The sequence below is a fragment of the Nitratiruptor tergarcus DSM 16512 genome (assembly GCF_027946175.1).
GTDB lineage: Bacteria > Campylobacterota > Campylobacteria > Campylobacterales > Nitratiruptoraceae > Nitratiruptor > Nitratiruptor tergarcus.
On record NZ_AP026671.1, the window covers coordinates 287,145 to 400,672 of the forward strand.

Below are 113,528 nucleotides of genomic sequence, written 5' to 3' on the forward strand. Positions count from 1 at the left end.
GGGCAATATTAGTTAATTCATAGCTCACTAACCCTGTTCCGCAGCCAAAATCAAGGATTTTGAGATTCTTTTCATTGATACAAGATTTTACAGCATTAGCTACCTTTTTGGCTGTCTGAACACGTCTATCATTTTTGTCCCACTCTTGAGCTCTTTTGTCAAAACTACTCACCCTTTAGTCCTAGACAGTTTATAGCAATTCCCCGAATTTTTCTTGCTTGGTAATCGAGGGCAAACCATCTGTCAAACACCTCTTTTGCGGGAATAGACTTTGCTTGTGAAAAATCAAGCTGACCATTTTCATCTTTTGGAATAAATTGCTCTAAAAAATCATACATTTCAAGACGCATCTTCTCATATGCCTTAAACTCTTTCATAGCTTGTTCTTTATCCACTCTCACTCCTTTGGTTCTTTAAAATTGTACAAGAATTGTAACAAAAGCAAATGAAAAAGGGATCCATATTATAATTATAAGCTTTTGTAAGCTTCATTGTAATAAAATTATTCAAATCCAAATTATATGGAGTAGCTATGATACTTGAGGCTGTAAAGTATATGATCCTGGGTATGGGGGTTGTGTATCTATTTTTGATAATGATGGTTTGGGTACTAAATTGGCAACATAAGCTACTGCTAAAGTACTTTCCTGAGAGCTTTCAAAAACCGGAGGAAAAAACTACTTCAAAACGGGAAAAACTCAAAAAAGTAGCTGCCATAACTGCTGCTTTGCATCATATGAAAAACTCATAAAAAGAGGGGAACATGGCACAAAAGAAAAAGTATATTGATGTAATGGATACCACTTTCAGAGACGGCTTTCAATCTGTCTTTGGTGGACGGGTGTTGATGAAAGATTTCTTGCCAGCACTCGATGCGGCAAAAGAGGTGGGTATTACCCATTTTGAATTTGGCGGAGGAGCACGATTTCAAAGTCTCTTTTTCTATCTACGCGAAAATGCATTTGATATGATGGATGCATTTAGAGAAAAAGTTGGCCCTGAAGCAAATTTGCAAATTTTAGCACGTGGTATCAATACAGTGATGCTCGATACTGGAAGTCGAGAGCTTATTGATCTTTTTGCAAAGATGTTTGCAAAGCATGGGACCACAACTGTAAGAAACTTTGATGCACTCAATGATGTGGACAATCTCGAATACTCTGCACAATGCATCAAAAAGTATGGAATGAAGCATGAAGCGGTTATTACTATTATGGATCTTCCTCCAGGCTGCAGTGGTGCACATACACCAGAATTTTATGAAAAGAAATTGCGAGAGATTTTAGATAGAGGCATTGAATTTGATAGTCTCGCATTTAAGGATGCAAGCGGGACAAGTAGTCCTGAAAAGGTGTATCAGACTATCAAAATGGCACGTAAGCTTTTAGGTGATGATGTGCATATACGCCTTCATACCCATGAGACTGCGGGAGTGAGTGTAGCATGTTATTTAGCAGCACTTGAAGCTGGTGTTGATGGTATCGACTTGGCAGCTGCACCGGTGAGTGGTGGTACGAGTCAGCCTGATATTATTACGATGCTCCATGCTGTTAAAGGCAAGCCATACGACCTTGGTGGCCTTGATATGGAAAAAGTACTTGATTATGAAGAGACTTTAAAAGAGTGCCTTGCTGATTACTTTATTCCACCTGAAGCTACGCAGGTAAGCCCGCTTATTCCATTCTCTCCTATGCCAGGCGGTGCCCTTACAGCCAATACACAGATGATGCGAGACAATAAAATCTTGCATAAGTATCCAGAGGTAATCAAAGCGATGCGAGAAGTAGTTGAAAAAGGTGGATTTGGAACGAGTGTGACGCCTGTGAGCCAATTTTACTGGCAGCAAGCATTTAATAATGTGATGTTTGGACCATGGAAAAAGATTGCTCCGGGATATGGTCGCATGGTATTAGGATATTTTGGGAAGACTCCAGTTGCACCAGATCCAGAGGTTGTGAAATTAGCAAGCGAGCAGTTAGGTCTTAAACCAACTACAGAAAATCCACTTGATATTGCAGATCGTGATGAGACAAAATCTATTGCGTATTGGAAGAAAAAACTAGAAGATGAAAATATTGAAACTACTGAAGAGAATATCTTCATTGCAGCTGCATGCGGTGATAAAGGAATTGCATTCTTAAAAGGTGAGAGTCCGTTGATGGTGAGAAAAATTAGTGAAATGGAGGAAGAGAAAGTGGGTAAAACAAGCGGAATCTATACGGTAATTGTTGATGGTGAGAAGTTTGTAGTAGAGATTGCTGAAGGTAATGTAGAGGTAAAACCTGAGGCTGAAGCAAAAAAAGAGGTTGAGATTGTAGAAGAGCAGGCAAGTAAGGGCGAAGCTGCTGGTGGAATGGTTGAGATCAAATCTGCGGTTCCTGGAAATGTATGGAAAATTCTTGTCAATCCAGGTGATAAAGTAAAAGCTGGTGATAAGATTATGATTTTAGAGTCTATGAAGATGGAGATCGATATTCCAGCGCCTCAAGATGGTGTGATAGCGCACATTGCTGTAAAAGTAAATGACACTGTCGAAGAAGGCCAAGTGTTGGCTACAATGGAGTAGGGCTATGAAAAAAAGATTACTTACCTTTTTTCTGGCACTCTCTTTCTTTCTCATTCCATTAGGTGTCTTAGCGACAGTCAATCATATGGCATCGAATGAGACACATAAAGAGGTGCAAACAGAAAATAAGAGCTTTGGCTCTTTGCTTCTCAATTTCTATAAACAGACAGGGATCTATGCATTTTTAAGCCCAAAAGAGGGTGTGAAAAACGCCAAGGGTGATGAGATAAGCAAATTTCAGCAAAGTTTCGGCCGTATCATTATGATAGCCATCTGTTTTGTACTTTTCTATTTGGCAATTGCTAAAGGGTTTGAGCCTTTACTTCTCATTCCTATTGGTTTTGGTGGTCTTTTGGCAAATATTCCTCTTGCTAACATTATTGGTGATGGTGGATTTATAGGAGAGCTTTTTAAAGCAGGAATTGCCAATGAGCTCTTTCCGATCCTCATCTTCATGGGTGTTGGAGCAATGACCGATTTTGGGCCACTCCTTGCCAATCCTAAAACTGCACTTTTAGGTGCAGCTGCACAGTTTGGAATCTTTGGAACGCTTGTGGGTGCAGTGGCACTGAGCCAGTTTGGTATATTTGATTTTAGTATGCAAGATGCAGCGGCAATTTCAATTATTGGTGGAGCTGATGGTCCTACTACCATCTTCATAGCAAGTAAGTTAGCTCCAGATCTTCTTGGTGCAATGGCCGTTGCAGCATATAGCTACATGGCGTTGGTGCCAGTCATCCAGCCACCAATTATGAGAGCTCTTACAAGTGAAGAAGAGCGGAAAATTAGGATGACTACAAGAAGGCAAGTGAGTAAACTAGAGAAGATGATGTTTCCACTTACAGTGCTTGTACTTACTATTTTAATCTTGCCAGAGTCTTCTCCACTTATTGGTGCTCTTACTTTTGGAAACTTTGTGCGAGAGTCTGGTGTAGTTGAGAGACTCTCAAAAACATTGCAAAATGAACTTATCAATATTGTTGCTATCTTTTTGGGACTCGCTGTAGGTAGTAAGCTAGCTGCAGAATACTTTTTGGTTCCTGAAACCCTTGGTATATTACTTCTTGGTCTTGTAGCATTCTCTATTGGTACTGCTGCAGGGGTTATTATGGGTAAAATCATGAACAAAATGTCAAAAGAGCCAATCAATCCACTTATTGGTGCTGCAGGCGTGAGTGCTGTGCCAATGGCTGCACGTGTTGCAAATAGAGTTGGAATGGAAAGTGATCCAACAAATGTTCTTTTGATGCATGCAATGGGTCCAAATGTGGCTGGAGTTATTGGTTCAGCGGTGGCTGCGGGGGTACTTCTCTCAATCTTCTAAGAGGCTTATGCCTCTTGCCAATCTTTTTTATGCTTTTCTTTGTTGAAACTCTTTTTTCGTTTGAGTTTTCTTAGCAAATTTGCCTCTTTTAAAACATCTTCTTTAAGCTCCTCGGGAGTTTTTTCACTCTTTGCGATATTTGCATTTTTCTCTACAAACTTTTCCAAGGCTTTGAGGTATTCGCTACTAAGATAGGTCTTCTCAATCGATTCAAGAGGCTTGAAGATTTTATCGATAAAAAGCGTAATTTCATTTTTTGTTGGTTCATTTTTATTGAAAAAGTCTACTATACGATTAACAAAGCGCTCGAGTTCTCGAATATATTTTACTCGCAAGAGTTTCTCTTTTTTCACTTTACTCCTTTGGGTATAATTATCTCAATTGTAACAAAAGGAGCATTATGGAGCAAACAAATATCCCCATTGATCCAAAATATTTAGAATTGATGTTAAATCCTACAAATTATGGTGAGATGAAAGAGTTTGATGCAAAAGGGTATGGGAAAAATAGCCAAACTGGAGAGATGGTTGTAATCTATCTAAAAATAGATCCTGTTAGTCAGATCATTACTGATATCAAGTGGCAAACCAATGGCTGTGGGACGACACTTGTAAGTGGAGCTCTCTTTAGCGAAGAGTATAAAGGGAAAACGCTTCAAAGTGGTATCGATTTTACTGAAAATGTATTTGAAAAGATTAAAGATAATCCCCCAGATGATGCAGCATGTGGTGAAGTGGTAGCACGTGCTTTTATGGCTGCAGTCAAAGACTATGAAGCAAGAAAAAGAGGCGAAGAGAAAGAGCATATTGAGTATGTGACTCTCAGTTGCCCTGTACCTGAAGGAGAAATGAAGTGAGTGAGCTATTTAGAAAAAAACATGTGTTGTGGTTAAAAATCTTGTTTGGAGGTTTTAGCCTTCCAAAGGGAGAGTGGTTTGATACATTGCTTGATTTTGCAAATATAGAGTATCGCCATCTCAAATGGCTAGCACAAGAGATTGTAGAAAATGGTGAGGATTTTGACTGGGATAGAGAGCATATAGAACTTGGCTTTGAAAACTCTACAGAACTTTTTCAAGAACTCATCAAAGATCTAGAATCCATACAAAATGAGTATGGTAATATAGCTTTGTTTGAGAGAATCAAAAGTGATGAAAGCTATATGCTTTTTATATTGCAAAGAATGCTCAAACAAGATCCAATCGAGATTCACAGTTTCAAAAGACATTTAAGCTACAAAAATCTTGATGGAGAAAGTTTGTCGGCATTGGTGCAGTTTCTTTTTGAGGAGATATATAAAGAGTATGAACTCATCATAACCTATACTTACTCACAGATCCATACGAACCACAAAGAGCTTGCCCTGATTTTTGAAGATTTGATATATGAATCAATGTACCATTTGAAAACATTTTGTGTGATTGCTGCAAAACTGGGAATTTTAGGAGTACCTAGAGCAGTGATGAAAGATGTATATCGCTTTAGTGATCTCAAGCAGTTTTTGCAAGATGGTATAGAAGAGGAACTTGCGGCAAAAGAGCAGTGCAAGGCACTGAGCAGCGCTATCAAAGATGAGGAGCTAAGTCGATTTTTTGATTTTATCAACAATCAAGAAAATTACCATATTGCGCTTATGCAAAAGGCAGTTACATATATTAACAATAGAGTTACCTAAAAAAGAATATAAAAGTGTATGATGAAAAAGTTGTTATTGACGATTCTATTTTCAGTATCTCTGCTTTCTTATGATGTTAATAGTACAAAAGAGGCTAATATATCCAAAAGATTTGATATAGATGCAGAGATTGAAAAGATTATGCAAGCCCCTCTTTCAAAGCGAAGAGAGCTTATGAACGAACTGAAACGTAAGATATATCAGCTCAATATCGATCTACAATCTTCTCAACTTATCAATTTACAGCATATTATTAATACACCTATTCATAGAGGAAAACGATGAAAAAACTGCTTTTTCTTTTTTTCATACTAACTACACTTTTTGCAAATGAGTATCATGATGAGGATCTTGATGGTGTCCCAGATAGATTAGATAGATGTCCGCATACACCATTTAGTGATATAGTTGACGAGTATGGATGTAGTATAGAAAGACTCATAAAGCCAAAACAGTATGAATGGTATGTAGAGTATATTTATGCAAAAGATAAAGATGTAATAGATTTTAGTGAACATGACTATCTTTTTTATCTTACTCTTTATAAAGGGAGGTTTGATGTTTCAATAACAGCGCTCTATTTTGATAATGCATCTGCTTCTGGTTTTTCTGATACGAATATAAAACTTGAATACCGTTTTACACCTACACCTATGTGGGATCTTTATGTTGGAGTAGGCGTGGACCTGCCTCTTTATAATCAAGAGGGTAATTTTTTTGATTATGATATCTATATCTCTAGTGAATACTACTATCTTGGATATAAGCTTTTTGTTGGCGGTTATTATACATATACACGAGATAAAATCTCTTCACACAGATTGCAAAATCCTTATAGTACCTATGCAGGTATCGAAATGTATAATGGAAAATATAGTATAGATTTTGCTTATCTGTATACGAAAAGTAAATTTGGAGCATATAGCAATAGTCTCTATTTGAAATTGGAGCGAAGACTTTATAAAGGCTACTATCTTTATACTACATTTACTAAGGGAATCAATGAAAAGGCTCTTGATTCACTTTTGAGTATCGGTTTTGGTCAACGTTTTTAAGTAACTTTGACCTAACAGATATATAACTCCTGGCTAACACCTTTTACGCAATAATTTCAATATCAAATTTCAAAAAAAGGATAAAAGATGAAAAAAGGATTATATATCAGTCTTGTAGTTTCTTCATTGATTACATTTGCCCAGGCTGACAGTATTGAGAGATTTGGTGGTAGTTGGATGGGAATGAGTGAAGCTCAAGAGCATGTAGGAATGATGGAGCATTCTCAAAAAGGTCAATTCTCTTCTTCGAGCGCGAGCCAAAGTTCGCAAAAGCCGCCTCATCCTGGTTTAGCTCATGAAGATGAAGATATGGAAGATGAAGCTAAAGATTTGTATGAGCAATCTACTAGTAGCGCTATGGTACAAGGTGATGAAGATAAAGGTGAAAAAGAGCATAATTCTATTCATGAAACAAAAGTTGATGACTATATGAGTTCGTTTAGTTTTTCTAGCTCTAATGCTGCTCATGAAGATGAAGATATGGAAGATAAAGCTAAAGGCTTATATGAGCATGCTAAGAGCAATGCTATGGCACATTACAATGAAGAAAAAGAAGATGCAAAAGAGCATCAAGAAAATTGGGGTCAAAATTTTTCCCATGAATCTGAGAATGATGAAAATATGAGTATGCATAAAGGTTTTAATTTAGTAGAGCTTGTTAAAGAGGCAAAAGCTGATGAAGACCAATGGCCTAATGAGGTGAGCAATATGATGCATGAAGTGAGAAAAGCTATAAAATTTTACAAGAAAGAGAATCTCTTTAAAGAGTTTAATATTACTAACATATCTGAACTTGCTAAACCACAGATGGTGCAAAAGATTCAAGAACGTATAGAAGAGGCAAGACAGCAGCGTGAAGAGGAGATTAGCCAAAAACTTTTGCAAAGAAAGAAGGCAAAAGTCGCTGGAGAGTTTGTACATTATGGTGAAGGACAGTATGATTGGGTTTTTGTAACGAAAAGCGGTAATGTTTGGAAACTTGATGGAGTGGATGAAAACGGAAGTTTTGCATATAAACGTGCAGAAGGTGTAAAAGCTACTTTTGACGAAGATGGCAAAATAGTTTTTGATATCTCTATAGCACAAAATGGAGAGATTACACAGCAGCTAAGCAATAAGGAGTTTTCTGGATTTGTATATGCAAAATATAATGACGAAGAAGAGAATGGTTTTGACTGGATTGTAGTTGTTGATGGCAAAGCTTACAAACTTGAAGGATATGATGAAGAGAGCAAAAGCTTTATTTATACTCCAGTAAGCAAAGTAAATGCAAAAGAGCAGGGTGATGAAGTTATCATTTTACCCGGTACTAATGGCTAAGGGCTCTCCCTTGCCAATTCTGTAACGAACTCTTCAATTGCTTTTTTTGTCTGCTCAAACTGTAAAATATCTCCATGCTGTGCACCTTCGATTGTCACGACTTTTACAAGTTTTTTGATATATGGTTTGAGTTTTGCAAAAGTAACAGGAGGCGTGGTATCGTCATGTTGGGCAAGGATTACATATACAGGTACCCTCGCTTGGGAGAGGTATTTATAATTTGGAAAAGGATGCCGTAAAAAAAGATGAATAGGGCACCAAGGGTATTGAAGTTGTGCTAAATGTGTGATGGAGTGAAAAGGGGTTATGAGGATAGTACCTATTACATCTTTTTGTATAGAGAGGTAACTTGCCACACCAGTACCAAGACTTCTTCCAATAAGAATATTTTTTGATGATTTATAGTGTTTGTAGACTTTTTTAGCTGCTAAAAAGATTGCTTTTTGTGACGGTTTTCCTTGAGAATTGCCATATCCAGGATAGTTGAAAGTTACAAGATTGTATGGTAAATGTTTAAAATGGTGTAAAAACTCCAGTGCATTATTGGCATTTCCTCCAAAATAAAATATTGTAATAGGACTATTCTTCTCAACTCTTCCTACCTCTAATCCATCAAGAAACGTTACTTTAATCTCTTTATCTAGAGGTATCTCCCTTGGTGCCAAGTCTGTACGGAAGATGATTTTATCTTGAAAGATATAAAGATAGAGACAAAAGAGGATATAAAAAACTGCAATGGAAACGAGAATGGGCTTCATGACAGTCTATGTTTATAGTCGCAGTAATCAAATCTTTTTATGATATCTAATTGATTATTTTTTCGTAAAATTGCTAGGCTTGGAAGTCTGATACCGTTGAAAGTAGTGTTTTTGACAAAAGTATAGTGAATCATATCCTCAAAAATAATTTTTTGTCCAATCTGCAAAGGTGCATCAAAACTGTAATCCCCAATTATATCTCCTGCAAGGCAGCTATTGCCTCCTAGACGATAGGTATATTTTTTCTTTCCTGGCTCTCCTGCATAGCGTATTTGCGGACGATAGGGCATAGCTAAAACGTCTGGCATGTGGGCTTCTGCAGATGTATCAAGAATTGCTATATCCATGCCATTGTGAATAATGTCAACTACACTTGCAACCAATGGTCCTGTTTGCCATCCTACTGCTTCTCCAGGCTCTAAATAGACTTCAACGTTATAACGCTTTTTAAAATCTTTGATAATTGCTATGAGCAGTTCTTTGTTGTAATCATCTTTAGTAATATGGTGTCCTCCACCAAAATTGACCCATTTGCAGTGAGGAATATATGTACCAAACTTCTCTTCAAAAGCTTGTAAAACATCTTGGAGCGATTCTGCACTCTCTTCACAAAGTGCATGGAAATGGAGCCCTTCTATGGTGTCATCCCAGACAAATTCGCTTTTTATAATTCCAAGTCGGCTAAAAGCACCACAAGGATTATAGAGATCTACTGGGGCGGCTGAGTATTCAGGATTGACGCGTACACCTATAGAGATTTGGGGATTCGTTTTTTTGACAATCTCTTTATAGCGCTTTAATTGGTTAATGGAGTTAAAAATGATGTGATCACTCATCTTTGCAATGAGCTCAATCTCATCCTCTTTAAATGCGGGGGAATAGGTATGCACCTCTTTGCCAAACTCTTCAAAAGCTAGTTTGGCTTCCCAAAGTCCGCTTGCAGTGGCACCATAGAGATACTTTTTTGCGAGTTCAAAAGTGCTCCACATAGCAAAGCCTTTGAGAGCCAGTATTATTTTGGCACCACCGCGTTTTTGCACATCATCAAGTATTTGAAGATTTCTCTCAAGCAGGGCCTCTTCACACACATAACAAGGTGTAGGGATTTGATCAAGTACTTTTTCAATGTTGCTATTTTTGATCACCAAACACCTTTTGCAAAAGTTTCGTACTACGAGCAAGGGGATTAGTGCGAATATTTTTTTCTTGCTGGGCTATCATTGTGTAGAGTCCTTCAAGTGTACGGTTGGTTACATAGCTTGAGAGATCTTTTTCTTTAACTTCACCTGGTGCACTCATCCCTAAAGCTCCAAGGGCTGTTTTGGCATATGCATTGTTTGTAAAATTGCTAGCATATTTATTGTAGTATTCCATCATAGTCACATAATACTTTGTGACATTTTCGTTTTCCATATGCTTTTTTATAATAGGTGCAATTTTTTGAGCAAGTTTTTTACCTGCATGGGTTTTAAAGTAGTTTGTAATTGCGTAATTGTCGCTACTTGTAATTAATCTTTTTGCCTCTTGAACTTTGAGATTTTTGATAGTATCAACTAAAATTGATGCAGTCTCGGGTACTGCTTCTTCAGCAGCTCTATTCATAGAGAGTTCAAACTCATCTACATATTTTCCCATGCCTACTTTACGAAGTGTCTTTGCTACTATTTGCAAATTTTTGGGCACTCCAATTTTTACGAGAGGATTTTTCAAAAAACCATCTTTTTTGCCAAGTGTTGTAACTGCTTTTTTTACACCGATTTTCAATGCTTGCTTGATGGCACTTTGCTCTTCGTTAGCGCTATTTGTTATAGATTTATTGCTCGTATAATCTTTTGCCAAATTGTTTAACGTATCCATAAATCCAGCTTGTGCTATCAATGCTATGATAGGAAGAAACAGTAACTTTTTCACTCTACTTCTCTCGTTTCATTGGGCTCCATTTCTAAAACATGCCATGGAAGTCCTTGACGATTGAGCTCCTCCATAAATGGATCGGGATCAAACTGCTCCATATTCCATACACCTGGTTGATACCACTTGCGCTCTAACATCATTTTTGCGCCAATCATTGCTGGAACACCTGTAGTGTAACTCACACACTGGCTGTAAACCTCTTTGTATGCCTCTTGGTGGTCACAGATATTGTATATATAGATTTTGCGGCGTTTCCCATCTTTTATACCTTCGCACACTACACCGATATTGGTTTTGCCTTTTGTGCGAGCACCAAGGCTTGCAGGATCTGGCAGGAGTGCTTTAAGGACATGTAGTGGCACTACTTTGCAACCATCTACTTCAATAGGGTCAATGCGTGTCATTCCTACATTATCGAGGACTCTTAGGTGCGTAAGATAACTCTCACTAAATGTCATCCAAAAACGGATACGTTTTAATCCTTTAATGTGCTTAACAAGTGATTCTTCCTCTTCATGGTAGAGCAGATAGCTATCTTTTGGACCAATTTCTGGATAGTTCCACACCATTTTTATTTCCATTGGCTCAGTCTCTATCCATTTGCCATTTTCCCAATATCTTCCTTTGGAATTTACCTCACGGATATTGATTTCAGGATTGAAGTTTGTAGCAAAAGGGTAGCCGTGATCTCCAGCATTGCAGTCGAGTATATCGATATATTCAATAATATCAAAGTAGTGCTTTTGGGCATAAGCTACAAATACATTGGTCACACCAGGATCAAATCCACTCCCCAAAAGCCCCATAATACCACGCTCTTTAAATGGTTCATCTAAAGCCCACTGCTGCTTATACTCAAATTTTGCAGTATCTGGATGCTCATAGTTTGCAGTATCAAGATAGTCTACTTTGGTCTCCATACAAGCTTCCATGATTGTGAGATCTTGATAGGGCAGAGCTACATTAATAACGAGATCGGGTTTAACAAGATGGATAAGATCTATGAGCTCATTAACGTTGTCTGCATCAACTCGCGCCACATCTATTTCGCGGTTCCATTTATCTTTAATTTCATTGCGGATCTCTTCACACTTTGATAAAGTTCTGCTTGCGAGTGTAATATGCTGAAAGGTGTCAGGATTGAGAGCACATTTATGCGCTACAACTCTTCCAACTCCACCAGCACCAATAATAAGCACTTTTCCCATTTGGATCCTTTATACTGTTATGTCTATCATGATTATAGGTAATCTACACATAAATATCAATAATATGTTTCTTTGCCTTTCGCTTTTTTCTCTTTTTGTACTGTTCTACTGCTTTACGTTTTTTGCGCCTCTTTTCATTCCATAGACGAGTAGTTGGAAACTCTAAAGGCTTGTAGACTCTATATACCTCTTCGATGGAGAAGTTTTCAGGCATTATTGTTTCCTTCGCAATAGCTCAATACCTGCAAGGGGTTTGCGTGTGAGATCAGGAAAATATCCTTTTTTTCCTTTTCCACTATTACTGTGACATCCAACGCAGTTGCCATAAAAGAGATATTTTCCTTCTATTACCCACTCAGGATGTGAGGGTTTAAATCCTTGGAGGGTAGTAAGAAATGCAGCAATTTTCTTTGCATCTTCTGGAGAGACTGTATGTGCTGGCATGGGACTTGTTGGGTAGTTAAAAATGTTTGAGCCGTTATTGATTACATCTTCGATATATTGTTCAAAACAACGAGAGCAGTTTACATCGATCTGCTTTGTGTGGGAAAGTTCATGCTTTTTATTGACAATGCTCTTTTTTGTTTCGTGCTTTTTGCTCATAAATGCAATGAGAAACAAAATTAAAGGAAGCAATAGTAATATACTCTTTTTCATATCTCCATTATAGCAAAAGTGACTAAAGTTGCACCTATAAATGATTTGGTTTGCTACAATCAAAAGAAAAAGGAGTTTGCATGACAATCAATGTAGTATGTCCAAACTGTTTAGCAATTAACAGAATACCCAAAAAAGATCATTATAACAAAGCTAAATGTGGTAAATGTGGATATAATTTGCTTGATACGTATCCTATTGAATTGAATCCAACAAATTTTGAGACTATACTTACCAAAAATGATATTCCTGTTATTGTAGATTTTTGGGCTCCTTGGTGTGGACCTTGCCGTATGATGGCACCAAATTTTGAAGCAGCTGCAAGAGAATTTCCACTTAAAGCTTGGTTTGCTAAGCTCAATACTGAAGAGTATCCACAGCTTGCAGCACATTATGGAATTAGAGGAATTCCTACAATGATTGCTTTTTTACATGGTGAAGAGTTGGATAGAATCTCAGGAGCATTAAGTGCACCGCAAATTGTGCAGTGGGTACAAAGATTTATATAAAAGGGGCAAGAGCCCCTGTGATTACTGCTTAGAGATGAAATCAGCGATAGCTTCAATATCAGCGTCGCTAAGAGTAGCAACCTGACCTTTCATCAAAGCGCCCATTCCGTGTACATTTCTTGTACCAGCTTTGTAGCCTTTGAGAGCTTCAACAGTTTTTTCTTTTGGCCAACCTTTGATAACTTCAGATTTGCCAAGAGCTTTTTTCTCACCATGAGCACCATGACATCCTGCACACTTTTTGTAAAGTGTTGCACCATCAGAAGCCATGAGAGTCATTGCAGTTGCTGCTGCGAGTCCTATAATTGCCAATTTTTTCATATTTTCCTCCTTGATTTAGTTTTATTTTAGTTTTGGTTAACAGCTAGGTACGTTACCACTGTCGCTTGCATATTCATACGCAAAATCATAGATATGCTTGAGTTGGCTAGGTTTGAGATACCCTTTTTTATATTTTGGGCAGAGTTTTTGAATCTCATCTTCAAATTTTCCAGCCTCATTGATCTCTTCCCACTCATCTTGGGTATGTTTCGCTGCAAATTTTGCACCGTTAAACCCGCATACCTTTTTGAGTTTCTTTTGGTAGATCTTTTGCCCTTTATCTGCACTAGCAAATGCTGCTGTGCTTATAAAGCTTGCTCCTAGAAGTGCTGCAAAGATAATGCTTGCAATTCTTTTCATCTTGCCTCCTTTATAAATTGTAAAAGTATTATAAAGCATAATTGTGAACCGATTGTGAACTATTTGATTTTACCAATGACTTTATAGCGCTCCCAATACTCTTCTAAAAGTTTATCGAGCCTTTTTTGCGAAATTTTATGCTGGTATGGTGGAGCCTTTTTATAAAGTCTTTTTTGAAGAGTTGGATGGAGAAGATACTCTTTTGTGGCTTTGAGAATAGCGCTTTTGCTACTGTAATAGAGAAGATACTCAAAAAATATCGGTTTTAGTGGGATATTTTTTTTCTCATGGCATGCGAGGCATGCAGTATCAAAATCAGAGCTTAGAACAATTTGTAAAGAGAGAAATAGACATAATATAACTTTTACCATGTAATTGTAATCCTTGTATATTGATTAACTTTGGAATCGACTTTGATTTTGAGTCCAAATTCATTTGCAATAGATAAGACAATATGCAGACCTATGCCAAAGCCTCCTTCACTAGAACTTAGTCTTTTATATCTTTTAAAGATCTCTCCTATTTTTTCTTCTGGAATGCCAATACCACTATCTTCGATATAAAAACCTCGAGAAAATGTTTTTATTTTTATTGTGCCACCGATTTTATTGTACTTGATGGCATTGGAGAGGAGATTGTCAATGAGGCGCGTAATTTTTTGTTTATCTGCTTCTAAAAAGCAAGGAGATTGTGAAAAAGAGATTTTTATCTTTTTAGATTCTGCCATGGATTTAAAATAGTCAATGCGCTGAGATAAAAGAGCATTGATATCTATCTTTTCTAGAGTAGATGGAAATTTATCTTTAAGAAGCAGATAGACAAGATCTTTATATATGACTGAAATTGTGCGAGCTGCTATCTCAATGCGGTTAAGTTTTTTGTTGATCTTTGGTGGAAGTTCATTTTTATCAATTGTCTCTATGTTTGTCAAAATTGTACTTACAGGAGTGTTGAGCTCATGTGTAGTGTCTTTGATGAAATTATTGAGAAGTATAAATGAGTTTTTCATAGGTTTGAGAAACTGCTTAACGAGGAAATATCCCACTAATCCCATAAAGAGTAAGAAAAGACTTCCAAAAAGTACGATGTTTTTATAAACTTTATGAAGCCATATTTCATCATCTTTCACCTCTATAATCACATACTTTGCCCCTAGATAATAGAGGCTTGGCTCTTTGATAAAGTGAATATAAGAGCCATTTTTATAGAGAAAATTTTGAAAATCGATATGCTCATTTTCTAAGAGAGAAAAGATCTTTACATGGTCTGCATCATAGATTGCAGATTTAAATGTAGAGTAGCGTGGATAGTAGTTATCTTCTAACAGGCTTTCATGCATAGCGCGGATTCTTCGAATTACATCTTTAGAGTATTCTTGGAGTTTTGGCAAGCGAGAGTAGAGCATTACCTCTTTTTCAAATTTGTAGTACATCATAGAAGCAAGTATTAAAATGATAAGTGTGAGAAAAATATAGAGTGCAAGAAATTTGATTAAACTGCTCTTTTCACTTGTTAAATTTGTATCCATACCGTTTTATGCTCTCTATTTTTTCTTTTCCAAGATATTTGCGCAAATTTTTAATATATGTACGCAGTGCCATATCGCTGGGAGTTTCATCATACTCCCACAGAGTCTCGTAAATCTTTTCGTGACTAATCTGTTCGTTTGGATGTTTAAGAAAGAGTTTGAGAAGTTTTATCTCTTTTTGATTGAGATTCACTGGAGTCTCATTGACAAAGAGTTGATTAGATTTAATATCAAAATAGCTCTTCTCATCTATTGGAATCTTCTCCTCTTTTGTATCAAATGAGCGTTTAAGCAGTGTTTCTATGCGGAGTTTGAGTTCTTTGAGAGCAAAGGGTTTGCGAATATAATCATCACAACCACTCTCATACCCCTTTTCAAGATTTTCTACGCTGTCCAAAGATGTAATAAAAATTGCAGGAGCATCACTTTTTTGACGTAACTTTTTTAAGAGTGTAAAGCCATCAATTCCAGGTACCATGACATCTAAAAGGAGCAAATCGTAGTTATGCTCATATACCTTTTCTAAAGCTTCATCAGAGGTAAACGTCTGTTCTACCTCAAATCCTTCATCTTCTAAATATTCTGCAATAGTTTCACTCAGATTGAGATCGTCTTCAAGCAGCAAAAGTTTCGCTTTTTGCAATTTCACTCCTTTGGATATATAATATTACAAAAAAGTGAGGAAATTATGAAATGTAGGGTTTGCAGGCGTGGTGAGCTCTTCTATCTCTTTGGTTGGGGACTCATGGTAACAGCTTTTAATAGTTTTACTGTGGGATGTATGGAGCTAAGTCAAAGTGGGGCGTATGGAATGCTACTAAGTGGAATTGCAGTGATGATATATGGAGCATATCTTAAATCGAGGTGAAAAAGATGGCAATAACAAATAGTGAAATAGCAAAAATTTTTAATGAGTATGCAGATCTGTTGGAGATTAAAGGGGAAAACCCTTTTAAAGTGAGAGCCTACCGCAATGCAGCAAGAACAGTAGAAAATATTGGAAAGCCTCTCGAAGAGCTAGTAGAAAGCGGCTATGATTTGACAAAACTCCCTGGAATTGGAACAGATCTTAGTCTCTACATTAAAGAGATTGTCAAAACGGGAAAATTTTCTAAATTAGAGCAGCTCAAAGAGGAGATCCCTCCAACATTAGTGGAGATGCTCTCTATTGAAGGTTTAGGACCAAAGCGTATAAAAACACTCTACGAGCAGCTTCATATCCAATCAATGGAGGATCTGCGTAGAGCTGCTGAGAGTGGGGAGATAGAGAAATTACCGGGCTTTGGTCCAACTCTGGTAGAGAAGATTTTGCGGGGTGTGCGACTAGCTAAAAAAGCGGGGCATAGATTTAAATGGAGTGAAGCTAAAGAGTATGTAGATGATCTCTTAGCATACCTTCGTCAAATAGAGCTGACCCATTTAGAAGTTGCAGGTAGTTTTCGCCGCAAAAAAGAGACGGTAGGAGATCTTGATATTCTTGCTACAGCCAAAGATTTTAGTGAAGTAATTCGCCATTTTGTCAAATATCCAAAAATCAAAGAGGTAGTCTCAGCTGGCTCCACTCGCTCTACAGTAATACTTCAAAACGATCTGCAAGTAGATTTGCGCAGTGTGGAAGATGAGAGTTATGGCTCTGCACTGCACTATTTTACAGGATCCAAGCAGCACAATATTGCGGTACGAAAACTAGCAATTGAGTTAGGACTCAAAGTCAACGAGTATGGTGTTTTTCGCGGTGAGCAGCGTATTGCAGGGCGTACAGAAGAGGAGGTGTATAAAGCTGTAGGACTCTGCTATATAGAGCCAGAGCTGCGCGAAAATAGAGGAGAGATCGAAGCGTGTAAAGCTGGAAAACTACCAAAGCTTATAGAGCAAAAAGATATACGAGGCGATCTTCATATGCATACAGTCTATAGCGATGGAAAGCATACTATTGAAGATATGGCAAAAGCTGCCAAAGAGATGGGGTATGAATATATCGCTATCACAGATCACTCCAAGCGCCTTACAGTTGCAAAGGGTCTTGATGAGAAAAGAGTCTTACAGGAGTTTGAAGAGATTGACAAGATTAATGAAAAGATTAATGGTATTACAATTCTTAAAGGGATGGAAGTCGATATTCTTGAAGATGGTTCCCTTGATATGAGTAATGAGGTGCTAGCGCAGATGGATGTTGTTTTGGTTGCAGTCCATTACAAATTTAATCTTTCAAAAGAGAAGCAGACTGCCCGTATTCTCAAAGCTTTTGATAATCCTCATGTCAATATTTTGGCGCATCCTACAGGCAGGATGATTCAGATGCGTGAGCCAATAGAGATTGATATGGAAAAGATTTTACAAAAAGCAAAAGAGAATAATATTTTCATGGAGATTAATGCACAACCAGAGCGTCTCGATCTCAATGATATCCATATCAAAATGGCAAAAGATATGGGAGTAAAAATGGCAATAAATACAGATTCGCACAATATCTTTTCGCTCTACTATATGCAGTATGGAGTCAATCAAGCAAGACGCGGATGGTGTGAAAAAGATGATATTATCAATACAAGAGATCTCAAAAATCTCAAAAAACTTCTCAAAAGGTAGCGTAGTGTATACATATCCTTTTCGTCCCAAAACCCCTTATGTGGCAGTAGATGGAATTATCAAGGTATTTGACAAAGAAAATTTTTTAGGCATTGTACTCATTGAGCGAAAAAATGCTCCTTTAGGTGTAGCTTTGCCAGGTGGATTTGTAGAGATTGGTGAGAGCGTGGAGCAAGCATTAGCTAGGGAAATGAAAGAGGAGACAAATTTAGATGTAGATATTGTGAGAGTATTTGGTGTTTATAGCGATCCAGCGAGGGATCCGCGATTTCATACTGTATCAGTTACTTTTGAGTGTGTTGCAACTGGTAAGCCAAGGGGTGCAGATGATGCTAAAATTGCTAAAATCTTTAGACTGGAGGAGATCCCTTGGGAAAAACTAGTATTTGACCATAGTAAAATTTTAAGAGATTTTCTCTATGGCAAAAGGGAGTAATTGCAAAGAGAAAAGTTAAGAGTTTAGAGACTTTGTAAAGTATGGAGTTTTAAGATTGGGCATTTTTGTTGATCTGTGAAGTAACAAACTTGCGTACTACATGGCGTGAGTACTCATCCATACCAACGAATTTTAGACCATAACTCTCCATACCATCGTATGTGATTTCTGCTTCAACTATAGATTCAGTATCAATATCTTCAAATGCGAGTTTGAAACGTAAAATAAGTTTCTCATTTTCTTTGAAAGGAGCATTTTGAAGGCATATTTTAGCACCACCTTCTGAGATATTACAGATACGGCATTTATAGAATGGATTGTCTCGCAGTTTACCACTTTTGCGCACAAACCCTTCGAGATCTACTTCAACACGAGGATATCTCCGTTTTGCAAGAACTATAATATTATCACTATGGGGAGTTTTGACGAATATTTCATCTGCATATTTATAAATCTCTGTGATTGTTGTAGTGAACTTATAAGCTATGAGATAACGCTCCTCAAAAATAATCTCTCCTGATATATTCTCTTTGAGCAGATTTACATTTCTATGCAATAAAGCTTTCCATAAAAGATAGTTTTTTTGGTTATCTTGCAATTGTAGTGGTACAAATTGAAACCGATCAAAATAAAATTTTGCTTTTTGATCCTTTTGAATATCTTTTGTAGAGTAGATGGTATTTGCAAGAGAGGATGTGAAATTAAGCTTCTTTTTGAGTGAATTGATAAGTTTTTTATTGATAGTTATAGTTGTAATATCTTTTTTGTAAGCTTCGATTATCTTTTCAAAAATCTGTCTGTTTACAAGAGCTCGTAAAGGATCAAGGCGTAATTTCTCACTGTAGTGGATGAGAAAATTAATCTCTTCTGCATTTAAATGGTAAATTTTAGCGGTGTTGAAAAAATCGGTACTTTGCATAGAAGAGAGCCTTTTTTAATGTAATGAAAAAACCTCGTTAGAAGAAATTATATATAAGTGTCATAAAAATGTCAAAGGGGATCGATTTATGTGAAGGAGTTTTATTCGTGGCGGAGCCGACGGGACTCGAACCCGCGACCTCCGGCGTGACAGGCCGGCATTCTAACCAACTGAACTACGGCTCCAATGGTGGTCGCTAGTGGACTCGAACCACTGACCACTTGCTTGTAAGGCAAGCGCTCTACCAACTGAGCTAAGCGACCAAATGGCGACCCCTAGGGGATTTGAACCCCTGTGACCACCGTGAAAGGGTGGCATCCTTGGCCACTAGATGAAGGGGTCGCAAGTGGTGACCCGTGTTGGATTCGAACCAACGGCCCACTCCTTAAAAGGGAGTTGCTCTACCAGCTGAGCTAACGGGTCACTTCCCACATTCTCGGGCTTTTGCTTTGCCTTCGCTGAATGTGAGTGAAATTATAAGCAAAAAATTTTTGCTTGTCAAGAGTTTGTATAAGTCCAATACATATGGCACTCATAATGATTTTCAAGAAGGTATTGTACCGGAGATTTAAAATTAAGAGAAGAGTGTGGTATTTTGGTATTGTAATCGATGAGCCATTTTGCTAATTTTTTATTGAATTCATCCAAATCTGTAAAGAGTAAATCTTCATAGTATTGAATAAATTGTTCTTGAATTGTTCTATTGAATCTTTCATTGTGTGCATTCATTTTAGGGCTCCTTGGATATGTCCAGTAGTGTGTAAAGCCTTTTTGTTCAAGCAGAGCATCAAACTCTTTTTTAAATTCACTGCCATTATCTGAAAGAATTGCAAGTTTACGTTTTTGTTTGATGGAGGTTATTCCATCAATTAAAGCTTCAAGAGCATATGCAGTATGTTTTGCTCTTTTAGATGGAATTGCTACTGCGAATGCAATACGTGTGAGTGGGTCAATCATAGTAAGGATATATCGTTTTATACCGTTTGATACTATTTGGATGGTATCGACTGCCCAGAGTTCAAATGGTTTAGATTTGAGGTTTTTTGGTTTTCTGTTTTTTTGTGTCTTCTTTTTTGGTTTCACTTTTCCTTTTGTATCGATGCGGTAGGGAAAAAGTCTCATTGTATCTGGTGCTTTTGCGATTATTCTTCCTATTGTGGATTCCGAGGGAGTTTTAAGTTCTTTTTCTTCACAAAAAGGTTTAAGCAGGTGGTAGAGTTTTGCTTTGCCGATGTTGGGATACTCTTTTCTTAATCTTTTTATCTCATTAATAACTTCTCTTGGTACTTTTGACTCTCTTACTCTTTTTGGTCTTCGTGATTTTGGATTTAAGGCTTTGATATCGCCATTTGCATCATTTAAACTCTTTTTCCATCGAAAGAGTGTTCTTCTGCTTACTCCAAAAGCTTCAGTTGTTGCTGCTAGTCCATATTTTTCCCAAAACTCCAATATCTTTTTTCTTCTTTTTGCCTCTTCGCTTATCATAAGCGAATTGTAGTATATCCTCTCTAATCTTTTATATCCTTTGAGCCCTGGCAACGTGTATTTGATTTGCACTCCTCACTCTCCCTCTCGGAGTGCCATATGTGTTTGAACTTATGCAGAGTTTGTATAAGTCCACAATAGATGATTTATTTATTTTCATTTTACAAACTTAGAAAAGCTCATCTTTTGCAATTTCAAAGAGCAACTTTATGCCATACATTGCTGCTTGGTATTGAATGTAGTTACGATCTCCTTTGAAATAGAGCGTGCGAATGATTTCATGAGATGCGCTTTTACAGCCAACTACTACAGTACCAACTGGTTTAGTTTCTGTAGCACCTCCAGGACCTGCAATCCCGCTTATAGCTATAGCAAAGTCTGCTTGTGCAACTCTCATAGCACCTTTAAGCATCTCTTCTACTGTCTCTTCACTCACTGCACCAAAGGCTTGGAGTGTTTCTTGCTTGACTCCAAGCCATGCATTTTTTATTTCGTTTGCATAAGTAACTAAAGAGCCATTAAAAATATTTGATGAACCTGGAACTTTTGTAAGAAGTGAGGCAAGAAGTCCTCCTGTACAGCTTTCAGCAAAGGTAATTGTTTTGTGCAGTGCAGACAATCTTTCTATAAGGTATTCAAATATATTCGTCGTAACTACGAGATTTTGTGGTATCAAGAGTTTTGCATTTTGCACGAACATTGCAATATCGCCAAAGCGCTTATTATATGCGAAGAGTTTATAGAGATTAATACTCTCTTGGGAGAGAATAAAATCTATATCATAACTTTTAGCAAGAGGAAGGAGCTTTTCTACTATTTCTTCCTTTGGCATATCAAAAATATAAAAGAGTGCTGTCTCTTTTTGTGATTCAAGAAGAATTTTTGGAAGCTTTGAGCAAGATTCTGCTTTAATGAGATTGAGCGATTTATCTGCAAAAGTAAGTAAAAAGCTATTTTTTTCAACAATTTTTGCTTTTGAAGGAACTAGCATCTCTTCATTTGCTATGAGATTGTCTTCAAAAATAGTTGCAATAATCTTGCTTGTAGTAGCATAGCTTTGTGGAGTTGTAACGATGAGCGTTTTGTCATACTCTTCCAAGGCTTTAGATATTTTTAAAAAGAGATTTTTATCTTTTTCAGCGAGATAGAGCTCTGCATTTATACACTCTATCTTTTTGAGAGCTTCACGTTTTATATATGATACGAGCTCTGTGTTTATGAGGAACTCTTTGCCAACGTAGAGGATGATATTTTTCATGAGGAGTCCTTCGGGCTTGCTAGAAACTATCTTTAAGGATTATATCAAATATTCAGAGCCTTTTAATCACTTTTTGAATAAAATATATACCAAAAATGCAAAAGAGGGATGAATGGATTATAAAGAGACACTGCTACTTCCAAAAACCACCTTTCCTATGCGTGGAAATCTCCCACAAAATGAGCCAAAACGCTATAAGAGATGGTTTGAAAAAGATGTTTATCAAAAAATGAAACAAAAGAGGGAGGGAAAACCTCTCTTTACACTCCATGACGGCCCTCCCTATGCCAATGGTCATATTCATATTGGCCATGCGCTCAATAAAATCCTCAAAGATATTATCGTTAAATTTAACTACTTTCAGGGAAATGCTATACGTTTTACTCCTGGATGGGATTGTCATGGACTTCCTATAGAGCAGCAAGTAGAAAAGAAGTTAGGGACCAAGAAAAAAGAGGAGTTGCCAAAGACAAAGATTAGAGAGTTATGCCGTGAGCATGCAAGCAAATTTGTCAATATCCAAAAAGAGGAGTTTAAGGGGCTTGGTATTGTAGCTGATTGGGAAAAACCTTATCTTACTATGGACTATGCATTTGAAGCAGATATCTACCGTGCGTTATGTGAGATTGCAAAAGAGGGGCTTTTGGTAGAGCGCAGCAAACCTGTATACTGGAGCTGGGCAGCTAAAACTGCATTAGCAGAAGCAGAAGTAGAGTATGAAGATAAAGTAAGTCCTTCTATTTACGTAGCATTCAAGCTTGATAAAGAGGCAGCGCAAAGAGTGGGAAAAGATGCTAGTATAATCATTTGGACTACAACACCTTGGACACTGCCAGCAAACACAGGAATTGCCCTCAACCCTGATATTGTTTATGTGCTTACAACTGATGGATTTATCGTAGCGAAGGATCTCTTTGAAAATCTCAAAGCAAAAGGTGTTGTAAAAGGTGAAATAGAAAAAGAGATTGAACCCAAAGAGCTAGAAAACCTCCATGCAATCAATCCTCTCAATAATCGTCGCAGTCGCATAGTGCTTGGATCGCATGTAACAACGGAAAGCGGTACGGGAGCCGTACATACTGCGCCTGGGCATGGTGAAGATGACTACCGCGTAGGACTTGCCTATAATCTTGAAGTACTTATGCCTGTGGATGATGCTGGAAGGTATGATGAGACAATTGTAAGAGAAAAGCTTCTTCCAGAAGAGTTTGTTGGTATGAATGTATTTGATGCAAATGAGAAGATCCTTGAGCTTCTTGGTGATAATCTCCTTTTGGCTGAAAAAATTGAGCACTCCTATCCTCACTGCTGGAGAACACATAAGCCTGTTATTTTTCGAGCTACAAAACAGTGGTTTATAGCGGTAGATAAGGCTCCAAAAGAGTTGCAAAAGACGCTGCGACAAATTGCTTTAGAAGAGGTTGAAAAAACAACTTTTTATCCAGAGTGGGGTCGCAACCGTTTGCGCTCGATGATAGAGAATCGTCCAGACTGGTGTATTTCAAGGCAGCGCGATTGGGGAGTGCCTATCGCATTTTTTAGAGATAAAACTACTGGCGAAGTGATTTTAGATGAGAAAGTTCTTAACTATATTGCAATGATTTTTGAGCGTTTTGGGACAGATGCTTGGTATAGTATGGAAATAAAAGATCTTCTCTATCCAGGCAGCGGATACGATCCGCAAAACTTAGAGAAAGTGATGGATATTCTTGATGTGTGGTTTGATAGTGGATCTACATGGTATGCAGTGCTAAAATCCCGCCGCTATGATGCTGGAAATTATCCAGCAGATCTCTACTTAGAAGGAAGTGATCAGCATCGAGGATGGTTTCAAAGTTCACTTTTAGTTAGTAGCGCAATAGAAAAGCGAGCGCCATTCAAAGCTATTCTCACCCATGGATTTACTGTAGATGAGAAGGGTGAGAAGATGAGCAAATCCAAAGGTAATGTTGTAGCTCCACAAGATGTTGCCAAAAAATTTGGTGTAGAGATTTTACGCCTTTGGGTTGCGATGAGTGATTATCAAAGTGATCTGAAAATCAGTGAAAATATTCTCAAGCAGATTGCTGAGCAATATAGGAAATTGCGCAATACTTTTCGCTTTATGCTAGCAAATATCAATGATCTTGAAGAGATAAACGAGGAGTTTGGAGTACTTGATAGATGGATACTCCATAAAGCTGCAATAGTTTTGAGTGAAGTAGAAGAGTATTTCTCTCAATATGAGTTTTCAAAAGCCTTTCAAAAACTCAATCACTTTATTGTAAATGAATTTAGTGGGATCTATCTTGATGTGTGCAAAGATAGACTCTATTGTGATGCAAAAGAGGATGTGCATAGACGTGCAAGCCAAAGTGCAATGGCACTTATTGCACGATCTCTGCTGGGTCTCATTGCACCGGTTCTTACCTATACCGCAGATGAGATTGTAGAGCATGCTCCAAAAATTTTTAAAAATGATAAAGAAGATATTTTTGATTTTGCCATAGAGCGCCTTGCCCCAGTGCAGAGTGATTTCGATGAGGAGTATATGCTCCAAGCACGCGCAAAATTTAATGAGCTAGCTGATAAACTCAAAAAAGAGAAGAAGATTAAAGCAACTTTGGAAGTGGTCATTGAGACATCTTCACAAAAAGTTTTGGATCTTCCAAAAACAGAGAGAGAGGATTGGTTTATTGTGAGTGGAGTGGAGAGTGAAATTGGCGGTGAGGAGCTAGGTGATTTTGAGTGTGAGGGAGATACGTTTGTTGTACGCAGAGCTACATTGCATAAATGCCCACGCTGCTGGAAATATCAAGCTCTACAAGAGGATAAACTTTGTCCACGCTGTCAAAGGGTAGTAGATGGACTTTAGTAAGCCAGTTCCACCTATGGCAATTGTTTGGGCGATAGTCTTTTTTATTGTATTGGTTGTAGCAGGTATTTTATATGTAAGGAGTAGAAGTTGATAACATTGAAAGAAGCATTACAGCTTCCAAAAGAGGAGCTAGAAGAGATTAAAAAAGATTTAATAAAAAAAGCCAAAGAGCAAAAAGAACTCAATGCATATATCGCATTAGATAGTGCAGGTGAGGGTGTACCTATTGCAATAAAAGATAATATCCAGGTTGATGGTTGGGAAGTAACATGTGCAAGTAAGATCTTGCAAGGATATATTGCTCCTTATGACGCAACTGTGATAGAAAAGCTTAAAAGTGCTGGATGTGCCCCTTTTGGACGCACAAACATGGATGAGTTTGCTATGGGAAGTACCACAGAGAGTAGCTGCTATGGAAAGACGTTGAATCCTAGGGATCCGAGTAGAGTACCAGGTGGAAGTAGTGGGGGAAGTGCTGCTGTGGTAGCTGCTGGCATTGCAATTGCTGCACTTGGAAGTGATACTGGTGGAAGTATTCGCCAGCCTGCTGCTTTTTGTGGAATTGTGGGAATGAAGCCAACTTATGGGAGAGTGAGCAGATATGGGCTTGCAGCTTATGGAAGCAGTCTTGATCAAATTGGTCCAATGACACAAAATGTAGAAGATGCGATTATTCTATATAATATGATTGCTGGGGTAGATGAGCGTGATAGTACTAGTGCACGCGTGCCTTTTGAGCCAGTGGTACCAAATGCGGATCGTAAACTTACAATTGGCGTTGTGCCAAACTATGTCAAAGATGCAAGTGCAGCAGTACAAAAAGCCTACGATAAAGCAGTAGCTGCTCTCAAAGAGGCTGGACATGAGATTGTAGAAGTAAGTTTAATGGATGCAAAGTATGATATAGCAAGCTACTATATCACTGCGATGGCTGAAGCGAGTACGAACCTTAGCCGCTATGATGGTGTACGCTATGGATATAGAGCCGAAGCAAGCAATCTTAAAGAGATGTATAAAAAGACAAGAAGTGAAGGTTTTGGTGAAGAGGTCAAAAGAAGAATACTTCTTGGTACTTTTGTGCTTAGTAGTGGTTACTATGACGCGTATTACATTAAAGCCCAAAGAGTGCGCCATCTCATCAAAGATGAATATAGTAAAGTTTTTGAAAAGGTAGATCTCATCCTCTCTCCGGTAGCTCCTGATGTAGCATATAAATTTGGAGAGCTCAAATCACCACTTGAGATGTACTTGAGCGATGTTTATACAATAGGGGTGAATCTTGCAGGACTTCCAGCAATAAGTTTGCCTGTAGATGAGCATGAGGGATTGCCTGTTGGTTTGCAATTGATTGGTAAAGCCTTTGATGAGCAGACTCTTTTTGATGGTGCGATGAGTCTTGAACGAGTAGTAAGGAGCTAATATGAGAATTAGAAAAAGAGCGTTGACTTTTGAAGATGTATTACTGGTACCCAAGCATTCAACAGTTTTACCAAAAGAGGTAAATATTACAACAAAACTTACGCGCAATGTTCCACTCAATATCCCTTTGGTTTCAGCTGCTATGGATACAGTAACAGAGCATAGAGCAGCAATTGCGATGGCAAGACTTGGTGGCATTGGGATTATTCATAAAAATATGGATATTGAATCGCAAGTGCAAGAGGTCAAAAGAGTAAAAAAGAGTGAGAGTGGAGTAATCATTGATCCTATTTATGTTCATCCCGATGCAACACTGGCTGAAGCAGAGAGGCTTATGAGTGAGTATAAAATAAGTGGTGTACCTGTTGTTGATGAGCAGATGCATCTATTGGGAATTTTAACTAATAGGGATATGCGTTTTGAAAAGGACTTTAGCAAAAAAGTTTCACAAGTGATGACAAAAATGCCTCTCATTACTGCTCAACCTGGCATTACTCTCGAAGAGGCAGCAGAGAAAATGAATGAGCATAAAATAGAAAAACTCCCTATCATTGATGAAGAGGGAAGGCTCAAAGGGCTTGTAACAATTAAAGATATCAAGAAAAAGATAGAATATCCAAATGCCAATAAAGATGAGTTTGGAAGACTCCGAGTCGGTGCTGCAATTGGAGTAAATCAGCTTGATCGTGCACGTGCTCTTGTAGATGCTGGCGTAGACGTATTGGTGCTTGATTCAGCTCATGGGCACTCTCAAGGAATCATAGATACGCTCAGAGCTATCAAAAATGAGCTTGAAATTGATGTGGTTGCTGGTAATGTGGCAACAGCAGAGGCTACTGAGGACTTAATCAAAGCTGGTGCAGATGCAGTGAAGGTGGGAATAGGACCAGGAAGTATCTGTACTACAAGAATTGTTGCAGGTGTAGGTGTGCCACAAATAAGTGCAATTGATGAGTGTGCAGCTGTAGCAAAAGAGTATGGTGTGCCAATTATTGCTGATGGGGGAATCAAATACTCTGGTGATGTTGCAAAAGCACTCGCAGTTGGTGCTAGTAGTGTAATGATCGGAAGTTTGCTTGCTGGAACAGAGGAGAGTCCTGGCGAAGTGATTATGTATCAAGGCCGCCAGTATAAGACATACCGTGGTATGGGAAGTATTGGTGCAATGACAAAGGGTAGCACAGATCGCTACTTCCAAGAGGGAACGGCTGCGGATAAACTGGTACCTGAAGGTATTGAAGGAATGGTGCCATATCGAGGAAAGATTTCTAATGTAATTCATCAACTCATTGGTGGCCTTCGCAGCTCAATGGGGTATGTGGGTGCGAAAGATATTCCTACCTTTCAAGAGAGAGCCGAGTTTGTAGAAATTACAAGTGCTGGACTCAAAGAATCGCATGTGCACGATGTAACAATCACAAAAGAGGCTCCAAACTACCACGTATAGTGGTAGCTCTCTTTAGCTTAATTTAAAAATTTTTATCTACAATAACTCCTAGCAATATAACAAATCTTTATGATAAAGAGCCAGTATGAACAATTTTGAGCGATTCCAAACCTTTGTATTGCAGCAAAGCGCAGCTAAGGATGGAGCTATTTCTCCACCAATTATAGGATCCGCAGCTTTTAGTTATGGAGATCCAAAAAGTGCGGAAGCTGTTTTTGCTGGAGAGAGTAGAAAGCCTCTGTATGCTAGAATGGGCAATCCTACTAATGCAAAACTAGAAACTTTATTAGCTGGTATAGATCAAGGTGATGGTGCAGTTGTAACATCAAGTGGGATGGGTGCAATAGCAGCAGTAGTGAGTGCATTTTTACAAAGTGGAGATGAAATTGTCTGTGTTGGAGGGCTTTTTGGTGGAACGTATGCATTTTTTACACAAAATTTGCCCAGGTTTGGAATAAAAGTACGTTTTTTTAAAGCTGATGAAGAAGTCGTTTTATCTCCGCAGACAAAGATGATTTTTTGTGAAAGTGTGGGCAATCCTTCATTAACAGTTGTTAATTTTGTAAAGCTAGGAAAATTAGCCCAAAAACATGGGATTTTATTTGTTGTTGATAATACTATAACACCACTTCTCTTTGAGCCATTTTCTTGGGGAGCAGATATTATAGTCTATTCAACCACCAAAGTTATTAGTGGACAATCGCAGGCACTTGGTGGAGCTATTATCTATAAAGAGCCAAGAAAAGATCTTTTTATACACTTCCCATTTTTACAAAACTTTTATGAAAATCTCGGCAAAGATGCCATCATGGGAGTAATCAAAAAAAGAGCATTGCGCGATTTTGGTATGAGTATGCAAGCACATGCAGCCTACTTAACTATTTTAGGGCTTGAAACGTTGCCTCTTCGTATTCAAAAGGCTACAGATAATGCACAGAAACTCTTTCTTGCCCTCAAAGATAAAGTCAAAGTGCTCTATGCAAAAAATGAGCAATATTTTCCTTTTGGTACAGGACAGATGATGGGGATTGATTTTAAAAGCAAAGAGGATGCTTTTACTTTTTTAGAACATGCAAAAATTCCTTTTATTACAGCAAATATTGGTGATAGCAGAACATTAGCACTTCATATGCGAAGTACTATTTATAGAGATTTTAAAGCAAACGAGCTAGAGTATCTAGGCGTGAGTGAGGGGCTTGTGCGTATTTCAGTGGGACTAGAAAATTGCGCTATGATTATAGAAGATTTTGAAAATGCTTTAAGGAAGGTGCAATGAAAAAAGAGACTATCGCTTTACATGCAGGATATGAAAAAGATGAGCAAAAGACAATGGCAGTTCCAATATATATGACAACTGCCTATGCCTTTGATAGTGCTGAGCATGCTGCTAATCTTTTTGCTCTCAAGGAGCTTGGCAATATCTATACACGCATTGGCAATCCAACCACAGATGTGTTTGAAAAACGATTTGCTGCGCTTGAGGGTGGCGTTGCAGCACTCGCGACTTCCAGTGGAATGGCGGCTATTAATTACTCTATTTTAAATCTATGTGAAACAGGAGATAACATCATTGCAGCCAATCAGCTCTATGGTGGAACAGTGACGCTTTTTACCCATACGCTAAAGCGTCTTGGGATTGAAGCGAGGATGTTTGATGTCCATAAGCCAGAGTTGATTGAAAAACTTATTGATGAAAAAACAAAAGCCATCTTTTTTGAAAGTATTACAAATCCAAGTATTGATGTACCAGATTTTGAAAAGATTGTTGCAATTGCTAAGAAACATAATATCTTAACCATTGTAGATAATACTGTTGCAACGCCAATTTTGTGCAATCCTATCGAGTATGGTGTGGATGTGGTAGTGCATAGTACAAGCAAATATACCACTGGGCAAGGACTCGCTCTTGGTGGTATTATTGTAGAGGCTGAAAGTGCTAAAGAAAAAATCAAAAATAATTCTCGATATAACCACTTTAATGAACCAGATGCAAGTTATCATGGACTTGTGTATTCAGATACCCCTTTCCCGCCATTTATTTTACGAGCAAGGTTGAGTTTATTAAGAGATATGGGATCGGCTCCTAGTCCATTTAACAGTTGGCTCTTTATCCAAGGACTTGAGCATTTAAATCTTCGCATCAAACAGCATAGCCAAAGTGCTTTAGAGATTGCGAAATGGCTTAAAAACCATCCAAAGGTAAAAAGAGTCAACTATCCACTGCTTGAGGGAGATAAAAACTATGAAAATGCTAAAAAGTATCTCAAAGGTGGAGCAAGCGGGTTACTCAGTTTTGAGGTTGAGAGCTTTGAAGAAGCAAAAAAAATTGCAGATAGTGTCAAAATATTTAGCCGTGTGGTCAATATAGGTGATAGCAAATCGATAATTACTCATCCAGCATCTACTACCCATCAGCAGTTAAGCGCTGAAGAGTTAGAGCTTGCGGGGGTGAGCGAAGGGCTCATTCGTCTTAGCATTGGGCTTGAAGTTGTAGAAGATCTCATAGCTGATCTTGAGCAGGCGATGGAGTAACTTCCCGCTTGCTTAATACCAAAAATTTAAATTCTACTTCTTCTAAGCTTGCATCAGTTTATGGCAAGAGATCTAGATGAGAAGCAAGAGTAAACTTTACCACCATTTTGACTTCTTCTTGCACGCAATCAAATTTATCTTTTTTATATGGCCATTTGAGTATAATAAGACGAAAATGTATAAAGAGGTCACTCATTGGAAATAACTACAAAAACGGCAAAGTTTACCAATCCTCTCTACCTTGAAAGCGGACGGATATTAGAGCCTTATGAGATAGTGTATGAAACCTATGGTCAGCTCAATGAAGATAGAAGTAATGTAGTGGTAGTATGTCACGCTTTGAGCGGATCCCATCATGCTGCTGGGTGGTATGAGGGAGATAGAAAACCGGGATGGTGGGATGCGCTCATAGGAGATGGCAAAGCAATAGATACGAAGAAATTTTTTGTTATTTGTACCAATACGCTTGGTAGCTGCTTTGGGACTACTGGTCCTATGAGTAAAATGTATCCAAGTGATGAGCCTTACCGTTTTAAATTTCCCGTTATCACCATTAAAGATATGGTGAAAGCCCAACGGATACTCTTTGCAAAACTGGGTATTGATAGAGTGCATGCAGTTGTAGGTGGAAGCATGGGAGGAATGCAAGCTTTGCGCTTTGCTGTAGATTTTCCAGGATTTGCTAAAAATATTATTGCACTTGCAGCTACACATGCAACAAGACCTTGGGTCATTGCATTTAATGAGATTGCCAAAGAGGCAATTATTAAAGATCCCGATTTTAAAAATGGGCAGTACGATCCAAAGGAGTTGGAGCAAAAGGGGCTTACTGGTTTAGCGATTGGACGAATGGCAGGACATATAAGTTTTTTGAGCCACTATTCGATGGATAGAAAATTTGGAAGAGATTATGTTCCAAATGAAGGAATCTATGAACTTTTTGGGAGATTTCAAGTAGAGCGCTACCTTGAATACAATGGATATAATTTTTCTAAATGGTTCGATCCTCTTAGCTACCTCTATATTACAAAAGCTATAAACCTTTTTGATCTCTCTACAGGTTATGACTCGCTAGAAGAGGCGCTGGAGAGAATTCGATCAAAGCTCTATCTTATAGGATTTGAAAAGGATCTTCTCTTTTTGCCTGAGGAGATGCGTCAAATAGATGAGGCAATGCAGAAGTGTGGAAAAGGGGAGCTAAGCGAATATTATGAAGTTAAAAGCGATTATGGGCATGATGCATTTCTGGTAGAGATCGATAAATTTAGCGATTATATCCATGCTATTGTAGAAGGAAAGAGATGAAAGATTTTGAAAGCAGACTCAAAAAAGCAAAAGAGATTTTAGATGAGCTGATGAAGCAAGATATTACATTAGCAAAGAGTGTGGAGCTTTATAAAGAGGGGATGAAGCAGCTCAAAGAGGCTGAAAAACTCCTTGAAGAGGCAAAAGTAGAAATAGAAAAGATAGAGAAAAATAAATGAATATAGCAGCACTGCAGATCTCTTCACTTGGACTTAGTCCAAATAGGCTTGATTACTACTGTCGCACAGCAGCTACAAAAAATGTAAAAGTGCTTCTTTTACCAGAGTACGTACTCAATCCTTTCTTTGGTGAACTACAAGAGATTCCAAAAAATATGCTATTGCAGCAGACGCAGACCCATCTTGATATTTTAAAAGATCTCTCGCTCAAATACGATTTAGTAATCGTAGCACCAGTTATAAGAGGTTATAAAGGCTCGCTCTATAAATCAATTGCTTTGGTACGTAGTGGAAAGACTCACTACTACAATCAGCAGATTCTCATAAACTATCCCCACTGGAATGAAGAGCGCTTTTTTGATAATCCAATCCAAAAGTTAGAAGCCCCACTTGTTTTTCGCATTAAAGGTATTAAATTTGGAATACTTCCCGGTTTTGAGATCCACTTTGCATCATTGTGGAATGCACTAGCAAAAAAAGATGTAGATGTCGTACTTGTGCCAAGTGCATCTACATTTGGTTCGACACAAAGGTGGAGAGAGATCTTGCAAAGTATGGCTTTTATGTATAATTTTTATATCATACGTGCTAATAGAATTGGTGAGTATAAAGATAAAGATGGCAATATTTGGGATTTTTATGGTGATAGTATGAGTATCGATCCCGGGGGAAAAATCTTGGTAAATCTTGGGAAAAAAGAGGAGTTTCTCGTTGAGCACATAGACAAAAAAATAGTCAAAGAAGCAAAAAAGAGCTGGGGTTTTCGCCATGCTTTGAAAAAAAGAGGTGCATTATGAGAGAGTATTTTAAAAGGCAAATTCAGCTTTGGGGAGAACAAAAGCAATTTGCACTACAATCAAAGTCGATTGCCATTGTCGGATGTGGAGGGCTTGGAAGCTCTCTTGCACTAGCACTTGGAGCAAGTGGGATAGGGAAGATCTATTTAGTAGATTTTGATGAGGTGAGTGTGCACAATATTCATCGCCAAATCACATTCAAAGTTGAAGATGATGGCAAACCAAAGGCGGAAGTAAATAGGTGTGTAATTGAAGGGCGGTGCCCCTATGTAGAGGTTGAGAGTTTTGTAGAGGGCTTTGAGGAGTTTGCAAAACGCAATATCAAAGTAGATCTAATCCTCGATGCTACAGATAATCTGCCTATTCGAGCAAAAATAGATGCGTATGCTAAAAAAAGCAAAACTCCATGGATCTATGCTAGCGTAGAGGAGTTTCAAGGGCAGGTCTGTTTTATGGAAAAAGCGAGTTTTCAAGCTTTTAAGATAACTGAGCGTATTCCAGGAGGGATTGCTGCGCCTATTGTTATGATGGTTGCTAGTTTTGAAGCAAATTTGGCACTACGTTATCTTGCTGGATTGCCGATAAAAAAAGATCGGCTCTATTTTCTCTATTTTGATGAAGAAGGAGAGTTTCAAGTAAACAGATTTGCTATGCCAAAGGATACAGATGCAGTTTGAAAAATACCCTTTTGAAAAACTTACTGAACTTTTAGAAAAAGTCGAGCCAAATAACGAGTATGCGCCCCTCACTCTTACCATTGGTGAGCCACAGTTTGCAGCACCAAAGTTTATTCAAGACAAGCTTTGCCAAAGCAGCCATCTTTTAAATAAATACCCAAAAACAGCAGGTGAAGAGGAACTTAAAAAAGCAGTAAAAGATTTTGTAAAGAGGCGCTTTGCTATAGAACTTACTAATGAAGAGTTGGTACTTACGTTTGGTACTAGGGAAGTACTTTTTAATTTTCCTCAATATTTTCTTTTTGATAAAGAGAGCCCAGTAATGGCTTTCACAAACCCTTTTTATCAAATATATGAAGGGGCTGCAATTGCTAGTAGAGCAAAGATAAAGTATCTTCATCTTACAAAAGAGAATGATTTTAAACCACAAATCGATGATAGTCTCAAAGAGGCAGATTTAGTCATTATCAATTCACCTAATAATCCTACAGCTTCAGTTATGCGTCTGGATGAGTTGAAAGAGTGGGTTGAAGCAGCTTTGGAGTACGATTTTGTACTTCTCAATGATGAGTGCTATAGTGAGATCTACAGAGATGTTCCACCAGCATCGCTTCTTGAAGCAAGCAAAGCGGTTGGGAACACGCAATTTAAAAATATCCTGGTTGTGAATTCAATTTCCAAAAGAAGCTCTGCACCAGGACTTCGTAGCGGTTTTATAGCAGGCGATAGCAAAATCCTTGATGGATATAGACGCTATCGAACCTATGTAGGATGTGCTTCGCCGCTGCCTTTGCAAAGAGCTGCAGCAAACGCTTGGAGTGATGAGTTGCATGTAGTAGAAAATCGTGATAGATATCGCAAAAATTTTAAGCTCGCACATGAGATTTTGAATGTAGCTATTCCTGAAGCTACATTTTATCTATGGTTAGAAGTTAGAGATGATTTGGGGTTTACCAAAGAGCTTTATGAAAAATACAATGTCAAAGTCCTTCCAGGATCCTTTCTTGGGAGAGAAGGAGCTGGTAAGGGATTTGTCAGAGTTGCGCTTGTGTATGATGAGTGTAAAACTGAAGAAGCGCTACAACGCATAGCAAAGTTATGGAGAGAGTAATGGATATAGAAAAATTAAAACAAGATAGAGAATTTTTACAAAATTTAGAGGAGCAAAAAAGAAGTGCTTTGCGAAGCAAAGATATAGTAAAAATGTATGATGTGCTAGATACGATGCTTGCACTTGATATGGAAGAAGAGAATATTGATCTTTTATATCAAAATATTTTAGAAACAGCTTTTGATACATTGACGCAGATGCTCACAGAAGGCCAGAAGTTTGATTTTCATAAAGAGTTTGATGAGTATGTAGCAAGGGCTATTTATGAGCACGCTTTGGAGCGATGGGATAGAGGAGATCGCAAAGGTGCTAAAGAGCTCTTTTTGGTTTTGAGTTTTCTTGTACCGCAAAATTATAAAGAAGCGATGTTCTTGCCACTTGTTGCAACTGCAAAAGGAATGGATCTTGATGAGTTTTTAAATAACTTTGTAGCAAAAGAGAAAATAGAAGAGGAGAGTTTCTTTTTTGATAAATTTACCGATAATGCGAAAAAGTTTCTCAAGGAAAATGAAAAAACATTGGATGAAGAGTTGAAAAAAGCGGAGAAGTTGGCGTAATGAAATTGCATTTTATAGGTATTGGTGGAATTGGACTCAGTGGTCTTGCAAGATTTATGAAACATGAAGGGTATGAAGTAAGCGGTAGTGATATTAAATGGACACCACTACTGAAAAAACTGCAACAAGAAGGTATAAAGGTTTTTGTTCCTCAAGCAGCAGATAATATTACTCAAGATATTGACATCGTGATTTATAGCGCTGCAATCAAAGCTAACAATCCTGAGTTGTTAGCTGCAAAGAAAGCAGGTATTCGAACACTTTCACGCAGAGAAGCTTTGCCCCTCATCCTTAGTGGTAAAAAGATCTATGCAGTTGCCGGAGCACATGGCAAGAGCACAACGAGTGCAATTTTGGCTTCAATACTCAATAACTCCAGTGCAATAATAGGAGCAGAGAGTAAAGAGTTTGGATCAAATGTAAGGTATAAGCAGACTGAGACTGTTGTTTTTGAAGCAGATGAGAGTGATGCAAGCTTTTTGCAAATCGAGCCGCATTGCGCTGTGGTTACGAATGCTGAACCTGAGCATATGGAATTTTACAATCATGATCTTGATCTCTTTTATGATGCATACAGAGAGTTTTTAAAAAAGGCGAAAGTACGTGTTATCAATGCTGAAGATCCTTTTTTAGAAAGTTTAGATATCGATGCAATTAAGCTCTATCCAAGCCGTGATATTAGGATAATTGAGCATTTTTTGGAAGATGATGAGCCTTACATTAGATTTGAGTTGCGAGATTTTGGAGAGTTTGCAGTATGGGGATTTGGAAAACACATCGCTTTGGATGCCTCTCTTGCCATATTGGCAGCAATGCAGGAGTTAGGACTTGACGAGATAAAACGCAATATTAAAAATTATCGTGGAATCAAAAAGCGCTTTGACATTGTGGCTAAAGATGAAGGGCTTATTGTCATAGATGACTATGCACACCATCCAACAGAGATTAAAGTTACTCTCTCTTCACTTTTGGAGTATGCCAAACTCAAAGGGATAAAGGATATTACAGTTGTGTGGCAGCCACATAAATACTCAAGAGTGCTTGATAATCTTAAAGAGTTTATGCACTGCTTTCCTCATGGAGTCAAGCTTGTGATACTTCCTGTTTGGGCTGCAGGAGAGGAGCCAAGAGATATAGATTTTGCAACGCACTTTGCTCACTACAATCCACTCTTTATCGATAGAGTTAAAAGATCTGATAGATCTCTTGTCCTTTTGAAAGATCAAAAAGAGGCTCATATGATAAATAAAGGACTCGTGATTGGTTTTGGAGCTGGAGATATTACTTACCAGTTGCGAGGAATAGAATAGATGGCTTTTTTCTATTTTATTCTTTTTTTGCTACTGATTTTTGCCATTATTGGTGCAGTTATCTATTTTTTTACAGAGCTCACTTCAAGAATAAAATATTTTATTCTTGCTGGATTACTTGTAGGATGGGCAGCTATTTTTGCTTATTCTTACTTTCAAAATAAAAAGCGCATAGAGCGTGATAAAATCTATTATGAATATCTTCATGATAAGTATATTACTTGCATAGATCCTTTTGGTAAGAAAGTGATTGTTAATAAGCAAAACTTCAATTTTGTTAGCGGTACACTCGTATTTATGGGTAAGGAAGGAAGCCGGTATGAAGGGCTTGTTATAAGTATTGATAAGTGTAAAGGAGAGTAGTGGAGGAAAAACTCGATCTCAAAGACTTCTTAGATAATTTCCGTACTTTTTTTGCCAGATTCAAACCTTTAGCTATAGAAGGTGATATCAATCTTCATTTCCAATTCATTAATGAACTCAAAAAGTATCGCTTCAAAGCTCCTCCGCAGATAGCAAATCTTGATAAAGCACTTATGCATTTGCAAAAACAGGGGGTTTTGAGCAAAGAGGAGATTTTTGAATTTATCAAAATTTTTCGCTATTTTTTTTATCTGAAAACACTTGGGTTTGAAGGAAAAGTAGGAGAGTGGTTAGCAAGTATTGATATACCTGAAGAACTTGCACAAATAGAGAGATATTTTGACCAAGATGGTCAAATAAAGAGTGAAGTTGATGAGAGACTCGCTACTTTGGAAAATGCTTTCAAACATAATAAAGAGCAGATCCGCCAAAAACTTCAAGCTCTCATTAATGCGAAGAGATTGCAAAGTTATCTTGTGGATAGGCAGATCCATTATGTAAGTGGCGAAGAGGCCTTGCTTGTAAGAGGTGGATTTAATTATGTGCTTAAAGCAACTGTTGTTGGAAGAAGTAGTGGAGGTTTTTTTTATGTAGTACCAGAAGATCTCAGAAAACTCAAAGACAAAGAAGCAGAGCTTTTAAGCCAGATTGAAGAGATCCACTATCAAATTCAAAAACATGTTAGTACAGTTTTTCACAAATGGCTCCGATTCTTGCAATATATCAATAGGCAGTTTGACAGGTTTGACCACTATCAAGCACGAATAAATTTTGCAAATGCATATGATTTGCGTATGATTTTGCCAAGCGGTGATAAAAAAATCGTTTTGAAAAATTTTGCGCACCCAGCTATTGAGAATCCTAAGCCTGTAACTATCGATTTTAGTAAAAAGATCTTGATTATTACTGGTGTCAATGCGGGTGGGAAGACGATGCTTCTCAAATCAATTTTAGCAGCTGCTTACCTAGCAAAATATCTTATTCCCATGAAATGTGATGAAAAAAGCCATATAGGAAGATTCAAAGAAATTATTCCAATCATTGAAGATCCTCAAAATGTAAAAAACGATATTTCCACATTTGCTGGGCGAATGCTTGCTTTTAGTAAACTTTTTCAAAAAAATGATGCATTAGTGGGAGTTGATGAGATTGAGCTTGGGACTGATAGCGATGAAGCAGCAACGCTTTTTAAGGTAATCTTGGAAGATCTTTTGAAAAAAGATATAAAGATAGCTATCACAACGCATCATAAACGTCTCGCATCATTGATGGCTGCGCATGAAGATGTAGAGCTTTTGGCTGCAATGTATGATGAAGAAAAGGGTGTACCAACCTATGAGTTTTTGCAAGGGATTATTGGAAAAAGTTATGCTTTTGAAACAGCAAAACGCTATGGAATTCCACAAAGAATAGTAGCTAGAGCAGTAGAAGAGTATGGTGAGGATCAAGCAAAGCTGAGTGAGTTAATAGAGCGGGGGAGTGAGTTAGAAAGAGAGCTACGACGTAAAAATAAAGAATTAGAAAATGAACTAGAGCTTGTACGAAAAAATCGTATTTTGCTTGATGAAGAGCGTAGTGCAGTTTATGAAAAGCTACAAGCTGAAAAAGCTAAACTCCAAGCTCTTTACAAAGAAGCAATTGACGAGGCAAAAGCTGCTATTAAAGCTAAAGAGACAAAAGAGGCACATCGCCACCTTACTCAAGCTGCACAGAAAGCAAAAAAAGCAACAATTAAAAAACCTGAGCCAAAAGAGCTTAAAGTTGGCGATGAGGTCAAATACAAAAAGACAAAAGGTGTTATTGTAGGTATAAGAGACAAAGAAGCAACAATCGAAGCAGAAGGTATGAAACTGCGAGTGCCATTAGCAGATCTTAAACCTACGAAAATTATCAAAAAGAAAGCAAAAGCAAAACTAAAAGTATCTAAACCTTCAAAACTTTCTGTTAAGCTCGATCTCCATGGCTTAAGAGTTGAAGAGGCACTTGAAAAAACTGATAAATTTTTAAGTGATGCTTTGCTTGCAGGATTTGATGAGGTGCTTATATATCATGGAGTAGGAAGTGGGAAATTAGCTCGTGCAGTGAGGGAGTTTTTAAAAGAGCATCCAAGAGTTAAAAGCTTTCATGATGCTCCTGCGAATATGGGAGGTATGGGGGCAACGGTTGTTGAACTCTAATATTATATAATAACCCCAAAAATTTAATTGATCAGAAAGTAGTCTAAGTATGGAAAAAATTTGTGTTCTCGGCCTCGGCTACGTAGGCCTACCATTAGCAGTAGAGTTTGGCAAAAAGTATAAAACTATTGGATTTGATATCAATGCCAAAAGAATTGAAGAGCTGCAAAATGGAATAGATAGAACATTAGAAGTAAACAAAGAAGAACTTGAAGAAGCTAAAAACCTCTCATTTACCTCTTCAATAGATGAGATTAAAGATGCAAATATCTATATCATCACTGTTCCAACCCCCATAGATGAGCATAAAAATCCAGATCTTACTCCTCTCATCATGGCTAGTAGAACAGTTGGCAGAGTATTGAAAAAAGGTGATATTGTTATCTATGAATCTACTGTCTTTCCAGGATGTACTGAAGAGGTGTGTGTACCAGAATTAGAGCGTGAAAGTGGTCTTATATTTAATAAAGATTTTTTCTGTGGCTACTCTCCAGAGAGAATCAATCCAGGAGATAAAAAACATCGCCTTCCAACTATTAAAAAGGTAACAAGTGGCAGTACTCCAGAAATTGCAAAAAAGGTAGATGAGCTCTATAAAAGTATCATCACAGCCGGAACTCATCTAGCACCAAGCATCAAAATAGCAGAGGCTGCAAAAGTGATAGAAAATGCTCAAAGAGATATTAATATCGCATTTGTTAATGAACTGGCTTTAATTTTTGATAGATTAGATATAGATACACTCGATGTATTAGAAGCTGCTGGCACAAAATGGAACTTTCTACCCTTTCGTCCAGGTCTTGTTGGAGGACACTGCATTGGAGTAGATCCCTATTACTTGGCTTATAAAGCAAAAGAGGTAGGATACCATCCACAAATAATACTTGCTGGTAGAAGAACCAACGATGAGATGGGCATCTTTGTAGCCAATAAAGTAGTAAAACTCCTCATCCATAAAGGACACAAAGTAAAGGGGAGCAAAGCATTAGTACTTGGAATAACCTTTAAAGAGAACTGTCCGGATATTAGAAATAGTAGAGTCATTGATGTCATTAACGAACTGCAAGATTTTGGCATTGAAGTAGATGTATATGATCCTTGGGCAGAGAGTGAGGAAGTCAAAAGAGAATATAACCTTGAGCTTTTAACAAACGAGCCAAACTTTGCAGAGTATGACTCAATTGTTTTAGCTGTAGCCCATGAGCAGTTTAGAAAGCTTGATTATCAAAAGATACCGAAATCAAGTGCGGTTTTTGATATTAAGGGTGTGCTGCCAAAAGATATAGTGGAAGGGAGATTATAGTGAAAAATTTTGCCTTAATAGGAGCGGCTGGATATATAGCTCCAAGACATATGAAAGCAATAAAAGAGACAAATAACAATCTTGTAGCAGCGATGGATAGATGCGATAGTGTAGGGATTATAGACAGCTATTTTCCAGATGCAGATTTTTTTACAGAATTTGAGAGATTTGATAGGTATGTGGATAAATTAAGGCGAAAAGGAGAACAGATTGATTATGTAAGTATCTGTTCACCAAACTATTTGCATGACGCACATATTAGATGGGCTTTGCGAAGCGGAGCCGATGCGATATGTGAAAAACCCCTTGTTCTCAATCCTTGGAATATCGATGGATTGGAAGAGATAGAAAAAGAGAGTGGTAAAAAAGTATATAATATTTTACAGCTTCGTTTGCATCCTTCTATCATCGCTTTAAAAGAGAAAGTGCAGAAAGAACTGCAAGAAAATCCAAATAAAATTTATAATATAGATTTAACGTATTTAACAAGTCGAGGCCACTGGTATTTTGTAAGTTGGAAAGGTGATGAGAGCAAAAGTGGTGGTATAGCTACTAATATAGGCATTCATTTTTACGATATGCTCTCATGGATCTTTGGTGAGATAGAAGAGAATATCGTCCATATCAAGACTCCATATGCCAATGCTGGCTATATGAAGCTCAAAAATGCAAATGTCCGGTGGTTTTTGAGCGTAAAATATGACTATATTCCAGAAGAGATCAAACAAAAGGGACAAAGAACTTTCAGAAGTATCACTGTGAACGGCGAGGAGATCGAATTTAGTGGAGGATTTACCGATCTTCATACCAAAAGCTATGAGGAGATCCTCAAAGGTAACGGCTTTGGACTCAAAGAGGCCAGAAATTCAATTGAAATAGTCTCGACTATTCGCCATTTGAAGCCTATTGGTCTTAGAGGCGAGTATCATCCCTTTTGCAAAAAGGTGATAAATGAGTAAGTTTTTCATTCACGAGAGTGCTTATATCGATGAGCCGGTTGAGATAGGAGAGGGGACGAAAATTTGGCATTTTTGTCACATACTTCCCAATACGATCATAGGGAAAAATTGCTCTTTTGGCCAAAATTGTGTGGTGGGCCCAAAGGTAAAGATAGGTAACAATGTCAAAGTGCAAAACAATATATCCATCTATGAGGGTGTGGAGATAGAAGATGATGTATTTTTGGGACCTTCCATGGTCTTTACTAATGTCATCAATCCAAGAGCCTTTATCAATCGCAAAAATGAATTTAAAAAGACTCTCTTGAAGAAAGGATGCTCGATAGGAGCGAATGCGACAATCGTATGTGGTGTGACGATTGGAGAATATGCACTAATTGGAGCCGGGGCGGTAGTGAATAGAAATGTAAAACCCTATGCTCTCATGGTAGGAGTACCGGCAAGACACATTGGATGGGTCGATAAAGCAGGAAATAAAATGAAGTTTGATGAAAATGGAATTGCAACGGATAGTTATGATGGGACAAAATATAAGCTTCAAGATAATGGATTAAAGGTTTTAGGATGAAGATAGATTTTGCAAATCTAACCTATCAATATCAGCTCTATAAAGATGAAATCGATGAGGCGATACAAAAAGTCTTGAATCATGGCAAATATATCATGGGGCCAGAGGTAGGTGAGCTTGAAGAAAAACTTTGTGAATTTACAAATGCAAAAAATGCAGTTACTTGCTCATCTGGAACTGATGCTCTCCTTTTGGCAATGATGGCACTGGATCTTAAGCCAGGAGATGAAGTAATAACGACACCTTTTACATTCATAGCAACAGCTGAGACGATCGCACTACTTGGAGCTAAGCCTGTATTTGTAGATATTGATGAACAAACGTACAATATCAATACATCTAAAATAGAAGAAAAAATTACAAATAAAACCAAAGGAATCATTTCTGTAAGTCTTTATGGCCAGCCAAGTGACTTGGATGAGATAAATGAATTTTCAAAAAGATGCAATCTCTTTCATATCATCGATGGAGCACAGAGCTTCGGTGCCACTTATAAAGGTAAAGCAGAAGTTCATTATTGTGATATCTATACCACCTCTTTTTTTCCAGCCAAGCCACTTGGCTGCTATGGGGATGGTGGAGCAGTTCTGGCAAACAGTGATGAATTGGCACAAAAGATAAGAATGCTCAGAGTACATGGGCAAAACAAGAGATATCATCATAAATATATAGGACTTGGGGCAAGACTCGACACTATTCAAGCAGCCGTTTTATTGGTAAAACTAAAATATTATAAAAAAGATTTGGCTTTAAGACAGGAAGTTGCAAAAAAGTATAGTAAGAAATTAAAAAATGTTAAAAACATAATTTTACCTTTTGTAAAAGAAGATAGAACGAGTGCCTGGGCACAATATAGTATCAGGGCTCTAAATAGAGATGAACTTCAAGAAAAATTAAAAGAATCAGGCATTCCAACGGTAGTGCATTATCCGATGCCACTTCATATGCAAAAATGCTTCAATTATTTAGGATATAAAAAAGGAGATTTTCCAGTAGCTGAAAAAGTCAGTGAAGAGATTATGAGTCTGCCTATGAATCCATATTTGAGTAATGATGAAATCGATTATATTACCCAAAAGGTAGCAGAATTTGCTAAATAAATTAAAACCAAAAAGTGAATTTTCTAAAAATGTTTTAACTCTAATGACAGGGACCACTATTGCTCAGGCAATTCCAATAGCTATAAGTCCTATTCTTACAAGACTCTATACTCCGGAAGATTTTGGAGTGTTCGCACTTTTTATATCTTTAGTTTCTATTTTTGGAAGTATAGCAAATGGAAGATATGAATTCGCTATAATGCTTCCAAAAAAAGATGAAGATGCTATAAATATTTTCGCATTGGGTTTTATTATAAATGTGGCTTTATCACTATTTTTATTATTAATGGTTATTGTTTTTCATGATTTATTTATAAGTTTATTAAATAATAAAGAGATTTCCCTTTGGTTGTATCTTGTTCCTTTTAGTGTGTTTTTGATAGGTTGTTTTAATTTATTAAATTATTATAATAATAGATTAAAAAATTATAAAGATTTAGCAAAAGCTAATGTGTATAAATCGGTTGTTACAGCAGTAGTTCAATTATCTATTGGATTTATAAAACAAAGTACAATAGGACTTATTAGTGGTCAAATTATTTCACAAATTTTTGCAAATACAAAACTTCTAAGAAATATTATAAAAGATAAAATACTTTTATTAAAAATTTCAAAAGTAAAAATGATAGCAGTAGCAAATAAATATAAAGATTTTCCGAAATTTAATGTACCTCATGCTGTAATGAATACGTTATCTTCTAATATGCCTGTTCTTATAATAAACTTTTTTTTTGGTAGTACTTCAACTGGTTTTTTTGCTATAGCAAATAAAGTTTTATTGTTACCAGTAGGGTTATTTACTTCTTCATTTAGTCAAATTTTTTTACAAAAAATTACATATAATAGAAATAATAGAATTGATCAAGAAAAATTTATTAATAAGGTAGTATTTAAATTATTAGGATATTCTTTTTTCCCTTTCTTTATTGCTTTTATTTTTTTACCAAATATTTTTGGGATAATTTTTGGTAAGAATTGGATTATAGCAGGAGAATATGCCCAAATACTTATACCAATGCTTTATTTGACTTTTACAGGAAGTATATTATCAAATATTATTATTGTATACAATGAACAAAAAAAAGCATTTAAAATAGAAATTATAAATACTATAGTGAAATTATTTTCTTTATTATTCGGTGGAATTTTAGAAGATTTGAAATTAGGACTATTTTTATATTCGTTAAGTGGAGTATTGATAACAACTTATAGAATAATCTGGTATAAGTCAATAATTAGGGAGAAAAATGAAATATAAAATAATGGATAATGCTGTTAATATTAATATAGTAAACCACAAATTAAGAGAATTACTAGAAAAAGAACTAAGAATTTATAAAAAAACTCAAGAAAATGAAAATATTAAAATAAATATTGTTGATAAATTAAAAATTAACAATAAATATTCCAACAATCCTTCTATCCATACGACTTTTAGAAATGGTTTTCTTGCTAATTTCGGTGGTAATAAAGTCTTATATAAAAAAAATGATAATATTATAGAAATTGATGTAGAAATAAATATGAAAAAAAATTATTTACGTAAATTTTTGAATATTTCATATCGATACAATTTTGAAAATATAGGTCATATTATACATGAATTAATTTTAGTACCTACTATCTTCTTTTTTTATAATAAAGCAATAGTTCACGCTTCATCCATGAAACATCATAGAAAAGAAAAAACTATATTATTTGGAGGTACAGGTGGAGTCGGAAAAACATCTCTTGAACTATTATTGTGTAAAGAATTGGAATATTCTTTTATATCAGATGATATAGCAATTATTGATAACATTGGTAATATATATCCAAATCTATCATATCCTAAAATTTATGCGTATAATGTAATAAATAATAATAAATTAAAGAAACTGATTTTTAAAAATAAGAATTTTATGGACAAATTGCAATGGAACATTATGAGAAAATTAAAAGGCGATAGTGGAGTTAGAAGAGCAATATCTCCTTTATTGCTATATAATAACATTGAAACAGGAAAAAATAAAATAGATGAATATTATATATTGTATAAAACAAATACTATTAATCAAATTACCATAGAAAAACTGAATTCTGAAAATGCTGCCTATTTAAGTTTAAAAATTATTAGAAATGAATATAATTCAATTTTTCAACATATTATATGGCATGAATATAATTGTAGTTTAATGAAGTACAAGCCAATTTTAAAAATAGATGAAATATTAAATAGATGGTTAAAAATATATTTAAACGTATTTAAAAATATTCAATGCTATTTAGTTAAAATACCAACGAGTATAGATCATAATGATTTTTTGTCATTTATGAAGAATAAGTTTAAATAATGATTAAAATTATATTAATAACTTCATCATTTCCTTATTTGTCTGGAGAACAATTTTTGGAGACAGAAACCAAATATTATAATCAGCATCCAGATGTAGAACTTATTATAATGCCTCTAACTAATCATAGAAAAAAAAGGAAAATAGATGAAAATATTAAAATGGATACATATTTAATAGATAACAAATTAAAAAAATTACAAAAATTAATACCATTTGCAAAATCTTTATTTTCTACTTTGTTTTACAATGAAATTAAAAAAAACAAAATTTACAATAATCCAAAAAAATTAATATACTTTATAAATGCTATAGCAAATTATCAACATTATTATGATTTATTTGATAATTATTTTAAAAATAAGAAAGTTCTATCGCAAACAGTGGTTTATACATATTGGCATGATACACCTACATATGCACTACAGAGTCTAAAAAATAAGTATGGATATAAATTGGTAAGTAGAATACATGGATATGATCTTTATAAAGAACGAAGAGCTGCAAATTATATGCCATTAAAATCTCAATTTACTAAAAATATTGATAGAATATATACTATCACAGAGAGTGCTATAGAATATTTGTCTCATACATACGGTTTTGATAAAGATAATTTACGATTATCAAGACTGGGCGTAAAAAATCAAAATATTATTTCTCAACCAAATAAAAAGAACGAATTTCATATTGTTTCGTGCTCTTTTTTAAATCCTGTGAAGAGAGTAGATAAAATTATAGATGCTTTGTCTATATTGAGTAGAAAAAAGAAAAATATAAAATTTAAATGGACTCATATTGGTAATGGTCCACTTGAAAAAGAATTGAAGACTTTAGCAAGCGAAAAATTATCTTCTATTAAAAATCTACAATATGATTTTTTAGGTTATTTAGATAATCAAGATGTATATAAGTTTTATAAAGAAAATAAAATTGATGTTTTTATAAACGTAAGTGAATCAGAAGGTGTACCAGTATCTATCATGGAAGCAATGAGTTGTCATATTCCTATTATTGCTCCAGATATTGGTGGAATTAGAGATATGGTTGAAAATAAAAAAAGTGGAAGACTTTTGAGTAGTGATTGTTCTATCAATGAAATAGTTCATGCGTTAAAAGATATTAAATTTTTTAAAAATAAAGATACGAGAAGGAATTCTTATGATATATTTTTAGAGAAGTATCATGCAGATAAAAATTATAATGAGTTTATCTATGATTTGAAGTCATTAATTTATAATTGAAAATCAAAAGGGATTCTTGTTGAAAATATTGACTATATTAGGTGCAAGGCCTCAATTTGTAAAAGCAGGTACGGTTAGTCGCGAGATAAACAAATTTAATGATATTAGAGAGATTATTGTCCATACCGGACAGCATTATGATAAAAATATGAGTGAAATTTTTTTTGAAGAGATGAAAATACCAAAACCAAAATATTTTCTTGGAGTTGGAGGAAAATCTCATGGTGCTATGACTGGACAAATGATAGAAAAAATTGAAGATATAGCATTAAAAGAAAAACCAGATTGGATTTTAGTATATGGAGATACAAATTCTACATTGGCAGGTGCACTAGTTGCAAGTAAACTTCATATAAAACTAGCTCATGTTGAAGCTGGCCTTAGAAGTTTTAATATGAAAATGCCAGAAGAAGTTAATAGAGTACTTACGGATAGAATAAGTGATGTTTTATTTTGTCCCACAGATACAGCAGTTAATAATCTTAAAAATGAAAAATATGACAATTTTAATTGCAAAATAGTAAAATCTGGTGATGTGATGTACGATGCAGTTTTATATTATAAACAGTTTGCAAGGAAACCAAGAAATGTAAAAATAGAAAAAGATTTTATTTTATGCACAATTCATAGGGCCGAAAATACAGACAACTTAAATAAATTAAAAAATATTTTTGAAGCGTTAGCAGACATAGGAAAAGATATTCAGATTATTTTGCCACTTCATCCAAGAACAAAACAAAAATTAAATGATCTTTCATTATCATTTTGTAATATTAATATAATTGAACCAATAGGATATTTTGAAATGTTATGGTTATTAAAAAATTCTAAAATGGTAATGACTGATAGTGGAGGATTGCAAAAAGAAGCGTATTTTTTTAAAAAACCTTGTATAACATTAAGAGAAGAAACAGAATGGATAGAATTACTAGAAATTGGAATTAATAAATTGGTGGGAGCTAATAAAGAAAAAATTATTAAAGGGTATAAATATTTTTCTGATAAAATGTTAGATATAAAAGATAAAGATTTATATGGAAATGGAAAAGCAGCTAAAAAAATAATTATGGAACTTTTAAATTGAAAACCATATTATTTATAACTCCTTTATTTTATCCTCAAAATCAAGTGGCAGTTTTAAGAATTGGAGACTGGAGTAAATATTTAGCAAAAAATAGTTATAAAGTAATTATATTAACTTCTAAAAAATATTCTTTTATGGGACCTTTTGGATTAGAAAAAAAATTACCAAAAAATATAGAAATTATAGAAGTGGATTTTTTACCAGTATTTTTAAAAAAAAGATTTAATAAAGAAATGAATAAATCTATAAATAATAATATTGAAAATTCAAGGTTTAATAATATAAAGTTGTTTGTAAGAAAAATTAGAAATTATATAGGTAGTCTTTTTGATATATATGATTTTTGGATAAATCCTGCTCTTGAAGTGGCTATAAAAATCATTAAAAAGGAAGAAGTAGATTTTATCATTACTTCCTATTCTCCTCCTGCAGGTATCGCTATAGCTCATAAATTAAAGAAAATATATCCTTCTTTAAAATGGATAGCAGATTTTAGAGACTTATGGGCATATAATCATATTATTTATGCAAAAGGCATTTTTAGAATTTATGAGAAATATAAAGAAAAAAAATTATTATCGAATGTAGATAAAATCATTACAGTTTCTGATCCTTTAACTAATGAAATGAAAAAACATTATCCATGTAAAGCAATTTTTACCATTGAAAACGGATACGATCCTGAAGAGTTTAAGAATTGGAAAAATAATATTACTTTCCAACCTAAAATAAATAATAAATTAGTGATTTCTTATTTAGGAACTATTTATCCTAAAAAGCGTGATCCTTCAATTTTGTTTGAAGTAATTAATGAATTAATAGAAGAGAAAATAATTGATAAATCACAAATAGAAATTAATTTCTTTGGGGATAATAAAAATCAATTAGAAGATATGATAAAACTAAAAAATTATAATAAATTTGGAATTATCAATATAAAAGGTTTTGTATCAAGAGAAGAGTCTTTAAGGATTCAAAAAGATTCTGATATTCTGTTGTTTTTGGAATGGAACAATCCATCTGCAAAGGGAGTATTAACGGGAAAATTATTTGAATATTTAGTAAGTGGAAGACCTATTTTAGGTGTAGGCATTACTAATAAAAATGAAGCAGGAAAAGTTATTGAAAAAACAAGAACAGGAAAGCTATTTATAAATAAAAATTTATTAAAACGTGATTTAAAAAATATATTTTTAAATAAAAAAATTGATTTTTATAATCCAGATGTTAATGAAATTGAAAGATATTCAAGAGATAAACAAATATTAAAGCTAATTGAAATTATAGAAAGTTAAAAAGGCTTATAAGTGAAATCTTGTGTAATTATGTCTGTATATAAAAATGATAAATTAGAATATGTAAGGGAAGCACTTAATAGTTTGTACAATCAAAAATTGAAAGCTGATATTTTTATAAAAATAGATGGAGAAATTGATAAAGAATTAGAAGAATTCCTTGTTTCTGAAAAAGAAAAAGGAAAAATTAAATATTTGGATAGGAGAAAAGAAAATAGAGGCCTAGCATATTCATTAAATGAGCTTATAGAAAAAGGACTAGAGTTAAATTATAATTATTTTTTTAGAATGGATGCAGATGATATAAATAATTTGGATAGATTTAAAAAACAGATTGAATTTATGGAAAAAAATAAAAATATTGATGTATGTGGAACATATATAAAAGAAATAGGAGATGGATTGGATTATGAGAAATTAGTTAAGTATCCTTTAAATCATGATGAAATGTTTGATTTTTTTAAAAAGAGAGTACCTTTAGCGCATGTAAGTGTGTGTTTTAGAGATTCTTATTTCAAAAAAGCAGGTTTGTATCCTGAGAATGGTCATATTTCTAATGAGGATACATTAATGTGGCTCAAAGGTTTTCAATCTGGATGTCATTTTGCTAATATTCCTTATATAGGAGTTAACGTAAGAGTTAATAAAGATTTTTTTAACAGGAGAAGAGGAATAAAAAAAGTTTGGTATGATTTAAAAAATAGGATTGAAGTTGTTCGTACTCTTGAATATGGATTATTTGGATATATTTATTCTATTGGAATGTTTTTTATAAATATACTTCCTCCATCAGTAAAAAAATTAGCTTATAAAACCTTACGATAAAGGATATTTAATGTTTGTTAAAAAAAATACTATTTTTCTTATTCTAATTGTTATATTAATTGCTTATATATTTTCTTATGTTTTTCATATCTACTGGATTGGTTGGGCGAGTCACAATCCCGAATTTTTTTGGAACAATCAGTTGATGATTAATAATGTGGATGGATATTTTTTTGGAAGTGGAGCACAAAAGATTTTATACCATATGCATCTGGACAATCCAAGACTTCTTAGCGTATGGCATTATGGCACTGCGGTTGTTACAGCCTATATCGTCAAACTCTTGCCAATTTCACTCGATACCGCTATGCTCTATTTGCCTCCTGTCATCAGCTCCCTTGTGGTTATACCGATTATTTTGATCGGTAGGCTCTATGGCAATCTTTTATGGGGATTTTTGAGTGCACTCATCGCTTCGATTGGTTGGAGTTACTACAATAGAACATTGGCCGGATATTACGATACCGATATGTTTAGTGCAATGCTGCCAATGTTTATCCTCTTCTTTTTGCTCGCAGCCGTTAAATATCGCTCATTAAATTATATTCTTGCCGCCTCTTTGACCGTCATCCTCTATCCCTGGCTTTACGATCAGGGGCTTTCCATCGTTTATGCGATGGGAATCATGATGTTTTTATACCTTGTGATTTTATATCGAAACGAAAAGTTCTCTTACCAAGCTATTATTATTTTTTCCTTTGCTATGATGCCGATCTTTTGGGTGCTTAAGCTCTTTCTTGTGTTTATTCTTTGGTATATACTCAAAACATATGATACAGAGCTTAGAAAGCTCCAAATAGCTGCTGGTGTGAGTGTTTTGGCCTTTTTGCTACTAGGGAATGTTTTTGGTATCATTTTGCATAAAGTCTTCTCTTATACCTCCAAAACGGAGCAGATATCTGGACTTCATTTTCTCAACGTCAACGAAACGGTCAGAGAAGCTGGAAAGATCCCTTTTGAAGTAGTAGCCGATAGGATTGTGGGCTCCCTTTTGGGACTTGTCATCGCTGTTATCGGGTATATTTTATTGCTTATGCGCAACAAAGAATTCATCATCGCACTTCCATTGTGGGGGATCGGTTTTTTTGCATATTTTGGAGGTCTTCGTTTTACCGTCTATGCTGTTCCAATTGCTGCGATGAGTGCGGTTTACTTCTTTTTTTGGCTCTCTGAACGTTTTGAAGCTAGAAAGGTCCGCATGGCAATAGTGAGTCTGGGTACTCTCTTTGTCTTAACTCCCAACATCACTCATATCACGGGATGTTGCGAAAAGATAAGCTGGCTTGATGGCATCAAAGGATTTTATCCGCTAAAAAGTTATCCATATCTAACTCCGACTACTCTTTTAAAAAGCGAAGTGGCACTCCTCGATGAACTCAACAAAAAAAGTTCTCCTAAAGATTATGCGATCACTTGGTGGGACTATGGGTATCCGATCTGGTATTACGCAGATGTCAACACCCTCATTGATGGAGGCAAGCATAATGAAGACAACTTTTTAGTATCTAAAATTTTAAGTACATCCAATCAGCGCTTGGCAGCCAATTTAGCAAAACTTTCTATCAAAGTCTATACAGACACCAATAAAACTGTTGCACCACAACTCTTTATTAAAAATGGAAAAACTATTAATGTTGATAAATTTTTTACTAAAATTTCTTCTAAAGAGTATAAATCTCCAAAATTAAACAGAAATATTTATTTGATTTTACCTCATAGGATGTTTAATATTTTTCCAACTGTTACCTATTTTTCTCAGCGTAATCTTAATACTGGAGAAGTCTATCGCAGGGAGTTTTATTATAAAAATAGGATAATGCAAAAAGGGAATAAGCTCTATATTGGACAACTTATAGTGGATCTGCAAAGAGCAATAGTTCTTATTGGTAACCAGCAAGCTCCTATCAAAAGTGTCTATATTGTAGGAATTGATAGAAGTGGAAAAAGCCATTATAAAGAGCAAAAAATTCGTAATAAAGGAATTAATCTTATTATTAATAAAAGTTTTGGTGAAGCAATTTTAGCGGATGATATGTATCTTCATTCTACATTTTTTCAGATATATCTTTTTGATAAGTATGATCCCGAGCTTTTTGAGCCAGTTGTTGTAAGTCCTTGGATGAAGATTTATAGAATAAAATGACTCCAAAACAAAAACGAATGAAAAGAGCCTTTGATGTAATAGGGGCATCTTTAGGGCTCTTTATTACTTGGCCAATTATTCTTATTGCTTGGTTGATAGCATCTATTGAAACAAGAAGCAATGGATTTTTTTTGCAAAAAAGAGTAGGAGAACGGGGTGAGCTTTTTACTATTATCAAAATCAAGACGATGTATCCCCATGCAAAAGGTTCTTCAATCACTACAGCCAAAGACAAGCGTATAACAAAAAGTGGTCGTTTCTTTCGTCGCTACAAGATAGATGAGCTTCCCCAACTCATTAATATCCTTAAAGGGGATATGAGTTTTGTGGGTCCAAGACCGGATGTACCAGGATATATGGACAGGCTTGAAGGTAATGATAGAGTTCTTCTTTCTATTAAGCCTGGTATAACAGGTCCAGCTACGCTAAAATATAGAGACGAAGAGGAGATTTTAGCCAAAGTAGACGATCCGCAAAAGTATAACGATGAGGTAATCTGGCCAGACAAAGTTCGTATTAACAAACAGTATTTGCGCAATTGGTCGTTAAAAAAAGATATAGAGTATATTTTACAAACTATTAAAGGAAAATGATGCAAAAAATTCTTATTACCGGTGGTGCCGGTTACATTGGCTCCCATGTAACAAAAGAGCTACTCAAAAGAGGTGACTATGAGATTACTATAGTTGATAATCTATCAACCGGATTTGCCGAGACGATTGAGAGAATTAAGCAGTTTTATGGGGATGTCGATTTTATCAAGCTAGACCTCTCAGATTGGGATGAGGTGAATAAGCTTTTAGGGCAAAAGAAATTTGATGCAATTATCCACTTTGCAGCTGCACTTGTGGTACCAGAGTCTGTAGAAAATCCTCTTAAATACTATCTCAATAACACTGCAAATACTGCAAATCTCATAAAAGCTGCTGTAGAGAGTGGAGTTGGGAAATTTATATTTTCTTCCACTGCAGCTGTGTATGGAGAGCCTGAAACTATTCCAGCTACAGGTATTACTGAAAAGGATGAGACCTCTCCTATAAATCCGTATGGCCACAGCAAGCTTATGAGTGAGCAGGTTTTGGCTGATAGCGCCAAAGCATATGATGGTTTCAATTATGTAGCTCTTCGCTACTTCAATGTCGCAGGAGCAGATATTGGTGGAAAAATTGGCCAATCTACCAAAAATGCTACGCACCTCATTAAAGTTGCAGCCGAGACTGCTCTTGGAAAAAGAGATAAGATGTATATCTTTGGTGATGACTATCCTACCGCAGATGGTACATGTATCCGCGACTATATCCATGTCGACGATCTGTCATTAGCACATCTTGAAGCACTCGATTACTTGGATGATCATGAGAGTGATGTTTTTAATGTAGGATATGGGCAAGGTTATAGCGTTAAAGAGGTAATAGATACAATGAAAAGAGTAAGCGGAAATGATTTTACTGTAGAGATTACGGGGCGTAGAGCTGGTGATCCTGCTATGCTTATAGCAAATTCGCAAAAATTGCAAAAAGCTACCAACTGGAAGCCAAAATATGACAATTTAGAGCTTATATGTAAAACTGCGTTAGAGTGGGAGAAGAACCTATAAGAGTTGCTGTTGTTCACGATTGGCTAGTAACACAAGGTGGAGCAGAGAAGGTTTTACGCCAAATAGTAGAACTTTTTCCTGAAGCTGATATCTATACTCTTGTAGATTTTTTAGATGAAAAACAAAGAGAGGAGATTCTACTAGGCAAAAAAACAACTCCCTCTTTTATTCAATATCTCCCTTTAGCAAAAAAGTATTTTCGTAATTATCTTCCTCTCTTTCCAAAAGCTATTGAGAGTTTTGATTTATCACAATATGATTTAATCATCTCCTCATCATGGGCATTTGCTAAAGGAGTAAAAAAAACGAAAAATCAAAAGCATATATGCTACTGCCATACTCCTATTCGCTATGCATGGGACCTCTATGAAGAGTATGTACTGCCCCTGCATCCTCTTAAAAAGTGGATAGTAATACCAACGCTTGCTTATATTCGCAAATGGGATAGAGAGAGTGCCAAAAATGTGGATCTCTTTATTGCTAATTCTACTTGTGTAGCACAAAGGATCCAAAAACATTATAACCGGGATGCTACTATTTTACATCCACCAGTTGATTGTAACAAGTTTAGACCAAGATTAGAAAAAGAGGATTTTTATCTTACACTTTCTCGTTTAGTCCCTTATAAAAAGACGCGTCTTATAGTTGAAGCTTTCAATGAGATGCCACAAAGAAAGCTTATAGTAATTGGTGAGGGTGAAGAGCTTACTCATTTAAAAAAAATAGCTAAGAGCAATGTAGAAATTCTTGGGTTTCAGCCTGATAGCGTGGTGGTAGAATATATGCAAAAAACAAAGGCTTTTGTATATGCAGCAAAAGAGGATTTTGGTATTGTTATGGCAGAGGCTCTTAGCAGCGCAACGCCTGTAATTGCCTTTGGAGAGTGTGGAGCAAGGGATATAGTTTGCAATGGGTGTGGGGTGCTCTTTGCAAAACAAAATAGGGAAGCTATAATGCAGGCGGTAGAACAGTTTGAGAAGATGAGCTTTTCTAACAAAAGACTAATTGAATATGCGCTACAATTTGATCAAAAAATCTTTAAAGAAAAACTGTTGCGAATAATCTATGAAAATATATAGATATTTAAGCCCTCTACTTCTTTTTCTATTTGATGCTCTTACTATTGTGGGTTCAATTGTATTAGCGTATGAGAGTAGGGAGATTTTTATCAGCACTAACGATATATCATTGATACGCTATTTAACGCTCTATGTTTTCTATTTACCCCTTATAATGTTTATCTATGAGGGGCTCTATCATTATAGATACGATTTTTGGCAAGAGTGTAAACTTATCTTAAGAGCGTTACTACTCTCATTTTTGATTGTACTTAGTTACTTAGCTTTAACAAAATCCATCGATAACTATTCGAGGTTTGTAGTCGTTTTAGCTTTTATTTATATGACATTTTTCATACCTTTGCAAAAAAGACTTATTAAATGGTTGCTCTATTCTCTTGGTATCTGGAAAAGAGAGGCAAAACTTCTTGGAAGCGATCCCTTTTTAGAAAAAAATATTTTTGATAACTATTATGTTGGTTATGTTCCAGCAAAAAATGGAAGTGATACTGTCTTCATAGATCCACATAGCGTTTCCTTAGATTCAATGGATACGATTCTTAAAAGTGAGCTGCGCAAACATCATGAACTCTACTTTATGCCGATAATTCGTGATTTTAATCTCACGCAATCACAGATTTTTGAGTTTTTTAATAGCAGATCCAATCTCATTTTACTCCAAAATAGATTACAAAGTAGAGTCAATATTGCAACCAAAGAGATTTTTGATAAAAGTACTGCTTTTTTACTTCTGATTGCTCTTTTGCCATTTATAGGGATGGTTGTTATTATAAAAATTTTTTTGGAGCCTCGCGCACCTATATTTTATAAACAGCGACGTTTAGGGAAGGATGGGAAAGAGTTTTATCTTTTAAAATTTCGCACAATGTACGTAAATGCAAATGAGATCTTAGAAGCCTATTTCCAAAAGCATCCTGAAAAAAAAGAGGAGTGGGAGAGATATAAAAAATTAAAAGATGATCCTAGAGTCACTCCGCTTGGGCGTATTTTACGAAAATACTCAATCGATGAGCTGCCGCAGCTTTTTAATGTGTTACGAGGAGAGATGAGTCTTATTGGTCCTAGGCCTTATATTCCAGATGAATTAGAAAAGTTAGCCAGTTATAAAGAGGAGATTTTGTTAGCAAAGCCCGGAATTACAGGGCTGTGGCAAGTACTTGGGCGCAATAGTTTGAGTTTTGAAGAGCGTATGGCAATAGATAGGTGGTATGTATATAATTGGTCATTATGGAACGATTTTGTGATTCTTCTTAAAACCTTCCGTGCTGTTTTAGAAAAAGAAAAAACCTCTTAAGAACGCAAGCGAAAGAAGAGGTGTGCCATAACTGCTACAAAATAGACCTGTAAGAGCATACCAGCAAAGGGAATGAGTGTAATGAGGTAGAGTATTCCAGTAGTGCTCATTATTTTAAGGCGATATTTTTTGAGTATCTCCTCAAGCTCCTTTTTTCTCATAATCTCTCCACCTACATCTAGGCTCAAAAATGAGTGAAAAAGATAGTAAAAAGGAATGTTGAGTGCTATAACATTGAGCAAAGGTATAAAATAGGCAAGAGCAGCAAGGAAAAAGACCCCTACTGTTTTTAGGAGGACTTTTAGCATCATGACTATGTATTCTCCTATACTCATGCTACCCTCTAATACAATGTGGCTATAGTGACGCTTATGTATCTCCTTGACTACGATAGGAGTAAAAAATCCCATCACAATAGTTGCAATTGCTGTTGAAGCTAAAATTGCAAGAAGCGTTCCAAAAATTGCAAGAAGCGTTCCAAAGATAATTTTAAAAATAAAACTCCCAGCAATGGCAGCAAGCCAGGGATGGTTTTGGAAGAATGATGCAATATCAGGATCTTGCAAAGCTTGTGGATTTTGTGCTACTTGACTGAGGAGCTCAATGATATTGCCAATGGAGCCAAAAGCGATACCTGCAAAGATTATGAGAGTAATAAAAAATGGTGCAAATGTGAGAGTGAGAAACTTTTTTGTCAAAAAATCCTCAAAAGCTGCAACAAAGATCGATTTTTGCATAACTACCCTTTTTGTACTAAAATTGCGAAAAAATATAAAGGAATTTTTTTGGGTTGTCTCATTTTACCAAAAGTGTATGAAGGTATAGAGCTACAAAAGGCTTTACGGCGTATAAAAATTAAATTATCTGATATCAAAAAGCTCTACTACGCAAATGGCAAAACTCTTGCATGTCTGAAAAAGCGTGTCAAAATTAAGCAAGATAAAAAGCTTTTTGCCACAAAAGATGAAGAGAATGAAATAGTTTTTGTGCATGATTTTGTAGAGCACTACAAATACCTTATTGATATGGAGCGCCGTGCAGAGATTGAGGCTACAATTAGCGAACTGCGCAGTATGAGTGGAGAAGAGCGGGAAGTTTTTGGAAGAGCGATCTTGGGCCTTAAAGGTCAAAAGGAGCCAAGTAGGCTCAATCTCTATTTTGTGAGATTTGGACGCAGCAAGATTATTGATACAGAAATCAGTTCTGGTGATATAGTTCTCATATCCCGCGGCGAGCCTTTGAAAAGTGATGTGACGGGGACTGTGAGTGAAGTGAAGAAAAATTATATAACGGTAGCTTTTGAGCAAAAGCCTCCAAAATGGGTCTACTCTTTTGGCATACGTATAGATCTCTATATCAATGATGTAACATTTAAACGTATGGAAGAAAATCTAGAAATTCTTCGCCATGCTGCAGGAAATCAGAGAAAACTTAGAAATATTGCTCTTGGATTGTGGACGCCAAAGAGTGCACAAGAGGAGCAGATAACTTGTCAAACCGCGCTCAATACTACCCAAAAAAGTGCTGTACAAAAAGCATTAGGGAGTGACGTTTTTTTGATTCACGGACCTCCAGGAACTGGTAAAACTTCTACGTTAATTGAGCTTATTTTACAAGAAGTAGAGCGCAAAAGAAGAGTTTTAGCAACTGCCGATTCAAACACTGCTGTAGATAATATGCTACAGCGATTAGCGAGGTACGATCTCAATCTTGTGCGCGTGGGGCATCCAGCGAGAATACTCTATGAGCTAGAAGAGTTTAGTATTCATGCAAAGTATGAAAAGAGTTTGGAGGCCGAAGCTATCAAAAGAGGTTGGGAAGAGATAGGAGTTTTAGTAAAGCAAAGAGAGCAGCACTCAAAGCCAACACAAGCAAGAGCTAGAGGTATGAGTCATGATCGCATTTTAACACTTGCAGCAAGAGGTAAGAGTATGCGAGGTGTAAGTGTTGCAACGCTCCAATCTATGGCTCAATGGATCAAGTACGATCGAAAAATCGATACATTAGTGAAGAGTTTGCGTTATGAAGAGGAACAAGTATATAAAAAAATAATAGAAGAAGCAGATGTAGTGCTCTCGACAAATGGGATGATTATGAGTGAAATTTTAAAAGATTCCCATTTTGATGTAGCGGTAATTGATGAAGGAAGCCAGCAAGTAATTCCATCGACACTCATTCCAATAATGCATGCTGCAAGATTCGTTATTGCAGGCGATCACAAGCAACTACCCCCTACTGTTGTAAGCGATAGTCGGGATCTGAAAAAATCACTTTTTGAGGAGCTCATAGAGCGCAATAAAGAAAATTCTCAAATGCTACAGATCCAGTATCGCATGAATGAAAAGATTATGGGATTTAGCAATGAGCTCTTTTATGAGGGAAAACTCATTGCTGATGAGAGCGTAAAAGATCAAACGATTGAGGATTTACACCTTAACCCTGCACAAAAGTTTGCAGATATACTAGATCCAACACCACTTGTATTTGTTGATACAAAAGGACTAGAAGCAAAGGAGCGATTACCAGATCGAAGTACAAGCTATGAAAATATTATTGAAGCAGGGATTGTAAAAGCGTTGGTAGACGAGCTTTTGGCAATGGGCTCGAAAGAGGAGTATATAGGTGTTATAACACCTTATGCAGCGCAAGTAAAACGTATAAAAAAGATGTTTGAAGAGCCTCTTGTAGAGATAAAAACAGTAGATGGTTTTCAAGGAAGAGAAAAAGAGATCATAATTATAAGTTTTGTGCGCAGTAACGAAAGAGGAGAAATTGGATTTTTAAAAGATCTGCGCCGTCTTAATGTAGCAATTACAAGAGCTAAACGCAAGCTTATCTGTATAGGAGATAGCGCTACATTAGAAAGTGATGGAGTCTATAAAAAATTTATTAGCTATATCCAACAAAATGGGAAAATAAGGAGTTGGCATGGAGAAGATGCAGTCGATAGAGCAGATTGATAAGAGAGTAGCGAGTGAGCCTGCAGTACTTTTATATGTAAGTGCTCCTGCATGCAGTGTGTGTGATGCTCTTAAACCAAAAATTGCAGAACTTTTTACAAAAGAGTTTTCTCAAGTTGTATTGTTAGAAGCTAATATTGCTGATATTCCTGAACTTGCTGGAAGGTTTAATATCCTCAGTGCACCTGCAATTTTGCTCTTTTTTGATGGCAAGGAGTTTGCTAGAGAGGGGCGTAATGTAAGTTTAGAGCTTTTTCGCCAGCGTGTTGAGAAGATCTACAATCTCTACTTTGCATAAAAGCCCAAAGAGGGCTTTTTAATATGTAAATGCTCTCTTTTTTAAGATGGCAGTTTTGTTTGCTTTAGATGGAATCCCAAGTTTTTTTGCAAGAGGAGGTTTGACAAGCTTATATCCAAGAGCTACTACGATTTTATCCCCTTTTTGTAGTTGGAAATCATATTTAAATACTCTCTTTTCATTTGCTTTGAGCATTGTGTCTTTGACTACCTCTTTTGCAAGCCAAGGAGGAGTTGGTTTACCATTGGCTCCAAGCACACGTACTAAGATCTCTTTTTTTTGCCATACTGGTTTATTATCTCTTACAACTTTAATAGAGACAAATGCTACGCGGGCTGGATGCAAGAGAAGATCGTGAGGGATTTTTGAGTTAATGGCGATCTCAAATCCTTTCAGATGTGGTAAGAATTCAATATCTACATAGCGAGCGAGCATATTTTGATAGCGGTGTGCACCTGCAAATCCGTGAAAAGCGTGGTGTGAACGTTTTTTGAGTGTAGAGACACTTCCTTTTACTTTTGGCATATGGCAGCTTACACAGTTAGCATTTTCAATCTCTCTCTTTTCATTTGTTGAGCAGACATTAAGTCCAAATTTATTACGCTTGTGAGAATGGCAACCCATACAAACATTGCCCTGGAGAAAGTTGCTGTTTGATGTATCGATTTGATGAAAAGGTGATTTGATGTGATCTTTGAGGGTTCCAAAATATTTTTTTGGTGTAGGTGAGATGATATTGTGATTTGTTTTGAGATCCTCTTTTATTGCTTTTATGCGGTGGCAGTAGGCACAAGCAACAGCATCATTTTGTGTTTTGTTATGAGGATCAGGACCGATACCGTTAGGTGCTATAAGTTCTTTAAAGTTATTTGCTGCAGGAGTATGACATTTTGCACATTTATAGGCATTCTTTTTACTCAAAGGATTTTTCTCCCATACAGCTTTGTGAATAGGATCTTTGTAAATCGTGGCATGTGCATGTTGGCTCGTTTGATACTCTTTGTAAATCAGTGGATGGCACTCTTTGCAAGCACTATTTGGTGCAAACTTTGCTGCAAATGCAAAAACTGCTGTAACTAAAAGCAAAGCTATTTTATTCATATCCCCTCTCCTTACGTTTTTTGGCTATCTCTTCTCGTCTTTTCAAAGCTTCGTTTGATGGTGTTTGCGGATTGCTAAAAAGTGCTTTTCCATACAAAACACACCCTTTATCTCCTGGATCACATGGTTTTTTGAGCAGATCACAATATTCACCGATTTGATGTGAGCATGTCCAACCACTCATACGCATTCCTTTTGTTATAATATTTTCAAATTTCCTCAAGGAGCATGAATGAAAAGAGTTTTATTAGCAGTTATTGTAGCATTTTTTATTGCTGGATGTACTCAAGAGACGCAAAATAAGTTAGGACGTGCAATTGTAAACTGGACAGGAACAAATGGAGTGTTGGAAATCTATAGTGGGGGAAAAGTGATAAAAAGAATTATGGGCATTGATAAGATTTCTACTGCTTATGGTACTGATGATAATCGTCCAAGACCATATCGCTATGGGTATGGTTATATGGATATGAATCTTGATGGTGTTTTGCAAAAAGAGGAAAAACGCAAAAAGATCTATTTTGAGTTTAGTGACTATGCAACGCAATATCTCTTTTATGAGCATCCATAATGATACTCTATATACATGGATTTAAAAGTTGTGGATGGGGGAATAAATCGAAGCTATTGCAAGAATATTTTGGTGACCTAGAAGCACCAGATCTTGCAATTTCTCCAAAAAAAGCGATTTCTCAGCTTGAAAAAGTGATAGAGCAAAAAGATATAGATCTTCTTATTGGCTCCTCTTTGGGTGGATATTATGCCACCTATTTAGCGCAAAAATACTCTATTAAAGCTGTACTTATTAATCCCTCTACAAGACCGTATCATACACTTAAGCCATATGTAGGATTACAGAAGCGTTTTTGCGATGGAATGGAGTTTGTGTGGAAGCAAGAGTATCTTCGTGAACTTTTGGAGTTTGATACCAAAAATTTGCAAAAACACCTCTTTTTGGTTCTTTTGCAAACAGGTGATGAGGTGTTAGACTACACTGAAGCAGTAAAAAAATATGCAAATCAGCGGCGAATTGTAGAGTATGGAGGAAATCATAGATTTGAAAATTTAGCAGATTATCTGTGTATGATCAAAAATTTTAGGGAGACAAATGGAAATAATAGATCTATTTAAGCAACTGCTCTCTTTTCCAAGTATTACACCCGATGATGCTGGAAGTTTGGAATTTATTAAAGAGTATTTAGAGGATTACGAAGCTCTCTGGTTCAATAAAGAGGGAGTAAAGAATCTCATTTTGTATAAGAAATTTGGCGAAGGTGAGCATCTCTGTTTCGCAGGGCATGTAGATGTAGTACCTCCTGGTGAAGGGTGGAACAGCGATCCTTTTGAGCCGATAGAAAAAGATGGCTATATCTATGCAAGGGGTGCGCAGGATATGAAGAGTGGAGTGGCAGCTTTTGTACAGGCTGCCAAAGAGACAAAAGAGTTTAATGGAACACTTTCGCTGCTTCTTACAAGTGATGAGGAAGGAGATGCAAAGTGGGGAACACGCTATGCTTTGCAAGAGCTCAAACGGATGGGAATGATTCCAGACTATGCGATTGTAGCTGAGCCAACTTGTGAAAAGGAATTTGGAGATGCCATTAAAATCGGTAGAAGAGGCTCAGTTAATGGTGTGATTGAAAAGATAGGAAAACAGGGACATGCAGCCTATCCAGAAAAAGCTATCAATCCCATTCATAAAGTAGCACAAGTTCTTCCTCATATGGCAGGAGTTGATCTTGATGAGGGGGATGAGTTTTTTGCACCGAGTAAATTTGTCATTACAGATATCAGAGCTGGAATGGAAGTGACTAATGTTACTCCTGGAAAACTTAAAATGATGTTTAATGTGCGCAACAATACAAAAACCACTATGCAAGATATTGAGCGTTTTGTACACAAATATTTTGATGGTATGAACTACTCATTACAGCTTTCTCAAAGTGCCAAGCCTTTTATTACAGATCCAGATTCCAAAATTGTCAAACTCATAGACAAAGCTATTCAAAAAGTGACAGGTATAACACCAAAGCACTCAACTGCAGGTGGAACAAGTGATGCGAGATTTTTGGCTGAATATGGAGTGAAAACTATAGAGTTTGGTGTAAAAAATGATACTATCCATGCACCTAATGAAAGAGTCCATAAAGATGAAGTAGTAAATCTTTATCGTGTATTCTTAGAAGTAATAGAGAGTTTTTAACAAACGCCTTAAAAAGGCGTCTGTTTATTCATGTGGAGTTTGAGGCTCTTCGGTAGAAGGGACATGAGCCTCTTCTGATTCTTGATGTATTGCATTTTCAACTTTTTGTGCTGCACCGCTTGCTGCACCTTTTATCTGCTCTAATGCCTCTTGTGCCTTTTCTTGAATAGTGGCTTCACTACTTGAGCTACTGCTTACTTCTTGTGAGCTCTCTTGCGAAGATGTATTTGAGCTTATACTTACTTCTACCTCCTCTTCACTCTCTTGAGACACTTCGCTACTTGCTGCTTCTTCGCTGCTGCTCGAAGTTTGAGGAGCGCTACTTTGTGTTGCTTGCGGAGTAACTACTGTTGGTTCCTGTTTTTTGGTCTTGCATGCTTCGAGCTCATTTTTACAGCTATCAAGCTCATCTTCAAGTTCCATGATTTTATCATCCATTGCACTTACTGCCTGTACATTAGCGCCATATTTATATACGAGTTCTCCACCATCTTTACCCTGTTTGAGAGCAAAGCCAACAAATGCAGCTAAAATGAGTGTAAAGATTATTTTAGCCGCTCTGCTACTCATTGCAGCAAAGATGAGTTTGAGAATAAAAAGTACAGAGACTCCTAATACAAGATAGGTTCCAAGAAGTTTATGTGCTTTAAGCTCCTCTTTGCCATCTGCTGAAAGAAGTGAGTATGCTTCGCTTCCATCAGTTTTACCAGTAAAAAATGCAGCAAAGTAGACAACAACCGCTAAAAGGAGAAGGAGTGAAGAGATAACTCCTACGCAGCGCCTTTTAATGAAAATATTTGTAATTTCAAGAAGAAGAGCAATTACAGGAATTGCTATAGCAAAATGTACTACGGGAGAGTGTAGTAACAGCGGTATTTCGATAGGAAGTTTTATGCTATTGAGAAGATCGATGAGTTGTTGCATTGGCCATCCTTTTTGATGAATTTTGTACATTGTAGCATATTGTCTATTAATTTTATTTATATCCTTCTTATGATGTATAAACTACAATATAATAAGGTTATTTTTATAAAGTTTAAAGTCTTTTTTTCTTATGATTTTGCAAAAAACAAAAGGAAACAGTATGGAATTGATCACTACTGCTAATGCTCCTGCAGCAATTGGTCCCTATTCGCAAGCGGTAAAAATAGGTGAACTTATTTTTACTTCAGGGCAGATTGCTCTCAAACCAGATGGCGATGAGAGTGTCCTTTTGCAAGATGTAGAAGCACAAACTCATCAAGTGCTTACTAATTTACGCCATGTATTGCAAGCTGCTGGTGCAGATTTGGGAAATGTGGTGAAAACTACCATCTTTTTGGCAAACATGGAGGATTTTAGCAAAGTAAATGCAATATATGAGAGCTATTTTGGTATACATAAGCCTGCACGTAGTACTGTAGCGGTAAAATCATTGCCAAAAGGTGCACTTGTAGAGATAGATGCTATAGCAAAAGTTTAAACTTCTCTTAAAGCTAATTTTGCTAATATTGCGAACCAAAAAGTTTAGGCTAAGGATGAGTAGGATGTATGCGATTATAAAAAATGGTGGAAAACAGTATAAAGTACAAGAGGGCGATGTTCTTCTTCTTGATAAAATGGGGCTTGAGCCAAAAACGAAAATAGAATTTAAAGAGGTTTTGGCTATAGACAACGGTGAACTCAAAATTGGATCTCCTTTTGTTGAAGGTGCTGTTGTTGAGGGCGAAGTTATCAATGAAGGTAGAGGAAAAAAGGTAATTATCTTTAAAAAGAGAAGAAGAAAAGACTCTAAAGTTAAAAGAGGGTTTAGACGCGATTTTACACGAGTAAAAATTACAGCTATTAACGCATAAGGAGAAGATATGGCTCACAAGAAAGGTCAGGGTAGTACACAGAATAACCGCGATAGTGCGGGTCGTAGACTAGGTGTGAAAAAATTTGGTGGAGAGTTTGTTCGCGCTGGAAATATAATCATCAGACAAAGAGGAACAAAAATCCATCCTGGAAACAATGTAGGACTTGGTAAAGATCATACTATCTTTGCTTTGGTTGATGGTTACGTTAAGTTCGAAAGATACGATAAAACAAGACAAAAAGTATCCGTATATCCTGCTGAATAATACTTTTGGGCATTGCCCAAAAGTCTAGTAATCTAGTAATTAGGAATTTGGAATTAGGAATTGGTGTTTCTAATTCCTGATTCCTATCCTCTTTCATACTCCCTAATTCCCAATTCCCAATTACTAATCAAGGAACAGTGATGTTTATCGACAGTGTAGAGCTAACTGTCCATTCTGGCAAAGGTGGTGCAGGAGCTGTGAGTTTTCGTAGAGAAAAGTTTGTCCCAAAAGGTGGGCCAGATGGAGGTGATGGTGGTGATGGCGGCGATGTCTATTTTGTGGTAGACAAAAATACCCATACACTTGCGCACTACAAAGGGAAAAAAATCCTCAAAGCTGGCAATGGAAAACCGGGAGAGGGAAGAAAAAAACATGGGAAAAAGGGTGAAGATCTCATTCTTATAGTTCCTCCAGGCACACAGGTTATTGATGCAGCAAGTGGAGAGCTACTTTTGGATCTGACTGAAGATGGGCAGAAGGTGCTCTTCTTGCAAGGCGGTAAGGGAGGCAAAGGAAACTGGCACTTTAAATCTGCATCCAACCAGCGTCCTACCTATGCACAGCCTGGACTTCCTGGAAAAAGCATGCAGATTCGTCTTGAGCTTAAACTTATAGCTGATGTAGGACTTGTAGGTTTCCCAAATGTTGGAAAATCGACTCTCATAGCCACCATTTCTAATGCAAAGCCAGAGATAGCCAATTATGAGTTTACGACATTAACACCAAAACTGGGTTTAGTAAGAGTTAGTGAATTTGAGAGTTTTGTCATGGCTGATATTCCAGGTATCATTGGAGGTGCTAGTGAAGGCAAGGGGCTAGGGCTGCAGTTTCTAAAGCATATTGAGCGTACAAAATCACTCCTTTTTATGATAGACATTGCAAGTTATCGCGATCCAGTTATGCAGTTTAAAACGCTAAAAAAAGAGTTAGCAAGCTTTAGCGAGAAACTTTCGCAAAGAGATTATGCTATTGCATTGACAAAAGTGGATGCATTTGAAGTAGATAAAGCCAATGAGAAAATAGCATCTTTTCTTGATGCACTTCATCTATCTGCTTCAGAGCAAAATAGATATGGTCTTGATGAAAGATACAGATTTTTTGCACAAGATCTTGATATGTATGAGAGAGAAAAGCCCTTTTTTGTTTTTCCAATATCAGCAGTAGCAAAAATCAATATTGAGCCGCTCAAATATGCCCTCTATGATCTCGTTAAAAAGGCACGCAGTGAAGAGAATAGTCATTAAAGTTGGCAGTGCAGTTCTGACTGAAAACAATCGCTTAGCAAAAGAGCGTATGGCAAATCTTGTGGAATTTTTAAGTATGCTCCATGAGCGTTATGAGATTATTTTGGTGAGTAGTGGCGCAGTAGCGGCTGGATATACAAAGATACGGTTAGATAAAAGCGATATTGCCAACAAACAGGCCTTGGCAGCCATTGGTCAGCCTCTATTGATGCGTAGCTACCAAAAAAAGTTTGAAAAGCATGGTATCAATGTAGCTCAAGTACTCTTAAGTGCTGATGATTTTGATAGTCGCAGGCGTACAGCTCATGCAAAAAATGCTATTGAGGTTTTATTGCAGAAAAAAGTAATTCCTATTATCAATGAAAACGATGTCACAGCAACAGAGGAGCTTGTGTTTGGTGACAATGATCAACTCTCAGCTCATGTGGCTTACTATTTTGATGCTGATATGCTCGTAATTCTCACAGATATCGATGGGCTTTATGATAAAGATCCCAATAAGTATGAAGATGCAAAACTCCTCAAGATTGTTGAGACTATCCCTCAAGAGCTTCTTGAAACTGAATGCAATCCAACCTACTCTTTTGCAACTGGCGGAATAGTCACAAAACTCAAAGCTGCACAATTTCTGCTTGAGCGGGGTAAAAAGATGTTTTTAGGGAGTGGTTTTGATCTAAGTGATGCTAAGAGTTTTCTTCTTGAAAATGTACATAGAGGCGGGACACTTTTCATACCATGCGACAATACTTAGTAAGATCTCATACTCCATTTCATTTTTTGCAAAACTCTCAAGACTTTTTTGTAGAGGAGATTCCTTTACGTCCCTTTGGCGATAGAGGTAGATATCTCATTATAAAAATTAAGAAAGAGAACCTATCGACATGGCAACTTCTTGATATCTTTTCTCACTATTTTCAGACTAAAATAGGCTATGCTGGACTCAAAGATAAAAACGCAACGACAATACAGTATATCAGTTTAGATGAGCGTTATTATAAAGCTCTTAAAAAGTTTCGCCACGCAAAAATCTCTATACTCTCTATCCAAAAATCTAATAAACCCTTAAAAATGGGCGATTTACTTGGAAATAGATTTGCAATCAATATATACGATGTAAAAGAGTTTGATAAACTGCAAGCAATTTTGCAAAAAATTACAAAAGTAGGTGTGCCAAACTACTTTGGATATCAGCGTTTTGGAAAAGATGGCTTAAAAAAGGCAAAAGAGTTTATAGAAGGGGATTACTTTACGAAAAACAAAAGAGCCCAGAAGCTTCTTGGAAGTATTTATCAAAGCGATCTTTTTAATAGATGGCTGCAATATAGAGTAAGTATCAGTAAAAAGGGATTTCTCAAATTACCTGGTGATGTTTATCAAAAAGATGAAAAATTTTTCACACCAAAAGAGGTTATAGAAGATCCTTCATGGATAGTAACTGGTCTTTTGCCTGGCAAAGGAGCTTTTCGTGCTTGTGCCAAGGCAAGAGAGATTGAAAAGCAGTATGATGCAGATCTTCCATTTCGTGGTGGGAGAAGGTCTGCACTCTTTTATCCAAAAGATCTGCATGTACAGAAAGAGGGCTCTCGTGTCACACTGCAATTTACTTTGCCAAAAGGAAGCTACGCTACCATTTTGCTAGAAAATATTGCAGGTAAAGAACTCAGTCACAAAGGGATAACATGCGTATAGTTTTTATGGGAACACCCGATTATGCTACAAAGATTTTAGAGGGCTTGCTTGGAAAATTTGATATTGTAGCACTTGTAACGCAACCAGATAAACCAGTAGGACGCAAACAGGTTCTCACGCCACCACATATTAAGCGTTTTGTTTTAGAGCAGGGATTAGATATTCCTATTTTACAACCTCCTACGCTCAAAGACAAAAAGGTAATTGAGCAAATTGCATCATTTAAGCCAGACTTCATTGTTGTAGCTGCGTATGGAATGTTATTGCCAAAGGAGATCCTATCAATAGCCCCATCGATAAATCTGCATGCTTCTTTACTTCCACGTTATCGTGGTGCTAGTCCTATTCAACAAGCACTTCTAGAAGGAGACACAATAACTGGTGTAACGGCAATGCTTATGGATGAAGGACTTGATACTGGGGATATACTAGCTTATGATGTGTGCGAGATAGAAGAAAATGATACTGCAATAACACTTTTTGCTAAACTTGCAGATTTAGCGGCCAATTTGACACCACTTGTGTTAGAAAGATTTAAGAAAATTAAACCTTTGCCACAATTAGATGTGGATGCAAGTTACTGTAAAAAGATCAAAAAGAGTGATGGAGAAATAACTTTGGATGATGCTACAACTACCTATAATAAATATAGAGCATTTATCGTGTGGCCTGGTATTTTCTTACCAAATGGCTTGAAACTCAAAAAAATTGCTCTGTTTGCAAAAGAGGGAGAACATAGAGCGGGAGAGATTTTGGCAGTTGAAAAAGATTTTATAGTTGTAGGGTGTGAGAGAGGATCACTTAAAGTAGAGCGAGTACAACCACCGTCAAAAAAAGAGATGGATGCAGTGGCATATATTAGAGGACAAAGGATAGGTATTGGAGATACGCTATTTTGAGAGTATCGATTCGACACAAAAAAGAGTTCTTGATGATATACGTCAGCAAAAGATAACTCCACCTATTTGCTATTATACAAATAAGCAAACAGATGGTATAGGTAGTCGCAATAACAGATGGATAGGATTAGAGGGAAATATGTTCTTCTCTTTTGCACTTTATCAAAAAAATTTACCCCAAGATTTGCCTCTTGCATCAGTCTCGCTCTATTTTTCATTTCTTTTTAAAGAGATACTTTGCAAATATGATGCACGGATCTGGCTGAAATGGCCAAACGATTTTTATATTGGTAAAAAAAAGTGTGGTGGCTGTGTGACTAATAAAGTTGGTGATATGTTTGTTTGTGGTATTGGAATCAATACAAAGCAAGCTCCACCTATGTTTGAGAAGGTCTCTTTGCAAATAGAGGAGAAGAAAGTTTTAGAGGAGTATTTTTCTCTCATAAAACGACAAATTTCATGGAAGGAAATTTTTAGAAAATTTGCGCTAGAATTTTATAAAAGCAAAGAGTTTATTACCCATTACAAGGGGCAAGAAATAGATCTAAAAAATGCTCAATTAGCCGAAGATGGTGCGCTTATGATAAATGGCGAAAGGATATATAGCCTACGATGAAAGAGATAATAGCAATAGCAAATCAAAAAGGTGGCGTTGGTAAAACCACAACAGCCGTCAATCTGGCTGCCTCTTTAGCAAAAGAGGGAAAAAGTGTTTTACTCATCGATGCCGATCCTCAGGCAAATGCTACTACGAGCCTAGGGTATAGTCGTAACGATTATGAATTTAATATCTACCACGTGATGATAGGCTCAAAAAAACTTTCTCAAATTATTCTCAAAACAGATGTAAAAAATCTCTTTCTAGCACCATCGAATATAGGCCTTGTCGGAATAGAAAAAGAGTACTATATAAGTGAGAAAAAACGTGAGTTGATGCTTAAAGAGGCAATTGCAGAAGTTGAGTTAGAGTATGATTATGTTATTATCGATTCACCCCCGGCTTTGGGTCCTATGACGATCAATGCACTCAGTGCTGCTCACTCAGTAATAATTCCTATTCAGTGTGAATTCTTTGCCCTTGAAGGACTTGCACAGTTACTGAACACTATTAGACTTATACGCAAAACCATTAACCCTCGATTGAAGATCAAAGGGTTTTTACCTACGATGTTTAGTAGACAGAACAATCTTTCAAAACAGGTTTTAGCAGATCTTACTCACCATTTTAACGATAAGCTGTTTCGGGATAAAGAGAGTGCAAGTTATATTGTTATTCCAAGAAATGTCAAACTTGCTGAGAGCCCAAGTTTTGGCAAGCCTGTTATTGAATATGATAAAAACTCCACGGGAGCTGTTGCATACCAATCTCTAGCAAAAATTATTCTGGATAGTGTACATGGCTAAAAAGAAAAGTCTTGGTAGAGGACTTGGTGCAATACTTGGAGAGGTGGCAGAAGCATACGAAAAAGAGGTTCCCCAAAGCGAAGTTGTAGAGATTGCAATTGATGAGATTAGAAAGAATCCTTACCAGCCAAGAAGAAAGTTTGATGAGGATTCACTGCAAGAATTAGCTTCTTCTATACGTGAACATGGACTTTTACAGCCAATCGTAGTGATAGAGGATCTTGATGGATATATGCTCATAGCAGGTGAGCGGCGCTTACGAGCATGCAAGTTAGCAGGCTTTGAGAAAATTAAGGCGGTCGTTGCAAAAATCGATAAGAATCGCTACAGAGAGTTTGCACTTATTGAAAATATTCAACGAGAAAATCTCCACCCCTTAGAGCTTGCGTATGCATACAAAGAGCTATTAGAAGAGTATGGTATTACGCATGAAGAGTTGGCAGATATAGTAAAAAAAAGCAGAGTTCACATCACTAATACATTACGGCTTTTAAGTCTTGGAACCTATGCAAAAGAGGCTTTAGAAAAAGGTAAAATAAGTGCTGGACACGCTAAAATCTTAGTTGGGCTTGATGAAAAAGATCAAAAAATTCTCGTGGACTCTATAATTGGACAAAAACTTAGCGTACGTGAAACAGAAAAATTGGCTCAAAAGAAGAAAAAAAATGTTACTAAAAGTGATAACGTTAAAATTAGTGAACTAGATTTTCAAGACCTCAAAAAGCATCTAAGAAAGAGCGGTTTTAGAGTAAAGACTTCCAAAAATAGAGTTGTTTTAGAGTTTGTTTCACAAGAGGATGTGGATAAGTTTATGCAATATTTCTTATAAAAATGTTTTTGGTTTAAACTTTTTATATAGATCTCTATGATAAAATCCAATCAAATTTTTGAAAGGGAGAGGTATGCTAGATATCAATATCGGCCTTTTGCTGCTTACAGCTATTGTTTTTCTCGCTCTTGTGTTTTTGCTCAATAGTATGCTGTATCGTCCACTATTGACGTTTACGACACAGCGCGAAGAGAGCATCCGCAGAGATCTGGAAAATGCGAATAGTAATGAAGAGGGCTCGGAAAAACTATTGGAAGAGGCAAAAGCAATTATTGCTGATGCCAAAGCACAAGCCTCATCAATGAAAAAAGAGGCGATTGAAGAGGTAAGAGCTGAAGTTTCCAAAATGGTGGAAGCAAAAAAAGCGGAACTAGAGAGTCGTAAAGAAGCTCTCATGGAAGAGATCAAAAAAGAGGAAGAGAGTGTACGTAGTACATTGATTTCCCAAATGCCACTATTTAAAGAGGCACTTAAAGCAAAATTTAATACGTTGTAAAAGGAGAGGGAGTGAATCTAAAAATCGTTTCCCTGCTACTTTTAGGAGCAGGATTGGCTATGGCTGGCGAAGGGGCTCACCATACAGATATTGTTCCCCGTACCGTTAACTTCTTAATATTTGCTGCAATCCTTTACTATCTCATAGCTGAGCCTGTAAAAAATTTTTTTAAAAACAGGAGTGCTTCTATTGCTATGCAGTTAGAAGAGGTGCAGACAAAACTCAAGAGGGCAAAAGAGGATAAAGAAAAAGCGCAAGAAGAGGTGACAAAAGCTAAAGAGTTGGCTCAAGAGATTTTAGAGACAACAAAAAAAGAGATTGAAATAATGACCAAAGAGCTTAAAGAGCATGCTCAGCAAGAGATCGCTCTGCTTGAAAAGAGTTTCGAAGAAAATATGGAACTTGAACGCAGAAAAAGAGTACGTAAGATCACGCAAGAGGTTCTTGAAGAGCTTTTTGAAGATAAGACTTTGGAGCTTGACAAGCAGAAATTTGTCAATTTGATAGTAAAAAAGGTGGCATAACATGGAAGAGTTGATAGCCAAAAGATATGTAAAAGCACTTATTGAGAGTGCACAGCTTGACGAGTTGAAAGAGATAGAGCGATATCTTGAAGCAATGGCCTCGCTCTTTAAAGATTGGAAAATAAAAGAGATTATTATATCTCCCGAAATTAAAAGTGATGAGAAATTGGAGCTCCTCATAGGTGGACTTGAAAATCCAAATATAAAATTTGTCAACTTAATGAGAGTGCTTGCTGCAAAAAGAAGACTCTCTTTGATTCCATTGTTGGCAAAAGAGCTTAAAAGTCAATTGGCTTTCATGCAAAAGAGTTTTGAAGGAAAAGTATTTAGTGAGTTTGATTTGAGTAGTGATGAGATTGAGGAGATAGAAAAAGCATTGGCAAACCGCTTGGGCGCAGAGATTAAACTCACTCAAGCTCCTCAAAAGTATGATGGGATTAAAGTGGAAGTTGATACTATTGGTATCGAGATTGAGTTTTCCAAATCAAAAATCAAAAAACAGCTTATAGATAATATATTAAAAGCAATATAGAAAGGAGTCAGTGTGGCACAAAAATTGCAAGCAGATGAAATTAGCTCTATCATTAAAGAGAGGATAGAGGATTTTGAACTTAAAATTGATGTAGAGGAGACAGGGAAAGTTATCTCTTTTGCCGATGGTGTTGCTAAAGTTTATGGTCTTAACAATGCAATGGCAGGAGAGATGCTTGAGTTTGAAAACGGTGATAAAGGGATGGCACTTAACCTCGAAGAGAGTGATGTAGGGGTTGTTGTCCTTGGTAAGGGTGAAGGAATCAGAGAAGGAAGCAGTGTCAAGAGACTTGGACAGCTTCTGAAAGTTCCTGTTGGTGAAGAGCTTGTAGGAAGAGTAATCAATGCTATTGGTGAGCCAATTGATGGAAAAGGGCCAATTGAAGCCAAAGAGTATCGCTATGTAGAAGAGAAAGCTCCTGGCATTATGGCAAGAAAATCAGTACATGAGCCGTTACAAACAGGTATTAAGGCGATTGACGCTCTTGTACCTATCGGTAGAGGCCAAAGGGAGCTCATTATTGGTGATAGACAAACAGGTAAAACTACAGTTGCAATAGATACCATCATCAACCAAAAAGGACAGGGAGTTGTTTGTATTTATGTTGCTGTAGGACAGAAGCAGTCTACTGTAGCACAAGTGGTAAGAAAACTTGAAGAGCATGGTGCTATGGACTATACAATTGTTGTCAATGCAGGAGCAAGTGAGCCAGCAGCACTCCAATTTTTAGCTCCATATACTGGTGTTACTATTGGTGAGTATTTTAGAGACAATGCAAAGCATGCGCTCATCGTCTATGATGATCTTAGCAAACACGCAGTTGCATATCGTGAAATGTCTTTGATTCTTCGACGTCCTCCTGGCCGTGAGGCATATCCTGGTGATGTTTTCTATCTTCACTCAAGACTACTTGAGCGTGCAGCAAAGCTTAACGATAAGCTCGGTGCAGGAAGTTTGACAGCACTCCCAATTATTGAAACACAAGCAGGGGATGTTTCTGCATATATTCCAACAAACGTTATCTCTATTACAGATGGCCAGATATTCCTTGAATCTGATCTTTTCAATGCTGGTATTAGACCTGCAATCAACGTAGGTATCTCTGTATCTCGTGTTGGTGGAGCTGCACAAATCAAGGCAATGAAGCAGGTTGCTGGTACGCTCAGACTCGATCTTGCACAATATCGCGAACTTGAGGCTTTCGCACAATTTGCAAGTGATCTTGATGAAGCAAGCCGTAAGCAGCTTGAGCGTGGTCAAAGAATGGTTGAAATTCTCAAACAACCGCCATATTCACCACTTCCAGTTGAAAGACAGGTAACTATTATCTATGCTGGAGCTAATGGTTTCTTAGATGATATTCCAGTGAGTGCAATTAATAAATTTGAATATGAGCTTTATAGCTTTATAGAAGCAAAATATCCACAAATCTTTGAACTTATTCGTGAGAGAAAAGCACTTGATGATGAGATTAAAGAGTTGCTCAATAAGGCGATAGAAGAGTTTAAAGCGAGCTTTAGTGCCGAATAAGGATAAAAAATGGCAAATCTAAAAGATATTAAAAGAAAGATTGGTAGTGTCAAGAACACCCAAAAGACTACAAGGGCAATGAAGCTTGTCTCTACCGCAAAGCTGCGACGAGCAGAAGAGGTTGCAAAAAGAAGTAAATACTTTGAAAATGCTATCAATGATACTTTGGCAGAAATTGCATCCTCTATTAATAAGTATAAAGTGGGTGGTGTAAAAGGGCGCTATTTCGAAGAGCCTGAAGTTGTGGGTGTTGTAGATATTATATTTGTCACAGCAGACAAAGGTTTGTGTGGTGGGTTCAATTACCAAACGATAAAAACTGTACGTAGTCTCGTTGAAGAGTACACAAGAAGCGGTGCAAAAGTAAGACTTCGAGCGATTGGAAAAAAAGGAATAGAGTTCTTCAAATTCCAAGGGTATGAACTAACTGATTCTGTTGTAGGACTTAGTTCTGCACCTGAATATAAAAAAGCAGCAGAATTTATCAAAAGCAGTGTCGAAGATTATCTTGATGGTAAAGTTGATAAAGTTGTTCTTGTACACAATGGGTACAAAAACATGATTACGCAAGAGATCAAAGTAGTTAATCTACTTCCTATTGATATTAAAGGCTTTGAAGAAAAAGAGATCTCTTCGCAATTAGAACTTGAGCCAGATGAAGGTGAAAAGGTATTGGAATCGCTCATTAATAAATATAATGAGTTTAATATCTATTTTGCATTGATAGACTCTTTAGCTGCAGAACATAGTGCAAGAATGCAAGCTATGGATGCAGCGACGAAAAATGCTAAAGAGATGGTTGAATCACTTACTATTTCGTACAATAAGGCAAGACAAGAATCTATTACTACTGAGTTGACTGAAATCATCAGTGGTATGGAAGCAATGAAATAAAAAAGGAGAAAGGTAATGTCTAATAAAAAGGGAAAAATTATCCAAGTTATGGGTCCCGTTGTTGACGTGGACTTTGAGGATTATCTTCCAGCAATCAATGAAGCACTTGAACTGACTTTAGAAGTTGAAGGTACAAGTAAAAGACTTGTATTGGAAGTTGCTGCGCACTTGGGAGATAACCGTGTAAGAACTATTGCAATGGATATGACTGATGGCTTAGTTCGTGGTCAAGAAGTGGAAGCTACAGGTGGTCCTATAAAAGTGCCAGTCGGTGAAGAGGTGCTTGGAAGAATTTTCAATGTTATCGGTGAAACTATCGATGAAGGAGAGCCTCTCCAAGCAAAAACTTACTGGTCAATCCATAGAAGTGCACCAGAATTTGAAGAGCAAAGTACAAAAGAAGAGATCTTTGAAACTGGTATTAAAGTTGTAGACCTTTTGGCTCCTTATAAAAAAGGTGGTAAAACAGGTCTCTTCGGTGGTGCAGGTGTTGGTAAGACAGTTATTATTATGGAGCTTATCCACAACGTTGCTTTCAAACACTCTGGTTACTCAGTTTTCGCAGGTGTTGGTGAGAGAACGAGAGAGGGAAATGACCTCTACTACGAAATGAAAGAGTCAAACGTTTTGGATAAAGTTGCACTATGCTATGGTCAGATGAACGAGCCTCCTGGAGCAAGAAACAGAATTGCTCTTACTGGTCTTACAATGGCGGAATATTTCCGTGATGAAATGGGACTTGACGTTTTGATGTTTATCGACAATATTTTTAGATATGCGCAGGCTGGCGCAGAGATGTCAGCACTTCTTGGACGTATTCCATCTGCGGTGGGTTATCAGCCAACACTTGCAAGCGAAATGGGAAGATTGCAAGAGCGTATTACTTCGACGAAAAAAGGATCAATTACCTCTATCCAGGCTGTGTACGTTCCAGCAGATGACTTGACCGACCCAGCTCCTGCATCTGTTTTTGCACACCTTGATGCGACAACTGTTCTTAACCGTAGAATTGCAGAAAAAGGCATCTATCCTGCTGTGGATCCACTCGATTCCACATCAAGAATGCTCGATAAAAATATCATTGGGGAAGAGCACTACAATGTAGCACGTGGTGTACAAGCAGTATTGCAAAAATATAAAGATTTGCAAGATATTATTGCTATTCTTGGTATGGACGAGCTTTCAGAAGAGGATAAACTTATTGTTGAAAGAGCGAGAAAAATAGAGAGATTTTTGTCTCAGCCATTCTTTGTTGCTGAGGTTTTCACAGGAAGTCCTGGACGTTATGTGACTCTTCAAGAGACTATTGAAGGTTTTAAAGGGTTGCTTGAGGGTAAATATGATGATTTACCAGAAGCAGCATTCTATATGGTTGGTAATATAGACGAAGCTCTTGAAAAGGCTGAGAAACTCAAAGCAAAATCATAAGCGAAGTAACTCTTCGTGAAAAAGGAAGTGAATGGATACATTGAGATTAGAGATAGTTACGCCTGAAGGTCTGATATTTGATCAAGATGTTAAGAGCGTAACTTTTCCAGGAGAAGAGGGTGAGTTTGGCGTATTGCCGAAACATGCCTCTTTGCTTTCGCTTCTCAAGCCCGGCGTAATAGAAATAGAACTCCCAGATGGCAAGAAAGAGTCTATTGTCATCAACTGGGGACATGTAAAAGTAGATGAACATAAGGCAGTAGCTCTTGTTGAAGGAGCAATTCCTTTAGCAGGCGCTACAGAGAGCGAAATTGCGAAGAAAATTGAAGAGGCAAAAGAACTTATCGAAAAAGCGAGTGAAAATAAAGCTGCCTTAGCTACTGTAGAGGCACGTATAGAAAAAGCAGCAAAAATTATTTAGTAAAGAATATGAAACAGTTTGACCTTCTTTTGAGTTATCTCGATAAGAGTAACTCTATCACGATAGCCGTCCTTGGCGTGCTATCGTTATACTTCTTACTCGTTAATTGGGTATTTTTCTATCGTTATCTCTATCTTAGTTTGCTTATACGTCGTGAAAAATTTTCCCTAGAAACTGTAGAGATGGGGAATAAAGTACCTGCAATGAACTCTTTTTTAAAACAGTGTTATGCAGGAGGGAAATTTACTCCTAACAAAAATGATTTTTGTATTACAAAAGCAACGCAGGAGAGTACAGCAGGATTGACTTTTCTCTCGATAGCTGCTTCTACTTCTCCTTTTATAGGGCTTTTTGGAACTGTTGTCTCTATTTTAGAAACATTTTATATAATGGGCTCAACAAAAGCGAGTATCTCCACTATTTCTGCTTCAATTGGTGAAGCTTTAGTAGCTACTGCAGCAGGGATCTTCGTGGCTGTTTTTGCTTACACTTACCATTTGATACTCAAAAGAAAAGCATACGCATTTGTCTCTTATGTAAAAATGCAAATAGATATTTTGGCTGGCAGGTGAGGATGTTTGATTGGGATGAGAAACCTGAGCTAAATATCACACCGCTTGTCGATGTAATGCTTGTACTATTAGCTATTTTAATGGTGGCTACTCCTGCCATCGTTTATCAAGAAGATATAAATCTTCCTCAAGGATCAAAAACTAAAAGTTATAAAAAGCAAAAAAGTATCCAGATAAAAATCAATAAAAATAGAATTATTTCCATAGGAAACCAACGTTTTACTTATAAAAATTTTGCTGATAGTTTTATTATGTATTCTCAACCATTTCCAAAAGATATGCCAATCTATATAAGTGCGGATAAGTCACTCTCTTATGGAGATGTGATGTATATTCTTAAAACTATCAAAGAGGCTGGATTTTCGAAAGTATCTTTGATTACCAATGGATAAAAACCTCTTTAAACTAATAGCCCTCATTGTTACAGTCATTCTCTATGGAGCAGTTCTCTTTTTTTTCCTTGATTACTTTTTTGAGCATGAAGCACCAAAAAAAATTGCTATCAAAGCACAAGCAATTGATGTGATGATTGAAGAGAAAAGAGATACAAAAAAAGTAGTACCTATAAAAAAAGTAGCACCCAAAGCCGCACCCAAAAAAAAACAGGCAAAAGGCTCTCCAGCACCAAAGTCCACACCAAAAATCGAAGATCTCTTTGCATCGCTCAATACAAAAAAACTTGCTAAAAAAAGAGCTACAGTTCATAAGCGTGCATCTACACCGAGTAAATACAAAGGTAAAAGTGGTAAAAAAGCTCAAAAATTACTCAAAAAACTCAAGCTTCAAGATATACAGCTTACTTCTAAAAAATCGATAAAATCTGTAAGTGGAGAGAAAGATCCCTATCTTGAAAAGCTTTATAAGATCCTCTATACATACTGGATGCCTTCACAGCTTAGCGCAGGTAATAGAGCAAAGGTAAAAATTTTTATTGATAGAAATGGAAGGTTTACCTATGAGGTGTTACAGTATGGGCAAAATGAGATTTTCAATGCTGAACTAGATGACTATCTCCAACGTATGCAAATGCAGCGCTTTCCACTACCTGATAGGCCTAAAGAGTTTATTGTCTACTTTGAAGCTAAAGAGTAATAAAAATTAACATTAATGTGTTAGAATAAACAAAAAATTGAGATGAGGATATAGATGAAAAGAGTATTGATTGTCTTTGTATTAGCTGTGACACTATTTGCTGCAGATATGACCCTTGAAATTGTCAAAGATGTAGGATCAAAACCAAAAATCGCTATTGAAGATGCTACTCTCGATGTTGATGGCAATATTGATAGGAAATTTTTCAGACTCTTAATAGGTGATTTAGAAGTAACAGCACATTTTAATGTAGATCAAAAGAGAAATCTTGCCAGTATGGACAGTAGTATCGATTATGTAAAATATAAAAGCAAAGACTATCTTTTACGCTATCGACTCTTTTTTGATGATTTTGGAAAACTCAATGTGGAAGCAAAGATATTTTCAATAAAAGATGGAAATACTATTATTGCAAAACTCTATCGCATTAGTGACAAAGATCGTTTTCCTTTTTTGGCGCACAAAATTATTTATGATCTCAATAATGCCCTACATTTTCCTGATGTAAGCTTCCTTAAAAGCTTTGTAGTGTTTGCAAAATATACAAAGCCAAAACACGCAGATATTGTCATTAGTGATTATACATTAACATATCAAAAAGTGGTTGTACATGGTGGCCTCAATCTTTTCCCAAAATGGGCAGACAAAGAACAAAGAAGATTTTATTACACAAAAATTGGGGATAAACCTACACTTTATCTTGTTGATATTTATAAAGGCACACAGCAAAAAATATTGCAGTCAGAAGGAATGCTTGTGTGCTCAGATGTAAGCGAAGATGGAAGAAAATTGCTTCTTACTATGGCGCCGCAGATGCAGCCAGATATATATGAGTATAATACATGGACAAAAACACTCAACCGCATAACTACATATCCTGGTATAGATGTGAATGGAAACTATGTAGAAAATGAGCAAAGAGTAGTTTTTGTTTCAGATCGTTTGGGCTACCCAACAATATTTGCAAAAAATATAGGCTCACGAGCAGTAGAGAGAGTAGTATATCACGGAAGAAATAATAGTGCATGTTCTACATTTGGTGATTATGTTGTTTATAGTAGTCGTGAAACAGATAACGCTTTTGGCTCTAATACATTCAATCTCTACCTCACTTCTACTACAAGTGATTATATTAGAAAACTTACAGCAAATGGAGTGAATATCTTCCCAAGATTCTCTACTGATGGAGAGACGATTTTATTTATAAAAGAGTATGGTAGGCAGAGTGGACTAGGACTCATTCGGCTCAAATACAATAAAAGTTACATCTATCCTCTTCGTGTAGGAAAAATTCAATCTATTGATTGGTGATTAGTAATCTATTAAGAAAACTATTGATAAAATTAAAAAAATCAAATAAAAAGGATAAAAGATGACAAGAGGTCTCCTTGTTTCTCTCAGTTTCATAGCATTACTACTTACTGGCTGTGCAAAGAAGAGTGTAGAAATAGAAACCCCTCAAACACAGAGCCAGACTACACAAGCGAGTGAGGTAAAAGAGGGTGAAGGTATTAAAACAATTGGTGGAATGGAAGAGCAAAGTAGTGAAGAGGCTAAACTCAAAAAGATGAAGATGATTGAGTCTGAAGCGAAAAAGATATACTTTGATTTTGATAAATATAATATTCGCCCTGATCAAGTACCAAATGTAGAGTATGATGCAAAACTTTTTAATCTTGAAGATGCAAAAGAGTTCAAAATCAAAGTGGAAGGCAACTGTGATGAGTGGGGAAGTGATGAATACAATTATGCTCTTGGTTTAAAAAGAGCTAAAAGCGTGAAAGAGGCACTTGCTGCAAGAGGTGTGGATCCGACACGTATGAGTGTAATTAGTTATGGAGAGAGCAATCCAGTTTGTACAGAGCATACAAAAGAGTGCTGGGCAAAAAATCGACGCGTTGAATTTGAACTCATTCCATAGGAAAAGTAGTGAAAAAAATAGTTGTACTCTCTTCTTTAGGCTTGGCTCTTATGGCACAAGAGCCTTCTGCCTTCGAAGCGGGGAATATCGATAATCCTTCTCCTTATGGTTTGACAAAGACAGAAAAAGCTATTTGGCAAAATAGAAACGATATAAAATCGATAAAATCAAGGCTCTATAATATCGAGACTAAGGTTAATACTCTTACTGAAAAAGTTGCAGGGATTGAGAGTATTGTTGAAGGACTCGATGAAAATCTTAATAATTTAAAAAAAAAGCTTAAAGCTGATAATACGCAAATGCTCCAAAATGAGATTGATACACTTAAAGCAGATCTCAACACTTCAATAGCGATACAAAAAGAGAATTTCTCTCAAATTAAAAAAGTACTCAAAGAGCTCTCCTCTTTAATAGATAATATCAGTGCAAACTATGTTTCAAAGAGTGAGCTACAAGAGCAGTTGCAAAAAATATATGCGAAGTTGAATAAGAAGAAAAAATCAGCTCTAAGTGGTGCTAAGCTCTACTCACTGGCACATAAAGCTTATAAAAACAAAGAGTACAAAAAAGCAATTGAATATTTTGAAGCTGCTGCAGCAAAGAAATATAAACCAGCTACAAGCAATTTTTATATAGGAGAGAGTTGCTACTATACAAAAGATTATGCATGTGCAGTTGAGCACTATAAAAAGAGCGCATCTATATATGCTAAATCTTCATATATGCCAATACTTCTTTTGCATACTGCTATCTCTTTAGAGAGACTTGGCCAAAAAAGTGAAGCAAAAAAATTTTATAAAAATCTCATTAAACTCTACCCACGTAGCAAAGCTGCAAAAATTGCTAAAAAACGTCTATAAGTATTAGAAATATTATTTAATTCATCTACAAGGTTAATTTGTTAAAATCATTGTGCAAATTCACATAAAGGTTTCTAAATGGCAATCGAAGAGAATAAAGTAGTTGGCATCGAATATACTGTAAAAGATGCACAAAGTGGAGAGGTTATCGATTCAAATGTAGGACATAAACCTCTTAAATTTATCACAGGAAAAAATCAAATTATTCCTGGTTTGGAAAATCAAATAAAAAATATGAATGCTGGCGAGAGTGCAGATGTCCTTGTAAAAGCAGAAGAAGCGTATGGTCAACAAGATCCTAATGCAGTACAAACACTTCCAAGAGAGCAATTTGAAGGAATAGATCTTCAAGAGGGAATGACGCTCTATGGACAGGGTGAAAATGGAGAGACTGTTCAAGTAACTGTAAAATCTTTTGATGAAAACTCTGTCACAATCGATTTTAACCATCCTCTAGCAGGAAAAGATCTTCTTTTTAGTATCAATATTAAAGAGGTAAGAGAAGCTACACCAGAAGAGGTAATGACTGGACAAGTGCAAGAAGAAGAACATTGCGGCGGCGACAGCTGCGGATGTGGTCACTAATTTAAGCCCTTTGGGGCTTACCTCCTTTTAATATCTTCTTTGTTACAATTACTCCTAAAAAATAGGAGTGATTATGCCTTATATAACTTTCCTTTTTCCTGGTCAAGGTAGTCAAAAAATTGGTATGGGTAAAGATTTTTTTGAAAACTCTTCACTAGCAAAAGAGCTTTTCGAAGCTGCAAGCGATCGCCTCAAAATCGATTTTACTAAACTTTTATTTGAAGAAAATGATCGCATTAACGAGACTGCATACACACAACCAGCTATTATGCTTGTAAGTCTTACAGCATTAAAACTTTTTCAATCACACAGCAATATAACGCCTCAATATGCACTTGGACACTCCCTTGGTGAATTTGGAGCGGTTGCAAGTGTAGGTGCACTAGGTAGCATTGATGCTATTGAGCTTGTGCATTATCGTGGAAAATTTATGAGTGAGGCCGCAAAAGATGCAAATGGTGGGATGATGGTAGTGATGGGATTGAGTGATGAAGAGGTGGAGCAGATTTGTGCAAAAGCAAGAGATGAGGGCAAAAAAGTTTGGCCAGCAAACTATAATAGTGATGGACAAATTGTTGTTGCTGGATTAAAAGCAGATCTTATGAGCCTCGAAGGAGTTTTCAAAGATGCTGGTGCTAAAAGAGCATTGCTACTCAATATGAGTGTAGCTAGCCACTGTCCTCTTATGGAACCGGCTCGCAAGCCATTACAAGAGTATTTAGAGCAATTTTTGCAAGATAGTTTTGCTGCTCCTGTAATATCTAATGTAACAGCAGCGCCATATAAAACAAAAAATGAGGCAATAGAACTTCTATCAAGACAACTAGTAGAGCCCGTACACTACAAGCAATCGATTCAAAATATTGAAAATGAAACTGATATTTTTATTGAATTTGGAGAAGGAAATGTCTTGAAAGGTCTCAATAGACGCATTACGAAAAAGCCTACAATATGCATAAGTAACATGAAGAGTCTTGAAGATGCCCTCGAAGTTATTAATAAATAATTATATGAAATTAAGCCCCTTTTCAAAATGATTTATGAATATAATAAAGAAAACTAAATGATTTATAAAAAATTTCTATAAAGAAAAATAGGTAAGATATTTGTAAAAATAATTAGAAAGGGGCACAAATGCAAAAAATTTTAGGAGTTGCTTTAGTTTCTGTTGTAGCTTTTGCTCAGATGCAGCCAAAAGAGGCTTTTGATTATATGAAAAAAGTGTTTCCTGGAGTTTGGACACTCTCACCAGCATCAAAGCAGATAGGTACAACGGGAGCTCATAATCACCCTGCAGTCAAAAGAATGTTAGGAACTGATAAGACTGGAGTAGAGTATATAGTTATAGGAAGAGGATCTGCAATCAAAGAGGAGCTCTTACCAAATACTGTGCGCTGGATGGTAACAATGTATCATTGTGATGATTTTCATCAGTGTAAAGAGTTGCGAGCAACGCACTATTGTGCAAAACAAAATCAGCCAAGTTTTATATTCAATACAAAAGAGAGTACCAAGCAAAAACTCGTTTTTGATTGTGATGAGGAGCGCAGTGAAGTGTGTGATAGTGATGAGTCACACGTGCATAGAATTATTTTAGAACTATCAAATAATAATAAACATCTCAAATCATCCTATATTGTATATAAAGATGGAGAACAAGCGCAAAAGCACTCAATTTACCATTTTGATAAAAAAGAGTAACTTTGCTACAATCTCCTAAAAATATGGAGGAGATTGGATGAGAATTGCAATAATGGGAGCTATGGTTGAGGAGATCGAGCCAATTTTGACAAAACTCGATCCCACTTTGGCTCCAGAGAGTGAACTCTCACAAATCATCGCGCATATGCAACATATTAAACTCCACACAATTGCTGGAAACCACTACTTTGAAGCAAAATATAAAGGGCATGAAGTTTTCATAGCCTATAGCAAAATCGGCAAAGTCTTTGCTTCACTCACTGCTTCGGTTCTTATTGAGCATTTTAAAGTCCAAAAGCTTCTCTTTAGTGGAGTAGCAGGTGCTATAAACGAGGATCTCCATATAGGCGACTTGATAGCTGCAAAAAGACTTTGTCAGCACGATCTCGATATTACTGCTTTTGGGCATCCTTATGGATATGTGCCTGAAGGGAAAGTCTATATAGAGAGTGATGCGACATTGCGATTTTTAGCGCAAGAGGTAGCAAAAGAGCGAGGAATAGAGCTCAAAGAGGGGACAATTGCTACGGGTGATCAATTTATTGCTGATCCTAAGAAAAAAGAGTGGATCCGAAAAACTTTCCAAGCAGATGCAATCGAGATGGAAGGTGCCGCTGTTGCAGTAGTCTGTGATGCTTATGATATTCCATTTTTTATTTTACGTTCCATTAGTGATGCAGCTGATATGGATGCAAGTTTTGATTTTGATGAGTTTTTGAAAAGTTCTTCAAAAATAAGTGCAGATTTTATTATCGCACTCTTGGATAAGATCGTAGCATGAAGCGAGCAGAACTTTCCAAAAAACTTATCAAGCAAGTAGCTCGTACCAATGTAGAGTTTGAACTCTTACAAGAGGGTGACAATGTCTTAGTAGGACTTAGCGGTGGAAAAGACTCCCTCACGCTAATCCATGCCCTCAAGCATATTCAGCGTGTAGCTCCTTATGATTTTCGTTTTAAAGCTGTGACAATAAGTTATGGAATGGGGGAGAATTACGACTTTTTACAGCGCCATTGTGAAGAGTATGGAATTGAGTATGAGGTGTATGAGACAAATATTTTTGATATTGCAAAAGATAAAATTCGACAAAACTCCTCTTATTGCAGCTTCTTTTCTCGTATGCGGCGAGGAGCGCTCTATACCTATGCACTGCAAAATGGCTTTAACAAGGTAGCCCTTGGCCATCATCTTGATGATGCGATTGAAAGCTTTTTTATGAATATGTTCTACAACGGCACTATGCGTTCTATGCCTCCCATTTATAAAACAAAAAAAGGGCTTTATGTTATACGTCCGCTTATAGAGATAAGAGAGTCTCAAACAGCCGGTTTTGTCAAACGCAATGGCTTTTGGGCTATTGGAGATGAAGCGTGTCCAGCTATGCGTTTTGATATCAAAGAGCCTTATGTGCGAGAGAATATGAAAGAGTTTGTAAAAGAACTTGAAAAGAAATTTCAAGATGTAGTTAAATATATTCGTGCCTCTTTTCGCCATATTCATGATGATACCTTTTTTGACAAATCCCGCCTAATTGTCTAATTTTTCTTACCGATAATCAATGAATGATACGGATTCATTCATTGAGCAATACTCCCTATTTTTTTGATCTCTCTTCTATCCAAAAAGGCAGACTTCATCTGCATCCTCATCAAAAATTGAGGGCTCGCGTACTGGATATGTTGCCACAGCAGAAGGTGCGATTGAGACTGGCTGGAAGAGTGGTGGAGTTACAGAGCCAATTAACATTTCGAAAAAATGAGGTCCTTCTTTTGCAAGTTTTGCCTCAAAAAGGGGGGAAGCTTCGACTAAAACTTTTAGAGCGAAGTTTTGGAACACAAGGTATGGAGAGTGTGGCAATTGAGACATTTGGGAAAGATCTCAAAACATTGCAACATATAGTACATTTTGATGAGAAATTAAAAAAAGAGATAAATAGACTACTTTTGCAGCGTAAATTGCAAGAAGAACTTTTGGAAGCTAGCAAAATCATAAAAAAGATCTTTCATACATTGAATAAAGAAGATAAAAGATTGGTTGCACTTTTGAAAACAAACTTTTTGGATATAGAAAATCTTGATGCAAAGGAGTTAAAAGAGCTTCTTTTGGATATGCATAAAACAAAAATGGGAAGTTTCAAATCAATGCTCAGTATGCTTCAAGAGCATAGAGAAACAAAGGAACTAGAAAGACTTCTTTATATGCTTGATACCTATGCACTTGTTGCACAGGCTAGTGGAATGATAATGAGTTTTTTGCCGGTGATTTGGGATGAAGTAGAAGAGAGCGAGCTTGTTATAAAAAAACTGACATATGCAAAAGTACATTTTTGCAGACTCTATTTGCGTTTTCATAACAATGATAAAGTACTTGTAAGTCTTATTTTGCATAAAGGCTATTTACAGGTTGTTTTTGGTGTAGAAGAGGATGCATTTAGAGAAAAACTTGCAATGAGTATGCCGCTTTTGAAAAAAAGCTTGGCACATAAAGGCATATATGTGCACTGTTTGGTAAAGGAGTTTTGTAAGCAAGATCTCTTACGTGGTTTTGAAGATGAAAATTTGGTAAATATGAAGTTATGAAGAAAAAAGCTGTAGCACTAAAAAAAATAACACAAGAGATAAAAGTTGTTGGTAAAGGGGAGGGATATATTGCCAAGAAGATCATAGAAGTGGCTGAAGAACATGATATTCCAATCAAAAGTGATAGAGAGCTTGTAGAAAAACTCTTTGCAGTAGAGTTGTATGATGATGTGCCAGAGGAGCTCTATGAGTATATTGTAAAAGTACTCGATTTTCTATACAATATACGAAAATAAGATAAGGAGAGCAGATGTCTCAAATCACCATCAGAGGTGCAGCAAAATCTATTAAAATTTACAATGTAAGTAGGCTTGAAATCGAGGGATTAGATGTAGAGGATTTTAATCTCGATTCCAAAGAGGATGTTAAAGAGCTCTTTGAAATGGTAAACGATTTTGTAGAGACCGCAGAGGCGGACAGTTTTGAGCCTCCTCTTACAATAGATGGAATAGATCCAGAAGAGTGCGCTATCGATATTGATGGTAAGAAAATATATCCTGATGAATTAGAGTTGCGCAATAAAAATATCATAACACTTTTAGAGCCATTACAAGATGCAAATGAAGGGGATATTTTCTACATAAGAAGCTATGAAGGAGAGGGTGCATGGACACTTGAGTCTGCAGATGAGATAGAAGATCTAACAAAGCTCTCTATCGGTTATGTGGATTGCTCAGTGATGTTTGATCAATATGATGTGCTTAGAGAAGGCTATCTTGATGTTATTTGCGATACCATTATCCCTGGTGATACACAATATAATGGTGAAAAGGTAGAAGTAAGTGAATTTCTTTTTCGGCCGCAACAGGTATATGGGCAGCTCTATATACTCAAAAAAGATCCAATAGAAGATTTGAAGATATTGCAAAAAGTTGATTTTGGTGGGCATAGTTTGGTAGATGCAGATATGGATGTAGATGATTTTGAAGCTAACTAAGTCTCATAGACCTTGGAGTATGATATTCCATAACCTCTCTATCTCTTTATCATCAAGGTACTGGGCATCTTTATGAGCAAAGAGGTATGCAAGTCTCTTTTTGCTCAATGCTTCTTGTCCTACGCAATAAGTATGAGCAGGCAAGAATGAGCGTACTAGTGTAGGTTCATCTATAGGCTGCTCACATACAAAACAGACAAAATCTCGATGGAGCCTTCCCTCATACTCTAACATTTTTACATACTCTTCTATAATAGCTCTTTTTGGATTTTGTCGCGTAATTTTTTTTGCAAGAGAATCGAGCATCTCCATATAAAAACTCTCAATATCTTCTAAGTCACGCAAGTGCAGATAGAGCAGTTTTATAAACTGTTGCCAAAGAAGACTTTTGTGCAGATTTTTAAGCCATGAGTAGCCAAGATGGGTGATATTGCGGAGTTTTGGAAGGTATCCTAGTTGCTGCTCTATAGTAAAATCTATCTTGTATCCTAAATTGATAGTAGCATGTCTAGCGCCATAGAAACGATAGAGGGTATAAAGACGTTTATGGGTGAGGACATGGACAATAAGATCTTCATTTTTGGCTTGTGTTATATTGAGAATATAGCCTTGCATGGTGTGATTGTAGTATAAATTTACTTGTTTTGTAAGAAGAGCATTTGAATTCGCTATAATTTTTATCAACAAAAGCTTAAAAAGGAGGAGTGATGGCAAAAGTATTAGTACCATTGGCAGATGGGTTTGAAGAGATTGAGGCGATGGCTATTATTGATGTGTTAAATCGTGCCGGAAATAGTGTTGTAGTTGCTGGACTTTTTGATAATGAGGTAGAGGGAGCAAATACAGGCCTTAAAGTTTTGGTACATGATCTTTTAAAAGATGTGGATCCAGAAGAGTTTGACCTCATGGTACTTCCTGGAGGACTTCCTGGGGCAGAGCATCTAGCAAAAAGCGAGCTAGTACAAGAGTATATCAAACGCATGAATGAAAAAGGAAAACTTGTTGGAGCAATCTGTGCAGCTCCTTGGGCTTTGAAAGAGGCTGGAGTGTTAGAGGGCAAAAAGCATACGAATTATCCTGGTTTTGAAGAAAAAACAGGACAAGAGGGATATATTCCAGATCAAAAAGTAGTTATTGATGGCAATGTAGTAACATCACGTGGACCTGGTACAGCAATCTGTTTTGCATTGGAGCTAGTCAAACTTCTCAACGGCGAAGCGATGTATCAACAACTCAAAGAGGGACTTTTAGCAGATTACTGCTAATTTTTGCCTGCAAAAACCTTGTGTTTTTGCAGGAGTTGCTCATAGATTGGTATAAACTCTTCTAAAATCTCTCTATTTTGATGTTTTCTTGCTCCTGTGAGGAGAATTGCACACTTTTTTAAAGCAACTTCTATCACTTTTGGATCATCGCAAAATGGTAGCATCGCTCTTATACGCCATCTATCCATACCAAAATATTTTTGTGAGAGTTGATCAGAGTGTCCACCATATTTGATGACAGTAGCTTGAGGAGTAAATCCTACAGGATACTTTTTTGTAATACGCAGCCATAGCTCATAATCTTCGCAAACTTCAAAATCTTCGCGAAAGAGACCCACTTCATCGAAAAGCTCTTTTTTTATTGCGACTGCAGAGGGAGAAATGAGACAGAGGTGCAAAGAGTCATAAAATATATTGCCTCCCTTTTTTTGATGAATCTTTTTTTTATTTAAAAACTTACCATTACGAATCCATATCTCATCTGTTTGGTGGATTTTGTATGCTGGATTAGCAGCAAAAAATGCAGCATGTGTTGCAAGGTGATCTTGCTTCCACTCATCATCACTGTCAAGGAGGGCTATAATTTTTCCCCTTGCAGCTTTGATACCTGCGTTGCGCGCTGCACTTACACCCCTGTTTGATTGGCGTATGATGGTAATTGGGTATTGCGAGAGAATTTGGGGAGTTTTATCAGTAGATCCATCATCGACTACAATAAGTTCAAAATCTTGAAAGCTTTGCTGCAATACCGATTCAATAGCTCGAGCGATAGTATGTTCGCGATTATATACAGGTATTATAACACTAAAGAGTGGAGAGGTAGCGCGCAACTGCATCTTCATCATTGCTCCATGGAAGTACGATATCTGCTTCTTCTTTTACCTTTTGGAGTGCATTGGCAACAGCAACTGCTTTGCCACTCAATCGAAACATTCCAATATCATTGAGGCTATCACCAAAGGCTGTAACATCCTTTGGAGAGACACCAACTATCTCTTCAAGTTCTTTTAGGGCGTGAGCTTTATCTCCTTTAGGATGTAAAAATGTTAAAAAGTGGCAGTTTTGATATGGATCTTTACTGAGTTTACTCTCTACTTTAAAGAGAGATTTTACTTTTTGCTCAATGGATTGCAGCGTTTTTTCATCACCTAAGTAGACTATTTTAAGATTTTGTTCTAAGCCTTGAAGCCTATCGATGTTGAGTACGCGTTTGTCGTTGTGATAGTTCTGCAGTAGCTCTTTTTGGTGGATATTGAGTTTTTTTGGATACAAAAAGCGCTCTGTATCTTTATCATATCCTACGATGAGAGGTCTCTCATCAAATTCTTTTTCTATTACTGCGATAATCTCATCTGTTACTTCTTTACTGAGTGCGTTTATTTTGATAATTTTTCCATCGCTACTTGCTATCATTGCACCATCAAGAAGTATCATCGGATATTGAAGCTGCAGAGGCGCCAAGAGCTTTTTTGCGCCTGTATAGCTTCTTGCAGTTGCTATTGAAAGAGGTTTTGTAAAACTATTCCAAATCTCTTGTGTGAATTTGCTTACTTTTAAATCACTGCGCAAGAGTGTTTTATCTACATCACTTATAAAAAATTCCAAACTACTCCTTTTTTGCTACAATTTTACCAAAAGGAGAGCAATGGAGTTTTTTGAGCGCGTCAAAAAGATAAATCCGGCTATTTTAGAGGCGAAAAAAGATAGTTTTAGCTTTCGCATCAATCATCATAGAGCCACAATAGATGAGGTTATAGAACTTTTGCAAAAAGAGGGGTATACGCCCCAAAAAGTTGATTGGGCTGAAGATGTTTTTACATTGCCGATAGAATATAGAAAACCTCTTGTAAAAACGAAAACCTATACAAAAAATCTCATCTATATTCAAAATCTCTCCTCTATTTTTGCAGCATACTCTTTAGATGTTTTACCAACAGACTGGGTGCTCGATCTTGCTGCTGCTCCTGGTGGAAAGAGTTTGATATTGAGTGAGCGGGCACAAAAGGTGAGTGCAGTTGAGCCAGATAAGAGCCGCTTTTTTCGTATGAAGCGTAATTTTAAAGAGCATGGAGCAAAAAATATTCAAACATATAACAAAGATGGACGATTTATTTACAAAAGTTGTCCTGAGTGGTTTGATAAGGTTTTTTTGGATGCTCCTTGCAGTAGCGAAGCACATATTGATGGTGAGGTGACGTGGTGGAGCATGCGAAGAGTGAGGCGATTTAGTAAGCTTCAAAAGGAGCTTATTATTAGTGCCTTTGAGAGTCTCAAGCCAGGTGGCCAGATGATCTATGCGACCTGTACCTATGCTCCAGAAGAGAACGAAGAGGTTATTGACTTTTTACTCCAAAAAAAGCCAAATGCGAAAGTTTTGCCAGTGGAAGTGCCTTTTACAAACTATCAAGGGGGAATAACCCAGTGGGAAGATAAACATTTTAATAAAGAGGTAAAAAAGTGTGTACGTATTTTGCCAAGTGGAACGTATAGTGGATTTTTTTTAGCATTAATTAAGAAGAAATAATTTAAAATTTACTGAAAAGAAAAATTTATAAATTAATTTCTGGAGAAAATCTAATGATGAAAAAATTTTTTGTGTATATAATGATATTAATTTTACCTTATATAGCTTTGGCCGAAAGTGACTGTAAAAAAATTACTATCAAAGCTATGATTGATGGAAGAAGTGAACTTATATTAGAGAAGGAGCGTGCATTTCCTTCATTAGACATTGAAATAAGATGGAAACATTATGATTTTGCTGCTCCAGGTCTTCATAATAATCACAATGAGCCTACATATATTAATAATGTGCTATGGTATCCTTCATGGCCTTTTGACGGAGAAGGGTATAATTGTTCAGAGAGTGGTTGTAAATCTTCGAGTTTCCGTTTTGAATGTGATAGTGATTTTGAAAATGCTAAATTGCATAAGTTAAAAGGCAGAGGGAGTGTAAAAATTAAATTTAAAGATAAATTTTCATTGGTAATAGAAATTGATGATAATGAATATCCTTCACATGATTGGTATGAATTTGAAATAATTTTTGAACCGCAAGAATGTGTAAGTGAAGTAAATGGTGTTAATGGTGCTACATGTTATAAAATAGGAGAAACTAATTCAAATGATTCAATGGTGCAAGAACAAATGTATCGTGAGACACATGGAGGATCATGGGTTGATGGAGTTTGTATGAGTAGTGGCACCACTTCCAATAATATTTCACACTCTAGTTCAGTTTTAAGAGCATGTTTGCCCGGCCAACCATGTAACCTCGATACTTCATCTTCTAGTTCTCAAAATAATACATCTGGTAGCTCTGAGGATTTTTATTATACTTCTAACATGAAAAAAGGTTCATTATATGATTATTTTAATAATCGTTGTAGAGTGCCTTATGATTGTGGATATGAACTCGTTTTCGATAGAGCAACAGTTAATGAAATTGTACGCCAAAAAATAGTACAAAAAAAAGGGAGTATAACTGATTACTACAACCATGAGGAATGTTTGCCTGGCGAACCATGTAATGGAGCAGAGAAATTATTTGATAAAACTGTAGTACAGCAGATTGTGCAAAGAGAAATTAGTAAATGTAGAACAAATCCAAAATCTTGTGGTATTAATGCAGTTCCAATTATTACTAAAAAAAGTGATCCAAATGAAATATTAAATCAAATTAAAAATAAAGTTTTTAGTATCAAAGGATATTATATACATTATGGAGATGGTATATTTGAATGGATTTATATTCCTGTATCTTTGAAATCAGCTATGAAGCTTGAAAAAGGTGTAAAAGAAGATTACTCATTAATCTGGACACGATTACCAAAGAATATTACTATAATAAAAGAAGGAAATCTGATAAAAATCATTGATCATGAGAGGTTTCCTGGTATTCAGAATAGATAGGGCAATTAGACTATAAATTGTGGTCATTTCATAAATATTTAATCAAAAAAGTTGATGATATCAAATCATATTTACATGAAACTTTTGATATAATTTCAGTTTACTTGTACGTAGAAATTTGAATAATAATAGATTGGAAAGATGGAGTGCTTACACCATTTATTAAACAACTCATAAAAGGCTGCTTTAGAAGTAGAATTTGAATTACATCTATCTAAAGAGATAAAAAACCATAAAAATGGCAAATCTTCACAAACAATAAAGAGATCATTTGGCGAGTCTGAACTAGAGGTTTTAAGAGAGAAAAGGGATATTTGTCCTCGCTTCATTGCGGAGATGTCGTTACTTCATTTCTCGGACGGCTATCTGTTTTACAGATTTAAACAATAGAGGGGTCGAAGATATACTCATTGCATCAGTTGATTGCTTAAAAGGTTTTCCAGAGGTTATCCATGCAATATTTACTAAACAGAAGTGCAACTATGCATTATTTTCCGTCAGAGCAAAGTGACAACCCATAGGCAAAGCCAAGGACAAATAAAAACTCTTTGAAATACGTAGCTTCAAAAAATCAAAAAGAGTTTATAAAAGGCTTTAAGAAGTGTATTAGCTCATATCCAAAGAGGCTGCTGAAAAGGAATTGGATTGGCTTGAAGAGAGGTAAAAAGTATCCTATTGTTATCAACTCCTGAAGTAACAAGTAGGAAAACCTCTCTTATTTCAAATATTCTGAAGATATCCGTCATATAGTCTATACTATAAATATCATAAATCAGTCATTTACAGTTTAGAAAATTAACTAAGACCAAAGGAGCGTCTTCAATGAAAACAGCCTTTTAAAGCTACTTTATCTTGGCATTCAGAATGTTCAGAAAAAGTGAACAAAACCAGTTAAGAAATTGAAATCTAATGTTTCGCAATTAGCTGTATTTTTTGAAGGGAGACTCAAGAAAGCTCTCGAGCTATGATATAATCCTATGAACTATCGGTGACACAAAATTATGAACGGTCTCACTAAAATTTTATTTTACTAGTTATCTCCTCTATTAATTCATCTATATTTTTATCTTCAACATTGATAATTATATCTGCAACACTTTTATATTCAGGTACTCTTTGCTCATAGAGCTTTTTTGCATCTTTGTAAGATTTAAAGAGAGGGCGTTTTTTTATCTTTTTCTTAGCATTTTTACTTTTTGTGATGCGCTCATATATCCAATCAAAATCTGCTTGAAGATAAACGATTGTACCAATACTTTTAAGATTTTTGACTTTATAAAAGCCACCTCCAGTAGAGATAATTGAGTTTTGTACACTGCTTGCAAGCCAGTCTGCTGTTTTTTGCTCCAGCTTTCTAAAATACTCTTCACCCTTTTTTTTAAAAATCTTTTTGATCTTCATATTTGTAAGACTCTCTATTAAGTCATCTGTATCGATTGCATAGATATCTGTTTTGCCTGCCATTGCTCTTGCTAATGTCCCTTTTCCCACTCCCATGAAGCCAATAAGTACAATGTTTTTCATAGCCCCTCTTTAGCAAACTTTTTTTATAATGGTAGCAAAAAGTTCTTGGAGAGTATATGAAGCCAAACTTTACCCATCTGCATCTACATACTGAGTACTCCCTCCTTGATGGTGCTAATAAAATAAAAGCATTAGCAAAGAAGGCCAAAGAGCTTGGAATGAGTGCAGTAGCCATGACAGATCATGGCAATATGTTCGGAGCAATTGATTTTTATAAAACGATGAAGGCTGAAGGGCTCAAGCCCATTATTGGAATGGAAGCTTATTTACATAATTCCGATGAACTTGGCGATAAATCTACAAGACAACGCTTTCACTTATGTCTCTTTGCAAAAAATGAAACCGGCTATAAAAATTTAATGTTTTTAAGCTCTATGAGCTATATTGAGGGCTTTTACTACTATCCAAGAATAAATAAAAAACTTTTGGCCAAGCACTCTGAAGGACTTATTTGCACAAGTGCCTGCTTGCAAGGGGAGGTAAATTGGCACCTCAATACCAATGAGCGAAACACCAAATTTGGCGCAAAAGGGTATGAAGAGGCAAAAAAGATAGCACTATGGTATAAAGAGGTTTTTGGAGATGATTTTTATTTAGAGCTTATGCGCCATGGCATAGGCGATCAACAAGCAATCGATGAGCAGATAATTAAGCTTAGTTTAGAAACTGGTATTAAAATTATAGCAACGAACGATACCCACTATTTAGAAAAAGATGATGCAGAGCCCCATGAAGCCTTTATGTGTATTGCTATGAACAAGCTCTATGACGATCCAAAGAGGCTTCGCCATAGTGTACATGAGTTTTATCTCAAATCTCCCGAAGAGATTGCAAAACTCTATGCTGATATTCCAGAAGCTTTGGAAAATACGCAAGAGATCGTAGATAAGTGCAATCTTGAGCTCAACCTTGGAAATCCAACGCCTCCAAATTTCAAGTTTACAGTAGAGTATGCAAAAGAGTACGGAATTGAGGTTCCAAAAAGCGATCGATATAGCTTTGAAAATGATGAGGTACTCTTTGAGCATATCTGTAAAGAGGGTTTACAAAAAAGGCTTGAGTATATCCCAAAAGAGGAGCATCAAAAGTATTGGGAGAGGCTCCAACATGAGATTGATATCATAAAGAAGATGAAATTTCCAGGATATATGATAATAGTCTGGGACTTTGTGCGAGAAGCTAAAAAACGGGGTATTCCAGTGGGGCCTGGGAGGGGAAGTGCAGCAGGAAGCCTTGTGGCTTATGCCATGGGAATTACAGATATAGATCCGCTCAAATATAGTCTCCTTTTTGAGCGGTTTTTAAATCCAGAGCGGGTAAGTATGCCAGATATCGATATGGACTTTTGTCAAGAGCGTAGAGGTGAAATCATTGATTATGTTGTGCAAAAGTATGGAAGATATAATGTTGCGCAAGTTATTACCTTTGGTACGCTGCTTGCAAAAGGAGTAATTCGTGATGTAGCAAGAGTATTGGGACTCAGTTACAATGACGGGGATCGCATGGCAAAGCTTATCCCTGATAAGCTTGGTATTACTCTCAAAGAAGCCTATGAGCAAGAGCCAAAGATAAAAGAGCTTATTGAAAGTGATCCAAAATTTGAGAGAGTGTGGCGGTTTGCTCTGGCTTTGGAGGGGCTGAAACGCAATGCAGGAATGCACGCAGCTGGTGTGGTTATCAGTAATGAAGAGCTATGGCATAAAACTCCTCTTTATAAACCAGCAGGTGAAGAGACGATTGTGACGCAATATTCACTTAACTTCTTAGAAGATGTGGATTTAATCAAGTTTGACTTTTTGGGCTTGAAGACGTTGACAGTAATTGATAATGCTGTGAAGTTAGTACAAAAGCGCTATGGCAAAAAGATAGATTGGAATGCGGTTGATCTTAATGATAAAAAAGTTTATGAGCTCATACAAAGTGGTCATACTTTAGGGCTCTTCCAGATAGAGTCTTCTGGTATGCAGCGTCTTAATGCAAGACTCAAACCGACCACTTTTGAAGATATTATTGCGGTGCTTGCACTCTATCGTCCAGGTCCTATGGAATCAGGAATGCTTGATGATTTTATTGAGCGAAAGCATGGACGTAAAAAGGTTTACTATCCATTTGAAGAGGTGAGTTTTGATGAGCTAAAAGAGACGCTCGAGCCAACCTATGGGATGATTGTTTATCAAGAGCAGGTCATGCAGATTGTGCAGACGATTGGTGGATTTAGCCTTGGTGAAGCAGACATCATACGCCGTGCGATGGGAAAGAAAAAGCGTGATTTGATGGAAGAGTATAAGCGAGATTTTGTCAAAAGAGCAAGTGAACGAGGGTATGATCCAAAAAAAGCTGAAATACTCTTTGAGCTTATAGAAAAGTTTGCAGGGTATGGATTTAACAAGTCCCACTCTGCAGCTTATGCAATGATTACATTTCAAACAGCATATCTCAAAGCTTACTATCCCCAAGAGTTTATGGCAGCACTTCTTACCAGTGAGCAGGATAATACTGATAAGATTGTTAAGTATGTGGATGAAGTAAGACGCCTTGGCATTAAACTGCTTCCACCTGATGTAAAGAGATCGAGCCTTGAGTTTAGTGCTACTACAATTGATGGAGAAGATGTCATACTCTTTGGACTAGGAGCAATCAAAGGTGTAGGAAAAACAGCGGTACTCTCCATCCTTGAAGCAAGAGCAGAAGGAAAGTTTCAAGATATAGACGACTTTTTGCAGCGTATAGATCCTAATAAAGTGAATAAAAAGGTTCTAGAATCGCTCATAAAATCTGGAGCAATGGATAGCTTTGGCTATAGTCGCAGGACACTTTTACTCAATATTGAAAGAATAGTAGAAACATCCCATGAGATTGCAAGAGCTAAAAAAATGGCAGAAAACTCTCTCTTCGGTGATGCACAAGAGCTCATAGATATTAAGTTGGAGCTAGATGATAAGGGAGAGTATGAGCTCAAGCAGATACTTGAATTTGAAAAAGAGACTTTAGGTTTTTATGTATCTGGTCACCCACTTGATGATTTTAGAAAAGAGCTTGAGCAGATAAGTTATACACTCTCAAGTGATCTTGAAAATATTGCTGACTCTTCAGAAGCACTTTTTGTTGGAAAAGTTGAGGAGATAAAGACAAAAATAAGCAACAAGGGCAATAAGTTTGGTATCGTCAATATTATGGATTTGCACGGTAATATTGAGATAATGCTCTTTAGTGATAAACTTGAAGAGCTTGAGCAAATGGATCTGGAAAAACCTGTAGCTTTTAAAGTCTATGTGACGAAGAATGATAGTTTCACACGCATACGATGTGATAAAATCATGAGCCTTGAAGAGGCCAAAAGAGAAAAGGTCAATACTACTATAGAAGAGCGGTATGAAGAGCCACTTATTATAAAACTGCAGCTTACACATGAATTGCAACGCCTTGAAGAGCTTTATAATCTTGCCATGCGTCACCCTGGCAAAAAACCTCTCAAACTTGTAATTATGTCGAAACTCCAAGAGGTTGAAATAGAGTCACAAGTGTGTGTTAATAGTGAGTTTGCTAAAGAGGTACAGAGCTTAGGTATACAGGTGGCCTAAAATTCAAAAGAGTAGGGCTTTTTCTCTCTTTTTTTATACGCTTTTTTTTCGCTCCACTCCTTAAAATCTTCAAGATCAAAGAGGAGTAGGTTCTTGTCTTGAGATTTAAGAAGTTCATTGGAAAAGCTGCTTTTTGAAAAGAGCGCATAGAGTTTTGGTGTAAACCCAGCTATAGCGCTCTTTTTTTGTAAAGCCGTGAGAGTTTTTTTGCAAATTTTACTATTTTTCCATTTGCATTCACCAACTATGACTTCGTTGTGTGGGAGTTCAAGTAAAATATCTATCTCTACTTTATGATCCCAGTAGCTTCCAGAGCTGAGAGCTTCAGGAAAACGCTCAAGCAGGAGTTCATTAGAGAGTTCTTCAAAGGTGAGACTGACAAAGTTGTCTAAATCTCCTAAGATAAACTCCATCACTTTATCATATTTGTGTTGTATTATTAAATCAAACGATGGATAGATATAACGATACCAAAAGCGCAAAAAAGGCTTTTGGAAGCGGATTTTATTTTGAATACGGTATCGACGAAGATGCTTTTTGAGTTTTTGTTTAGGATGGGTTTTTTGAGGAAATTTTTCTCGTGAAACCTCTCTTTTTATAAGATTTTGATTGAATAATTCTTGAAGATTTTTATATCCCTCTCTTTCATGTGTATAACTTTTTTTAATGGCAGAATCTATTTTGCGATCTCCTGTTGCAAAAAGTGAGAGGAGATGCTCATTTTGTATCTGTAAATTAGCTGCTATTTTTTCACTGTTGTAGAGTATATGTTCTATATTGTGTATAAGGGGTTTACCAAAATCGATAAAAGATGTATATCCTCCAAATAGAGCATAAAACTCTATTGCTTTTTCAACTTCATTACGGTCGAAATATTTATAGACTTGCTGAAAAGCTCTTTTTATTGTTCACCTTTAAGTGGTTTGATATAATTATAACAAAAAGGTTAAGGATGAAAAAGCTTTTAGCTCTTTTTTTCTTTACTGCATTTGTATGGAGTAGTGAAGATTCAATATTGATAAATGCTGCTAATACCCTTGATAGATTTATGGCGATTCCAGAAGAGCGTATTCCTCCAAAACTTCTATCACGAGCTCAAGCTATTGCTATTATTCCAAATCTTATTCGAGCAGGATTTGTAGCTGGTGCGCGATATGGGAAGGGAGTACTATTTTTCAAACAAAAAGATAATTGGAGCGATCCAATATTTATCAAAATGTATGGCGCAAGTTTGGGGTGGCAGATAGGTTTAGAAAGTATTGATGTGATTTTAGTGTTTGTAGATAGGAGTGCTGCTTCAAAAGTATTGCAAAATGGAATTACATTAGCTGCTGATACTTCAATAGCTGTTGGACCGGTTGGCAGAGCAGGAATGGTGGGGGCAGCTACAAAGTTTAAAGCACAAATCTATTCATATTCAAGGAGTATGGGTGCATATATTGGTGTAGCATTGGCTGGCTCTACTCTTGAAATAGATTATGATGCAAATCAGCGCTTTTATGGATGTGATCCGCAAAAAATCTACAGCATTATAAATGGTGAATGCAATAAAAAGAGTGAATTTGTACGTATACTCAAAAATAAGTTGCGAGAATACAGCTCATGGCAAGAGTAAAGAGACGAAAACCTTTTGCTCCTAGATGTAGAGTTTGTCGTACCAATAGATATGTTGTTCCAGTAGTATATGGTTTTGTTAATGATGATCTTATAGAAAAAGAGCATCAAGGACTGCTGAAAATTGGAGGAGTGGCAAGAATGGTTGAAGCACCTAATTGGTACTGCAAAGAGTGTGGAAATGAGTTTTTACGATGAGAGAGTGCAATTTTAAAAGTATAAAGATAGTAAATTTTGATTGGAAAGATAAAGAGGGTTTAGCGTTTTTGCTTGTAAAACTGCAAGAGATTTTTCGTATACCCGTAACAATTGGTCCTCAAGCTTCACTTCCGCATAACGCTTTTAATGTTTTGCGAAAACAATACCTTGCTTCATCTTTCTTAGAGACATTGCTTTTATATAAACAAGATAAAGAGATCGTACTAGGAGTTACTGCGCAAGATATTTATGAGCCAAACCTCAATTTTGTTTTTGGAGTTGCTACTCCTATCTATGCTGTAGCACTCATTTCCACGGCAAGACTGCATAATAGCTTTTACGGTTTGCCTGAAGATCGTAATCTTTTCCTCAAGCGTGTTATTACTGAAGCTGTGCATGAAATAGGCCATACATTAGGGCTCAAACACTGCCCTAATCCTCACTGTGTAATGCATTTTTCAAATACATTAGCAGATACAGATGCAAAAAGATACAATTTTTGTTCCCAATGTTGGAAGAAAGTAGAAAAGGCTTTGTGTTTAACATGAAAGAATTAATTGGTTGCGGAGGCAGGATTTGAACCTGCGACCTTCGGGTTATGAGCCCGACGAGCTACCAGACTGCTCTACTCCGCGTCATGAAAGCTATGTGGCTGGGGTGGGAGGATTCGAACCCCCGAATGGCGGGACCAAAACCCGCTGCCTTACCGCTTGGCGACACCCCAATCTTGAAGGCTGTTTCGTTTAATTGCGGTGAAATTATAAACGATTTTTTTTCCTTTGTCAAGGCTTTGTATAAGTCCAATACATATGGCACTCGTTGTAATTTTTAAGAAGATATTGTACTAGAGATTTGAGATAAAGTGAATGTATAAGTTCAATACACAATGAAAAAGAGTTGTAACTGTTTTTAAATCATGTGTTAATTGTGTATAATAAGCGAAAAAATGGAGGTTTTATGCCTATCCAACGTGTCAAAGAAGCAATAGAAGAGATAAAGAAAGGGAATATGGTCGTAATGATAGATGATGAAGATCGTGAAAATGAAGGGGATCTTGTCTATGCTGCGACATTTAGTACACCAGAAAAAGTAAATTTTATGGCAAGTGAAGCCAGAGGGCTTATCTGTGTTGCCATTTCAGATGATATTGCGAAGAGATTAGATTTAACGCCAATGGTTGCAAGAAACGATTCAGCACATGAGACGGCTTTTACAGTGAGTGTAGATGCAAAAGAGGCAACAACTGGTATTTCAGCATTTGAGCGGGATATGACTATCAAGCTTCTTGCAAGTCCTCTGAGTACTCCACAAGATTTTGTACGTCCAGGACATATATTTCCTCTTATTGCAAAAAAGGGCGGAGTATTAGTCCGTACAGGGCATACTGAGGGTTCTGTGGATTTGTGTAAATTAGCAGGATTGCAGCCAGCTGCTGTGATATGTGAAATCATGAATCCGGATGGTACCATGGCACGAAGGGATAGTTTGGAGGATTTTGCAAGGAGTCACAATCTTAAAATTGTCTATATTTCAGATATTGTTGAATATAGATTGCAAAATGAATTGCTCATTGAAGAGATAGCAAGCCAGGAGCTAGAATTTTTTGGTGTGAAGGTGGAAAAGAGGGATTTTCGTGATCATTTAGGTAATGTGCATACAGCAATCATTTTCTATTCCGCACAAGGAACAGCAAATGTAAAATTTCATAATGTTATGCCAGATCGTGATATGCTGCTCGATCAAAGACGATACACTTCACTTATCAATGCTATAGAGTTTTTGAAAAAAAACAGTGGCGTTCTCATTTTTCTTGATAGTCAAAGAGTAAGCGATCAGACAAAAGAGTTTGGAATTGGAGCGCAAATCCTCAAAGCAATAGGGGTGCATAATATTCGGCTCCTTACATCACAAAAGGGAAGAGAATTTATAGGGCTTGGAGGTTTTGGACTCGATATTGTTGAAGAGATTGAACTTTGATGAAATAAGAGGTTTAAAGAGAGGATATGAAGAAAATTATTGGAATTTTTACTAGTTGTAGCTTGTTTGTAAATGCTGCGGCAATAAAGACCCATACAGAACTTGCGTATATGCAAACAGGTGGAAATACTGATACAAAAACTTTTGGACTTAACTTTAAAGGTGAGAAAAAGTTAGGAGTGCACTCTAAATTGTCTTTGAACTTAGAAGCTGCTTATGCTCAAGAGAACGGGGCTGAAACAAAAAACTCTTGGCTTATAGAGACAAACTACTACCATATATTATCGCAAAAACTCGATTTTAGCTATTTAGTTGGATACAAAAACGATAGATTTTCAGGCTTTGAGTATCAACTCTATACTGGGCCAGGGGTAAATTATAAAGCATGGAAAAATCAAAAAGGCGACTTACAGACCTCTTTGAATATTCTCTATGCCATTGATAGTATAGAAAATGGTGAAAAGAACAAATATACATCTGCACGAGCTGGTTTGCTTTTTACATATTACATCTATAAAAATCTCAAATTTGTAGAAGATGCCAACATCCGTACGCAGTTTTCAGATCTGCAAAACTACTTTTTATATTCAAAATCTTCTATCTATTCAAAAATTAGTACTTTGCTCTCTCTTGGATTAAGTTATAAAATAGAATATCAAAATAGAGCGCCAGATGCGCGTAAAAATACTGATACCACATTTATGGTGTCTTTGGTTGTGGATTGGTGATGAAGTTACGCATATATTATGAAGATGTGGATATCGGTGGTATTGTATATCACACTAAATATATCAACTTTTGTGAGAGAGCACGGAGTGAGATATTTTTTGCACAAGGGAAACTGCCTGTATTTGAAGAGTATCACTTTGTTGTGAAAAACTTGCAAGCCAATTTTTTGCAACCAGCATATTTTGGTGAGGAGATAGAAGTAAAAACGCAGTTAAAGCAGATGAAACGCACATCTCTTGTGCTTTTACAAGAAATTTATAGAGATCAAGAACTTCTTTTTACAATGGATATTACTCTTGTATGTCTCAAAAAAGATAAAATTGCTAAAATTCCGCCATATTTTCTGGAGGTATTTGCTTCTCTTCAAAGCTAAAAGGTTGAGTGACAAAAATTGTTGTATGTAGTTGAAGTTGATTGTCTAAGAAATTTTCTTTACATACTCTTGTCTTTTCTCCATGCTCTGCGAGGAATGCATCTATACCGCAAAGTGTTACATAATTGAGCCATTCATAGAAGAGATCTTGCTCAAAAAGGGCATTGAGAGCATCTATATCTTTAGGAATAGATGAAGAGATAGCTGCAATGAAGAGATTACTGCGATCTTTTGGTTGTGTAAGTTTAAAAAGTTTTGGAGAAAAGTTTATCTGTGTAGATAACTTTTTGGCAGGAACAATATCATAGAGGCGCATTTGCGAAAGAGTTAGCGATGTTGTAATGAGAGGTGTATTAAAGAGTACTGCAGAGCTATTGAGTTCTTCATTGTCTTTGAGAATATTTTTGAGATTGGCATAGCTATTATCTACTGCATAAAGCTCAGTACTTTGCATACTTTGCTCTGTTGCTAATGTTGTAAGTAGTTGGGAGAGCGGTGAACGTTCAAGGTAGAATATGGCAAGCTTTTCTTGATTGTTGTGTAAAAGTTTTTCAAGTTGCTCTGTATAATCAATTCCACCAAAATAAAAATTTTTAGAAGTGTTGATATATTTTTTATTGATAGTAGGAATAAAAAGAGGAGAATTGGAATCTATCTGTGAAACTTCTTCTTTTTCATCAAAAGTGGCCAATACAATGGTGATTGTATCTTTGTCTTCTGGGATATTTGCAAAACTACTATTGTTGTCCATAGTAAGAAGATCGATATTAAAATGCTGTTTTGTTTGTAAAAAGTATCCAAGCAAAGATTTCATGATTTTATTTGCAATAGGTGTTGTATGCTTTTTACAAACAAGACGAATAGAGAAATGTTTTGTAGTTATTGGTTGTACATGGAAAAGTTTTGTTAGTGTAATATATTGATCTTTGTAATTTTCTATGTTCTCTTTGTTTGCATGTGCCAAAAAAGAGAAGTATTCTTCATTTTGTAGCATGTTAGCAAGACAATAGCTATCACATTTATATGTATCTATATTGATGAATGTAGTTTTTGGAAGAGGCAGTGGTGATAAATATCTCCCTGATGCCCATAAAACTGTAATTGAAATAAAAAAGATTAAGAGATTTCGCATAGCAGCTCTTTTATTTTAAGAAGATCTTGATATGCCTCTTTTTTCTTTGACGGGTTTCTCAAAAGAAAACTCGGATGAAAAGTAGGTATGAGAATGCGATTGCGAAACTGAATAACCTCCCCTCTAATTTTTGATATAGGAGTATTGTCGCCTGTGAGATGCTTGTAGCTTGTGCTACCAAGTGCTACAATAATCTTAGGATTGATGATTTCTATCTGTTTGAAAAGGTAAGGAATACATTTACTCACCTCTTCAGGTGTCGGAACGCGATTATTTGGTGGACGACATTTGACTATATTTGCAATAAAAACATCGCTTCTTGAGATTTCGAGCACGTTTTCAATCATTTTTGTTAGCAGCTGTCCAGCTCTTCCGACAAAAGGTCTGCCTGTCTCATCTTCAGTTGCACCCGGTCCTTCACCTACAAACATGAGCTTGGCATGAGGATTGCCTTCGCCAAAAACGACATTTTTTCTTGTTTTACTTAAATCACATAAATGGCATGAAAGAACAATTTTTCTGAGCTCTTCTAGATCGTCAGGAAGTTTGTCATGAGATGGTTGTTTGAGAGTTATAGGATTCATATATGTTTCACCTAACCATTGTTGTTGATAGAGATTATAAAGAATTTTGAGTTTTTGCGTTTGTGCCATGAAGAAATATTACAAAAGAGGTAATTAAAAAGAGGTTAAAGGGGCTTAAGCCCCTCTTATTCAGTTACTTCTACTTCTACTGGATCGCTTTCCCAAAGACCATGTTTTGTACAGTAACTCATTGCTGTGAGTTTCATCTTTTTTGTTGGAACTACGTAGAAATCTACTTCTGTTTGTGAGCATTGATTTCCAAGGCTTCCTGGTGTGAAAGTTGCTTGACCAAGAAGTCTTTCACCATCCCAGAGTTGCACATACGCAATATAGTGATCAAAATCATCTGGATGGCAGTACTCATTTCCAACTCTTACTTTTACTGGAAATTTTTCACCTTTTTTTGCTGTACTTTCACAGTGAATAAATGGTGAATGTCTATCGATGTAGTCCTTTTTTGCTTCTTTATCAACTTGAGAAATGTCTACATATCTATTGATTTTTGGCATGCTTGCCTCCTTTTTTTGTTTTTGCACTACTATTTTACACGAAAAAAATTAAAATAGGATAAAATTTATCCTATTTACAGCTAGGCAAGAATAAGATAAAATTTCGTTATGATAAAAAAGGTGTTAAAAAGTATCAAAAGAAGTTGGAAAAAGCTTGTAATTGTTTTTATTCGTGAGAGCAGGGAAACAAAGAGGATGCTGGAAGTTTATATGTTTCAAAGAAATAATAAGGAGCTTATGCAGTTTGCAAATAGACAACTTGTAGATATTTTTAAAATTCTCTTTTTGTTTCCAATAACGTTGTTACCTGGATCTGTGATTATTGTAACGCTACTTGAGATTATTGCGAAAGCTTTTGGAGCTACTATTTTTCCTAAAAAGACAAAATTTTAAGCTCCGGCTTATGCCGGAACTTCTGTAACGTGATGCTTGAGTCCTAACTCTTCTGGAGTACAGCCTAGAGCAAGACCTATGAGTTGTGGAAGATGGAGGATAGGCATTGGATTTGGTAATTCTCTTCCAATTGTCTTTACTGCTGCTTTTTGCTTAACATCGAGATTGAGATGGCAGAGTGGGCATGGAGTTACCATGAGATCTGCATTGTTATCAAGAGCATCTACAATTGCATTGCCAGTGAGTATGTTGGATGTTTTTGGGGCTTGCAAATCTACATGAAACCCACAGCATTTATTTTTATGCTCATAATCAACACTATTCCCCTCTAATGCTTGAATGAGCTCATCTAGGGAAGTTGGATTATATGGATTTTCTTTGCTTCTATTAAAATGGTGATGCAATTCGCTTGGGCGAATGTTATGGCAGCCATAAAATGGAGCGATATTGAGTTCACTAAGTGGTTTGACAACTTTTTTGCGAAGATTATCTAGTCCATAATCTTCAATGAGTGCATAGAGAAAGTGGCGTACATTACTTGTTCCTTTATAAACAAGTCCTACCTCTTCTAGTTTTTCATTTACTTTTGCTTTGAGTTCTGGATCACTATCGAGTTTATGTTTGGTCATTGCGGTATTGAGTTGACAGGTATTACAGATTGTTACCATATCAAGTCCGCGTTTTTCAGCATAGCAGATATTTCTTGCATTGAGCACATAGCTCAAAAAAGCATCAAAATCTTGCAAATGGCTTGCTCCACAACAGCTTGCTTCATCAAGAAGTACAAGTTCAATGTCGAGTTTTTTAGCAATTGCTAAAGTGGATTTGAGCAGTTCAGGAGTACTCTCTCTTGCTGTACATCCAGTATAGAGTGCATATTTTAATTTACTCATAGCCAGTCCTTTAAAATTTTACCGTAGAAGATGTTTTGATAAGTTTTTTGATTTCATCAAGATTTTTTGATTTTGGCATATTCCAAGGCATAACAATTTTACCTTTTTTAAACATTTCCAAAGCTTCAGGAATATGTTTTAAAACACCAAAACCTTCACTATAGGCTACAAGATGCCCCTCATCCAAGATTCCATGTTTTTCAATTGATTTTTTAAATCCCACAGCATGGCGCGTTGCAACATTGTTTTTTGCTACACCTTCTTCAAAGATTTGATTGTGTAGTTTAGTTATTTTACCTATTGGGTCAATCTCTTTAGGACACGCCTCTGCACACTCATAGCATTTTACGCAGTCCCAAACACCTTGACCTAATATATCTACAATCTCAAGGCGCTCTTTTTTTGCATTATCTCTTACATCTGCAGTAAAGCGATAGGCTTTTTCAAATGCAGCTGGACCAAGATAATCTTCATTTACTTCTACCACAGGACAAGCGTAGTAGCAGCAACCACACTGGATACAGTAGTCTGCTTCTTCAAGCTGTTCAGCCTCTTTTGGAGAAATGATATTCTCCATTGTTGGATGTTCATCAATCTCTGCTTCGAGCCAAGGTTTAACAGTTTCATACTTTTTCCAAAAGTCTGCTTTATCTACAACCATATCCTTGATAACACGCTTTTTGCTCACAGGCTCGATTACAAGCTCATTGCCAAAAAGCTCAATCATATCTACCATACGCTCTTTACATGCAAGAGTGCTTCTACCATTTACTTTTACAGCACAACTTCCACAAATACCATGGCGGCAACTTCTTCGGTATGTAAAACTTCCATCGTGCTCCCATTTTATGCGATTGAGTACATCAAGCACTACATCTTTAGGATCGATTTGCATCTCAATCGTATCGTAATGGGGGAGATAATCTGTTTCTGCATTAAAACGAAAAACTTTTAGTGTAATTTTCATCATTGACCCCTCTTAATATTTTCTTTCTTGAGGTTCGAATTTACCAAGAACCACTTCACCATATTCGAGGCTGATATTACCCTCTTTATCCATATATGCATAAGTATGTTTGAGGAAATTTTCATCATCACGTTGTGGATAGTCTTCACGGAAATGTGCCCCACGAGACTCTTTTCTTGCTATTGCTCCTTCTACTATGAAGGTTGCATAATCAAGCATATGTCCAAGCTCTATAGCCTCTTGAAGATCTGTATTGAAAGTTTTGGATTTGTCATCGATACGAATATTTTTGAAGCGTTCGCGAAGATCTTTTAAAATCTCTTTTTGTTTAAGCAGTGACTCTTCAGTTCTAAATACGCCACAATTTTCAAACATTGTATCTTGCAATTCTTGGCGAAGTTGTGCACTTGTTTCGTTACCGTTGTTTGTGAGGACAAATTCGATCTCTTTAAGCATGTTTTTTGCTTCTTCTGGATGTGCAATTTCGCAAGAGATACCTTTTTCAAGATCTTTTACAATGCTCTCTCCTACATGGCGGCCAAAAAAGAGCGCTTCAAGCAAGGAGTTTGCGCCTAAGCGGTTTGCACCATGAACACTCACACAAGCACACTCACCAGCTGCATAGAGTCCTTCAGTAAGCTCTGTTGGGCTTTTCTTTACATGTCCATCAATATCTACTGGGATACCACCCATTGAGTAGTGGGCAGTTACTGTAATCATAATTGGCTCTTTGACCATATCTTGGCCAAGGAATGTAATAGCAAGATCGCGAAGTTCCGGAAGTCTTTCCATTATTTTTTCTTCACCTAAATGTGTAAGATCAAGATAAACTGCCATACCATCAGGACCTACACCTCTGCCTTCTCGAATTTCATTCATAATTGCTCGTGCTACCACATCGCGAGGTGCAAGCTCCATTTTCTCTGGCGCATACTTTTCCATAAAGCGCTCGCCATTTTTATTAAAGAGTTTTCCTCCCTCACCCCGTGCAGCTTCACTGATTAAGATCCCACTACCAGCAAGGCCTGAAGGGTGGAACTGTACAAACTCCATATCTTCTAATGGAAGTCCGTGGCGGGCAAAAATACTCAGACCATCTCCAGTGTTTGCATGAGCGTTTGAGTTGATTTTGAAAGCTCTTGCATAGCCGCCCGTTGCAAACATAACTGCTTTTGCATTAAAAATTGCTGGCTCCATATTGCGTAAATTGAATGCTACCACTCCATACGCTTTACCATCTTTGTAGAGAATATCAGCTACATACCACTCATCCCAAAACTCAACGCCTTCTCTGTGTGCTTGCTCGTAAATAGTTTGTAAGAGGGTAAGACCTGTTCTATCTTTGGCAAAGCATGCTCTAGGTTTACTCTGTCCACCAAATGGTCTTTGCGCAATACGTCCATCTTCTCTTCTACTAAAAGCGGCTCCCATATGCTCTATCCAGCGGATAGTTTCTGGTGCTTTAGAACACATAAGCTCTACTGCATTTTGATCTGCTAAGTAGTCACTCCCTTTGACAGTATCAAACATATGCAGTTCGACATCATCCTCTTCGCTCAAAGCTGCATTTACTCCACCTTGCGCTGCGCCTGAGTGGCTGCGAAGGGGATGAAGTTTAGTTAAAACAACTACGTTTTTTCCTGCTTTTTTGATCTCTCTGGCTGCGGCACATCCAGCTAGTCCTGCGCCGACAATAACGACATCATAAGAGTAAATAGGTACTTCCATTCAGGTTGTCCTTTTATTGAAGTTAGGATTTTTACGATTATATCATTTAAAATACTAAAAAATATTAAAAGCTATCAAAGCTCTTTTTTTAAGGGCTCCTTTGTTACAATATTTACCAAATATTCAAGGATAGAGCCTTGCAAAAAGAGTTTTATTATATAAGTTTGTTTAATAGTAAATTTATAGGGGATGATGGTGCTTACATTGATGGAATGGTCTATAGCGCCGATGGCTTTTGTGAAGATATCCATTTTAAAAAGGAATGGATGAGTCTAAAGCAGATTGCTAGAAAGGCGATGCTTGTCAATATTTCAGATGTAATTGCTATGAATGCAAAGCCTCAATTTGCCTTAATAACTATTAAAATCCCTAAAAATTTTACAAATAAAATGTTCCATCAAATACAAGAGGGATTGGCAAAAACTGCACAGGAATATGGTATAGAGATAATTGGAGGTGATACAGTAGCTGGCAAAAAACTTGATATTGCCATTACGCTTGTCTCTGCTACCAAAAAGCCCATTTTTCGTAAGCCTTTGCGCCAGGGATATCTTTTGGCACATACTGGGACACTGGGAAGTGTGAAAAAGGATTTGAGAAAACTTTTAAGAGGTGGAAAAGTCTCCAAAAAATCTAAATTTATTGCCCCCCAATTGCGAAAAGATTTTATGCATCGTGCAAATAGGTTTATCCAAGCTTGTATGGATATTAGTGATGGGCTTTTTGATGATTTGGAAAAAATGACAAGGCTCAACAAAGTTGGCATAAAATTTTTGCGCAAAATTCCAAAAAGGGTAGGGTGTAGTGGAGAGGAGTATGAGCTTCTCTTTGCTTTTGATCCAAAAGATTACAAAGCCATCGTACGCCGCGCAAAGCAAGCACGAACAAAAATAACTATTTTTGGTAGAGTTACGCGTAGAAGCTATCGCAATATTTGTAAACCAAACCATTTTTAAAGGCATTGTATGGATAGACTCTTTTTTTTAGATCATGTTCCAATAAATTTCTATTTTCGCCAGAGCCCTGAGACATTTGTAGTCGAAGAGGTGCCACTCTATCCTTTCAGTGGTGAGGGAGAGCATCTCATTGTACAAATACGCAAAAAAAATCTTACCACATGGCAGATGTTGCAGGTTATTAGTGAACAAACGGGAGTAAAGGTACGTGATATTGGCTATGCTGGACTCAAAGACAAGAATGCTTTGACTTATCAGTACATCTCTTTGCCAAAAAAATATGAAAAGCATTTGGACTCTTTTTCTCACCCGCAAATAAAAATTGTGCAGATCACTTATCATAAAAATAAGATTCGCTTGGGACATCTCAAAGGAAACAGATTTTTTATAAGACTCAAAAAAGTATCACCCGTTGATGCCAAAAAAATATCTAACGTATTAAAAATTATCGAAAAAGAGGGGATGCCAAACTATTTTGGATATCAAAGATTTGGAATAGAAGGGGATAACTTTCAAAAAGGTTATGATATTGTCCATAATAATCTTCAGATTAAAAATATTAAGAAACGTAAACTTTTTCTTAATGCCTATCAAAGTCATCTATTTAATTTATGGTTGAGTAAACGTATAGAGCTGAGTAAACTCTTAGACAGTTTTGCACCAAAAGAGCTTACTAATATCTTTGATTTACCTTTGGTAATGATAAAAGAGCTTCAATCACAGCAACAGTTTTTTAAAGTTTTCCCTGGAGATATCTGCAAACACTATCCTATGGGAAAGATTTTTTTTGTTGACGATCCAGTAGGTGAAGCAAATCGATTTATGCAAAGAAGTATTTCTGTAACTGGACTACTACCAGGAGAGAAAACTCCAAGAGCAGAGGGACTAGCCAGAGAAATAGAGAAAGATTTTGATGATGCAGCAATCTTTATGAAAGGTGATAGGAGATATGCCTGGGTTTTCCCGCAAGAGATTGAGGGAGTTTATAAAGAGTCTGAAGCATGGTATGAACTACGCTTTTTTTTACCGAAAGGAAGTTATGCTACAATCTTGCTTGAAGAGATTGCTCATAAAAAATTAAAGGAAGAGAATGAGAGCTGAATATAAAGAAGAGTGCAGATATGCAGAAGATATAGCAGAAGATACAAAAGCAGTATTAGAAAAATGGCTTAAACGCTATGGATGGGACATTCCTGAACTTGATGAAGATGTTGCAGCTAAACTTATCCTTACACAGATGCGCAAAACTCTTGATGAACTAGAAGTTCAATATTGCGGAGGCTCCTGTGGTACGGAACCTCCAAGTTGTGAAACTCCTTAGAGTCCTGGAAAAGGACTCCCTAGAGTTGAATTACCTATGGCGATTTTTCCTTGTTTTACGGAAACAGAAACAAATTTTTTAGTTAAATCTGTCCATTGAAAATAGCCGGTATCTGGATCTAAACCATTAAGTTTATAAAGTCCTCCGCCTACCGGTCTATAAATCCAATCATATGCTCCTTGTCCAAAGTTTGCAAAATATCCTTGGATCTTTATTTCTCTGTTTTTTAATGTATTCACTATATTTGAATTTTGATTTTCATTTGAATCGCCTATAACAATCTTTCCTTGTTTTACGGAAACAGAAACAAATTTTTTAGTTAAATCTGTCCATTGAAAATAGCCGGTATCTGGATCTAAACCATTAAGTTTATAAAGTCCTCCGCCTACTGGTCTATAAATCCAATCATATGCTCCTTGTCCAAAGTTTGCAAAATATCCTTGGATCTTTATTTCTCTGCTTTTTAATGCATAAACTATATTTGAATCGGAGTTATGGTAATTCGGTTGGGAGGAAGTATATGTTTGAGAAAGACAAACTCCATCAGCCCATATACCACCGTGCTGCTGACAATACTCTTTAGCATTAGAGTCTGCATACACTAATGAAATTGCTCCAATTGCAAGAAGTGTGTAAGCCAATTTTTTTAACATATTTTTTCTCCTCATTTAATTTTTTCGTATTATATTTAATAAAAATTATCAAATCGTTATTCAAAAAAAAAGAGAGCCTATACGGACCATATTTGATCCGCACTCAATAGCAAGCTCAAAATCGTTGCTCATTCCCATGGAGCAGATCTCGGCTCCATGGGGTTTGAGAGATTCAAATATTTTATAGGTAGTTTCAAAACTCTTTTTGATAATTGCTCTATCTTCTGTATGAGCTCCAATAGTCATTACTCCGCAAAGATTGATGTATTTTGTATTTTCTATGATTTTGAGATATTCATCATAAGCAGCCTCTGGCATTACTCCTGCTTTAGTCTCCTCTTTTGCACTATTTATTTGCAAAAGGCAATCCATCTTTTTCCCTTTTGCGTCTAGCCTTTTATCAAGAGCCAAAGCAAGTTCATATGAATCGAGAGATTGCATGAGCCATGGTTCAAGATCGATGAGATGATTGATTTTGTTTTTTTGCAGACGGCCAATAAAATGCCACTCAATTGGCAAATCAGCAAGTGCTTCACTTTTTGCTTTGAGATCTTGTACACGACTCTCTCCAAATGCTCGCTGTCCTAATTCATAGAGAGCTTGGATCTCCTCAGTTCCTACATATTTCGTAACAGCAACAATTTGTACGATATGATGCTCACTTCTTTTAATCCGTGCAGCCTCTACGCGTTGGATGATTGCATCAAAGTTATCCCGTAGTCTATATTTATCCATGTGTTACTCCCATAAGACGGTTAATATCGTTATAGAGTCCCAGTCCCATGAGACCAATTAAAAAGACCCAACCCATATAGGTAAGACGTAGGAGCATCTCTTCACTAGGAGGGCGTCTTGTAATCCATTCATAGAGATTGAACATAATGTGTCCTCCATCCAGTGCAGGAATTGGTAAAAGATTGAGAACGCCAAGGTTTACAGATATGAGAGCCGAAAAGCTTAAAAGTGCAATAATACCAGCTTCGCTTGCCTTTGCAGTAACATCCATGATCGTAATTACCCCACCGATCTCTTTTGGTGAGACTACTCCCTCTATCATTTTTTCGATGCCAAGTACTATAAATTTACTTGCTTGTACTGTTTTGTCCCATGCAACTTGAATAGCCTGCAGTGGCGTAAGATGGAGTTTTACAAGCTCACCACTAGGTGCGATACCTATCATTGGTCTTGTAACTGTCTCTCCAAAAATATTTTTTGTTTGTGTAGGTTTTGGAGTGATGGTAAGTTCTATGATTTTTTCTCCTCGTTTGATTTTAAAATGGAGTGGCTCTGGGTGTGAAGAGATAATATGGCTAAGATCCTCCCATGTTGTAATTTTTTGATTATTAATAGTTACTATCACATCACCTTTTTGCAATCCTGCTTGAGAAGCGGGAGAGTTTGGTACTACCTTGCCAATTTTAGGTGCAAGTGTACTATATCCTGCAAGAGCAACAATGAGATAGAGAATAAAGGCTAAAAAGAAATTTGCAAAAGGTCCTGCAAGTAAAATAATAATACGTTGCCACGGTTTTTTGGAGTTGTAGCTATCTGGATCACTGCTTCTTTTGGTAGGGTCTGTGTCATCTTGCCCTTTCATTTTTACATATCCGCCAAGTGGAAGGGCACTTATTGCCCATTCTGTACCGCAACACCACTTTTTTGCAACAACTGGACCAAAGCCGATGCTAAATCTCTCAACTGTCACTCCAAAAAACCTGGCAGCCAAAAAGTGCCCAAGTTCATGGATAAAAATCATAACTGAAAGCGCAATAAGTGCTATAAGAAATCCCATCTATTTACCTCTTTACTTTAAATACTCTTTGATATATTCATATCCACTATAGAGTGTGATTGCTACTGCTAGCCATAGGAGTGCTTCTCCAAAAGGCCAGTTCATAATCAAAAAGCCTATGGCAATCATTTGTACAATCGTTTTTATTTTACCAAGAAAGCTGGCACTTATCTCTTTGCCACTTCCTATCGCACTTACTCGCAGACCAGTGATGAAAAACTCCCGAGTCAAGATGAGATAGACCGCCCAAGGATTAGCCCGACCAAGTACTAAAAGTCCTAAAAAACCGGCCAAAGTCAACATTTTGTCTGCGAGAGGATCGAGAATTTTTCCAAGTTGTGTGATTTGATCAAATTTGCGGGCGATATAGCCATCAAAAAAATCTGTAATACTAGCTATCACAAACAAAAATGCTGCAAAATAATCGAGCCAGCTAGGATGAATATGTGGAAAAAGATCTCTTTGCACCAAAAAAAGAAACATTAAAGGCGCTAAAAGTAGCCTTATAAATGCAAGGACATTAGGAATATTGATATTGCTACGCATTAGCTAAAACTTGTACCTCCATCAATAACAAGTGTTTGTCCTGTTATCCAACCAGCTTCATCGCTGCACAAAAACCAGCATGCCCCAGCTATATCTTCTGGGGTTCCCATACGTTCAAGTGGACTTCTTGCAATTGTGGCAGCTTTGACCTCTTCGTAGTTTGGAAATGCGCGCAGTGCATCTGTATCGATAGGACCGCCACTTACTGCATTGACGCGAATCTGTTTTGGACCCAACTCATGTGCAGCATATTTTACCATGGTTTCAACTGCAGCTTTTGAGCTTCCATGCCCTGCATAGTTTGGAGTGTAGACGAGATTTCCGGTAGAGCTCAGTGTTAAGATGCTGCCACCTCCGACTTTTTCCATTCTTTTTGCAGCCTCTTGCGCACCTACTACAAAGGCGAGAACTGTTGCAGTATAGATATTATTGAGTCCTTTGGGGCGCAGTCGCATAAATGGCCCAAAACCACCGACTACTGCACGGCCCGAAATAATAGCATTGGATATAAAAAAGTCTACTCTTGAAAAATCCTCATCTATTTTTTTAAAAAGATCTTTATACTGCTCCGGTTCTAAAACATTGAGCTGATAAGCTTTTGCTTTTATGCCATACATTTTGGTGAGTTTTTGAGCATATTCGTT

The 113,528-nt window shown here is 36.5% G+C and carries 129 protein-coding genes, 6 tRNA genes and 1 pseudogene (2 of these 136 cut by a window edge); 92 read left to right on the forward strand and 44 right to left on the reverse strand.

Features of this window, described 5'->3' with window-relative positions; all coding sequences use genetic code 11:
* Both NITER_RS01515 and NITER_RS01520 read right to left on the reverse strand, forming a co-directional pair.
* Positions 1-172 carry the beginning of a class I SAM-dependent DNA methyltransferase gene (locus tag NITER_RS01515; RefSeq protein WP_084276391.1) on the reverse strand. Its footprint begins 410 nt before the window's first position, so only the first 172 of its 582 coding nucleotides appear in the window; the start codon lies at positions 170-172; its stop codon lies beyond the left edge, outside the window.
* On the reverse strand, positions 165-395 hold the full coding sequence (locus tag NITER_RS01520) for a hypothetical protein (protein WP_084276389.1): 231 nt from the start codon (positions 393-395) through the stop codon (positions 165-167). The genes NITER_RS01515 and NITER_RS01520 overlap by 8 nt, the downstream gene beginning before the upstream one ends.
* A 137-nt stretch (positions 396-532) precedes the next feature.
* Here NITER_RS01520 and NITER_RS01525 point away from each other — a divergent pair, with 137 nt between their 5' ends.
* The 3 genes from NITER_RS01525 to NITER_RS01535 are packed head-to-tail and all read left to right on the forward strand — an operon-like array spanning position 533 to position 3,890.
* Positions 533-751, forward strand: coding sequence for an OadG family protein (locus tag NITER_RS01525; protein ID WP_084276388.1), 219 nt, complete (start codon positions 533-535; stop codon positions 749-751).
* Between the two features lie 12 nt (positions 752-763).
* Positions 764-2,566, forward strand: coding sequence for a biotin/lipoyl-containing protein (locus NITER_RS01530; RefSeq protein ID WP_084276386.1), 1,803 nt, complete (start codon positions 764-766; stop codon positions 2,564-2,566).
* 4 nt (positions 2,567-2,570) lie between these two features.
* Positions 2,571-3,890 carry a sodium ion-translocating decarboxylase subunit beta gene (locus NITER_RS01535; protein WP_084276385.1) on the forward strand — a complete coding sequence of 440 codons (1,320 nt, stop codon included), beginning with the start codon at positions 2,571-2,573 and terminating at the stop codon, positions 3,888-3,890.
* A gap of 5 nt (positions 3,891-3,895) precedes the next feature.
* On the opposite strand, the gene NITER_RS01540 is transcribed toward NITER_RS01535, so the two are convergent.
* Positions 3,896-4,243, reverse strand: a complete 348-nt coding sequence (locus NITER_RS01540) for a hypothetical protein (protein WP_084276383.1) — start codon at positions 4,241-4,243, stop codon at positions 3,896-3,898.
* A gap of 47 nt (positions 4,244-4,290) precedes the next feature.
* On the opposite strand from NITER_RS01540, the gene NITER_RS01545 reads away from it, so the two are divergent.
* The 5 genes from NITER_RS01545 (at position 4,291) to NITER_RS01565 (ending at position 7,939) form a co-directional block, all read left to right on the forward strand.
* On the forward strand, positions 4,291-4,746 hold the full coding sequence (locus NITER_RS01545) for an iron-sulfur cluster assembly scaffold protein (RefSeq protein ID WP_084276381.1): 456 nt from the start codon (positions 4,291-4,293) through the stop codon (positions 4,744-4,746).
* On the forward strand, positions 4,743-5,564 hold the full coding sequence (locus tag NITER_RS01550; protein ID WP_084276380.1) for a hypothetical protein: 822 nt from the start codon (positions 4,743-4,745) through the stop codon (positions 5,562-5,564). Before NITER_RS01545 ends, NITER_RS01550 begins: the two co-directional genes overlap by 4 nt.
* A 21-nt stretch (positions 5,565-5,585) precedes the next feature.
* On the forward strand, positions 5,586-5,849 hold the full coding sequence (locus NITER_RS01555; protein ID WP_084276378.1) for a hypothetical protein: 264 nt from the start codon (positions 5,586-5,588) through the stop codon (positions 5,847-5,849).
* Positions 5,846-6,619 carry a hypothetical protein gene (locus NITER_RS01560; protein ID WP_084276376.1) on the forward strand — a complete coding sequence of 258 codons (774 nt, stop codon included), beginning with the start codon at positions 5,846-5,848 and terminating at the stop codon, positions 6,617-6,619. The genes NITER_RS01555 and NITER_RS01560 overlap by 4 nt, the downstream gene beginning before the upstream one ends.
* Positions 6,620-6,706: 87 nt before the next feature.
* Positions 6,707-7,939, forward strand: coding sequence for a hypothetical protein (locus NITER_RS01565; RefSeq protein WP_084276374.1), 1,233 nt, complete (start codon positions 6,707-6,709; stop codon positions 7,937-7,939).
* Here the strand turns inward: NITER_RS01565 and NITER_RS01570 are convergent.
* From NITER_RS01570 to NITER_RS01595, 6 genes are read right to left on the reverse strand one after another with little or no spacing between them, the layout of a single operon-like run.
* Positions 7,936-8,697, reverse strand: a complete 762-nt coding sequence (locus NITER_RS01570) for an alpha/beta hydrolase (RefSeq protein ID WP_084276373.1) — start codon at positions 8,695-8,697, stop codon at positions 7,936-7,938. The genes NITER_RS01565 and NITER_RS01570 overlap by 4 nt on opposite strands.
* The gene (gene nspC, locus NITER_RS01575; protein WP_231988952.1) at positions 8,694-9,842 is read right to left on the reverse strand and encodes a carboxynorspermidine decarboxylase; all 1,149 of its coding nucleotides are present in this window, start codon (positions 9,840-9,842) and stop codon (positions 8,694-8,696) included. The genes NITER_RS01570 and nspC overlap by 4 nt, the downstream gene beginning before the upstream one ends.
* A complete protein-coding gene (locus NITER_RS01580; protein ID WP_084276371.1) occupies positions 9,829-10,608 on the reverse strand; it encodes a DUF4197 domain-containing protein in 780 nt (259 codons plus the stop codon). The genes nspC and NITER_RS01580 overlap by 14 nt, the downstream gene beginning before the upstream one ends.
* Complete coding sequence (locus NITER_RS01585; RefSeq protein WP_084276369.1) at positions 10,605-11,819, reverse strand: saccharopine dehydrogenase family protein; 1,215 nt, start codon at positions 11,817-11,819, stop codon at positions 10,605-10,607. Before NITER_RS01585 ends, NITER_RS01580 begins: the two co-directional genes overlap by 4 nt.
* A 43-nt stretch (positions 11,820-11,862) precedes the next feature.
* Positions 11,863-12,033 (reverse strand): hypothetical protein, encoded by a 171-nt coding sequence (locus tag NITER_RS01590; protein ID WP_159445335.1) that lies wholly within the window; start codon positions 12,031-12,033, stop codon positions 11,863-11,865.
* On the reverse strand, positions 12,033-12,476 hold the full coding sequence (locus NITER_RS01595; RefSeq protein WP_084276367.1) for a c-type cytochrome: 444 nt from the start codon (positions 12,474-12,476) through the stop codon (positions 12,033-12,035). The genes NITER_RS01590 and NITER_RS01595 overlap by 1 nt, the downstream gene beginning before the upstream one ends.
* An 80-nt stretch (positions 12,477-12,556) precedes the next feature.
* Between NITER_RS01595 and trxC the strand changes: the two genes are divergently transcribed.
* Positions 12,557-12,985, forward strand: coding sequence for a thioredoxin TrxC (trxC, locus tag NITER_RS01600; protein WP_197685335.1), 429 nt, complete (start codon positions 12,557-12,559; stop codon positions 12,983-12,985).
* Between the two features lie 21 nt (positions 12,986-13,006).
* On the opposite strand, the gene NITER_RS01605 is transcribed toward trxC, so the two are convergent.
* From NITER_RS01605 to NITER_RS01625, 5 genes are read right to left on the reverse strand one after another with little or no spacing between them, the layout of a single operon-like run.
* Positions 13,007-13,306: a c-type cytochrome gene (locus NITER_RS01605; RefSeq protein WP_084276365.1), complete on the reverse strand. Its 300-nt coding sequence runs from the start codon at positions 13,304-13,306 to the stop codon at positions 13,007-13,009.
* Between the two features lie 36 nt (positions 13,307-13,342).
* Positions 13,343-13,666, reverse strand: coding sequence for a fimbrial protein (locus NITER_RS01610; protein WP_084274926.1), 324 nt, complete (start codon positions 13,664-13,666; stop codon positions 13,343-13,345).
* A gap of 59 nt (positions 13,667-13,725) precedes the next feature.
* A complete protein-coding gene (locus NITER_RS01615) occupies positions 13,726-14,037 on the reverse strand; it encodes a hypothetical protein (RefSeq protein ID WP_084276364.1) in 312 nt (103 codons plus the stop codon).
* Positions 14,031-15,194, reverse strand: a complete 1,164-nt coding sequence (locus NITER_RS01620; RefSeq protein WP_143779647.1) for a sensor histidine kinase — start codon at positions 15,192-15,194, stop codon at positions 14,031-14,033. The genes NITER_RS01615 and NITER_RS01620 overlap by 7 nt, the downstream gene beginning before the upstream one ends.
* Positions 15,172-15,837, reverse strand: coding sequence for a response regulator transcription factor (locus NITER_RS01625; RefSeq protein ID WP_084276362.1), 666 nt, complete (start codon positions 15,835-15,837; stop codon positions 15,172-15,174). The genes NITER_RS01620 and NITER_RS01625 overlap by 23 nt, the downstream gene beginning before the upstream one ends.
* A gap of 45 nt (positions 15,838-15,882) precedes the next feature.
* On the opposite strand from NITER_RS01625, the gene NITER_RS01630 reads away from it, so the two are divergent.
* The 3 genes from NITER_RS01630 to NITER_RS01640 are packed head-to-tail and all read left to right on the forward strand — an operon-like array spanning position 15,883 to position 18,219.
* Complete coding sequence (locus tag NITER_RS01630) at positions 15,883-16,062, forward strand: hypothetical protein (protein ID WP_084276360.1); 180 nt, start codon at positions 15,883-15,885, stop codon at positions 16,060-16,062.
* A 5-nt stretch (positions 16,063-16,067) separates the two neighbouring features.
* Entirely contained in the window at positions 16,068-17,783 is a 1,716-nt protein-coding gene (gene polX, locus NITER_RS01635) for a DNA polymerase/3'-5' exonuclease PolX (RefSeq protein WP_084276359.1), read from the forward strand.
* Positions 17,784-17,787: 4 nt separating this feature from the next.
* On the forward strand, positions 17,788-18,219 hold the full coding sequence (locus NITER_RS01640) for an NUDIX domain-containing protein (protein WP_231988950.1): 432 nt from the start codon (positions 17,788-17,790) through the stop codon (positions 18,217-18,219).
* Between the two features lie 49 nt (positions 18,220-18,268).
* On the opposite strand, the gene NITER_RS01645 is transcribed toward NITER_RS01640, so the two are convergent.
* The 7 genes from NITER_RS01645 to NITER_RS01675 all read right to left on the reverse strand — a co-directional run bounded on the left by NITER_RS01645 (position 18,269) and on the right by NITER_RS01675 (position 21,881).
* Positions 18,269-19,138 carry a PilZ domain-containing protein gene (locus NITER_RS01645; RefSeq protein ID WP_084276355.1) on the reverse strand — a complete coding sequence of 290 codons (870 nt, stop codon included), beginning with the start codon at positions 19,136-19,138 and terminating at the stop codon, positions 18,269-18,271.
* A gap of 108 nt (positions 19,139-19,246) precedes the next feature.
* Positions 19,247-19,323: transfer RNA gene (locus tag NITER_RS01650), tRNA-Asp, on the reverse strand.
* A gap of 2 nt (positions 19,324-19,325) precedes the next feature.
* A tRNA-Val gene (locus NITER_RS01655) sits at positions 19,326-19,401 on the reverse strand.
* Positions 19,402-19,404: 3 nt separating this feature from the next.
* Positions 19,405-19,480 (reverse strand) — tRNA-Glu (locus NITER_RS01660).
* A gap of 5 nt (positions 19,481-19,485) precedes the next feature.
* A tRNA-Lys gene (locus NITER_RS01665) sits at positions 19,486-19,561 on the reverse strand.
* A gap of 75 nt (positions 19,562-19,636) precedes the next feature.
* On the reverse strand, positions 19,637-20,695 hold the full coding sequence (locus tag NITER_RS01670) for an integrase core domain-containing protein (RefSeq protein ID WP_281847865.1): 1,059 nt from the start codon (positions 20,693-20,695) through the stop codon (positions 19,637-19,639).
* Positions 20,696-20,792: 97 nt separating this feature from the next.
* Positions 20,793-21,881: a CinA family protein gene (locus NITER_RS01675; RefSeq protein ID WP_084276353.1), complete on the reverse strand. Its 1,089-nt coding sequence runs from the start codon at positions 21,879-21,881 to the stop codon at positions 20,793-20,795.
* A 112-nt stretch (positions 21,882-21,993) separates the two neighbouring features.
* Between NITER_RS01675 and ileS the strand changes: the two genes are divergently transcribed.
* The 5 genes from ileS (at position 21,994) to NITER_RS01700 (ending at position 30,136) form a co-directional block, all read left to right on the forward strand.
* Positions 21,994-24,735, forward strand: coding sequence for an isoleucine--tRNA ligase (ileS, locus tag NITER_RS01680; RefSeq protein WP_084276352.1), 2,742 nt, complete (start codon positions 21,994-21,996; stop codon positions 24,733-24,735).
* 90 nt (positions 24,736-24,825) lie between these two features.
* Positions 24,826-26,157 carry an Asp-tRNA(Asn)/Glu-tRNA(Gln) amidotransferase subunit GatA gene (gene gatA / locus NITER_RS01685; protein WP_084276351.1) on the forward strand — a complete coding sequence of 444 codons (1,332 nt, stop codon included), beginning with the start codon at positions 24,826-24,828 and terminating at the stop codon, positions 26,155-26,157.
* 1 nt (position 26,158) lies between these two features.
* Positions 26,159-27,604: an IMP dehydrogenase gene (guaB, locus tag NITER_RS01690; RefSeq protein WP_084276349.1), complete on the forward strand. Its 1,446-nt coding sequence runs from the start codon at positions 26,159-26,161 to the stop codon at positions 27,602-27,604.
* Positions 27,605-27,689: 85 nt separating this feature from the next.
* The gene (locus tag NITER_RS01695) at positions 27,690-28,880 is read left to right on the forward strand and encodes an aminotransferase class I/II-fold pyridoxal phosphate-dependent enzyme (RefSeq protein ID WP_084276347.1); all 1,191 of its coding nucleotides are present in this window, start codon (positions 27,690-27,692) and stop codon (positions 28,878-28,880) included.
* Positions 28,877-30,136 (forward strand): O-acetylhomoserine aminocarboxypropyltransferase/cysteine synthase family protein, encoded by a 1,260-nt coding sequence (locus NITER_RS01700; protein WP_084276346.1) that lies wholly within the window; start codon positions 28,877-28,879, stop codon positions 30,134-30,136. Before NITER_RS01695 ends, NITER_RS01700 begins: the two co-directional genes overlap by 4 nt.
* A gap of 58 nt (positions 30,137-30,194) precedes the next feature.
* On the opposite strand, the gene NITER_RS01705 is transcribed toward NITER_RS01700, so the two are convergent.
* Positions 30,195-30,332: a hypothetical protein gene (locus NITER_RS01705; protein WP_159445334.1), complete on the reverse strand. Its 138-nt coding sequence runs from the start codon at positions 30,330-30,332 to the stop codon at positions 30,195-30,197.
* Here NITER_RS01705 and metX point away from each other — a divergent pair.
* Genes metX through NITER_RS01825 form a run of 24 tightly spaced genes read left to right on the forward strand, consistent with a single transcriptional unit; the run spans position 30,332 to position 55,436 of the window.
* The gene (gene metX, locus NITER_RS01710; protein ID WP_084276344.1) at positions 30,332-31,441 is read left to right on the forward strand and encodes a homoserine O-acetyltransferase MetX; all 1,110 of its coding nucleotides are present in this window, start codon (positions 30,332-30,334) and stop codon (positions 31,439-31,441) included. The two genes, NITER_RS01705 and metX, sit on opposite strands and share 1 nt — an antisense overlap.
* Positions 31,438-31,620, forward strand: a complete 183-nt coding sequence (gene xseB / locus NITER_RS01715; protein WP_084276342.1) for an exodeoxyribonuclease VII small subunit — start codon at positions 31,438-31,440, stop codon at positions 31,618-31,620. The genes metX and xseB overlap by 4 nt, the downstream gene beginning before the upstream one ends.
* A complete protein-coding gene (locus NITER_RS01720; RefSeq protein WP_084276341.1) occupies positions 31,617-32,417 on the forward strand; it encodes a carbon-nitrogen hydrolase family protein in 801 nt (266 codons plus the stop codon). Before xseB ends, NITER_RS01720 begins: the two co-directional genes overlap by 4 nt.
* The gene (locus NITER_RS01725) at positions 32,414-33,094 is read left to right on the forward strand and encodes a HesA/MoeB/ThiF family protein (protein WP_084276339.1); all 681 of its coding nucleotides are present in this window, start codon (positions 32,414-32,416) and stop codon (positions 33,092-33,094) included. The genes NITER_RS01720 and NITER_RS01725 overlap by 4 nt, the downstream gene beginning before the upstream one ends.
* On the forward strand, positions 33,084-34,205 hold the full coding sequence (locus tag NITER_RS01730; RefSeq protein WP_084276337.1) for a succinyldiaminopimelate transaminase: 1,122 nt from the start codon (positions 33,084-33,086) through the stop codon (positions 34,203-34,205). The genes NITER_RS01725 and NITER_RS01730 overlap by 11 nt, the downstream gene beginning before the upstream one ends.
* Positions 34,205-34,762 carry a hypothetical protein gene (locus tag NITER_RS01735; protein WP_084276336.1) on the forward strand — a complete coding sequence of 186 codons (558 nt, stop codon included), beginning with the start codon at positions 34,205-34,207 and terminating at the stop codon, positions 34,760-34,762. Before NITER_RS01730 ends, NITER_RS01735 begins: the two co-directional genes overlap by 1 nt.
* Entirely contained in the window at positions 34,762-36,072 is a 1,311-nt protein-coding gene (gene murC, locus NITER_RS01740) for a UDP-N-acetylmuramate--L-alanine ligase (protein ID WP_084276334.1), read from the forward strand. Before NITER_RS01735 ends, murC begins: the two co-directional genes overlap by 1 nt.
* Positions 36,073-36,435 carry a hypothetical protein gene (locus tag NITER_RS01745; RefSeq protein ID WP_084276332.1) on the forward strand — a complete coding sequence of 121 codons (363 nt, stop codon included), beginning with the start codon at positions 36,073-36,075 and terminating at the stop codon, positions 36,433-36,435.
* Complete coding sequence (locus NITER_RS01750) at positions 36,435-38,612, forward strand: endonuclease MutS2 (RefSeq protein ID WP_084276330.1); 2,178 nt, start codon at positions 36,435-36,437, stop codon at positions 38,610-38,612. The genes NITER_RS01745 and NITER_RS01750 overlap by 1 nt, the downstream gene beginning before the upstream one ends.
* A 49-nt stretch (positions 38,613-38,661) precedes the next feature.
* On the forward strand, positions 38,662-39,915 hold the full coding sequence (gene tviB / locus NITER_RS01755) for a Vi polysaccharide biosynthesis UDP-N-acetylglucosamine C-6 dehydrogenase TviB (protein WP_084276329.1): 1,254 nt from the start codon (positions 38,662-38,664) through the stop codon (positions 39,913-39,915).
* Positions 39,915-40,874, forward strand: a complete 960-nt coding sequence (locus tag NITER_RS01760; protein WP_084276327.1) for a Gfo/Idh/MocA family oxidoreductase — start codon at positions 39,915-39,917, stop codon at positions 40,872-40,874. The genes tviB and NITER_RS01760 overlap by 1 nt, the downstream gene beginning before the upstream one ends.
* The gene (locus tag NITER_RS01765; protein WP_084276325.1) at positions 40,867-41,442 is read left to right on the forward strand and encodes an acyltransferase; all 576 of its coding nucleotides are present in this window, start codon (positions 40,867-40,869) and stop codon (positions 41,440-41,442) included. The genes NITER_RS01760 and NITER_RS01765 overlap by 8 nt, the downstream gene beginning before the upstream one ends.
* Positions 41,439-42,542, forward strand: a complete 1,104-nt coding sequence (locus NITER_RS01770; protein WP_084276323.1) for a DegT/DnrJ/EryC1/StrS family aminotransferase — start codon at positions 41,439-41,441, stop codon at positions 42,540-42,542. Before NITER_RS01765 ends, NITER_RS01770 begins: the two co-directional genes overlap by 4 nt.
* Positions 42,532-43,800: a lipopolysaccharide biosynthesis protein gene (locus tag NITER_RS01775; RefSeq protein ID WP_084276321.1), complete on the forward strand. Its 1,269-nt coding sequence runs from the start codon at positions 42,532-42,534 to the stop codon at positions 43,798-43,800. Before NITER_RS01770 ends, NITER_RS01775 begins: the two co-directional genes overlap by 11 nt.
* On the forward strand, positions 43,790-44,875 hold the full coding sequence (locus tag NITER_RS01780; RefSeq protein WP_084276319.1) for a hypothetical protein: 1,086 nt from the start codon (positions 43,790-43,792) through the stop codon (positions 44,873-44,875). The genes NITER_RS01775 and NITER_RS01780 overlap by 11 nt, the downstream gene beginning before the upstream one ends.
* Entirely contained in the window at positions 44,875-46,119 is a 1,245-nt protein-coding gene (locus NITER_RS01785) for a glycosyltransferase (RefSeq protein ID WP_084276318.1), read from the forward strand. Before NITER_RS01780 ends, NITER_RS01785 begins: the two co-directional genes overlap by 1 nt.
* A gap of 19 nt (positions 46,120-46,138) precedes the next feature.
* Positions 46,139-47,203: a non-hydrolyzing UDP-N-acetylglucosamine 2-epimerase gene (gene wecB, locus NITER_RS01790; protein WP_197685334.1), complete on the forward strand. Its 1,065-nt coding sequence runs from the start codon at positions 46,139-46,141 to the stop codon at positions 47,201-47,203.
* Positions 47,200-48,498 (forward strand): glycosyltransferase, encoded by a 1,299-nt coding sequence (locus NITER_RS01795; protein ID WP_084276314.1) that lies wholly within the window; start codon positions 47,200-47,202, stop codon positions 48,496-48,498. The genes wecB and NITER_RS01795 overlap by 4 nt, the downstream gene beginning before the upstream one ends.
* 12 nt (positions 48,499-48,510) lie before the next feature.
* Positions 48,511-49,323 (forward strand): glycosyltransferase, encoded by an 813-nt coding sequence (locus NITER_RS01800; RefSeq protein ID WP_084276312.1) that lies wholly within the window; start codon positions 48,511-48,513, stop codon positions 49,321-49,323.
* Between the two features lie 10 nt (positions 49,324-49,333).
* Positions 49,334-51,466, forward strand: a complete 2,133-nt coding sequence (locus NITER_RS01805; RefSeq protein ID WP_084276310.1) for an STT3 domain-containing protein — start codon at positions 49,334-49,336, stop codon at positions 51,464-51,466.
* The gene (locus NITER_RS01810) at positions 51,463-52,059 is read left to right on the forward strand and encodes a sugar transferase (protein ID WP_084276309.1); all 597 of its coding nucleotides are present in this window, start codon (positions 51,463-51,465) and stop codon (positions 52,057-52,059) included. The genes NITER_RS01805 and NITER_RS01810 overlap by 4 nt, the downstream gene beginning before the upstream one ends.
* Positions 52,059-53,063: a UDP-glucose 4-epimerase GalE gene (gene galE / locus NITER_RS01815; RefSeq protein WP_084276308.1), complete on the forward strand. Its 1,005-nt coding sequence runs from the start codon at positions 52,059-52,061 to the stop codon at positions 53,061-53,063. The genes NITER_RS01810 and galE overlap by 1 nt, the downstream gene beginning before the upstream one ends.
* Positions 53,045-54,142, forward strand: a complete 1,098-nt coding sequence (locus NITER_RS01820; protein ID WP_197685332.1) for a glycosyltransferase — start codon at positions 53,045-53,047, stop codon at positions 54,140-54,142. Before galE ends, NITER_RS01820 begins: the two co-directional genes overlap by 19 nt.
* Entirely contained in the window at positions 54,129-55,436 is a 1,308-nt protein-coding gene (locus NITER_RS01825) for a sugar transferase (RefSeq protein ID WP_084276307.1), read from the forward strand. The genes NITER_RS01820 and NITER_RS01825 overlap by 14 nt, the downstream gene beginning before the upstream one ends.
* On the opposite strand, the gene NITER_RS01830 is transcribed toward NITER_RS01825, so the two are convergent.
* A complete protein-coding gene (locus tag NITER_RS01830) occupies positions 55,433-56,173 on the reverse strand; it encodes an EI24 domain-containing protein (RefSeq protein ID WP_084276305.1) in 741 nt (246 codons plus the stop codon). The genes NITER_RS01825 and NITER_RS01830 overlap by 4 nt on opposite strands.
* A 48-nt stretch (positions 56,174-56,221) precedes the next feature.
* Here NITER_RS01830 and NITER_RS01835 point away from each other — a divergent pair, with 48 nt between their 5' ends.
* Together NITER_RS01835 and NITER_RS01840 are read left to right on the forward strand one after the other, a co-directional pair.
* Entirely contained in the window at positions 56,222-58,396 is a 2,175-nt protein-coding gene (locus NITER_RS01835; RefSeq protein ID WP_084276609.1) for an IGHMBP2 family helicase, read from the forward strand.
* Positions 58,365-58,694 carry a thioredoxin family protein gene (locus tag NITER_RS01840; protein ID WP_084276304.1) on the forward strand — a complete coding sequence of 110 codons (330 nt, stop codon included), beginning with the start codon at positions 58,365-58,367 and terminating at the stop codon, positions 58,692-58,694. The genes NITER_RS01835 and NITER_RS01840 overlap by 32 nt, the downstream gene beginning before the upstream one ends.
* Before the next feature lie 18 nt (positions 58,695-58,712).
* Here the strand turns inward: NITER_RS01840 and NITER_RS01845 are convergent, their stop codons facing one another.
* On the reverse strand, positions 58,713-59,795 hold the full coding sequence (locus NITER_RS01845; protein ID WP_084276302.1) for a multiheme c-type cytochrome: 1,083 nt from the start codon (positions 59,793-59,795) through the stop codon (positions 58,713-58,715).
* Positions 59,788-59,979, reverse strand: a complete 192-nt coding sequence (locus NITER_RS01850; protein ID WP_197685331.1) for a hypothetical protein — start codon at positions 59,977-59,979, stop codon at positions 59,788-59,790. Before NITER_RS01850 ends, NITER_RS01845 begins: the two co-directional genes overlap by 8 nt.
* Positions 59,980-60,027: 48 nt before the next feature.
* Here NITER_RS01850 and NITER_RS01855 point away from each other — a divergent pair, with 48 nt between their 5' ends.
* From NITER_RS01855 to dapE, 3 genes are read left to right on the forward strand one after another with little or no spacing between them, the layout of a single operon-like run.
* Complete coding sequence (locus NITER_RS01855) at positions 60,028-60,366, forward strand: hypothetical protein (RefSeq protein WP_084276299.1); 339 nt, start codon at positions 60,028-60,030, stop codon at positions 60,364-60,366.
* A complete protein-coding gene (locus NITER_RS01860) occupies positions 60,366-60,926 on the forward strand; it encodes a YqiA/YcfP family alpha/beta fold hydrolase (protein WP_084276297.1) in 561 nt (186 codons plus the stop codon). The genes NITER_RS01855 and NITER_RS01860 overlap by 1 nt, the downstream gene beginning before the upstream one ends.
* Complete coding sequence (gene dapE, locus NITER_RS01865; RefSeq protein WP_084276296.1) at positions 60,904-61,998, forward strand: succinyl-diaminopimelate desuccinylase; 1,095 nt, start codon at positions 60,904-60,906, stop codon at positions 61,996-61,998. Before NITER_RS01860 ends, dapE begins: the two co-directional genes overlap by 23 nt.
* Positions 61,999-62,022: 24 nt before the next feature.
* Here the strand turns inward: dapE and NITER_RS01870 are convergent, their stop codons facing one another.
* Positions 62,023-62,922: a DUF2231 domain-containing protein gene (locus tag NITER_RS01870; RefSeq protein WP_084276294.1), complete on the reverse strand. Its 900-nt coding sequence runs from the start codon at positions 62,920-62,922 to the stop codon at positions 62,023-62,025.
* A 160-nt stretch (positions 62,923-63,082) separates the two neighbouring features.
* On the opposite strand from NITER_RS01870, the gene NITER_RS01875 reads away from it, so the two are divergent.
* The 31 genes from NITER_RS01875 (at position 63,083) to NITER_RS02025 (ending at position 86,237) form a co-directional block, all read left to right on the forward strand.
* Complete coding sequence (locus NITER_RS01875; RefSeq protein ID WP_084276293.1) at positions 63,083-63,460, forward strand: RidA family protein; 378 nt, start codon at positions 63,083-63,085, stop codon at positions 63,458-63,460.
* Positions 63,461-63,524: 64 nt separating this feature from the next.
* Positions 63,525-63,833 carry a 50S ribosomal protein L21 gene (gene rplU, locus NITER_RS01880; RefSeq protein WP_084276291.1) on the forward strand — a complete coding sequence of 103 codons (309 nt, stop codon included), beginning with the start codon at positions 63,525-63,527 and terminating at the stop codon, positions 63,831-63,833.
* A gap of 9 nt (positions 63,834-63,842) precedes the next feature.
* Positions 63,843-64,100 carry a 50S ribosomal protein L27 gene (gene rpmA / locus NITER_RS01885; RefSeq protein ID WP_084276290.1) on the forward strand — a complete coding sequence of 86 codons (258 nt, stop codon included), beginning with the start codon at positions 63,843-63,845 and terminating at the stop codon, positions 64,098-64,100.
* A gap of 140 nt (positions 64,101-64,240) precedes the next feature.
* The gene (gene obgE, locus NITER_RS01890) at positions 64,241-65,344 is read left to right on the forward strand and encodes a GTPase ObgE (protein ID WP_084276288.1); all 1,104 of its coding nucleotides are present in this window, start codon (positions 64,241-64,243) and stop codon (positions 65,342-65,344) included.
* Entirely contained in the window at positions 65,325-66,095 is a 771-nt protein-coding gene (proB, locus tag NITER_RS01895) for a glutamate 5-kinase (RefSeq protein WP_084276287.1), read from the forward strand. The genes obgE and proB overlap by 20 nt, the downstream gene beginning before the upstream one ends.
* On the forward strand, positions 66,080-67,033 hold the full coding sequence (locus NITER_RS01900) for a tRNA pseudouridine(13) synthase TruD (RefSeq protein WP_084276285.1): 954 nt from the start codon (positions 66,080-66,082) through the stop codon (positions 67,031-67,033). Before proB ends, NITER_RS01900 begins: the two co-directional genes overlap by 16 nt.
* Positions 67,024-67,932 (forward strand): methionyl-tRNA formyltransferase, encoded by a 909-nt coding sequence (fmt, locus tag NITER_RS01905; RefSeq protein WP_084276283.1) that lies wholly within the window; start codon positions 67,024-67,026, stop codon positions 67,930-67,932. Before NITER_RS01900 ends, fmt begins: the two co-directional genes overlap by 10 nt.
* Positions 67,913-68,548: a biotin--[acetyl-CoA-carboxylase] ligase gene (locus NITER_RS01910; RefSeq protein WP_084276281.1), complete on the forward strand. Its 636-nt coding sequence runs from the start codon at positions 67,913-67,915 to the stop codon at positions 68,546-68,548. The genes fmt and NITER_RS01910 overlap by 20 nt, the downstream gene beginning before the upstream one ends.
* Entirely contained in the window at positions 68,545-69,336 is a 792-nt protein-coding gene (locus NITER_RS01915) for a ParA family protein (protein ID WP_084276279.1), read from the forward strand. Before NITER_RS01910 ends, NITER_RS01915 begins: the two co-directional genes overlap by 4 nt.
* Entirely contained in the window at positions 69,329-70,165 is an 837-nt protein-coding gene (locus NITER_RS01920; RefSeq protein WP_084276277.1) for a ParB/RepB/Spo0J family partition protein, read from the forward strand. The genes NITER_RS01915 and NITER_RS01920 overlap by 8 nt, the downstream gene beginning before the upstream one ends.
* Before the next feature lie 73 nt (positions 70,166-70,238).
* Entirely contained in the window at positions 70,239-70,661 is a 423-nt protein-coding gene (locus NITER_RS01925) for a F0F1 ATP synthase subunit B family protein (RefSeq protein WP_084276275.1), read from the forward strand.
* An 11-nt stretch (positions 70,662-70,672) separates the two neighbouring features.
* Positions 70,673-71,185, forward strand: coding sequence for a F0F1 ATP synthase subunit B (locus NITER_RS01930; protein WP_084276273.1), 513 nt, complete (start codon positions 70,673-70,675; stop codon positions 71,183-71,185).
* A 1-nt stretch (position 71,186) separates the two neighbouring features.
* Positions 71,187-71,717 (forward strand): F0F1 ATP synthase subunit delta, encoded by a 531-nt coding sequence (locus NITER_RS01935; RefSeq protein ID WP_084276272.1) that lies wholly within the window; start codon positions 71,187-71,189, stop codon positions 71,715-71,717.
* 12 nt (positions 71,718-71,729) lie between these two features.
* Positions 71,730-73,247: a F0F1 ATP synthase subunit alpha gene (gene atpA / locus NITER_RS01940; RefSeq protein WP_084276270.1), complete on the forward strand. Its 1,518-nt coding sequence runs from the start codon at positions 71,730-71,732 to the stop codon at positions 73,245-73,247.
* Positions 73,248-73,256: 9 nt separating this feature from the next.
* On the forward strand, positions 73,257-74,141 hold the full coding sequence (gene atpG, locus NITER_RS01945; protein WP_084276268.1) for an ATP synthase F1 subunit gamma: 885 nt from the start codon (positions 73,257-73,259) through the stop codon (positions 74,139-74,141).
* Between the two features lie 15 nt (positions 74,142-74,156).
* A complete protein-coding gene (gene atpD, locus NITER_RS01950) occupies positions 74,157-75,569 on the forward strand; it encodes a F0F1 ATP synthase subunit beta (protein ID WP_084276267.1) in 1,413 nt (470 codons plus the stop codon).
* A 31-nt stretch (positions 75,570-75,600) separates the two neighbouring features.
* Positions 75,601-75,990 carry an ATP synthase F1 subunit epsilon gene (gene atpC, locus NITER_RS01955; RefSeq protein WP_084276266.1) on the forward strand — a complete coding sequence of 130 codons (390 nt, stop codon included), beginning with the start codon at positions 75,601-75,603 and terminating at the stop codon, positions 75,988-75,990.
* 8 nt (positions 75,991-75,998) lie between these two features.
* A complete protein-coding gene (locus tag NITER_RS01960; protein WP_084276264.1) occupies positions 75,999-76,562 on the forward strand; it encodes a MotA/TolQ/ExbB proton channel family protein in 564 nt (187 codons plus the stop codon).
* A 2-nt stretch (positions 76,563-76,564) separates the two neighbouring features.
* Positions 76,565-76,954: an ExbD/TolR family protein gene (locus tag NITER_RS01965; protein WP_084276262.1), complete on the forward strand. Its 390-nt coding sequence runs from the start codon at positions 76,565-76,567 to the stop codon at positions 76,952-76,954.
* Entirely contained in the window at positions 76,947-77,654 is a 708-nt protein-coding gene (locus NITER_RS01970; protein WP_084276260.1) for a TonB C-terminal domain-containing protein, read from the forward strand. Before NITER_RS01965 ends, NITER_RS01970 begins: the two co-directional genes overlap by 8 nt.
* Positions 77,655-77,708: 54 nt before the next feature.
* Positions 77,709-78,965 (forward strand): Tol-Pal system protein TolB, encoded by a 1,257-nt coding sequence (gene tolB, locus NITER_RS01975; RefSeq protein WP_084276258.1) that lies wholly within the window; start codon positions 77,709-77,711, stop codon positions 78,963-78,965.
* A 61-nt stretch (positions 78,966-79,026) separates the two neighbouring features.
* On the forward strand, positions 79,027-79,575 hold the full coding sequence (locus tag NITER_RS01980; protein WP_084276256.1) for an OmpA family protein: 549 nt from the start codon (positions 79,027-79,029) through the stop codon (positions 79,573-79,575).
* 8 nt (positions 79,576-79,583) lie between these two features.
* Positions 79,584-80,435 carry a tetratricopeptide repeat protein gene (locus NITER_RS01985; protein ID WP_084276255.1) on the forward strand — a complete coding sequence of 284 codons (852 nt, stop codon included), beginning with the start codon at positions 79,584-79,586 and terminating at the stop codon, positions 80,433-80,435.
* Between the two features lie 78 nt (positions 80,436-80,513).
* A complete protein-coding gene (locus NITER_RS01990; RefSeq protein ID WP_084276253.1) occupies positions 80,514-81,020 on the forward strand; it encodes an FKBP-type peptidyl-prolyl cis-trans isomerase in 507 nt (168 codons plus the stop codon).
* A gap of 73 nt (positions 81,021-81,093) precedes the next feature.
* Entirely contained in the window at positions 81,094-82,026 is a 933-nt protein-coding gene (fabD, locus tag NITER_RS01995; RefSeq protein ID WP_084276251.1) for an ACP S-malonyltransferase, read from the forward strand.
* Between the two features lie 128 nt (positions 82,027-82,154).
* Positions 82,155-82,721 carry a hypothetical protein gene (locus tag NITER_RS02000; protein ID WP_084276250.1) on the forward strand — a complete coding sequence of 189 codons (567 nt, stop codon included), beginning with the start codon at positions 82,155-82,157 and terminating at the stop codon, positions 82,719-82,721.
* Between the two features lie 37 nt (positions 82,722-82,758).
* Positions 82,759-83,502 (forward strand): 5'-methylthioadenosine/adenosylhomocysteine nucleosidase, encoded by a 744-nt coding sequence (locus NITER_RS02005; RefSeq protein ID WP_084276248.1) that lies wholly within the window; start codon positions 82,759-82,761, stop codon positions 83,500-83,502.
* Positions 83,499-84,260, forward strand: coding sequence for a tRNA 2-thiocytidine biosynthesis TtcA family protein (locus tag NITER_RS02010; protein WP_084276247.1), 762 nt, complete (start codon positions 83,499-83,501; stop codon positions 84,258-84,260). The genes NITER_RS02005 and NITER_RS02010 overlap by 4 nt, the downstream gene beginning before the upstream one ends.
* Positions 84,261-84,283: 23 nt before the next feature.
* The gene (locus NITER_RS02015; RefSeq protein ID WP_143779646.1) at positions 84,284-85,300 is read left to right on the forward strand and encodes a hypothetical protein; all 1,017 of its coding nucleotides are present in this window, start codon (positions 84,284-84,286) and stop codon (positions 85,298-85,300) included.
* Positions 85,297-85,536, forward strand: coding sequence for an EscU/YscU/HrcU family type III secretion system export apparatus switch protein (locus tag NITER_RS02020; RefSeq protein ID WP_084276244.1), 240 nt, complete (start codon positions 85,297-85,299; stop codon positions 85,534-85,536). Before NITER_RS02015 ends, NITER_RS02020 begins: the two co-directional genes overlap by 4 nt.
* A gap of 14 nt (positions 85,537-85,550) precedes the next feature.
* Positions 85,551-86,237, forward strand: coding sequence for a hypothetical protein (locus NITER_RS02025; RefSeq protein WP_084276242.1), 687 nt, complete (start codon positions 85,551-85,553; stop codon positions 86,235-86,237).
* 3 nt (positions 86,238-86,240) lie between these two features.
* Here the strand turns inward: NITER_RS02025 and recO are convergent, their stop codons facing one another.
* Positions 86,241-86,921, reverse strand: a complete 681-nt coding sequence (gene recO, locus NITER_RS02030) for a recombination protein RecO (RefSeq protein WP_281847891.1) — start codon at positions 86,919-86,921, stop codon at positions 86,241-86,243.
* 23 nt (positions 86,922-86,944) lie between these two features.
* Between recO and NITER_RS02035 the strand changes: the two genes are divergently transcribed.
* Positions 86,945-87,502, forward strand: a complete 558-nt coding sequence (locus NITER_RS02035) for a DJ-1 family glyoxalase III (protein ID WP_084276241.1) — start codon at positions 86,945-86,947, stop codon at positions 87,500-87,502.
* On the opposite strand, the gene NITER_RS02040 is transcribed toward NITER_RS02035, so the two are convergent.
* Together NITER_RS02040 and NITER_RS02045 are read right to left on the reverse strand one after the other, a co-directional pair.
* A complete protein-coding gene (locus NITER_RS02040; RefSeq protein WP_197685330.1) occupies positions 87,499-88,344 on the reverse strand; it encodes a glycosyltransferase family 2 protein in 846 nt (281 codons plus the stop codon). The two genes, NITER_RS02035 and NITER_RS02040, sit on opposite strands and share 4 nt — an antisense overlap.
* Positions 88,307-89,107, reverse strand: a complete 801-nt coding sequence (locus NITER_RS02045; protein WP_084276239.1) for an HAD-IIB family hydrolase — start codon at positions 89,105-89,107, stop codon at positions 88,307-88,309. The genes NITER_RS02040 and NITER_RS02045 overlap by 38 nt, the downstream gene beginning before the upstream one ends.
* A gap of 40 nt (positions 89,108-89,147) precedes the next feature.
* Between NITER_RS02045 and NITER_RS02050 the strand changes: the two genes are divergently transcribed.
* The 3 genes and pseudogenes from NITER_RS02050 to NITER_RS02060 all read left to right on the forward strand — a co-directional run.
* Positions 89,148-90,026, forward strand: a complete 879-nt coding sequence (locus NITER_RS02050) for an RsmB/NOP family class I SAM-dependent RNA methyltransferase (protein WP_084276237.1) — start codon at positions 89,148-89,150, stop codon at positions 90,024-90,026.
* 53 nt (positions 90,027-90,079) lie between these two features.
* Positions 90,080-91,414 carry a hypothetical protein gene (locus tag NITER_RS02055; RefSeq protein WP_084276235.1) on the forward strand — a complete coding sequence of 445 codons (1,335 nt, stop codon included), beginning with the start codon at positions 90,080-90,082 and terminating at the stop codon, positions 91,412-91,414.
* A gap of 373 nt (positions 91,415-91,787) precedes the next feature.
* A pseudogene (locus tag NITER_RS02060) lies at positions 91,788-92,382 on the forward strand (transposase); the annotation flags it as partial.
* A 46-nt stretch (positions 92,383-92,428) separates the two neighbouring features.
* Here the strand turns inward: NITER_RS02060 and NITER_RS02065 are convergent.
* The gene (locus tag NITER_RS02065; RefSeq protein ID WP_159445331.1) at positions 92,429-92,938 is read right to left on the reverse strand and encodes a shikimate kinase; all 510 of its coding nucleotides are present in this window, start codon (positions 92,936-92,938) and stop codon (positions 92,429-92,431) included.
* A gap of 56 nt (positions 92,939-92,994) precedes the next feature.
* Between NITER_RS02065 and dnaE the strand changes: the two genes are divergently transcribed.
* Positions 92,995-96,519 (forward strand): DNA polymerase III subunit alpha, encoded by a 3,525-nt coding sequence (gene dnaE, locus NITER_RS02070; RefSeq protein WP_084276233.1) that lies wholly within the window; start codon positions 92,995-92,997, stop codon positions 96,517-96,519.
* Here the strand turns inward: dnaE and NITER_RS02075 are convergent.
* Positions 96,516-97,001 (reverse strand): DUF234 domain-containing protein, encoded by a 486-nt coding sequence (locus tag NITER_RS02075; protein ID WP_159445330.1) that lies wholly within the window; start codon positions 96,999-97,001, stop codon positions 96,516-96,518. The genes dnaE and NITER_RS02075 overlap by 4 nt on opposite strands.
* Before the next feature lie 470 nt (positions 97,002-97,471).
* Here NITER_RS02075 and NITER_RS02080 point away from each other — a divergent pair, with 470 nt between their 5' ends.
* From NITER_RS02080 to NITER_RS02090, 3 genes are read left to right on the forward strand one after another with little or no spacing between them, the layout of a single operon-like run.
* Positions 97,472-98,134: a lipid-binding SYLF domain-containing protein gene (locus tag NITER_RS02080; protein WP_197685329.1), complete on the forward strand. Its 663-nt coding sequence runs from the start codon at positions 97,472-97,474 to the stop codon at positions 98,132-98,134.
* Entirely contained in the window at positions 98,122-98,331 is a 210-nt protein-coding gene (locus tag NITER_RS02085) for a hypothetical protein (protein ID WP_084276231.1), read from the forward strand. The genes NITER_RS02080 and NITER_RS02085 overlap by 13 nt, the downstream gene beginning before the upstream one ends.
* Positions 98,328-98,879, forward strand: coding sequence for an archaemetzincin family Zn-dependent metalloprotease (locus NITER_RS02090; RefSeq protein ID WP_084276229.1), 552 nt, complete (start codon positions 98,328-98,330; stop codon positions 98,877-98,879). The genes NITER_RS02085 and NITER_RS02090 overlap by 4 nt, the downstream gene beginning before the upstream one ends.
* Positions 98,880-98,889: 10 nt before the next feature.
* Here the strand turns inward: NITER_RS02090 and NITER_RS02095 are convergent.
* A tRNA-Met gene (locus NITER_RS02095) sits at positions 98,890-98,966 on the reverse strand.
* Positions 98,967-98,980: 14 nt separating this feature from the next.
* Positions 98,981-99,055, reverse strand: a tRNA-Gln gene (locus NITER_RS02100).
* Positions 99,056-99,288: 233 nt separating this feature from the next.
* Between NITER_RS02100 and NITER_RS02105 the strand changes: the two genes are divergently transcribed.
* The 3 genes from NITER_RS02105 to NITER_RS02115 are packed head-to-tail and all read left to right on the forward strand — an operon-like array spanning position 99,289 to position 101,410.
* Positions 99,289-100,308 carry a bifunctional 3,4-dihydroxy-2-butanone 4-phosphate synthase/GTP cyclohydrolase II gene (locus NITER_RS02105; RefSeq protein ID WP_084276227.1) on the forward strand — a complete coding sequence of 340 codons (1,020 nt, stop codon included), beginning with the start codon at positions 99,289-99,291 and terminating at the stop codon, positions 100,306-100,308.
* Positions 100,309-100,334: 26 nt separating this feature from the next.
* Positions 100,335-101,036, forward strand: coding sequence for a DUF481 domain-containing protein (locus tag NITER_RS02110; RefSeq protein WP_084276225.1), 702 nt, complete (start codon positions 100,335-100,337; stop codon positions 101,034-101,036).
* A complete protein-coding gene (locus tag NITER_RS02115; protein WP_084276223.1) occupies positions 101,036-101,410 on the forward strand; it encodes a YbgC/FadM family acyl-CoA thioesterase in 375 nt (124 codons plus the stop codon). The genes NITER_RS02110 and NITER_RS02115 overlap by 1 nt, the downstream gene beginning before the upstream one ends.
* Here NITER_RS02115 and NITER_RS02120 read toward each other — a convergent pair.
* The 3 genes from NITER_RS02120 to NITER_RS02130 all read right to left on the reverse strand — a co-directional run bounded on the left by NITER_RS02120 (position 101,361) and on the right by NITER_RS02130 (position 103,635).
* Positions 101,361-102,542, reverse strand: coding sequence for a hypothetical protein (locus tag NITER_RS02120; protein WP_084276221.1), 1,182 nt, complete (start codon positions 102,540-102,542; stop codon positions 101,361-101,363). The genes NITER_RS02115 and NITER_RS02120 overlap by 50 nt on opposite strands.
* Positions 102,527-103,126 carry a uracil-DNA glycosylase family protein gene (locus tag NITER_RS02125; RefSeq protein WP_084276604.1) on the reverse strand — a complete coding sequence of 200 codons (600 nt, stop codon included), beginning with the start codon at positions 103,124-103,126 and terminating at the stop codon, positions 102,527-102,529. The genes NITER_RS02120 and NITER_RS02125 overlap by 16 nt, the downstream gene beginning before the upstream one ends.
* Positions 103,127-103,251: 125 nt before the next feature.
* Positions 103,252-103,635 (reverse strand): class II SORL domain-containing protein, encoded by a 384-nt coding sequence (locus tag NITER_RS02130; RefSeq protein ID WP_084276219.1) that lies wholly within the window; start codon positions 103,633-103,635, stop codon positions 103,252-103,254.
* A 108-nt stretch (positions 103,636-103,743) separates the two neighbouring features.
* Between NITER_RS02130 and NITER_RS02135 the strand changes: the two genes are divergently transcribed.
* Entirely contained in the window at positions 103,744-104,028 is a 285-nt protein-coding gene (locus NITER_RS02135) for a hypothetical protein (RefSeq protein ID WP_084276217.1), read from the forward strand.
* Positions 104,029-104,036: 8 nt separating this feature from the next.
* Here the strand turns inward: NITER_RS02135 and NITER_RS02140 are convergent, their stop codons facing one another.
* From NITER_RS02140 to sdhA, 3 genes are read right to left on the reverse strand one after another with little or no spacing between them, the layout of a single operon-like run.
* A complete protein-coding gene (locus NITER_RS02140) occupies positions 104,037-104,921 on the reverse strand; it encodes a CoB--CoM heterodisulfide reductase iron-sulfur subunit B family protein (RefSeq protein WP_084276216.1) in 885 nt (294 codons plus the stop codon).
* A gap of 10 nt (positions 104,922-104,931) precedes the next feature.
* Complete coding sequence (locus NITER_RS02145; RefSeq protein ID WP_084276214.1) at positions 104,932-105,888, reverse strand: succinate dehydrogenase/fumarate reductase iron-sulfur subunit; 957 nt, start codon at positions 105,886-105,888, stop codon at positions 104,932-104,934.
* A 12-nt stretch (positions 105,889-105,900) separates the two neighbouring features.
* Complete coding sequence (sdhA, locus tag NITER_RS02150; protein WP_084276212.1) at positions 105,901-107,616, reverse strand: succinate dehydrogenase flavoprotein subunit; 1,716 nt, start codon at positions 107,614-107,616, stop codon at positions 105,901-105,903.
* Between the two features lie 137 nt (positions 107,617-107,753).
* On the opposite strand from sdhA, the gene NITER_RS02155 reads away from it, so the two are divergent.
* The 3 genes from NITER_RS02155 to NITER_RS02165 are packed head-to-tail and all read left to right on the forward strand — an operon-like array spanning position 107,754 to position 109,893.
* On the forward strand, positions 107,754-108,572 hold the full coding sequence (locus NITER_RS02155; protein WP_084276210.1) for a thiamine-phosphate kinase: 819 nt from the start codon (positions 107,754-107,756) through the stop codon (positions 108,570-108,572).
* Positions 108,573-108,581: 9 nt separating this feature from the next.
* On the forward strand, positions 108,582-109,673 hold the full coding sequence (gene truD, locus NITER_RS02160; protein WP_084276208.1) for a tRNA pseudouridine(13) synthase TruD: 1,092 nt from the start codon (positions 108,582-108,584) through the stop codon (positions 109,671-109,673).
* Complete coding sequence (locus NITER_RS02165; protein ID WP_084276207.1) at positions 109,663-109,893, forward strand: hypothetical protein; 231 nt, start codon at positions 109,663-109,665, stop codon at positions 109,891-109,893. Before truD ends, NITER_RS02165 begins: the two co-directional genes overlap by 11 nt.
* Here the strand turns inward: NITER_RS02165 and NITER_RS02170 are convergent.
* The 5 genes in view from NITER_RS02170 to NITER_RS02190 are tightly spaced (at most 60 nt apart) and all read right to left on the reverse strand, a layout consistent with a single transcriptional unit that may run on beyond the window.
* Positions 109,890-110,546 (reverse strand): hypothetical protein, encoded by a 657-nt coding sequence (locus tag NITER_RS02170; RefSeq protein ID WP_084276205.1) that lies wholly within the window; start codon positions 110,544-110,546, stop codon positions 109,890-109,892. The genes NITER_RS02165 and NITER_RS02170 overlap by 4 nt on opposite strands.
* 60 nt (positions 110,547-110,606) lie before the next feature.
* Positions 110,607-111,281 carry a YggS family pyridoxal phosphate-dependent enzyme gene (locus NITER_RS02175; RefSeq protein WP_084276203.1) on the reverse strand — a complete coding sequence of 225 codons (675 nt, stop codon included), beginning with the start codon at positions 111,279-111,281 and terminating at the stop codon, positions 110,607-110,609.
* Positions 111,274-112,338, reverse strand: a complete 1,065-nt coding sequence (gene rseP, locus NITER_RS02180; protein ID WP_084276201.1) for an RIP metalloprotease RseP — start codon at positions 112,336-112,338, stop codon at positions 111,274-111,276. The genes NITER_RS02175 and rseP overlap by 8 nt, the downstream gene beginning before the upstream one ends.
* A 12-nt stretch (positions 112,339-112,350) precedes the next feature.
* On the reverse strand, positions 112,351-112,884 hold the full coding sequence (gene pgsA, locus NITER_RS02185; RefSeq protein WP_084276199.1) for a CDP-diacylglycerol--glycerol-3-phosphate 3-phosphatidyltransferase: 534 nt from the start codon (positions 112,882-112,884) through the stop codon (positions 112,351-112,353).
* Positions 112,884-113,528: the 3' portion of an enoyl-ACP reductase gene (locus NITER_RS02190; protein ID WP_084276197.1), read on the reverse strand. 120 nt of this gene lie beyond the right edge of the window; only the last 645 of its 765 coding nucleotides appear in the window; its start codon lies beyond the right edge, outside the window; it ends in the stop codon at positions 112,884-112,886. Before NITER_RS02190 ends, pgsA begins: the two co-directional genes overlap by 1 nt.

Coding starts and splice junctions, on each gene's coding strand:
- NITER_RS01525 (WP_084276388.1), top strand. CDS start 533: ATGATACTTGAGGCTGTAAAGTATATGATCCTGGGTATGGGGGTTGTG.
- NITER_RS01530 (WP_084276386.1), top strand. CDS start 764: ATGGCACAAAAGAAAAAGTATATTGATGTAATGGATACCACTTTCAGA.
- NITER_RS01535 (WP_084276385.1), top strand. CDS start 2,571: ATGAAAAAAAGATTACTTACCTTTTTTCTGGCACTCTCTTTCTTTCTC.
- NITER_RS01545 (WP_084276381.1), top strand. CDS start 4,291: ATGGAGCAAACAAATATCCCCATTGATCCAAAATATTTAGAATTGATG.
- NITER_RS01555 (WP_084276378.1), top strand. CDS start 5,586: ATGAAAAAGTTGTTATTGACGATTCTATTTTCAGTATCTCTGCTTTCT.
- NITER_RS01560 (WP_084276376.1), top strand. CDS start 5,846: ATGAAAAAACTGCTTTTTCTTTTTTTCATACTAACTACACTTTTTGCA.
- NITER_RS01565 (WP_084276374.1), top strand. CDS start 6,707: ATGAAAAAAGGATTATATATCAGTCTTGTAGTTTCTTCATTGATTACA.
- NITER_RS01570 (WP_084276373.1), bottom strand. CDS start 8,697: ATGAAGCCCATTCTCGTTTCCATTGCAGTTTTTTATATCCTCTTTTGT.
- NITER_RS01585 (WP_084276369.1), bottom strand. CDS start 11,819: ATGGGAAAAGTGCTTATTATTGGTGCTGGTGGAGTTGGAAGAGTTGTA.
- NITER_RS01590 (WP_159445335.1), bottom strand. CDS start 12,033: ATGCCTGAAAACTTCTCCATCGAAGAGGTATATAGAGTCTACAAGCCT.
- NITER_RS01595 (WP_084276367.1), bottom strand. CDS start 12,476: ATGAAAAAGAGTATATTACTATTGCTTCCTTTAATTTTGTTTCTCATT.
- trxC (WP_197685335.1), top strand. CDS start 12,557: ATGACAATCAATGTAGTATGTCCAAACTGTTTAGCAATTAACAGAATA.
- NITER_RS01605 (WP_084276365.1), bottom strand. CDS start 13,306: ATGAAAAAATTGGCAATTATAGGACTCGCAGCAGCAACTGCAATGACT.
- NITER_RS01610 (WP_084274926.1), bottom strand. CDS start 13,666: ATGAAAAGAATTGCAAGCATTATCTTTGCAGCACTTCTAGGAGCAAGC.
- NITER_RS01615 (WP_084276364.1), bottom strand. CDS start 14,037: ATGGTAAAAGTTATATTATGTCTATTTCTCTCTTTACAAATTGTTCTA.
- NITER_RS01620 (WP_143779647.1), bottom strand. CDS start 15,194: ATGGATACAAATTTAACAAGTGAAAAGAGCAGTTTAATCAAATTTCTT.
- NITER_RS01630 (WP_084276360.1), top strand. CDS start 15,883: ATGAAATGTAGGGTTTGCAGGCGTGGTGAGCTCTTCTATCTCTTTGGT.
- polX (WP_084276359.1), top strand. CDS start 16,068: ATGGCAATAACAAATAGTGAAATAGCAAAAATTTTTAATGAGTATGCA.
- NITER_RS01645 (WP_084276355.1), bottom strand. CDS start 19,138: ATGCAAAGTACCGATTTTTTCAACACCGCTAAAATTTACCATTTAAAT.
- NITER_RS01675 (WP_084276353.1), bottom strand. CDS start 21,881: ATGAAAAATATCATCCTCTACGTTGGCAAAGAGTTCCTCATAAACACA.
- ileS (WP_084276352.1), top strand. CDS start 21,994: ATGGATTATAAAGAGACACTGCTACTTCCAAAAACCACCTTTCCTATG.
- guaB (WP_084276349.1), top strand. CDS start 26,159: ATGAGAATTAGAAAAAGAGCGTTGACTTTTGAAGATGTATTACTGGTA.
- NITER_RS01695 (WP_084276347.1), top strand. CDS start 27,690: ATGAACAATTTTGAGCGATTCCAAACCTTTGTATTGCAGCAAAGCGCA.
- NITER_RS01700 (WP_084276346.1), top strand. CDS start 28,877: ATGAAAAAAGAGACTATCGCTTTACATGCAGGATATGAAAAAGATGAG.
- NITER_RS01705 (WP_159445334.1), bottom strand. CDS start 30,332: ATGAGTGACCTCTTTATACATTTTCGTCTTATTATACTCAAATGGCCA.
- xseB (WP_084276342.1), top strand. CDS start 31,438: ATGAAAGATTTTGAAAGCAGACTCAAAAAAGCAAAAGAGATTTTAGAT.
- NITER_RS01720 (WP_084276341.1), top strand. CDS start 31,617: ATGAATATAGCAGCACTGCAGATCTCTTCACTTGGACTTAGTCCAAAT.
- NITER_RS01725 (WP_084276339.1), top strand. CDS start 32,414: ATGAGAGAGTATTTTAAAAGGCAAATTCAGCTTTGGGGAGAACAAAAG.
- NITER_RS01730 (WP_084276337.1), top strand. CDS start 33,084: ATGCAGTTTGAAAAATACCCTTTTGAAAAACTTACTGAACTTTTAGAA.
- NITER_RS01735 (WP_084276336.1), top strand. CDS start 34,205: ATGGATATAGAAAAATTAAAACAAGATAGAGAATTTTTACAAAATTTA.
- murC (WP_084276334.1), top strand. CDS start 34,762: ATGAAATTGCATTTTATAGGTATTGGTGGAATTGGACTCAGTGGTCTT.
- NITER_RS01745 (WP_084276332.1), top strand. CDS start 36,073: ATGGCTTTTTTCTATTTTATTCTTTTTTTGCTACTGATTTTTGCCATT.
- tviB (WP_084276329.1), top strand. CDS start 38,662: ATGGAAAAAATTTGTGTTCTCGGCCTCGGCTACGTAGGCCTACCATTA.
- NITER_RS01765 (WP_084276325.1), top strand. CDS start 40,867: ATGAGTAAGTTTTTCATTCACGAGAGTGCTTATATCGATGAGCCGGTT.
- NITER_RS01770 (WP_084276323.1), top strand. CDS start 41,439: ATGAAGATAGATTTTGCAAATCTAACCTATCAATATCAGCTCTATAAA.
- NITER_RS01780 (WP_084276319.1), top strand. CDS start 43,790: ATGAAATATAAAATAATGGATAATGCTGTTAATATTAATATAGTAAAC.
- NITER_RS01785 (WP_084276318.1), top strand. CDS start 44,875: ATGATTAAAATTATATTAATAACTTCATCATTTCCTTATTTGTCTGGA.
- NITER_RS01805 (WP_084276310.1), top strand. CDS start 49,334: ATGTTTGTTAAAAAAAATACTATTTTTCTTATTCTAATTGTTATATTA.
- NITER_RS01810 (WP_084276309.1), top strand. CDS start 51,463: ATGACTCCAAAACAAAAACGAATGAAAAGAGCCTTTGATGTAATAGGG.
- galE (WP_084276308.1), top strand. CDS start 52,059: ATGCAAAAAATTCTTATTACCGGTGGTGCCGGTTACATTGGCTCCCAT.
- NITER_RS01825 (WP_084276307.1), top strand. CDS start 54,129: ATGAAAATATATAGATATTTAAGCCCTCTACTTCTTTTTCTATTTGAT.
- NITER_RS01830 (WP_084276305.1), bottom strand. CDS start 56,173: ATGCAAAAATCGATCTTTGTTGCAGCTTTTGAGGATTTTTTGACAAAA.
- NITER_RS01840 (WP_084276304.1), top strand. CDS start 58,365: ATGGAGAAGATGCAGTCGATAGAGCAGATTGATAAGAGAGTAGCGAGT.
- NITER_RS01845 (WP_084276302.1), bottom strand. CDS start 59,795: ATGAATAAAATAGCTTTGCTTTTAGTTACAGCAGTTTTTGCATTTGCA.
- NITER_RS01850 (WP_197685331.1), bottom strand. CDS start 59,979: ATGAGTGGTTGGACATGCTCACATCAAATCGGTGAATATTGTGATCTG.
- NITER_RS01855 (WP_084276299.1), top strand. CDS start 60,028: ATGAAAAGAGTTTTATTAGCAGTTATTGTAGCATTTTTTATTGCTGGA.
- NITER_RS01860 (WP_084276297.1), top strand. CDS start 60,366: ATGATACTCTATATACATGGATTTAAAAGTTGTGGATGGGGGAATAAA.
- dapE (WP_084276296.1), top strand. CDS start 60,904: ATGGAAATAATAGATCTATTTAAGCAACTGCTCTCTTTTCCAAGTATT.
- NITER_RS01870 (WP_084276294.1), bottom strand. CDS start 62,922: ATGCAACAACTCATCGATCTTCTCAATAGCATAAAACTTCCTATCGAA.
- NITER_RS01875 (WP_084276293.1), top strand. CDS start 63,083: ATGGAATTGATCACTACTGCTAATGCTCCTGCAGCAATTGGTCCCTAT.
- rplU (WP_084276291.1), top strand. CDS start 63,525: ATGTATGCGATTATAAAAAATGGTGGAAAACAGTATAAAGTACAAGAG.
- rpmA (WP_084276290.1), top strand. CDS start 63,843: ATGGCTCACAAGAAAGGTCAGGGTAGTACACAGAATAACCGCGATAGT.
- obgE (WP_084276288.1), top strand. CDS start 64,241: ATGTTTATCGACAGTGTAGAGCTAACTGTCCATTCTGGCAAAGGTGGT.
- NITER_RS01900 (WP_084276285.1), top strand. CDS start 66,080: ATGCGACAATACTTAGTAAGATCTCATACTCCATTTCATTTTTTGCAA.
- fmt (WP_084276283.1), top strand. CDS start 67,024: ATGCGTATAGTTTTTATGGGAACACCCGATTATGCTACAAAGATTTTA.
- NITER_RS01915 (WP_084276279.1), top strand. CDS start 68,545: ATGAAAGAGATAATAGCAATAGCAAATCAAAAAGGTGGCGTTGGTAAA.
- NITER_RS01920 (WP_084276277.1), top strand. CDS start 69,329: ATGGCTAAAAAGAAAAGTCTTGGTAGAGGACTTGGTGCAATACTTGGA.
- NITER_RS01925 (WP_084276275.1), top strand. CDS start 70,239: ATGCTAGATATCAATATCGGCCTTTTGCTGCTTACAGCTATTGTTTTT.
- NITER_RS01935 (WP_084276272.1), top strand. CDS start 71,187: ATGGAAGAGTTGATAGCCAAAAGATATGTAAAAGCACTTATTGAGAGT.
- atpG (WP_084276268.1), top strand. CDS start 73,257: ATGGCAAATCTAAAAGATATTAAAAGAAAGATTGGTAGTGTCAAGAAC.
- atpD (WP_084276267.1), top strand. CDS start 74,157: ATGTCTAATAAAAAGGGAAAAATTATCCAAGTTATGGGTCCCGTTGTT.
- atpC (WP_084276266.1), top strand. CDS start 75,601: ATGGATACATTGAGATTAGAGATAGTTACGCCTGAAGGTCTGATATTT.
- NITER_RS01960 (WP_084276264.1), top strand. CDS start 75,999: ATGAAACAGTTTGACCTTCTTTTGAGTTATCTCGATAAGAGTAACTCT.
- NITER_RS01965 (WP_084276262.1), top strand. CDS start 76,565: ATGTTTGATTGGGATGAGAAACCTGAGCTAAATATCACACCGCTTGTC.
- NITER_RS01970 (WP_084276260.1), top strand. CDS start 76,947: ATGGATAAAAACCTCTTTAAACTAATAGCCCTCATTGTTACAGTCATT.
- tolB (WP_084276258.1), top strand. CDS start 77,709: ATGAAAAGAGTATTGATTGTCTTTGTATTAGCTGTGACACTATTTGCT.
- NITER_RS01980 (WP_084276256.1), top strand. CDS start 79,027: ATGACAAGAGGTCTCCTTGTTTCTCTCAGTTTCATAGCATTACTACTT.
- NITER_RS01990 (WP_084276253.1), top strand. CDS start 80,514: ATGGCAATCGAAGAGAATAAAGTAGTTGGCATCGAATATACTGTAAAA.
- fabD (WP_084276251.1), top strand. CDS start 81,094: ATGCCTTATATAACTTTCCTTTTTCCTGGTCAAGGTAGTCAAAAAATT.
- NITER_RS02000 (WP_084276250.1), top strand. CDS start 82,155: ATGCAAAAAATTTTAGGAGTTGCTTTAGTTTCTGTTGTAGCTTTTGCT.
- NITER_RS02005 (WP_084276248.1), top strand. CDS start 82,759: ATGAGAATTGCAATAATGGGAGCTATGGTTGAGGAGATCGAGCCAATT.
- NITER_RS02010 (WP_084276247.1), top strand. CDS start 83,499: ATGAAGCGAGCAGAACTTTCCAAAAAACTTATCAAGCAAGTAGCTCGT.
- NITER_RS02015 (WP_143779646.1), top strand. CDS start 84,284: ATGATACGGATTCATTCATTGAGCAATACTCCCTATTTTTTTGATCTC.
- NITER_RS02020 (WP_084276244.1), top strand. CDS start 85,297: ATGAAGAAAAAAGCTGTAGCACTAAAAAAAATAACACAAGAGATAAAA.
- NITER_RS02025 (WP_084276242.1), top strand. CDS start 85,551: ATGTCTCAAATCACCATCAGAGGTGCAGCAAAATCTATTAAAATTTAC.
- NITER_RS02035 (WP_084276241.1), top strand. CDS start 86,945: ATGGCAAAAGTATTAGTACCATTGGCAGATGGGTTTGAAGAGATTGAG.
- NITER_RS02040 (WP_197685330.1), bottom strand. CDS start 88,344: ATGAAGATGCAGTTGCGCGCTACCTCTCCACTCTTTAGTGTTATAATA.
- NITER_RS02050 (WP_084276237.1), top strand. CDS start 89,148: ATGGAGTTTTTTGAGCGCGTCAAAAAGATAAATCCGGCTATTTTAGAG.
- NITER_RS02055 (WP_084276235.1), top strand. CDS start 90,080: ATGATGAAAAAATTTTTTGTGTATATAATGATATTAATTTTACCTTAT.
- NITER_RS02065 (WP_159445331.1), bottom strand. CDS start 92,938: ATGAAAAACATTGTACTTATTGGCTTCATGGGAGTGGGAAAAGGGACA.
- dnaE (WP_084276233.1), top strand. CDS start 92,995: ATGAAGCCAAACTTTACCCATCTGCATCTACATACTGAGTACTCCCTC.
- NITER_RS02080 (WP_197685329.1), top strand. CDS start 97,472: ATGAAAAAGCTTTTAGCTCTTTTTTTCTTTACTGCATTTGTATGGAGT.
- NITER_RS02085 (WP_084276231.1), top strand. CDS start 98,122: ATGGCAAGAGTAAAGAGACGAAAACCTTTTGCTCCTAGATGTAGAGTT.
- NITER_RS02090 (WP_084276229.1), top strand. CDS start 98,328: ATGAGAGAGTGCAATTTTAAAAGTATAAAGATAGTAAATTTTGATTGG.
- NITER_RS02105 (WP_084276227.1), top strand. CDS start 99,289: ATGCCTATCCAACGTGTCAAAGAAGCAATAGAAGAGATAAAGAAAGGG.
- NITER_RS02110 (WP_084276225.1), top strand. CDS start 100,335: ATGAAGAAAATTATTGGAATTTTTACTAGTTGTAGCTTGTTTGTAAAT.
- NITER_RS02115 (WP_084276223.1), top strand. CDS start 101,036: ATGAAGTTACGCATATATTATGAAGATGTGGATATCGGTGGTATTGTA.
- NITER_RS02120 (WP_084276221.1), bottom strand. CDS start 102,542: ATGCGAAATCTCTTAATCTTTTTTATTTCAATTACAGTTTTATGGGCA.
- NITER_RS02125 (WP_084276604.1), bottom strand. CDS start 103,126: ATGAATCCTATAACTCTCAAACAACCATCTCATGACAAACTTCCTGAC.
- NITER_RS02130 (WP_084276219.1), bottom strand. CDS start 103,635: ATGCCAAAAATCAATAGATATGTAGACATTTCTCAAGTTGATAAAGAA.
- NITER_RS02135 (WP_084276217.1), top strand. CDS start 103,744: ATGATAAAAAAGGTGTTAAAAAGTATCAAAAGAAGTTGGAAAAAGCTT.
- NITER_RS02140 (WP_084276216.1), bottom strand. CDS start 104,921: ATGAGTAAATTAAAATATGCACTCTATACTGGATGTACAGCAAGAGAG.
- NITER_RS02145 (WP_084276214.1), bottom strand. CDS start 105,888: ATGAAAATTACACTAAAAGTTTTTCGTTTTAATGCAGAAACAGATTAT.
- sdhA (WP_084276212.1), bottom strand. CDS start 107,616: ATGGAAGTACCTATTTACTCTTATGATGTCGTTATTGTCGGCGCAGGA.
- truD (WP_084276208.1), top strand. CDS start 108,582: ATGGATAGACTCTTTTTTTTAGATCATGTTCCAATAAATTTCTATTTT.
- NITER_RS02165 (WP_084276207.1), top strand. CDS start 109,663: ATGAGAGCTGAATATAAAGAAGAGTGCAGATATGCAGAAGATATAGCA.
- NITER_RS02170 (WP_084276205.1), bottom strand. CDS start 110,546: ATGTTAAAAAAATTGGCTTACACACTTCTTGCAATTGGAGCAATTTCA.
- NITER_RS02175 (WP_084276203.1), bottom strand. CDS start 111,281: ATGGATAAATATAGACTACGGGATAACTTTGATGCAATCATCCAACGC.
- rseP (WP_084276201.1), bottom strand. CDS start 112,338: ATGGGATTTCTTATAGCACTTATTGCGCTTTCAGTTATGATTTTTATC.
- pgsA (WP_084276199.1), bottom strand. CDS start 112,884: ATGCGTAGCAATATCAATATTCCTAATGTCCTTGCATTTATAAGGCTA.